The sequence below is a fragment of the Variovorax soli NBRC 106424 genome (genome assembly GCF_001591385.1).
Taxonomy (GTDB): Bacteria; Pseudomonadota; Gammaproteobacteria; order Burkholderiales; family Burkholderiaceae_C; genus Variovorax; species Variovorax soli.
Genome location: NZ_BCUU01000003.1, coordinates 1 through 106,487 on the forward strand (window position 1 = coordinate 1; position 106,487 = coordinate 106,487).

A 106,487-nucleotide genomic window follows, 5' to 3' on the forward strand; every position below is an offset into this window, starting at 1 on the left:
GGCGGCCGGCGCATCGGCCAGGCCCAGCGTGGCGGCCAGCACGCCGTCGCCGCCGGTCTGGATCTCGTGGCCGATCATGGAGCGCACCAGCGCGCGCATGTCTGCGCCTTCCATCGGCACCGTCTCGATCACGGTGCCCTGGCGCAGCACCGTGGTGCGGTCGGCCACCTTGGCGATCTCGGCCAGCTTGTGCGTCACCAGGATCACGCCGCGCCCGTCGTCGGCCACGCGGCGGCACACCGTCAGGAAGGCATCGACCTCGCTGGGCGGCAGCACGGCGGTGGGCTCGTCCAGCACCAGCAGCTTGGGGTCGCCCAGCAGGCACTTGATGATCTCCACCTGCTGGCGCTCGCCCACCGACAGGTCGCGCACCACGCGCCAGGGGTCGACTTCCAGCTTGTATTCGTCGGCCAGGCGCTTCATGCGCGCCACCACCTGGCCCGCGTCGAGGATGGCGCCGGTGCGGCCCATCATCAGGTTCTCGACCACCGTCATGGTGCCCACCAGGCTGAAGTGCTGGTGGACCATGCCGATGCCCTGGCGCAGCGCGTCGGCCGGGCCCTCGGGCGCGAAGGGCGCGCCGCCGAAGGTGATGCTGCCTGCGGTGGGCCGGTGCACCCCGAAGATCAGGTTGCACAGGGTGGACTTGCCGGCGCCGTTCTCGCCGAGCAGGCAATGCACCTCGCCGCGCTCGACGTCGAGGTTGATATGGGTCAGGGCGGCCACCGCGCCGAAGCGCTTGGACACGCCCGAGAGTTCGAGCAACGCCACGGCGTGCGCTCCCGTCAGCCGATGGCGACCTTGATCTTGCCCGCCAGGAGATCGCCCTGGATCTCCTTGATCTTGGCCACCATCTGCGGCGTGCCGCCGCCGCACACCTCCATGCCCGCCGAGCTGGGGCCCATGGCCAGGCCAAACTGCTTGTACTCGGGCTTCCAGGTGCCGGCCATCATCTGGTCGATGGCGTACTCGACCATGAAGCCGATGCCGCTGACCGTGTAGGCCACGTACAGCGGGTTGGCGTCGGCGCAGTAGTTGGCATAGCTGCCGATGAGCCTGGTGCCCTTCTCCCGCGCCGCCTGCTCCATGCCGCGGATGCCCAGGTTGAGGATGTTGTAGTGCACGTCCGCGCCCTGCGCGATGGCGGCCAGCGTGGCTTCCTTGGCCTTGGCCACGTCGTCGAAGTCGCCGGTGTAGGCGTCGAAGTACTTGATGTCGGGCCGCACGTAGCGCGCGCCGTTGCCGAACTCCTTGCCGGTGTTGACGATGGCCGGGATCTCCATGCCGCCCACGTAGCTCACCGCGCCGTTCTTCGACAGCATGGCCGCCACCGCGCCGGCCACGAAGCCGATCTGCGCCTGCAGCACGTCGTACTGCGCCACGTTCTCGGTGGGCGTGCCGGTCGGGCCGACGATGGAGAACTTCACCTTCGGGAAGCGCTTGGCCACCTTCAGCACCGAGGCCTGGGTCTGCCCGCCGCAGCCGATCACCAGGTCGTTCTTGGAGGCCAGCGCCACCAGGGCCTGCTCCATGTCGCCGAACTTCACGTTCTCGATGTAGGTGATCTTGGCCTTGCCTTCGTAGCGCTTCTGCGCGTTCTTCACGCCGTTGTAGCCCGACTCCATCCAGCCGTGGTCGGACTTGGAGCCCGGGATCATCACGCCGATGCGCACCGTGTCGGCGGCGAAGGCGGCGGGGGTGATGCCCCATTGCAGCGAGAGCACGCCGGCGGAGGCGGCGCTTCGCATGAGAAAGAGTCTGCGGTCGATGCTCATGTCTGTCTCCTGTGTATCTCTTTGGACGGAAGAGGCATGTCGGGCTGCATTCGCGTTGCCCGCTGCGGCCTGGTTTCGGCTGGCATGGATGACACCGCGTTTGGTTTTGGCTGTCTATGCGCCTCGGGCGCATGTGAACTATCCGTTCGATGAATGGTGGTGCGCGGCCGGGCGCGGCACCTGAGCACTATTCGGTACGTCAATGTGGCGCATCAGCCCAGGCGCCTCGACACCCCGCGGGGTGCTTCCTACATTGCGCAGCGTCGACATCGACAGGTCCAGGCCAGGAGGTCTTCGCCATGAACGAATCGCGTGCCGCCATGATCGAACCGGGCGGCGAGTTGCTGGAGCTGCGCGGCATCCGCAAGGCCTACCCCAGCTGCGTGGCCAACGACGGCATCGACCTGCGGGTGCGTGCCGGCGAGATCCACGCCGTGCTGGGCGAGAACGGTGCCGGCAAGAGCACGCTCATGAAGATCATCTACGGCGTGGTCAAGCCGGACGCGGGCCAGGTGCTGTGGGAAGGCCGGCCGATCACCGTGGCCAGCCCGGCGCATGCGCGCGAGCTGGGCATCGGCATGGTGTTCCAGCACTTCTCGCTGTTCGAGACGCTCACTGTGGTCGAGAACGTCGCGCTGGGCATGAGCGGTGCCGGCGACCTGCAGGTGCTGGCCGAGCGCATCCGCACTGTGTCGGAGCGCTACGGCCTCACGCTCGACCCCAACCGCCTGGTGCATTCGCTGTCCATCGGCGAGCGCCAGCGCGTGGAGATCGTGCGCTGCCTGCTGCAGGACCCGCGCCTGCTCATCATGGACGAGCCCACCTCGGTGCTCACGCCGCAGGCGGTGCGCAAGCTGTTCGAGACGCTGCGCCGGCTGGCCAGCGACGGCTGCGGCATCCTCTACATCAGCCACAAGCTCGACGAGATCAAGGAACTGTGCCAAAGCGCCACCGTGCTGCGCGCGGGCAAGGTCACGGGCCACTGCGATCCGCGGCAGGAGACGGCCTCGAGCATGGCGCGCCTGATGATCGGCGGCGACCTGCCCACCTGCCAGCATCCGCCGCCCACCGCGCGCGCCGAGGCCCGGCTTTGCATCCGCGGCCTCTCGCGCAAGTCCGAGGATCCTTTCGGCGTGGACCTGAAGGACATCCGGCTGGATGTGCACGGCGGCGAGATCGTGGGCATTGCGGGCGTCTCGGGCAACGGGCAGCAGGAGCTGCTGGCGGCGCTCTCGGGCGAGGCAACCAGCACCGGCGCGGCGGACATCGAGATCTGCGGCATGCACGCGGGCCGCCTCGACCCGGCCGCGCGGCGCCGGCTGGGCCTGTGCTTCGTGCCGGAGGAACGCCTGGGCCGCGCCACGGTGCCCGCCATGTCCCTGGCCGACAACGCGCTGCTCACCGCGCACCGCCAGAACATGGTGGGCGGCGGCCTGGTGCGAAGCGTCGCAGTGCAGTCCTTCACGCAGCGCTGCATCGACCAGTTCAAGGTGCGCTGCGGCGGCCCGGCCTCGGAGGCGAAGAGCCTGTCGGGCGGCAACCTGCAGAAGTTCATCGTGGGGCGCGAGATCCTGCAGAGCCCCAGGGTGCTGGTCGTCTCGCAGCCCACCTGGGGCGTGGACGTGGGCGCCGCGGCCTTCATCCGCCAGGCGCTGATCGACCTGCGCGACGCGGGCTGCGCGATCCTGGTCGTGTCCGAGGAGCTGGACGAGCTGTTCGAGATCAGCGACCGCATCGCGGTGATCGCCGGCGGGCAGCTGTCGGCCCCCAGGCCGGCGCAGGAGACCAACGTCGAGGAGATCGGCCTGAAGATGAGCGGCGCCTGGCATGCGCAGGCCGATGCGCAGCCGCAGGTCGCGGGCGCCGCCTCCCGACTGGACGCGGAGGTGTTCCATGCAGCTTAGGATCGAACCCCGGGCCGCCGCCTCGCTGCGGATGCGCTATGCCTCGCCGCTGATCGCCACCGGCCTCACGCTGCTGATGGGCTTCGTGCTGTTCGCGGCACTCGGCAAGAACCCGCTGGCCGCCTTCCATGCCTTTTTCATCGCGCCGGTGAGCAGCCTCAACGGCGTGGCCGAGCTGCTGCTCAAGGCCGCGCCGCTGGTGCTGATCGCCACCGGGCTGGCGGTGGGCTTCCGGGCCAACGTGTGGAACATCGGCGCCGAAGGCCAGCTCACCATCGGCGCCATCGTCGCCGGCGGCATGGCGCTCTTGCCGGCCGCCGGCGACGGGCCGGCCTGGCTGCTGCCGCTGATGATCGCCGCCGGCGCGCTCGGCGGCATGGCGTGGGCGGCGGTGCCGGCCTTTCTGCGCACGCGCTTCAATGCCAACGAGATTTTGGTGAGCCTGATGCTCACCTACGTGGCGCAGCTGCTGCTGAGCTACCTGGTGCACGGCCCGTGGCGCGACCCGCAGGGCTTCAACTTTCCGCAGTCGCCGCTGCTGCCGGATGCGGCGCTGCTGCCCATCCTGCTGAACGGCACGCGGCTGAACGCGGGCGTGCTGTTCGCGGTGGTGGCGGTGGTCGCGGCATGGGTGTTCCTGGGCAAGAGCTTTCGCGGCTACCAGATGCGCGTGGCAGGCCTGTCGGGCGAGGCGGCGCACTACGCCGGCTTCAGCGCCCGGCAGACCATCTGGATCGGCATGCTGGCCGGCGGCGCGGCGGCGGGCCTGGCGGGCGTGGGCGAAGTGGCCGGGCCGCTGGGGCAGCTGCTGCCCACGGTGTCGCCGGGCTACGGCTTTGCGGCCATCATCGTCGCCTTCGTCGGGCGCCTGCATCCGCCGGGCATCCTGCTGGCGGGCCTGCTGATGTCGCTGCTCTACCTGGGCGGCGACGCGGCGCAGATCAGCATGGGGCTGCCTGCGGCCACCACCGCCCTCTTCCAGGGTGCGCTGCTGTTCTTCCTCTTGGGTGCCGACCTCTTCATCGGCTACCGCGTCAGGCTCGTGCCGGGCGCCAAGGAGATCCCGCAATGACCGACACGCTGATCCCCCTGGTCGTGATGACGCTCGGCGCCGGCACGCCGCTGATCTTTGCCGCATTGGGCGAGCTGGTCACCGAGAAGTCGGGCGTGCTCAACCTGGGCGTGGAAGGGATGATGATCGTCGGCGCCATCGCCGCCTTCATCACCGCGAGCGCCACGCAGAGCCTGTGGCTGGGCGTGGGCGCCGGCTGCGTGGCCGGCGCGCTGATGGCGCTGCTGTTCGCCTTCCTCACGCTCACGCTGCAGGCCAACCAGGTGGCCACCGGGCTGGCGCTGGCCATCTTCGGCGCGGGCGTGAGCGCCTTTGCCGGCAAGAACCACGTGGGCGTGGCGCTCAAGCTGCCGGGTAACGGGCTGGGCGCGCTGGGCGACGTCCCCGTGCTCGGCGCCTTCGTGCAGGCCGTGCATCCGATGGTGATCCTCTCGTGGCTGCTGTTCGCGGGCGTGGCGTGGTTCCTCTACCGCACGCGGCCGGGCCTGGTGCTGCGCGCGGTGGGCGAATCGCCGAGCTCGGCGCACTCGCTGGGCTATCCGGTGACGCGCATCCGCTACCTGGCCACCGTGTTCGGCGGCATCACCTCGGGCCTGGCGGGCGCCTACCTGTCGCTGGTGTATGCGCCGCTGTGGCTGGAAGGCATGACGGCCGGGCGCGGCTGGATCGCGCTGGCACTGGTGGTGTTCGCCTCGTGGCGGCCGGGCCGCGTGATGCTGGGCGCCTACCTGTTCGGCGGCATCACCATCGCGCAGTTCTTCGCGCAGGGCGCGGGCATCGGCTTCGCGTCGCAGGCCATGTCGATGCTGCCCTACCTGGCCACCGTGGCCGTGCTGGTGCTCATCTCGCGCAACGCCGCCATGGTGCGGCTGAACACCCCGGTGTCGCTCGGCAAGCCCTTCCACGCCGGCGCCTGATTCAAGGAGCTCTTCATCATGGAAATCGATTTCGCACCCCTCTCGGCCTACGAGCGCTACAAGCTCATGGCCAGCCTGATCGTGCCGCGGCCGATCGCGCTGGTCACCACCGTGGGGCCCAGCGGCGTGGTGAATGCGGCGCCCTTCTCCATGTTCAACATGCTGGGCGAGGACCCGCCGATCCTGATGCTCAGCGTGAACCGGCTGCAGGACGGCCGGCTGAAGGACACGGCCGCCAACATCCTGGCCACCGGCGAGTTCGTCGTGCACCTGTGCGACGAGGCCATGACCGAGCAGATGCATGCCTGCGGCGACGCCCTGCCCTTCGAGATGAGCGAGCTGGAGCACACGGGGCTGCGTGCCGTGCCCTCGCACACCGTGGCGCCGCCGCGCATCGTGGAGGCGCCCGTCGCCTTCGAGTGCGTGCTGCACGAGAAGCTGGAAACCGACAGCCGGATCATCTTCATCGGCCGCGTGCAGTGGCTGAGCGCGCGCGACGGCCTCATCGACGACAAGAAGTGGCGCGTGCGCCTGCAGGACTACCACCCGGTCGGCCGCTTCGGCGCGAGCTTCTACGTGAAGACCGCCGCGCGCTTTGCGGTGGGCGCCAACGTGCAGCAGGCGGCCGCCACCGCCATCGACGAGATCTGAGCTTTCCCCCCCCAACCCCGTGAGCCACCACAACCATAGAAGGAGACAACCATGCTGATCCTGCCCCGCCGGGAGTTCATCAAAGCCACCTCTTCACTGGGCATTGCCGCGCTGGCCGGCCGCAGCGCGGACCTGTTCGCGCAGCAGCAGAAGGACGTGCTCAAGATCGGCGTCGTGCACCAGTTTCCCATCGGCGAGGTGGGCTGGGAGACGCAGCATGCGCTGGGCTGGAAGGCCGTCGAGGCCGCCTTTCCCGGCCGGGTGAAGGTCACGGCCGTGACCGACGTGCCGCAGGCGCAGGATGCCGAGCGCGTGTTCCGCGAGCTGGCCTCGCAGGGGCACAAGCTGATCTTCGGCACCACCTTCTCGCAGATGGCGCCCATGCTCAAGGTGGCACGCGCCATGCCCGACACCACCTTCGAGTGCTGCGCGGCCATCACCACGGCGAAGAACATGGGCGCCTTCGAGGCGCGCAACTACGAGGCCACCTACCTGGCCGGCGTGATCGCCGGGCGCATGACCAAGTCGAACGTGCTGGGCTGGGTGGGCGCCTTCCCGGTGCCGCAGGTGGTGTGGCGCCTGAACGGCTTCCTCATCGGCGCGCGCAGCGTGAACCCGCAGGCCGCCTGCAATGTGATCTGGATCAACAGCTGGAACGACCCGGCCAAGGAGAAGGACGCCGTCAACGCGCTCATCTCCCAAGGTGCGGACGTGCTGGCCGGCAGCCCCAACACGCCGGTGCAGGGCATCGCGGCCGAGGCCCGCGGCGCCTGGAGCGTGGGCAACGGCAGCGACTTTTCCAAGTTCGTCACCAAGGGCCAGCTCACCGGCGATATCCTCGACTGGAGCAGCGCCTATGTGGAAGCGGCGCGCGACGTGATGGCAGGCACCTGGAAATCGCAGAGCCGCTGGCGCGGCGTGGGCGAAGGGGGCTTTTGCAAGATGGCGCCCTACAACGCGGCCATTCCGGCCAACGTGCTGGCCGAGGTGGCACAGCGCGAGAAGGACCTCGTCAGCGGCAAGCTCAAGGTCTTCGCCGGCCCCCTCACCGACCGCGACGGCAAGCAGCGGGTGGCCGCCGGCGCCGAGCTGCCCGACCCCGAGGTGCGCAGCATCAACTGGGTGGTGGATGGCGTCAAAGGCGCGTTTCCCAAGGCGGCCTGACGCAACAAGGAAAGGAAAGCATGAACAAGGACTACCTGCGCATGGCCGTCGGCCTGGCGCGCAACAACGTGGTGGAACGCGGCGGCCGCCCCTTCGGCGCGGTGCTGGTGAAGGACGGCCAGGTGCTGGCCACCGGCGTGAACGAGATCCTCGCCACCCACGACCCCTCCACCCATGCCGAGATGCAGGCCATCCGCGCGGCCACGGCGGCGCAGCAGAACCCGCGGCTGGACGGCTGCGAGATGTACGCCAGCGGCCAGCCCTGCCCCATGTGCCTGTCGCTGATGCACATGGTGGGCATCAAGGCCGCGTACTTCGCCGCCTCCAACGCGGACGGCGAGCCCTACGGCCTGTCGACCGCGCGCATCTACGCCGAGATGGCCAAGCCCATCGAGCAGCAGTCGCTGCGCATGTCGTACCAGCCGCTGAAGGGCGAAGACGGCGAGAGCCCTTACGAGGCCTGGCAGCGGGTCTCGCAAAAGAAAGGCTGAGGCACCCGGCTCAGCCGCCGGCCTGCCCGGCCAGCGCCTCGGCGACCTGGTCCATGAGGCGGGCCAGCGCGATGTCGTTCATCGACAGGCCATCGGCATCGTGGGTGGTCAGCGTCACAGCCACCCGGTTGTAGACGTTGGACCACTCGGGGTGGTGGTTGCGCTTTTCCGCCACCACCGCCACCTGGGACATGAAGCCCCAGGCCTGCGCGAAATCCTGGAAGACGAATTCGCGCGAGAGCGTGCCCCCGCGCTCGGTGCTCATGCGCCACGCCGGCAGTTGCGCCAGCAGCGGCTGGAGCTGCGCGTCGGTGAGCTTGGGCGGCGTGGTCGACGTCATGCGGCCTCCATCTGAATCTCGATGCCCACGTGCCTACGCCGCGGCCGGCGCATCGACCGCCTGCACCTCGATCTCCACACCCACGCCGAACACCAGCTGCGCCTGCACCAGGCTGCGCACCGGGTAGCGGCCTTCCTTGAAGTAGCCGGCGTACACCTTGTTGAACGCTGCGAAGTCGTTCAGGTCGGCCAGCCAGATGTTGACCTTGACGACATCGTCCAGCGAACGGCCCACGGCCTCCAGCCGGGCCGCGATGCTCTTGAACACGGCATGCGTCTGCGCCTCGATGGGGCCGGTGAGCGGGCGCCCGGCGTCGTCGAAGGGAATCTGGCCCGACAGCATCACGAGGCCGGCGGCGCGCACCGCGGAAGAAAACGGCATGCCGCCGGGCGCGGGGTAGAAGGTGGGAGCGGAGTTCATCAGGTTCTTCTTCCAGAAAGGTTGCGAGGGTCGTCAGGTGGTGCGCATGGCCGGGGCGGCCAGCTGCCGGTTCACGACGCGGAAGGCCACATACACCAGGCCGATCCACACGGGAATGGCGAAGGCCGAGCTGCGGATGTCGGGCGTGGCCGCCATCACCGCCACCACCACGGCCATGACGGCCAGGCACAGGTAGTTGGACAGCGGCGAGAAGGGCGCGAGGAAGCTGGCGCGGGCGCCCTTGGCGGCCTGCGCCTTGCGGTACTTCAGGTGCGCCAGGATGATGATGACCCAGGTGATGACCAGTGCCGCGACGATGAGCGACATCAGCAGTTCGATCACGCCGGCCGGCGCCACGTAGTTCAGCACGATGCACAGCGCGGTGAACACGCCCGGGTAGACGATGGCGCGCACCGGCACGCCGCGCTTGTTCACTTCCATGAGCGACTTGGGCGCGTTGCCTTCCAGGGCCATGCCGTAGAGCAGGCGGCTGTTGCTGTAGACCATGCTGTTGTAGACCGACAGCGTGGCGGTGAGGATCACGAAGTTCAGCACGTTGGCCGCGAGCTTCTCGCCGATGCCGGCGAACACCAGCACGAAGGGGCTGCCGCTGTAGGTGCCGCCGCCGGCCTTGAGCTGCGCCACCAGGTCGGTCCAGGGCGTGAGCGCCAGCAGCACCGCCATCGAGCCCACGTAGAACACCAGCACGCGGAAGATGAGCTGGTTGATGGCCTTGGGAATCACCTTGCGCGGCTGGTCCGTCTCGGCGGCTGCAAAGCCCAGCATCTCGACGCCGCCGAAGGCGAACATGATGAAGGCGAAGGCCATCACCACCCCCGACACGCCGTTGGGCAGGAAGCCGCCGTGCGTCCACAGGTTGCTCACGGTCTGCGTCGGGTTGTGGGTGGTCGAGAGGATATAGATGCCCGTCACGATCATGGCCACCACGGCCGCGATCTTGATGAGCGCGAACCAGAACTCGAACTCGCCGTACGCCTTCACGTTGATGAAGTTGACCGCGTTGATGAGCGCGAACAGCGCGGCCACGATCACCCACGTGGGAATCTCGGGCCACCAGAACTGCACGAACTTGGCGCACGCCGTGAGCTCGAGCATGCCCACGAGCACGTACAGCGCCACGCAGTTCCAGCCCGACAGGAAGCCGGCGAAGCGCGACAGGTAGCGGTTGGCAAAGTGGCTGAAGGAGCCGGCGGTGGGCTCTTCCACCAGCATCTCGCCCAGGAAGCGCATGATCAGGAAGATGATGGCGCCGCCGATGGCATAGCCCAGCAGCACGCCGGGGCCGGCCATCTCGATGATGCCGGCCGAGCCCAGGAACAGGCCCGTGCCGATGGTGCCGCCCAGGGCGATCAGCTGGATGTGGCGGTTCTTGAGCTTGCGCTCCAGATGACCTGTGGAAGAAATGCTCACCGGTGTCTCCTCGGTTGGATGGTGGATGGTGTGGATGGGGCAGCCCGTCCCGGGGGCTGCCGGAGTTGCTTACTGCTCGGCGCGGCCGCGCCACATGTCCCAGGCCAGCGTGAGGCCCACGCCGATGTCGCGCACCGGGCGCGGCGGGATGTAGTTGGCGGTGCCTTCGACGAGGAAGTCGTCGATCAGCGGGTTCTGGCGGCCCAGCGCCAGGTCGGCGATGAGCATGCCGGCGGCCGTGTGCCGCACGATGCCCGAGCCGTTGCAGCAGGAGGCCGCGTAGGCGTTGTGTGCGATGCGTCCGAAGGCCGGCGCGTGGTTCTGCGACACGGCCAGCCAGCCCATCCAGAAATGTTCCAGCTCGATGGCCCCCAGTTGGGGAAAGCGCCGGCGCAGCAGGTCCAGGTTCATGGCCTTGGCCTTGGCGCGCCGCGCATCGTTGGTGCGCAGACTCGGCGAGTATTCGAAACCCTGGCGGATCATCAGCCGCCGGTCTTGCGTGAGGCGCAGCGTGGAGCCGGCCACGCCGTGCGCGGGCGTCACGCCCCAGGTGTCGTCACTGCCCAGGCTGGCGAGCTGCGCATCGGTGAGCGGGCGCGTGAGGCTGGCAAACAGCAGCACCGGCACCTGGCGCTCGCGGTACACGCCGAAGGACTGCGAGAACGCGTTCACCGCCAGGATCAGCTTGCCCGCGCGGATGCGGCCCTGCGCGGTGCGCACCGAAGGCGAGTCGCCGTGCAAGTCGGCCTCGACGACCGGCGAGTTCTCGAACAGCTGCACCTGCGGCGGCAGGCTGTCGGCCAGGCCGCGCACCAGGGCGGCCGGGTTCAGCAGGTGCGTGCCGGGCGTGTAGACCGCGGCGGCGTAGTAGTCGGTGCCCAGGCGCTGGCGCAGCGCGCCGCGCTCCAGGTATTCGTAGGGCTCGCCCCAGGCGTCGAGGTTGTGGGCATAGCTCTTGAGCGATTCGGCCGCCACCGCGTCGGTCACGGCCACGTGATAGCGGCCGCACCTGTTCCAGTCGCAGGCGATGCCGTGCTCGGCCACCAGCCGGTCCAGCGCATCGACGGCGAAGCGGTTGACGCGGATCACATGGCGGCCCTGCTCCACCGCCGCATCCGAGGGGGAAGAACTGTGCGGCAGGTCGATGGCGAAGCCGGAATTGCGGCCCGAGGCGTTCTCGCCCACCACGCCGGCCTCGACCACCGCGATGGCGGCGCCTGGCTGCTGCGTGGCCAGTTGCCGTGCAGCCGCCAGGCCCGCATAGCCGGCACCGACGATGAGCCAGTCGACATCCAGCTGCGCTTGCAGCGAGGGCCGGGGCTGGCGTGCCGCCAGCAGGGCGCTCCAGCCGTTGGTGCGGTCGTCGTTGGGCAGGCGATCTACGGTGCGCGGCATCTCGGGGCTCTCGGTACTCTCGGTCTCTGCCCCGGTAAGGGCTGCGGATCTGCGGGCGGGTTGCCGCATGGCCGCGAACTCTAAACAACAATAAATTATTATTGTTTGTTGTTTTCCCCTATGGACGGATTGCCGCGAACCGGCTAGAAGAAACAAGAAATATTTAATATTTGTTTTTTAAGGCCCGAGCAAGACATGACAACGCCCACCATGCAGCGGCGCGGACGCACCCCGCAGAACGAGCGCGTCGAGGCCACGCAGCGCAAGATCATCGACTCGGCCCTGAACCTGCTGCGCGAGGAAGGCCTGCGCGGCACCACGCTGCAGGCCGTCGCCCGCGGTGCCGACGTGTCGCTGGGCGCCCTGCAGCACCACTTCGAGAGCCGCGATGCCTTGATGGAGCGGCTGGTCGACGAGGTGATGGAGCCGGTGAGCGACCAGGGCAGCGTCTGGCCCGACGCCGCCCTGCCCCTGCAGGAGCGGGCCGAGCAGTTCGTCAGCCGCGCCTGGCGCCACATCTTCGGCGCCCCCAACTACCTGGCCGCCTGGAGCCTGTTCTTCGGCTGCAAGTCCACGCCCCAGCTCTTCGACCGCATCGACGCCCATCGCGGCGACGTGGACCGCACCTTCTACGCGCGCTTCCTGGATGCCTTTCCCGAACTGAAGGCGAACCACCCCAACCCGCAGGGCTTTGCCGTGCTGGTGTTCGACAGCCTGCGGGGCGCGGGCATGCTGGAGCTGTTCACCGTGGACCGCGCGGAGAAGGAAAGCGGCATGCAGGTGCTGGCGCAGCTGATCGTCCAGGCATGCGGCGCCGACGCGCAGCGCGCCGGGCGCCTCGCCCCGCAGCGCGCACGGGGTTAACGCGCCATCCCGTCAAACTCGCAGCGCCGCGCGTTCGCTCAGCGCGAGCCGGCCGCCTTCACGCCCGCCAGGTAGCCATGCACGGCCAGCCCGAGTTCATGGCGCAGCGAGGCCTCGGAAGGCGGCGGGTCGGTGGTCAGCATGCACTGCGACAGCCACCCGTACGAGATGGCATGCGCCATGCGCGCCACCAGGGGCAGGCGGTCCTGCGGCGGCGGGTCCGCGGCGCAGGCCAGGGCGTCGCGCCACGCGTCGACCCAGGTGTCGTAGTGGCGCCGGTAGGCGCTGGGCGCCGACACCTGCCGCTCGAGCAGGAACAGCAGCGTCCAGGTCTGCGTGTTGTCGGCGATGTTCTTCACCTGCACGTCGAGCACGGCATCGACGATCTCGGCCAGCGGCCGGCCGCGATGCGCCTCGAAGGACTGCCGCAGCTTCAGCTCCGCGTCCTTGACCGTGTCGCTGATCCACTTGGCCGCCAGCGAACGCATGTTGCCGAAGTACTCGTAGAAGGTGCCCACGCCCACGCCCGCCACCGAGGCCACCTCGCGGATGGTGGTCTTGGCATAGCCGCGCTCCAGCAGAACCCGGACAAAGGCGTCGCGCAGGGCTTTTTCGCTGTGCTGGGCGCGCGACTGCCGCGGGCGGCGGCGCACCTCGGGCGCCGTGGGCAGCGGCACCTGCTGATCCCGCGCCGACACCTGAACACGCGCCTTGGGCATGACCACCTGGACTCTTTGCATCTGCGTTGAAGAGCCCGGACGCTAACACGAATCGCAGCCCTGCCAGGGCCGCTCAGCCAGGCGGCAGCCGCGGCTCCCCCAGCGACAGCATCAGGCGGTTGGCCCAGTTGAAGAAGGCCGCGCCGTGGATCACATCCGAGATCGCCAGCGCGTCCAGCCCCACGGCGCGCAGCGCGGCGATGTGCGCCTCGCCGAAGGCGATGGGCGTCGCGGTGAGCGCCGCCGAGGCGGCCACGATGGCATCCCAGCGCGGGTCGAGCGCGGCCTTCACGCCCTCGTCCAGCAGCCGCTGCACGTCCTGCGAGCGCGGCGAGAAGTGCGAGGCGAAGCGTGCATGCACCGAAGCGCAGTAGATGCACCCGTTGACGCGCGACGTGGCGGTGGCCGCCAGCTCGCGCTCGGCGCGCGGCAGGCCGGCCTCGGGGTTGTAGAAGATGTCCTTGTCGGTGCGCGTGCGCGCGCCCAGGATGTCCGGGTCGCGCGCCAGCAGCATGAAGTACGGCGACTTGGCACGCGCAGCATCCACCAGGCCGGCGAAGTGCACGTCAGTCAGCTGCGACTCGGCCAGCGGTGCCAGCCAGGGCAGCCAGTCCAGCTGGGCCTGCGTGAAGGCGTTGGGCGCAAGGTGGCCCGGATGGGCGATGGTGTCCACGCTCATGCCGCAGCACTCCCGGACAGCGCACGCAGCCCCACCACCACCCGCACCTGGAACGACAGGAAGGACACCAGCTGCGACAGCGTGACGATCTCGTCGGCCGACCAGCCCGCATCGAGCAGCGCGCGCAGGCCGTCCGCCTTGGCATCGCGCGGATGCAGCACCAGGAGATGCGCGTGGGCGAGCGCGGCGGCCAGCCGCACGCCGAGCACGGCGCGGTGCGCCGCAGACACCACATAGTCGGGCCCCTGCACGTCTTCCGCGCTCAGGGCGCCGGCCGGATAGCTGCCGTAGGGCCCGCTGGCCGCACCCTGCCGCGCCGCGTCGACGACCGTCTCCTGCAGCGCCGTCGATGCGCCCGCGCGCGACAGCCCGGTCGCATAGAAGGCGATGAAGGCCGGCTGCCGGTGCAGCGCCGCGACGAAGGTCGCGATCGCGAAGCGCTCGACCGCATCGAACTCGCCTTCGTAGCCCGGCGGCGGCGCGGCGGGCTCGAACAGCGCCTGGTAGCTCTGCTGCGCATGCAGGCGGGCCAGCGGGCGCCGGGCACGGATCTCGTCGACGGGGCCGCCGGATGCGGTGCCCACGAGCTGGTCGATCACATCGGGAAAGGCGTGGACTGCGTTCATGCGATGGTGGTCTGGAGTTCGGAAGAAGAAGATGAAGGAGCGCCGGCCGCCGTCTTGGCGGCGACAGGTGCGGCGGCACGCCAGCCCAGTGCCGGCGCGACTTCGGTGGCGATGAGCTCGATCGAGCGCAGGATGTGCCGATGCGGCGGGTCCATCGGATGCACCTGGCACACCAGGTCGGTCACATGGGCCAGCGTGCGGTCGGCGCGCAGCGAGGCGATGACGTCCGCCGGCGTGCCCACGTGCACGTCCTGCCGCGCGATCAGCAGGTCGAGCGGTGCATCCGCGCCCGGGCCGCCCGGCACGGGCTGGCGCACCAGGCCGCGGCGAAGGCCTTCCTCCGCCAGCCGACGCGCGAGCGCGCGGTCGTCGGCCACGAACACCGAGCGCGAGCCGGCAATGCGCGGTGCACGACCGGCCGGCAGCGCCGACAGGTAGGCCTCGACGATCGGCAGCTGGATGTCGGCCAGCCGGGCATGCGGCGCCTCGGGCGTGCGCGGCTGCGTGCGCGAAAGCATCAGGCCGTCGCCCGCGCGAGCGGCCCGCTCGGCCCCCGCCACCGAGAAGCTGGCCTGCCAGACACGGTCCAGCAGTTGCGGAGAAGACGGATACAGCCGGTCGCCACCGGGCAGCGGCCGGCCGGCCCAGGCATCGCGCAGCAGCGCCAGGTGGCGCGCGAACACCTCGGCACGCTGGTCGCTGTGCAGTCCGAAGGCGGTGAAGGACGAGGGCGTGCCGCCGGTGCCCACGCCGAATTCGAGCCGGCCGCCGGTCAGCAGGTCCAGCACCACCGCGTCCTCGGCCACGCGCACCGCGTTCTCCAGCGGCAGCGTGACGATGCCGGTGCCCAGGCGGATGCGCCTGGTCTTCGCCGCCACCGAGGCGAGGAAGACCAGCGGCGAAGGCAGGCCGCCTTCGGCTTCGTGGAAGTGGTGCTGCGCCACCCATGCCGTGTCGAAGCCCAGGGCCTCGGCCTGCGCGATCTGCTCGGCCGCCAGGCGATAACGCTCTGCGGCCGAGGTGTTGTCCAGCACGCGGGTGAAGCAGCCCAGGCGCTGCAATGTCGGCGTCGTCAAGTGACGGCCCCGCTCGAGCTACTGCAGGAAGGTGGGCTTGGCGTAGCCCTGGAACTTGCTGTCCACCACCGCCTGGAAATCCTTGGAGCGGTAGACCTCGACCAGGTCCTTGGCCCAGGCGCTGTCCTTGTCGGCGCGCCTGACGGCCACCACGTTCAGGTAGTGGTCGGGCGTCTTCTCCAGCGCCACCGCCTCGGTGAGCTTCAGGCCCGACGAGATGGCGAAGTTGCCGTTGATGATGGCGTACTCGGTGTCGCCCAGCGAGCGCGGCAGCTGCGCCGCTTCCAGCGGAATGAACTTCAGCTTGCGCGGGTTCTCCGCCACGTCCTTTTCCGACACACGGATCGGGTCCACGCCGCTCTTGAGCACGATCAGCTTGTTCTGCTCCAGCAGCACCAGGGCGCGCGCCAGGTTGCTCGGGTCGTTGGGCAGCGTCACGCGGTCGCCCTCGTGCGCCTCGGCCAGCGTCTTGCGCTTGGTGGAATACACGCCCAGCGGCGCGATGGGGCCCTGCACCAGCTCGACGATGTCCAGCTTCTGGTCGGCCGCGAACTTCTGCAGGTACACGCGGTGCTGGAAGAAGTTGGCGTCCAGCGAGCCCTGCGCCAGCGCCTGGTTGGGCTGCACGTAGTCGTTGAACTCCACCAGCTTGACCTTGTAGCCCTTCTTCTCCAGCGCCGGCACGATGCCGGCCTTGAGCTGGTCGATGTTGGAGCCGGCGGTGGCGCCGATCACCAGTTCCTTCTTGGCGGCCTGCGCGGCGGCCTGCAGGGGCAGCACGCCGGCGGCGAGCACGGCCACGAAAAGCGCCAGCACGGCGCGGCGGACAAACTTGGTTTTCATGAGTGCGAAGTTCGGGAAATGAATAGAAAAGGAATCAGCGCTTGTCCAGCACGCGGGCCGCATGGCTGCCGGCGAACTGGATGATCTGCACCAGCACCACCAGCAATGCCACGGTGAGCACCATCACATCGGTCTGGAAGCGGTAGTAGCCGTAGCGGATGGCCAGGTCGCCGATGCCGCCGCCGCCCACCACGCCGGCAATGGCCGAGTACGAGAGAAAGCTCACCGCCAGCACCGTGAGCGCCAGCACCAGGCCGGAGCGGGCCTCCACCAGCAGCACGCGCGCGATGATCTGCAGCTCGCTCGCGCCCATGGCGTGGGCCGCCTCGATCACGCCGCGCGGCACCTCGCGCAGGCACTGGTCCACCAGCCGCGCCAGGTAGGGAATGGCCGCCACCGACAGCGGCACCGCCGCGGCCAGCGGCCCGATGGAGGTGCCCGCCACCACCCGCGTGAAGGGCACCAGCGCCACCAGCAGGATGATGAAGGGAAAGGAGCGCACGGTGTTGACGATCCAGTTCAGCACCAGGAACACGGGGCGGTTCTCCAGCGACTGCCCCGGGCTCAGCAGGAACAGCAGGATGCCCAGCGGCCCGCCGATGAGCAGTGCCGCACTCAGGCCGATGCCCAGCATGAGAAAGGTCTGGGCCGTGGCCACGCCCAGCTCCGGGAGGATGGCGGCGATGTTCTCAGGCATAGGCCACCCCCTGCGCATGGGCGAGCGGCGACGCATTCGCCAGCTGCGGCGTGTTGGCCGCCTGCACATCGGCCGTGGGCCGCACCAAGGCGCGCTGTTGGCCGCGCTGTTGGGCGCGCTGGCGCACCAGTTCGTCGATCTCGCGGCCGAGCGCGGTGCGGCGCTCCGCCGCCGACGGGCCGTCCACTTCGAACTGCTCCACCAGCCGGCCCTGCTCCAGGATGGCCACATGCCTGCACAGCGCCTCCACCACCGACAGCTCGTGCGTGACGATGACGATGGTCACGCCCAGCTTCTCGTTCACCTCGCGCAGGGTCTGCAGCAGCTCGCGCGTGGTTTCGCTGTCCAGCGCCGAAGTGGGCTCGTCGCACAGCAGCACCTGCGGGCGCGGCGCCAGCGCGCGGGCAATGGCCACGCGCTGCTTCTGCCCGCCCGACAGCTGCGCCGGGTAGCTGGCGGCCTTGTCCTCCAGGCCCACCAGCTTCAGGCACTCGCGCACGCGCGCCTGGATTTCGGCCCGCGTATGGCGGCCGTGGATCTTCAGCGGGAAGGCCACGTTGTCCGCCACCGTGGCGTTCTGGATGAGGTTGAACTGCTGGAAGATCATGCCGATGTTCTGGCGCGTATCGCGCAGTTCGCGGCGCGACAGCTGCGTGAGGTCGCGGCCGGACACGATCACCTGCCCCGCATCGGGGCGCTCCAGCAGGTTGATGAGGCGCAGCAGCGTGGACTTGCCCGCGCCGCTCTTGCCGATCAGGCCGAAGGTGTCGCCGGCATGGATGTCCAGCGAGAGCGAATGCACCGCATCGAAGGTGCCGCCACCGGGCAGCGCGAATGATTTCTTCACGGCTTGCAGCCGTATCACCGGCTGCGTGCCCGGTGGTTTCGTGGATTGAAAGTCTGTGGTCATCTCAGCAGGGTTGCCCGGCAAAGCGGCCGAGTATGGGAAGCGCATCCCCAAAGGGGAAGGACGCTTTCGTCGCGTGCTTATGCGCTTTTCGATGAAGGCCCGCTGTCGCGCCGTGCGGCTGCGCCCGCGCATAAGGTTCTGCGTTTTCCTTCCTTCCGGGCGGCGGTGCGCGGCGGCAAAGTCGCGCCACTTTCACTCCATTGCAACTTTCAAATGCTCGCCTCCCTTCGCCGCGCCGCCCTGTCCATCGTCGCCACCGCCCTTCTTTCCGCCACCTGCGGCGCGCTGCATGCGCAAGACAACAAGAAGGCGCTGAAGGTCGGCGTCTCGGTGGGCAACGGCGAGCAGATCTTCGAGGTGGTGAAGAAGGTCGCGGCGCGCGACGGGCTGGCGATCGACGTGGTCGTGTTCAACGACTACCAGCTGCCCAATGCCGCGCTGGCGGCCGGCGACCTGGATGCCAATGCCTTCCAGCACCAGCCCTTCCTGGACAACCAGAACAAGTCGCGCGGCTTCGACATCGTGCCGGTGGGCCTGACCATCACCGCGCCGCTGGGCTTCTACTCGCGCAAGATCAAGTCCATCGACCAGCTGCCCGACGGCGCCTCGGTGGGCATCCAGAACGATCCGTCCAACGGCAACCGCGCGCTGCTCCTGCTGCAGGAAGCCAGGCTCATCACGCTCAAGCCCGAGGCGGTGAAGAACAACACCGCCACGCCGCTGGACGTGGTGTCCAACCCGAAGAAGCTCAAGCTGGTGCCGCTGGACGCGGCGCAGCTGCCGCGTTCGCTGGACGACCTGGTCATCGCCTCCATCAACAACGACTATGCCGAGAAGGCGGGCCTGTCGCTGGCCAAGGATGCGGTCATCAAGGAATCGCCCCAGAGCCCCTATGCCAACCTGATCGCGGTGCGCCGCGCCGACAAGGACAAGCCCTGGGCCCGGCAGCTGGTGAAGGCCTACCAGTCGCCCGAGGTGAAGAGCTTCATCGAGACCAAGTTCAACGGCTCGCTGGTGCCGGCCTTCTGAGCGCCCTTTCAGATCATTCACTCATTTGAAAGCAACAAATCGGTAGTTCGCGATTGGAAGGCCGCCTTGCAGAATCGTCCGCAGAGTGCCCCACATGGCACAGCTTTTTTCGGCGATTGCAATGAACTTCCAACAACTGCGCTCCGTGCGCGAAGCCGTGCGTTGCGGCTTCAATCTCACCGAGGCGGCCCAGGTGCTCCACACCTCCCAGCCGGGCGTGAGCCGGCAGATCCGCGAGCTTGAAGAAGAGCTCGGGCTCGAGCTCTTCGCCCGCGCCGGCAAGCGGCTGACGGGCCTCACGCCGCCCGGCGACTACCTGCTGCCCATCATCGAGCGCGTGCTGCTGGAAAGCCGCAACCTGCGCCAGGCGGGGCAGGACTTTCTCTCGCAAAAGCGCGGGCTGCTGTCGATTGCCGCCACGCATTCGCAGGCGCGCTACGCGCTGCCGATCGCGGTGCAGGAATTCCGCGGGCGCTTTCCCGACGTCCAGATCCACCTGCGCCAGGGCTCGCCGCAGCAGATCGCGCAGATGCTGCTGGACGGCGAAGCCGACGTGGGCATTGCCACCGAGGCGCTGAGCGACTATTCGCAGCTGGTGGCACTGCCCAGCTTCCGCTGGACCCACTCGCTCATCGTGCCGCCGGGCCATGCGCTGCTGGACGGACCGGTGACCATCGAGCGCCTGGCGGGTTATCCGCTGGTCACCTACGACAGCGGCTTCACCGGCCGCAACCGCATCGACCAGGCCTTCGTGGACGCGGGCCTCAAGCCCGACCTGGCCATCACCGCCATGGACGCCGACGTGATCAAGACCTACGTGGAGCTCGGCCTGGGCGTGGGCGTGGTGGCCGGCATCGCCTTCGAGTCGGAGCGCGACACGCGGCTGCGCGCGGTGGACGTGGGCCACCTGTTCGGCATCAACACCACCAAGCTGGCGGTGCGGCGCGGCGCCTACCTGCGCGCCTACGTGTACGACTTCATCGAATCGTTCTCGCCGGTGCTCACCCGCCAGGTGGTGGAGGAAGCCCTCGGGGCCGAGCGCGAGGAAGCGGCCAGCGGGCCGCCGGCCGAGCCGGCCTTGACGCAGCTGCTGGCCGCCCGCGCGCCGCACCCGTCCGCCGCGGCGCAATTCAACTGAAGCCCTCGCTGCCTCAGTGCGCGTGATCGTGCATGGCGGGGCTCAGGGCCAGCTTCGCGCTTCCGGTCGCCGCCTTGGTGGCCGGGCAGAGGCGCGGGTCCGGCACGCGCAGCAGGGCACGGCCGGCCGCCACGTTCGTGGGCACGTCGTTCTCCACCACCGCCCGGCCGTTGATCATGGTCAGCATGATGCCTTCGGACAGCAGCGCCGGCGCGGTATAGCTCGCCCTGGCCTTGAAGCGCGCCGGATCAAACACCACGATGTCGGCGAACTGGCCCGCCTTCAGGCGGCCGCGGTCGACGATGCCCAGCGAGTCGGCGGTGAGCGAGGTGCTGCTGTTTACGAACTGGCCGATGGAGATCACCTTCTGTCGCACCACGTACTCGCCGTACTTCTGCGAGAACGAAGCGACCGCACGCGGATGGCCCGGCGACGAGTCGGACGAGGTCATGACCCAGGGCCGCTTCATGAAGGCACGCACATCCTCTTCGCTCTGGTTGAAGTTGGCGACGAGGTTCTCGCTTTCGCGCAGCACCAGGATGGTGGCGTCGACCGCGTCGCCGCGGGTCGATGCCTGCGCGATCTGCGCCAGCGTCTTGCCCACATATTTGGGATTGCCCGCCGCGATCAGGACCGCCGCGGCGCCGTTGCGCAGGCGCAGGTTCTCGGCGATGCCGGCGCGCAGCCGCTCCTGCACGGCCGGATCGTCGAAGCGCTGCAGCAGCGCCGGGCGGCCGCCGGCGTTGGCCCACGCCGGAATCAGCGCGGCGGAGAGGTAGGTGCTCGAAGCGAGCCACGGGTACTGGTCGGCGTGGACCTTCTGGCCTGCCGCCTGCGCGTCCTCGACCATCTTGATCAGCTGTCCGCTCATGCCCTGCACATCGGCACCCAGGGCCTTGATGTGCGCGATGTGAACCGGCATGCCGGCTTCGCGGCCGATGCGCAGCGCTTCCGCCACGGCGGCCGGCAGGCCGGCCCGGGTCTGCTCGTCGCGGATGTGGCTGTCGTAGGGCACGCCGTGCACCGCCGCGGCCTTGGCCACCTCGATGACCTCTTCGGTGGTGGAGAAGTTCTGCGGCGTGTAGTAGAGGCCGGTGGAGAAGCCGATGGCGCCCTGGCAGATGGCGCCGGCCACCAGCTTCTTCATGGCCTCGAGCTGCTGCGCCGTGGGCGCGACATTGTTGTTGGCCAGCTGGCTCTGGCGCACGGGGCCGAAGCCCACGAACATGGCCGCGTTCGTGCCCGGCGGGTTGGCTCGCATGCGCTCGGCCTGGCCGGCGATGTCGTAGCCGCCGTAGCCGTCGTTGCCGATCACGGAGGTGGTCACGCCCTGCGTGACGAAGGCCAGGTTGAGCCGCTTGGACGCGTTGTCCGACAGCAGGTCGGTGTCGGCATGGGTGTGCGCGTCGATGAAGCCCGGGGTCACGGCCATGCCGGTGGCGTCGATGGTGCGGCCTGCCGTCGTGCCTGCGGGCGCCTTGCCGACGAAGACGATGCGGTCGCCCGCCACGCCGACGTCCGCGACGGTGGGTTCGAGGGCGTCGCCGTTGTAGACGGACCCACCCCGGATCAGCACGTCGACCGCGATGGGGTTGGACGGCTGCGCCAGCGTGTCGCCGCTGCTCCTGCATGCCGACAGCGCGAGCAGGGAAAGGGTGGCTGCCATCAGGCAGGAAGGCGGGTGAAGCTTCATTGGGGGTTGGCGTGTCGTTGCGGGGCTGCGGCAGCCGCAGGCTTGACGCCGGATTCTGCCCGTGAAGCTCGCCCGCCCCTTCGTCACGCCAGCTTCAGGCGCGGCCCTTCAGTCCCCTGGGGCGGCAGCCGCCGAAAGCCTGCGCCGAAGTGCCGCTGCGGCAGCCGGTCCGATTCGCCGAAGAGCTTCCTGCGCAGGCTGCCGTTCTCGTACGCGGTCTTGTAGACGCCGCGGCTTTGCAGCTCGGGCACCACCAGGTCGACGAAGTCCTCGTAGCTTTCGGGCACCACGGTGCGGCTGAGGTTGAAGCCGTCCACGCCCGTCTCGTCGACCCAGGACTGCAGCTCGTCCGCCACCTGCGCGGGCGTGCCGACGATGGCCGGGTAGCGGCCGCCCAGCTCGAAGATCTCCAGCAGCTGCCGGCGCGTCCAGCCATGCTGCTGCGCCGTGCGGGTGGCCGACTCGATGGCGTTGGTCGGCCCGTACTGGATGGGCTCGTCCAGGTCGTAGCGCGCGTAGTCGATGCCGGTGCTGGCCGAGAAATGCGCCAGGCCCGCTTCTCGGCTGGCGTAGCGCTTGTAGTCCTCGTGCTTCTCCCTCGCCTGCTTCAAGGTGGGCGCGGTGACGACGGCGGCGCCGACGAAGACCTTCACGTCCTCGGGCCGGCGGCCGCTTTGCACCAGCTGCTCGCGCAGCGACGCCACGCTCTTCTTCGCGGCCGCCTTGTTGGGCGGCGAGATGAACACGCATTCGGCATGGCGGCCCGCAAAGCGCTGGCCGCGCCCCGATGCGCCGGCCTGGAACAGCACCGGCGTGCGCTGCGGCGAAGGCTCGGCCAGGTGGTAGCCGTCCACCTGGTAGTAGCGGCCCCGGTGGTGCACCGGGTGCACCCTGGCCGGGTCGGCGTACACGCGCTCGGCCCGGTCGCGGCGCACCGCCCCCTCTTCCCAGCTGCCCTCCCAGAGCTTGTAGAGCACCTCGAGGAACTCGTCGGCGCGGTCGTAGCGCTCGTCGTGCGGCAGCTGCTCGGCCAGGCCCATGGCGCGCGCCGCACTGTCCAGATAACCGGTGACGATGTTCCAGCCGATGCGCCCGCGCGTGAGGTGGTCCAGCGTCGAGAAGCGCCGCGCCAGCAGGTAGGGCAGCTCGTAGCCCAGGTTGACCGTCACGCCGAAACCCAGGTGCCGCGTCACCGCCGCCATGGCCGAGACCAGCATCATCGGGTCGTTCACCGGCAGCTGGATCGACTCGCGCAGCGTCACGTCCACATTGCCCTGGTAGACGTCGTACACGCCCACGATGTCAGCGATGAACAGGCCGTCGAACAGGCCGCGCTCCAGCGTGCGGGCAATGCCCGTCCAGTGCTCGATGGTGTTGTAGGCGGTGGATTCGTCGCGCGGATGCGTCCACAGGCCGTGGTTGATGTGGCCGACGCAGTTCATGTTGAACGCGTTCAGCAGGATCTTCTTCTTGCTCATGCTGCCTGGGCGCGGGGTCAGAAGGCCGGGACCACGCCGCCGGCGAAGGTCTTGAGGATGAACTCGCGCACCTCGTCGCTCTGGTAGGCCTTGACCAGCTGCGGCACCCAGGGCTGCGCCTGGTCCTGCTCGCGCACCGCGATCAGGCAGGCGTAGGGGCCGTCCTTGTCTTCCACCAGGATGCCGTCGCGCACCGGGTTGAGCCCGGCCTTGTTGGCATAGTCGGCGTTCACGGCCGAGGCGTCGGTGTCGTCCAGCGTGCGCGGCAGCTGCGCCGCCTCGATCTCGGCAAAGCGGAACTTCTTGGGGTTCTCGATGATGTCGCGCGGCGTGGCGTTGACGCCGGCAATCGGGTCGATGCCGGTCTTGAGCTTGATGGCGCCGGCCTTCTGCAACAGCAGCAGCACGCGGCTCTCGTTGGCCGGGTCGTTGGGAATGGCGATGCTCGCCCCGTCGGGCAGGTCCGAGAAGTTCTTGTACTTCCTGGAATAGATCGCCATCGGCCCGATCCAGGTGCGGCCGAAGCCCACGATCCTGTAGCCGCGCGAACGCACCTGCGCCGCCAGGAAGGGCCGGTGCTGAAAGCTGTTGGCGTCGATGTCGCCGGCCTCCAGCGCGGCATTGGGCCGGCTGTAGTCGGTGAAGGGCACGATCTGGATCTTCAGGCCGTAGTCGCGCTCGGCCACCCGCCGCGCCACCTCGAACACCTGCTCGTGCGGGCCGGTGGTCACGCCCACCTTCAGCAGCTTGGTCGTGCCGGGCGATTCCTTCAGCGCCGCGTGTGCGGGCGGCAGGCCCGCGGCCAGCAGCGCACCGGCGCTGCCCAGTTGCAGCAGCACGCGGCGGCGCGTGCTGGGTGGATGTCGTTCCATGCTCATGCGGGCTCCGGAGTCAAAGCGCGCCATGTCGCGGCGGCAGCTTGTCGTTGAGGTAGAAGTTGCCGACCGCGTGGTACTTCCAGCGCACTGGGTCGTGCAGCGTGTGGGTGCGGGCGTTGCGCCAGAAGCGGTCCAGGCCCAGGCCGTCCAGCGTGGCGCCGGTGCCGGCCAGCTCGAACAGGCGCGTGCCTGCGGCCAGCGACGCGCTGGTGGTGAGCACCCGCGCCTCGGCCACGGCCACCGATGCCTCGGCCACGCTGCGCTCGTTCGAGTCGCGCTGCGCATCCGCCACGATGCGCGCCGCGCGGCGCACCAGCGCCTCGGCCGCACGCAGGCGAACCGCCACCTCGCCCACCTGGGCGATGGTCAACGGGTCGTGGCTGGCACGCTCCACCCCCGCATCGATCCAGGGCCGCGACCGGTCGCGCACGAAAGGCAGCGTGGCGGCCAGTGCGCCCTGGCCGATGCCCAGGTCGATGGCGGCATGCAGCAACTGCGCGAAGGGCCCGATGGTGGTCGGCCGCTCCATCGACGCCTGGAAGGGCACCACCCACTCGCGCTCCACCCGCACGTTGTCGAAGGCCACCGAGCCGCTGCCGGTCACGCGCTGGCCGAATCCGTCCCAGTCGTCGGTGATGGACACACCGTCGGCGCCGCGCGGCACGAAGGCCATCCGCGTCACCTCGCGGCCCTCTTCGAGCGACACCACCATGGTGGGAATCCAGTGCGCGAAGAGCGCGCCGGTGCAATAGAACTTGCGCCCGTCCACCCGGAAGCCGTCGCCGTCGGGCGTGAGCCGGGTGCGGCGCTTGAAGTCCTTGTGGCCGATCTCCGCCAGCGCATTGCCCAGGCGCTCGCCGGCCAGCACGCGCTCGTAGAAGAAGCGCTGCTGCGCCGGCGTGCCGCCCACGCGAAGGACCTCCAGCGCGTAGAAATGGTTCTGCGGAATCTGCCCGAGCGAGCCGTCGGCCGCCGAGATGATGGCGATCACCTGGGCCAGCGTGGCGTTCGACACACCGGGGCCGCCGTATTCGCGCGGAACGGTGATGGACCACAGGCCGCTGGCGGAAAAGCGATCCAGCTCGGCCCAGGGGAGCACGCGCTCGCGGTCGCGCGGCACGGCGTTCTCCTCGAAGTCCGCGGCCAGCTTGCGGGCGACCTCGATGGCATGGGCGTCATCGCGGATGCGCGCCGGCGCCTTGCGCGGTGCCGGCGCGGGCGCGGGTTGTGCCGGGGCGGGTACCGCGGGTGCCGGCCGCACGAGAGTGGCTTCAAGGGTCATGGTGCTAGTTCCATGAATGGCGCGCGGGCAGCACGCCGTTGAGGAGGTAGTTGCCGATCAGGTGGGTCTTCCAGCGCACCGGGTCGTGCAGGGTGTGGGTGCGCGCGTTGCGCCAATGGCGGTCCAGGTTGTGCTGGGCCCGCGTGGCCGAGGAGCCGGCCAGCTCGAACAGCTTCTCGCTGGCCTCCAGCGCGACCTGGGTGGTGAGCACCTTGGCCTCCGCCACCGCCACCGAGGCGCGCGCGCTGGAAAGCGCGGTGACCGGCTGCGCGGCGATCTCGTCCAGCGTGCGGGCGGCTTCGCGCAGCACCTCGTGCGCGGCGTGCAGGTCGATCTGCAGGCGGCCCACGTCCTGGATGATGTAGGGGTCGTCGCTGGCACGCGCCACGCCCGAATCCACCCAGGGCCGCGCCTTGTCGCGCACGAAGTCCATGGCGTCGGCCACCGCCGCAGTGGCAATGCCCTGGTCGATGGCGGCCTGGATCAGCTGCGAGGTGGGGCCGAACAGGCCTGGCCGGTCGGCCAGTTGCCACACCGGCAAGACGTCCGCCTCGTCCACCGGCACGGAATGGAACTTCACCGAGCCGCTGGCGGTGGTGCGTTGGCCGAAGGAACTCCAGTCGTCGATCACCGACAGGCCCGGCGCATCGCGCGGCACCCAGGCCTGCACCGCGCGGCCTTCGTCGTCCAGCGCACGGGCCGGCACGCGGTGCGCAAACAGGGCGCCGGTGGAATAGAAGCGATGGCCGTTCAGGCGCAAGCCCTCGGGCGTGTGCGAAAGGCGCGTCTGCCCGTGCAGGATGGTCTTGGACTTGCGCTCGGGGCCGGCATTGCCCAGGCGCCCGCCGGCCAGCACCTCGCCGTAGAAGCGGCGCTTCTGCTCGTCGGTGCCGATCTCGCGCAGCACGCCCAGCAGGCCGAAGTGGTTCTGCGGAATCTGCCCCAGCGACGGGTCGGCCGCGCACAGGATGACGAACACCTGCGCCAGCGTTTCGTAGGACACGCCGGCGCCGCCGTATTCGCGCGGAACGGTGATGGCGCCCAGCCCGCTTTGGGACCATCGGTCCAGCTCCGCCCAGGGCAGGATGCGTTCGCGGTCGCGCCGCGCGGCATCGGGCGCGAACTCGGCGGCCAGGCGTCGCGCGGCGGCCAGGGCCTCCTCGTCGCTGGCAATGCGCTGCACGCGCGCGGGGTCGGGCCGTGGTGCGATGCGCTGCGCCGCCGCGATGGGAATGTGTGCTTCCGACATCAGGTGCAGCCTCAGGCCGCCAGCGAGAGTGCGGGTGCCGCGGCGGCCTTGTCGTGCAAGCGCTGGCGCAGCACCGGCAGTGCACGCTCCACCGCCAGCGCGATGCGCGAGCGCAGCGCCTCGCCCGTCACGCGGTAGTTGTCGAATTCCTTGTCGGTGCCGTACACGCCGATGGGCAGCGTGTTGGACTGGAAGAAGGCGAACAGCGGGCGCAACTGGTGGTCGATGGCCAGTGCATGGCGGTCGCTGCCGCCGGTGGCCGCCAGCAGCACCGGCACGTCGACCAGCGCCTCGTGGTGCACGAAGTCGAACAGGTGCTTGAACAGGCCCGTGTAGGTGCCGCGGAAGATGGGGCTGGCCACCAGCAGCAGGTCGGCGGTCTCGATGTCGCGCAGCACCTGCTCGATGTCGGCCGGCAGCTTCGCGCGCTGCAGCACGTTGCCGAAGCGGGGCGCGATCTCGCCCAGCTCGACCAGGCGGGTTTGCGCGGGCAGCGCGTCGGTGAAGCCTTCGAGCAGTTGCTCGACCAGCGCGAGCGTGCGGGAGGGGCGCTGCAGGCCGCCGGAGACGGCGACGATCTTGAGCTTGTGGGCCATGTGGATCAAAAGTGTTTGGGGTTGGAATGGGCCGCGCCAGGCCGCCGGCGCCGGGCGCCAGGAGCAAGGCGAGGCGCGGGCTGCCTCAGCTCGCCGAGCGGGCGGCTTGCGGCACGATGTCGTTGGCGATCACCTCGCCGAAAGGACCGGTGAGGTTGGCCTGGCCCGGCGCACGCGCCAGCTCCAGGGGCAGCAGCGGGAACACCAGCTCGGCCAGGCGATAAGCCTCTTCCAGGTGCGGATAGCCCGAGAAGATGAAAGTCTCGATGCCCAGCTCGGCATATTCCTTGATGCGCGCCGCCACCTCCTGCGGATTGCCCACCAGCGCGGTGCCGGCACCGCCGCGCACCAGGCCCACGCCGGCCCACAGGTTGGGCGAGACCTCGAGCTTGTCGCGCCGCCCGCCGTGCAGTGCGGCCATGCGCTGCTGGCCCACCGAGTCGAATCGCGCGAAGGCCTTCTGCGCGGCCGCCACCGTCTCGTCGGTGACGTAGGAGATGAGTTCGTCGGCGGCCTTCCAGGCCTCTTCCGAGGTCTCGCGCACGATCACATGCAGGCGAATGCCGAAGCGCAGCGTGCGGCCATGCCTGGCAGCTGCGGCGCGCGCCTTGGCGATCTTCTCGGCCACGGCGGCGGGCGGCTCGCCCCAGGTGAGGTACACGTCGACCTGCTCGCCCGCCAGCTCGATGGCCGGGTCGGACGAGCCGCCGAACCACAGCGGCGGATGCGGCCGCTGCACCGACGGATACAGCGCCTTGGCCCCCTCCACGCGCAGGTGCTTGCCCTGGAAGTCCACCGTTTCGCCGGCGGCCACGCGGCGCCAGATGCGCAGGAACTCGTCGGTGACCTCGTAGCGCTCGGTGTGGCTGAGGAAGCTGCCGTCGCCGTGCTGTTCGTCGGGGTCGCCGCCGGTGACCACGTTGATGAGCAGGCGCCCGTCCGAGAAGCGGTCGAGCGTGGCGGCCTGGCGTGCCGACACCGTCGGCGAAATGATGCCGGGGCGGATCGCCACCAGGAACTTGAGCCGCTCGGTGAGCGGTGCCAGCGAAGACGCCACCACCCACGAGTCCTCGCACGAGCGGCCGGTGGGAATCAGCACCCCTTCGTAGCCGAGTTCGTCCGCGGCCTGGGCCACCTGCTTGAGGTAGCGATGGGTCACGGTGCGTGCGCCATGCGAGGTGCCGAGGTAGCGGCTGTCGCCATGGGTGGGAAGGAACCAGAAGATCTTCAAGGGAATCGCCTCGCGCAGATGAGATGTGCAGGCGTCCAAGTTTGCGGCCGGCACGGCGCGATGGCACCGTGCGGCCTAGAAGCATTTCAGTTATCGATATGCGTGCCGCGCAGGTCGTGGCGGGCTTCGCGCGCGCCGCCCTTCGCCTCCACCAGCTCGAACTCGATGAGCGCGCCATGCGCACGCGCGGCATGCAGCGGGGCGCTGGTCTGCGCCGCGTCGTGCGTGTGCAGCACGAAGGCGTAAGGCCCTTCGCCGCGCGTGGCCAGCCGCTGCGCGAGCGCGCTCGACGGCCCGCCCACCGGGTCGCGCGGCGAGGCCAGCACCAGCGCGCTGGTGCCGATGCGCACCACCGCACCGCGAACGCCGCTGCCCGGAAAGACCACCGGCGGGCTCAGGTCCGCACCGTCGCCCAGCAGGGCACGGTAGCGCGCGAGCGTGGCGTGGAGGTCATGCACCGCCACCGCCAGGCTGGCCACGCCCTGCGCGCCGTTGGCATGCACGCGCGCCGGCCCCTCCGGAACGCGCAGCGTGCGCGGCGTGAGGTCGCCGCACAGGAAGGGCAGGTCCGGCGTGGCGGGCCGCGCCGTCTCCCATTGCAGGCGCTCGCCGTCGGGGCGCAGGCGCCCGCCGTCCAGCGGCCCCTCCAGCTGCAGCCCGCGCTGCGCCGCGCCGGCCACCGTGGATGCCGTGCCTTGCGGCGGCAGCAGCGCATAGTCGACGATGCCTTCGCCGTGGCGCTGCAGCAGCTGCCACCAGCGCTCCTGCGGCGCCGGCGCGCGCCAGGCGATCAGCTCCAGGTAGCTGCCGTCGGCGAACACCACCAGCGCGTTGTGCGTGCTGCGGCCCGGGTGGTCGCCGCCGCGCAGCACCGTGAAGCCCAGCGCGCCGTAGTCGGCCATGGTCTGCTCCAGGTCGTGCACGGCAATGACGATATGGTCCAGCGCAAGGGTCATGCGTCTTCTTTCCTTGGGGTTTGCGAACAGTTCAGGAGGCGGTGCGCGCCGCGTCGCCGCCGCCCAGGTAGGCATCGCGGATGCGCGCATCGGCCAGCAGCTCGGACGCCTTGCCGCTGAGCACGATGCGGCCCGTCTGCAGCACATAGCCGTGGTGCGCGATCTGCAGCGCCAGGCTGGCGTTCTGCTCGACCATGAACACCGACACGCCCTGGCGGTTGATGCGGGCGATGAGCTCCAGCACCTTGTCCACGTACAGGGGCGACAGGCCCATGGTCGGCTCGTCCATGCACAGCAGGCGCGGACGGCCCATGAGCGCGCGCGCCATGGCCACCATCTGCTGCTCGCCGCCCGAGAGCGTGCCGGCCTGGAAGTCGATGCGCTCGGCCACGCGCGGGAACAGCTCCAGCATGCGCTCGAGGTCTTCCTGCACGGCCTGGCGGTCGCTGCGCGTGTAGGCGCCCATGAGCAGGTTCTCGCGCACCGTCATGGCCGGAAAGAGCCGCCGCGCCTCGGGCACCGAGCCGATGCCGCGCCGGATGACCTGCGGCGTGGCCAGCCCGAGGATCGATTCGCCGTTGAAGCGCAGCTCGCCCGAGCGCGGCTTGAGCAGGCCGAGCACCACCTTCATGGTGGTCGACTTGCCGCTGGCGTTGCCGCCCAGCAGGCTCACGATCTGGCCGCTGCGCACTTCCAGATCCAGGTCGAAATGCGCCTGCACCGGGCCGTAGAAGCTGTTGATCTTGCGCAGCTGCAGCAGCGGCTCGCTGCCCGGCGCCGTGGCCGCCGCCTTGTGGGGCGCAGGCTGCGCGTCGTCGCCGCTGTCGCCCCACAGCGGCACCGGCGCCAGGCCGGTGCGTGCCAGGGTCGCGATCATGCCGCCACCGCCGCTTTCTCGCCCACGTGGCGATGGCCGAGGTAGGCCTCGATCACCGCCGGGTCGTGGCGCACCGCGTCGGGCGCGCCCTCGGCGATCTTCGCGCCGTTGTCCAGCACCACCACGCGGTCCGACAGCTGCATCACCAGGTCCAGCTTGTGCTCGATCAGCAGGATGGTGTGGCCGCGCCGCTTGAGCTCGCGGATGATCTCCAGCATCTCGGCGGTCTCGCTCTCGTTCATGCCGGCGGTCGGTTCGTCCAGCAGCAGCAGGCGCGGCTGGAGGGCCAGCGCGCGGGCGATTTCCACGCGGCGCCGGTTGGCATACGAGAGGCTGTAGGCCGGGTGGTCGATGCGCGGCGCCAGGCGCGTGCCGAACAGGGCGATGATCTCCAGCGCCTCCTCGCGCAAGCGCCTTTCCTCGCGCGCCACGCGCGGCGGCTGCACCAGGGCCAGGGCCAGTTCGGCCAGCGCACCGGCGCCAGGGATGCCGCCCAGCCGTGGCCGCGCGGCCTGCAGCCGCGTGTGGGCGCCGACCAGCACGTTGTCGAGCACCGAAAGGTTGGCGAACACCCGCCCGTGCTGGAAGGTGCGGGCCAGGCCGCGCTGCGCCAGCGCCGGCGCGCTCCAGCCGGTGATGTCCTCGCCGTCGAAGCGCACGCGGCCTTCGTCGGGCGTGTCGAGCCCCGTCACCAGGTTGAACAGCGTGGTCTTGCCCGCGCCGTTGGGGCCGATCACGCTGAGCAGTTCGCCCTGCCCCAGCGAGAGGCTCACGCCGTCGACGGCGGTGAGGCCGCCGAAGCGGCGCGTGAGGCCGTCGATTTCAAGCAGCGAGGGCATCGGCCTGCCTTCCGGATGAAGAAGCATTGGCCGCTTCGGCCTGCTGCGTTTGCTGCTGCTGCGAGTTGACCAGCTTCACCTCGGCCTTGATGGCCTGCGGGTTGCGCAGCAGGTTGAGGATGGGGCAGCTGCGCTCCACCGCCTCGAACAGCGCGTCGATGTCGGCGCGGCTGGCGGGCGAATCGATGTGCACGGTGTAGCCGATCTCGTGCGGCCAGATGGGCGTACTCTCGTGCCCGGGGCGGCCGCCGCGCGGATCGATGATGCCGGTGACCTCCACCTCCAGGCTCTGCAGCGGCACCTGGCGCTGCGCGGCCTGGATCAGGAAGATGTGGGTCACGCAGGTGCCCAGCACGCCCAGCTGCAGCTCGGGCGAGCTCGGGCCCAGGTTGTAGCCGGCGAAATCGGGCGGGCTGTCGCTGATGACCTGGTGGTCGCGGATGCGCAGGCGCCGCACCCCGCTGCGCCCTTCGGCACGCACGTGGGCCTTGAGCTGCAGGGGCTGGGCAGTGCCGGCCTCGATGGCGGCGTTGCGGGCCAGCACGGCCTCGCGCTTCTCGGCAAGGTAGTCGTTCAGGTGGCTCATGGGGTGGTGTCCTGGTTGGAACAAAGAAGAATCAGACGGTGCCCAGCAGGCCCTGCGGGCGGAAGCGGATGAGCAGCAGCAGCGCCACGCCGTAGATCAGCATCCGGTACTCGGCCGTCACGCGGAACAGCTCGGGCAGGCTCACCAGCGCGACCGCGCCCAGCACCGCGCCGCTGATGTTTCCGAGCCCACCCAGGATCACCATGGTCAGCGCCAGGATCGAGATCTGCGAGGTGAAGGTCTCGTGGTTGATGTACGAATACAGGTGGGCGGTGAAGGCACCGCTGACGCCCGCGGCGAAGCCGCCGAAGCCGAAGGCCATGGCCTTGTAGCGGTCGGGGCTCACGCCGTAAGAACGCGCGGCCACGTCGTCCTCGCGCACCGCGCGGAAGGTGCGGCCCAGGTGCGAGCGCAGCAGCCGCCACTGCAGCAGCGCCAGCAGCACCAGGGCCCCGAGGGCCGCCCAGTAGAAGGCGTTGTTGGACGAGGCGTCGCGCCCGAACAGCGACAGCGGCGGAATGCCCGACACCCCGATCGGCCCGCGCGTGAGGCTCTCCCAGTTGAGGATGGTGAGCGCCACGATCTCGCCGATGCCCAGCGTGGCGATCGACACGTAATGGCCACGCAGCTTGAAGGACGGGAAGATCAGCGCCGTGCCGATCAGCGCCGTGAGCAACCCAGCCACGACGATGCTGGTGCCCACCGGCAGGTGCAGGTCCAGCACCAGCAGCGACGAGGCATAGGCGCCGATGGCCAGCAGCCCGGCATGGCCGAGCGACACCTGCCCGATGGTGCCGGCTACCAGCGTCAGGCCGAGCGCCAGCGCGGCATAGAGCCAGGCATTGGTGAGCGTCTGCAGCACATAGGGCGACGGGTCCAGCAGCGGCAGCACCACGGCAGCCGCGAACAGCGCGGCCAGCAGCCAGCGCGGCACATGCCAGGGCTTGCTGGGCGCGATGAAGGTGCCGGTGAGCGGCTCGGGCGGCAGCGCGCGCTTGCGCCCGAACAGGCCGTTGGGCTTGCACACCAAAATCACCAGCAGCAGGATGAAGGCGAAGAGGTTGCGGTAGGGCGTGCCGAACAGCGCCACGCCCCAGCTTTCGGTCAGCCCCAGCAGCATGCTGCCGACGATGGCGCCCGGCACATTGCCCACGCCGCCCACCACCGTGGCCACCACACCCTTGAGCGTGGCCTGGAAGCTCATGGCCGGACTGATGTTGTTGTAGTACATGCCCACCAGCAGCCCCGACAGGCCGCCCAGCGCCGAGGCGATGGCAAACACGCTGAGGTTGACGCGGTTGACGTCCACGCCCATCTGCTGCGCGGCATCGCGGTCCTGCGCGGTGGCGCGCACCGCCCACCCCAGCCTGGTGAAGCGCAAAAAGCCGAACAGCAGTGCGGCGCTGGCCAGGCCGATGCCCGCGATGAGCAAGTCCAGCGCGCCGATGGTGCCGCTGCCGATCTGCAGCCGCCAGTCCGGCAGCTGCGTGGGCAGCGCGCGCGGGTCGGGGCTGGCCAGCAGCTGCACCGCGATGTCGAGCACGAAGCTGATGCCGATGGTGGCCAGCAGCGGCGCGATGCGGGCCGAGCCCTGCAGCGGCCGCAGGCCCACCCGCTCGATCAGCATGCCCAGCGCCGCCGACCCCAGCACCACCAGCAGGATGGTCACCGGCAGCGGCGTGTGCAGGAAGTTGATGGCGGCCCAGCCGATGTAGGCCCCCACCGTGTAGACCGAGCCGTGCGCGAAGTTGATGAGGTGCGAGACGCCGAAGATCAGCGCCAGCCCGACCGCCAGCAAGGCATAGATGTTGCCGATGATCAGGCCGTTGACCGTGTAGTCGAAGAAAGAGGTGAAGCTCATCGCTCCGGATGCCTCAACGCCCCGCCGACGCGGTCTTCTGCGCGGCGGTATCGGCCAGCGCCCACTTGCCGTCCTTCACCACCAGGTCGATGCTCTTCACGCCGATCACGCGGCGCGTCTGCGCATCGAAGTTGGCCTTGCCGAACACCACGCTGGGCACGTCCTTGATCTTGTAGAAGGCATCGCGCACCGCCTTGCGGTCGCCATCGGGCCCGGCCTGGCGCAGCGCGGCGGCGGCGATCTGCGCGGCGTCGTACGCGTAGGCGTTGAAGGCGTCGGGGTCCTTGCCGTACTTGCCGCGAAAGCGCTGCACGAAGTCCTTCACCTCGGGGCGCGGCTCTTCGGGGAAGAACGCGGTGTTGGTGTAGATGCCCTCCACCGCCGCGGCCCCCAGTTCGATGAACTTGGGCGAGTAGACGGAGCCGCTGGCGGCAATGGGCTGCTTCAGGCCCACGCTGCGCACCTGGCCGGCGATGAGCGCACCGTCGGGGTAGTACGAGATGAGCACCACGCCGTCCGGATTGGCGTCGCGCACGCGCACCAGCGTCGAGCGGAAGTCTTTCTCGTCGGGCTGGTAGCCCTCGGCGATGACCACCTGCGCGCCGCGCTCCTGCGCCGCCTTCACGAACACGTCGCGGCTGGTGCGGCCCCAATCGGTGTTGAGGAACAGCACCGCCACGCGCTTGAAGCCCAGCGTCTTCACGGCCAGGTCGGCCAGCAGCGGCTGCGCGTCGGCCTGGCTCACCGAGGGGCTCCAGATGTAGTCGCCGCCCTTGGTGAAGTCGGGGTGCGAATTGGTGAAGCCCAGCTGCACCAGGCCCGCGCGCTGGTAGATGGGCGAGGCGGCCATCGAGGCCGGGCTGGAGAAGTCGCCCAGCTCGATCTTGATGCGCTTGTCGTTGACGAACTTCTGCGCCAGGCCCACCGACTGGCGCGGGTCGCTCTGGCTGTCCTCGAACACGTAGGCCAGCGGACGGCCATGGATGCCGCCCTTGGCGTTGATGTCTTCCAGGGCCAGGTCGAAGCCGGCCTTCCACTGCGCGCCGTATTGCGCGTTCTGGCCGGTGAGCGGCCCGCTCACGCCGAACCAGACCGGCTCGCCGGTGGCAGGCGCGGCCCAGGCCATGGCGGGCGCCAGCAGCGCGATGGCGGCCAGGCGGAGGAACTCTTGACGATGCAACATGGGACGGCGCTCCAGGGACAACAGATGGAAGCCTGTGATTCTTGGTGGCGGCGCGCGGCAGAGGAACGAAGAAAAATCCACTCGCATAGATGCCGCGCGCATAACCGGCCCGCTTGCGGGGCGCGCAAAAAAAAGCGGGCACAAGGCCCGCCGAACGCCGTTCACCACGACGAGGAGACAACCTCGCAACCCCCAGTCCTGCCTTTGTTGCTGCGTTGTCGCCCACCAGAAGTCCGTTCCGGTCACGATGCGTGCACTGTAGGCACAAACATCGCGGCCTCCAACGAAGCAGTTGCGATAAGCGAATGAGGAAAGCGTCTTTGGCGCGGCGGGGCCGGCGCGTGAAGCAATTCACGCTCTGCGCCTTCGGGTTCCCGGCTCCTCCCCAATATTGAGGAGGCCGCAGCTTCGGTTTCGCGCGCCGACTCAGTACAAACGGGCGGGTCTGCAGGCAGCACCAGCAAGCAAGCAAGGGGCCCGAAATGGCAAGAAGAAGAAAATCAAGCCCGCTCGAAGACTTCCTCGAACTCGTCGCCATGATGCCGTGGTGGGCCGGCGTCATGCTGGCCTTGGCGGCCTATGTGCTGCTGCACCAGTGGGCGCAGCCGGTGCAGATCCCGGGCCTCGTCAAGCCCGGCGACGTGGCCTCTTCCGCGGTTCGCTCGGCCGGCGCCACGCTGGCGGGCTTCGCCCAATACATCGTTCCCGTGCTCTGCCTTGTCGGCGCAGCCATGTCGGCCTGGCGGCGCAAGGCGCGGCAATCGCTCGTGCGCGACGTGGCGCAGGCCGGCAGCGCCGATGCGCTGGACGGCATGTCCTGGCGCGAGTTCGAGTTGCTGGTGGGCGAAGCCTTCAGGCTGCAGGGCTTTCGGGTGGCGGAGAACGGCGGCGGCGGGCCGGACGGCGGCGTCGACCTGGTGCTGACCAAGGGCAGCGAGAAATTCCTGGTGCAGTGCAAGCAATGGCGGGCCTACAAGGTCGGCGTGGAAGTCGTGCGCGAGCTCTACGGCGTGATGGCGGCGCGCGGCGCCACGGGCGGCTTCGTCGTGACCTCGGGGCGCTTCAGCGGCGACGCGCTGGCGTTCGCCCGCGGACGCAACCTGAACCTGATCGACGGCGAACGGCTCTTCGGCTTCATCCAGCAGGCCCGGGCCTCGCTCGCGATCGCGCCCGGCACGCCGGACGAATCGATCCCCGACCGCCCAGGCTGGACATCGGCGCCGGGCCCCACCTGCCCTTCGTGCGGGGCCGACATGGTGAAGCGGACGGCGAAGAAGGGGCTCAATGCCGGGCAGGTCTTCTGGGGCTGTTCGACCTATCCGGCGTGCCGGAACGTGCGGCCGATTTCCTAGGGCTTGGCGGAAGCGGTGGGATTCGAACCCACGAACGGTTTCCCGTTGCCGGTTTTCAAGACCGGTGCCTTCAACCACTCGGCCACACTTCCTGCTTTGAAGGACCCGCCGCTGATGCGCATCTTTCCTTTCTGGCGATGCGGTGCGCCGGGTGCGCAGCAACCTTGTTGGCTGCGCTCGTCGATTCTATCCTGCGCGACCTCAGTCGCCCGGCAGGAACATCTCCTGCAGGTCACTCAGGAAGTCGAAGCCCTTCTCCGTGGGCCACGCATGCCACAGGTCGCGCGCCAGAAGGCCCTTGTGCTCGGCTTCTTCCAGCGCGCGCTGGATCGAGGTGATCGCCAAGCCGGTGCGCTCGCCGAACTGCGCGAAGGAAAAGCCGTCCTTGAGCCGCAGCGCATTCAGCATGTATTCGAACGGCAGGTCTGCCAGCGCCACGTCCTCGCTCTGCGCCACCGCCTGGCCGGCCAGGGCGTTGTCCATGTACAGGCGCGGATCGCGAAAGCGCACCTGCCGCACGATGCGGTGTGCAAAGCTCAGCTTGCCGTGCGCGCCAGCGCCCAGGCCCAGGTAGTCGCCGAACTGCCAGTAGTTGAGGTTGTGCCGGCAGCGGTGCCCCTCGCGCGCATAGGCCGAGACCTCGTAGCGCGCCAGGCCCGCCGCGCCGGTGGCCGCGGTGATCGCGTCGAGCATGGCGTAGGCATCGTCCTCGGGCGGCAGGTTCTTGGGCGGGTGCTTGGCGAAATAGGTGTTGGGCTCCAGGGTCAGGTGGTACACCGACAGGTGCGGCGGCTGCAGCGCCAGGGCCTGGTCCAGGTCGGCCTGCAGTTGCGCGGCGCTCTGGCCGGGCAACGCGTACATCAGGTCGATGTTGAAGGTCTCGAACGCGTCGGCCGCCTCCTCCACCGCCGCAATGGCCTGGGCCCGGTCATGCACCCGGCCCAGCGCCTTGAGATGTTCGTCGTTGAAGCTCTGCACGCCCACCGACAGGCGCGTGGCGCCGGCGCCGCGGAAAGCCCGAAAGCGCTCGCGCTCGAAGGTGCCGGGGTTGGCCTCCAGCGTGATCTCGCAGTCGGGCGCAAACTTCAGCCGGGCGCGCATCTGGCCAATCAGCCGGTCGATGCCCTCGGGCGAAAACAGGCTGGGCGTGCCGCCGCCGATGAAGACGCTGTGCACCGTGCGCCCCCACACCAGCGGCAGTGCCGCGTCCAGGTCGGCCAGCACGGCGTCGATATAGCGCTGCTCGGGAAAGGCCTCGCCCTCCCCTTGCCGCGCCTTCCACTCGTGCGAGTTGAAATCGCAATACGGGCACTTGCGCAGGCACCAGGGCAGGTGCACGTACACCGACAGCGGCGGCAGCGCCGGCAGTTGCAGGGGGCCGGGCCGCATGTGGTGCAGCACGTCGTTGGCGCGCGCCGCACCCGCCTCGTCAGGAGGCGGTGCAGGGGTTGCTTGCGGAACGATCGGAATACTCATGACGGGAAACCAAGGGCGAGCGATGCGGCTTCGCCCACTACAGGCTCAGGGCTCAGGGCGCGGAAGACGGCGCGTCATCCGCCTGCCACAGCGACTGCCAGCGCTCGCGCATCAGCACCAGCATGGCACGCGCGGCCTGGCCGCGGTGGCTGTTGGCGTTCTTGACCTCGGGCGGCAGCTGGGCAAAGGTCTTGCCGAACTGGGGCAGGAACATCACCGGGTCGAAGCCGAAGCCGTTGTCGCCCACCGGTTCGCGGGTGATCTCGCCAGGGGCCCGGCCAGAGGCGATGAGCGGCTCCGGGTCGTCATGGCTGCGCAGCGCCACCAGGGTGCTGACCAAAGCGGCACGGCGGTTGGCGATGCCCTGCATCTGCTCGAGCAAGGCACGCACGTTGTTGGCATCGCCCTTGGGGTAGCCGAACTGCGTGGCGTAGAAGGCCGTATCCACACCCGGCAGCCCGCCGAAGGCATCGACGCACAGGCCGGCATCGTCGGCAATGGCCGGCAGCCCGGTGGCGGCGCTGGCGTGGCGCGCCTTGGCCAGCGCGTTTTCGACGAAGGTGCGGTGCGGCTCCTCGGCCTCGCCCACGCCCAGTTCGGACTGGCGCACGAGCGCGATGCCCAGCGGTGCGAACAGCTGCTGCAGCTCGGCCAGCTTGCCGGCGTTGTTGGAGGCGAGGACGAGCTTCATCGTCACCACTACGCGGCCAGCGGCTGCGCCAGCGCCTGCTGCTGCAGCGCCACCAGCTCGCCGATGCCCTTCTCGGCCAGCGCCAGCAGCTGGTTCATCTCGGCGCGCGAAAAAGCCTCGCCCTCGGCCGTGCCTTGCACTTCGATGAAGTGGCCCGCGCCGGTCATGACGACGTTCATGTCGGTGTCGCAGGCGGAGTCTTCGACGTATTCCAGGTCCAGCAGCGGCGTGCCCTGCACGATGCCCACCGACACCGCCGCCACGTGGCCGCGGATGGGCGAGGCGGCGATGGCGCCTTGCGCCAGCAGCTTGTTCACCGCGTCCTGCGCGGCCACGAAGGCACCGGTGATGGCCGCGGTGCGCGTGCCGCCGTCGGCCTGCAGCACGTCGCAGTCGAGGTGGATGGTGCGCTCGCCCAGCGCGGCCAGGTCGAACACCGCGCGCATGGAGCGGCCGATGAGGCGCTGGATCTCCTGCGTGCGGCCGCTTTGCTTGCCGCGCGCGGCCTCGCGGTCGCTGCGGGTGTGGGTGGAGCGCGGCAGCATGCCGTACTCGGCCGTGACCCAGCCCTCGCCGCTGCCGCGCTTGTGCGGCGGCACGCGCTCTTCGACGCTGGCGGTGCACAGCACGCGGGTCTGGCCGAACTCGATCAGCACCGAACCCTCGGCGTGGATGGTGAAGCCGCGCGTGATGCGGACGGGGCGAAGCTGGTCGGCGGCGCGGTTGCCGCTGCGGATGAAATCGGTCATTGGATGAAAGGAATTGGGAACGGGACGGAACTCAGGTCTTGCCGCGTGCGGCCGAGCGCCGGATGGCCTCGTTGATCTCGGCGATGGAACGCTCGATGGCGTCTTCGTCCAGGTCGGCCGTCTCGCTTTCGGAGGGCATGCCGGCCTGGATGGTGGAGGCGAACACGCCTTCGCTGATGCTGTCGGTGGACACGCCGCGCTCCGCACCGGGGGCGTCGGGCGTTTCCCATTCGAGCGCGATCATGGTGACGTTGTCGCCGTGGGCGCCGCCGCGGCGCAGGGCCATCTCGACCAGCTCGGGCGCCGCATCGGCCACCGGGCGGGTGGCCAGGATGCGCACGATCTGCATTTCGTCCATGACGCCCCACAGGCCGTCGGAGCACAGCATGATGCGGTCGCCCTGCTGCAGCGGCAGCGGCTCTGAAATGTCGAACATGGGCGTGGTGGGCGAGCCCAGGCAGGTCAGCAGCAGGTTGCGGTTGAAGCTCTCGGGGCCCGGGTTGGGGCGCGGGCGCTCGGCATGCGAATGGTCGAGCGTGCGGGTGAGCAGCTCGCCGTCGCGCACCACATAAAGACGCGAGTCGCCGCAATGCACCCAGGTGGCGCTGTTGCCCTGCAGCACGGCCGCCACCACGGTGGTGCGGGGCGTGTCGAGCATGCCCTTGTTGCCGGCGTAGCGCATGATCTGCTGGTGCGCCGACAGCACGGCCGCGCTCAGGAAGGACTTCACGTCCTTGAGCATGGGCCGCGCCTCGCGCTGGTACAGCGCCGCGATGGTCTGCAGCGCCATCTGCGCCGCCACCTCGCCCTCGGGATGGCCGCCCATGCCGTCGGCCAGCACGAACAGGCCCGACTCCCGCGTGTAGCAATAGCCCATGCGGTCTTCGTTCTTGAGACGTCCGCCCTTGCGGCTGACCTGGAAGACGGAAAATTTCATGCGGGTCGGGTGGTGGGTGCGGCGGCCTTGGGCAGCGATTTCTTCTCGGACGAACGGATGTTGTCGATGGACAGGCGCACCTTCTCGCCCACGGTGAGCTTGGTGTAGCGGCGCTCGCCCTCGCGGCTGAGCTCCTTTTGCAGCGCGAACACCGACTGCGGGCGCGACAGCGGGTCGAGCGACATGCACCACTCCACCACCTCGATCAGGTTGTCGGAATACACGCCCCGCAGGCGCGACAGCGACAGCGACAGCCGGTCTTTCTCGATGCGCTGCGGCGCGTCGCTGGGCGGGTAGCCCTGCATGCAGGCGTAGATGCAGGCGCCGATGGCGTAGATGTCGGTCCACGGGCCCATCGACGAGTCGCGCCGGTACATCTCGGGCGCGGCGAAGCCGGGGGTGTACATGGGGCGGATGAAGTTGCCCTCTTTGCTGAGCACTTCGCGCGCGGCGCCGAAGTCGATCATCACCGCGCGGTCGTCGTCGGTGACGAAGATGTTGGCCGGCTTGATGTCCAGGTGCAGCATCTTGTGCTGGTGCACGATGCGCAGGCCGCGCAGGATCTCGTCGAAGAGCGAGCGGATGGTGGACTCGCGGAACACCTTCTGCTTCTTCAGGTCGCGCGCCGTGACGATGAAGTCCTGCAGGGTCGCGCCCTCCAGGTAGTTCATCACCATGTAGACCGTCTCGTTCTCGCGGAAGAAGTTGAGCACGCTCACCACCGAGGCGTGCGAGATCTGCGCGAGCGAGCGCCCTTCCTCGAAAAAGCTCTTGAGGCCCAGCCGGTACAGCGACAGCTTTTCCGGCGGCACCACGGGCAGCAATTCGCCCACGCCGCGCGTGGCCAGCGAAGAAGGCAGATATTCCTTGATGGCCACCTGCTGGCCGCTGCTGTCGACGGCCAGGTAGACGACTCCAAAGCCTCCTGCCGACAGCCGGCGCACGACGCGGTAACCGCCAATGACCGTGTCCGGCAACAGGGGCGAAGGTTTGACCTTTGACATAATCCGGGAGTTTCGCCCGAAGGCGATGGTGCGGCAAGCGAGCGACATGCCGGCGCCAACGTGCGAGGACAACCATCACAGCGAGGCGCAATGCCAGTTTACAGTATGACCGGCTACGCAAGTGGCCAGGCCGGCACCTCCGCCGGCAGCGCCGAGGGCGATGCACGTCCCTCGGCAGCAGGCCGGCTCGGCCTCGAGATCCGATCGGTCAACAGCCGCTTCCTCGACCTCACTTTCAAGCTGCCCGAAGAGCTTCGCCAGCATGAAGCGGCGTTGCGCGAACTGTTGGGAGAACGCCTCAAACGCGGCAAGGTGGAAGTGCGCGGTGCCATCGAAAGTACTGCACCGGGCGGCGTGGTCGAGCCCTCGGCCCGTTTTCTTCAACGGCTCAATGGCGTGCAAGACAGCATCCGCGCGTGGCTGCCCTCGGCACGCGAGCTGAGCGTGGCCGACGTGCTGCGCCTGGCCGGCGGCGAAAGCGCGGCCCATGGCGACTGGGGCCCCACGCTCACCGAACTGGCCGCCAGCGTCATCGACGACCTGGTCGCGGCGCGCGAGCGCGAAGGCGCCCGCCTGGCCGCGATGCTCACCGACCGCGTGGCCCAGCTTCGCAAGCTGGCCGAGCAGGCCACGCCGCTCGTACCCCAACTGGTGGAGCAGCAGCGCCAGCGCTTTCTCGAGCGCTGGCAGGAGGCCATGGGCTTGGCGGCCGGCAGCACCCTGCCCGAAGCGGCGCAGGACCGGGCCCTGTCCGAAGCCACCGCCTTCGCCATCCGCATCGACGTGGCCGAGGAACTCACCCGGCTGGCCTCGCACCTGGACGAGATCGAGCGGCTGCTCAAGAAGGGCGGCGACATCGGCAAGCGTCTCGATTTCCTGATCCAGGAGCTGCACCGGGAGGCCAACACCCTGGGCTCGAAGTCGGCCACGCTGGAGCTGTCGCGCATCGGCGTGGACATGAAGGTGCTGATCGAGCAGATGCGCGAGCAGGTACAGAACATCGAGTAAAACCGGTCATGGACTATCCCGGAAACATCTTTGTGGTGGCGGCCCCCAGCGGCGCCGGCAAATCGAGCCTGGTGAAGGCGCTGATGGAGCTGGACTCCGCCGTCCAGCCCTCCGTCTCGCACACCACGCGTGCCCCGCGCGGCCAGGAAAAGCACGGCCGCGAATACTTCTTCGCCTCGCATGCCGAGTTCGACGCCATGGTCGAGGCCGACGCCTTTGTCGAATGGGCCCATGTGCACGGCCAGCGCTACGGCACCTCCAAGAAGGCCATCGAGGAACGGGTGGCGCAGGGCGCCGACGTGGTGCTCGAGATCGACTTCCAGGGGGCGCTGCAGATCCGCAAGGCCTTTGCCAACGCGGTGCTGATCTTCATCCTGCCGCCCAGCTGGGAAGAGCTGCGCTCCCGCCTGGAACGCCGGGGCGAGGACAGCGACGAAGTGATCGAACTGCGCCTGAAAAACGCCGCCCAGGAGATGGCCCAGGCCAGCGAATTCGATTTCGTTATAATCAACGAGATATTTGAACGCGCGCTTTTCGACCTCAAAGCGATCGTCCACGCGCAACGGCTCCGGTATACCGCCCAGCGGCGCCTTCGTGCCGATACCTTCGCCGCGCTGAACATTCCCTGACAGACCACCACCCGAAAGCTCAACGATGGCCCGCATCACTGTCGAAGATTGCCTGCAACAGATCCCCAACCGCTTTCAGCTCGTGCTGGTGGCCACCTACCGCGCCCGCATGCTGAGCCAGGGCCACGCCCCCAAGATCGAAAGCAAGAACAAGCCGGGCGTCACCGCCCTGCGCGAAGTGGCCGAAGGTAAGGTCGGTCTCGAAATGCTCAAGAAGGTGCCGGGCTGATAGCGGCCAGTCACTTTCAATAAAAGAAAGGCACCCTCTGTGGTGCTTTTTTTACGCCCTGACACGGATGGCGGGCAGCCACGCTAAAGTCGGGGTATGAGCGTAGCGACGGCCCGCCCCATGGAAGCTTGCGTCCCCCAGGGAAGCAGCAGGGGAACGCCCGTGCCGCGCAAAGGGGGCTTGGCATGACCGCGCTGGCCAAGACCAAGCCGAGCCACCCGCCCGGCGCCCACCGCCCGACGCCCGCTTCGCTGAATGCCGCGGCCGCCAGCTTCGCCGCCCTGACGGCCAAGCTCGACTACCTGGACGCGGACGACACCGAGCAAGTGCGCCGCGCCTACCGCTTTGCCGACGAGGCCCACCTGGGCCAGCTGCGCAACAGCGGCGAGCCCTACATCACCCACCCGATCGCCGTCGCCGCCCAGTGCGCCGAATGGAAGCTGGACGCCCAGGCCCTGATGGCCGCCCTGCTGCACGACGCCATCGAGGACTGCGGGGTGACCAAGGCCGAGCTCATCGAGCGCTTCGGCGCCCCGGTGGCCGAACTGGTGGATGGCCTCACCAAGCTGGACAAGCTCCAGTTCAACACGCGCGAGGAAAACCAGGCCGAGTCCTTCCGCAAGATGCTGCTGGCCATGGCGCGCGACGTGCGCGTCATCCTCATCAAGCTGGCCGACCGCACCCACAACATGCGCACGCTGGACGATGCGCCGCGCGAGAAGTGGGGCCGCATCTCCAGGGAAACACTGGACATCTACGCGCCCATCGCGCACCGGCTGGGCCTGAACCAGACCTACCGCGAGCTGCAGGAAGAATCCTTCAAGCACCTGCTGCCCTGGCGCTATTCGGTGCTGTCCAAGGCGGTGACCAAGGCCCGCAGCCGGCGCCGCGACCTCATTCAGAAGGTGCAGCGGGAGCTGGAAGGCGCCTTCGCCGCCGCCGGCATCAGCGTGCGCATCGCCGGGCGCGAGAAGACGCTGTATTCCATCTACCGCAAGATGCAGGACAAGCACCTGAGCTTTGCGCAGGTGACCGACATCTACGGCTTCCGGCTGATCCTGCCCACGGTCATCAGCTGTTACACGGGCCTGGGCATCCTGCACCAGATGTACAAGCCGCTGCCGGGCAAGTTCAAGGATCACATCGCCATTGCCAAGGTCAACGGCTACCAGTCGCTGCACACCACGCTGGTGGGGCCTTCGGGCGTGAATGTCGAGTTCCAGCTGCGCACCGAGGCCATGCACGTGGTGGCCGAATCGGGCGTGGCGGCGCACTGGCTCTACAAGGCCTCCGACCCGACGCCGGCCAGCAACGAGCGGCTGGGCACCAAGTGGCTGCAGTCGCTGCTCGACATCCAGGACGAAACGCGCGACGCCGCCGAATTCTGGGACCACGTCAAGGTCGACCTGTTCCCCGACGCGGTCTACGTGTTCACGCCCAAGAGCCAGATCCTGGCGCTGCCGCGCGGCGCCACCGTCATCGACTTTGCCTACGCCATCCACAGCAATGTGGGCGACCACACCTCGGCCGCCCGCATCAACGGCGACCAGGTGCCGCTGCGCACCGAGCTGAAGAACGGCGACGTGGTGGAGGTCATCACGGCCCCCACCTCCAACCCCAACCCGGCCTGGCTGGGTTTTGTGCGCACGGGCCGGGCGCGCTCGAAGATCCGCCACTACCTCAAGACGCTGGCACAGGCCGAATCCGAACAGTTGGGCGAGCGCCTGCTGGCCCAGGCGCTGCGCGCCGAAGGCCTGGGCAGCCTGCCGGCCGACGACGAAGAGCACCAGGCGATGTGGGAAAAGCTGCTGCGCTTTACCGGCAACCGCACCCGCTCCGAACTGCTCACCGACATCGGCCTGGGCAAGCGCATTGCCACCATCGTCGCCAAGCGGCTGATGACGCTGCTGGCCGAGCGCGGCGAAAAGCCCGACGCGCTCATGCTCAGCCGCGAGCGCTTCACCGCGCACGAAACCGTGTCGCAGGGGGCCGTCACGCTCGACGGCAGCGAGAACTCGTCGGTGCGCTTCGCCCTGTGCTGCCGGCCTATTCCCGGCGACGAGATCGTCGGCTACCTGGGCCACGGCGAGGGCCTGGTGGTGCATACCGAGGAATGCGGCGTGGGCCAGCGCCTGCGCTTTCGCGACAGCGAGCGTTTCTTCGCGGTGGAATGGGCCGACGAGCCGGTTCGCACCTTCGAGACCGGCATCGTCATCACCGTGCGCAACGACAAGGGCGTGCTGGCGCGGGTGGCGGCCTCGCTGTCGGCGGCCGAGGCCGACATCACCCATGTGGAAATGTCGGAAGAAGTGCCGCAGGACTCGACCGACCTGCGCTTCGTGATCGCGGTGCGCGACCGCACGCACCTCGACGCGGTGCTGCGCGCCGTGCGGCGCACGCCTTCCGTGCTGAGCGCCGTGCGGACCGTGCCGGCGCCCTGATGCGCTAGCCCGGCTGCGGGTAGCGCACCTCCAGCACCTCGACCTCGTGCACGCCGCCCGGCGTGACCAGCTTCACCACATCGCCCTCGCGCGATTTCAGGAGCGCCCGCGCAATGGGCGAGATCCAGCTGACCTGGTGCTGGCTGCTCTCGGCCTCGTCGATGCCCAGGATGGTGACGGTGCGCTCTTCGCCCGTTTCATCGGCATAGGTGACGGTGGCGCCGAAAAAGACCTGGTCGCTGCCGTGGTGGACCGAGGGGTCGGAGACCTCCGCGATCTCCAGGCGCTTGGTGAGAAAGCGGATGCGCCGATCGATCTCGCGCAGGCGCTTCTTGCCGTAGAGGTAGTCGCCGTTCTCGGAACGGTCGCCGTTCTTGGCGGCCCAGTGCACGGCCTCCACCACCTTCGGCCGCTCGTCGTCCATCAACTGGATCAGCTCGGCGCGCAGGCGCGCGAAGCCGCCGGGCGTCATGTAGTTGCGGGTGCCCGCGGGAATGACGGGCAGCGCGCCGTCTTCCTCGTCGTCGGCAGCGTCGCTTTCCCTGGTGAATGCCTTGCTCATGGCTCGATCGGTTTCATCGTCTTCAATCAAGCCAAATGATAGGCCGGCCGAGCCGATGCGCACGGTGCCGGGCGTGCACCGCAGCAGCCGTCATGGTATTGGCCGCACCAGCGCCCGTGCGCGGCCGGATCGGTCCAACATGGGTCGCTCCACTCCCAGCAAAGGATCGAGCGCATGGACAACCACACACACACCGCCGCACGGCACAACTACCTGATGTTCGCCATCAACATGGCCCTGAGCCTCGTCGCCATGTACCTGGTCATGTTCTCCATGATCGACGGCTGGAAGGACTTTCGCAACAACATCAACACGCTGTACATGGCGCTGGCGATGGTGGCCCCCATGGGGGTGATCATGCTGGCGACGATGGGCGGCATGTACCCCCGCAAAGGCGTGAACGCCGCGCTCTACATCGTGCTTGTGGCGTTGTTCGCCTTGGCGTTTGCCGCTACTCGCCAGCAGACGAGCGTCGGCGACAGGCAGTTCATTGCGTCGATGATTCCCCATCATTCCGGGGCGATCCTGATGTGCCGGGAGTCGGAACTGAAAGACGCAGAACTGCGCAGGCTTTGCGAGCAGATCGCCACGTCGCAGCGCCGCGAAATCGAACAGATGAACTCGATCCAGGCCCGCCTGAACGGCAAGGCTGCTTGAGCGGCGCCGGCTTCGGTCAGGCCGATGGTGGATAGCCGGCCTCGGCCAGGGCGTCGACGAAGTCCTGGCGGCTTTCCAGCGACGCGATCTTCAGCGTGCGAGCGCCGACGTCGATGTCGACCTGCGAGCACGGATCGACCTGCCTGCAGGCCATGGCGACCTTGCTGGCGCAGTGGCCGCAGCTCATGTCGGGAAGCGTGAATTCGAGCATGGGTTTCCTTCAGTGGTGGTTGGCAAGCCGCCGACTCTGGTGGCTTCCACCATGGGAAAGTCAAGGCCGGCCAAAAGACAAACAAGGCGCTTGACCCTCTCATGATGTCAAGGTTGAAACTTGCGCCACACCTCAACAAGGAGACTTCATGAACAGCCATTCGCATCACGCCGCATCCCATGACCGCCACCACGATCACCACGGACATCGGCATGCAGCCTCGTCGCCTTCACCCAGCCTCAATGTCACTGCGTTCTGGGCCACGCTGCACTGCCTGTCGGGCTGTGCGGTGGGAGAAGTACTGGGCATGGTGCTGGGAACGGCCCTGGGCCTGTCGAACGGCGAGACCATTGCGCTGGCGGTCGCCCTCGCCTTCGTGTTCGGCTATGCATTCACGATGACGCCGCTGCTGCGGGCCGGCATGCCGCTGCGCCAGGCCGTCAAGGTGGCACTCGCGGCCGACACTGTGTCCATCGCCATCATGGAGGTCGTGGACAACCTGGTGATGGTGGCGGTGCCTGGCGCCATGGACGCCTCGCTGGCGCAGCCGCTGTTCTGGGGCGCCCTGGCCTTCGCGCTGGTCGTCGCGGGAGCCGCCGCTTATCCGGTCAATCGTTGGCTGATTGCCCGTGGCGCGGGGCATGCCGTGGTGCATGCGCATCACCGGCACTGAGTGCCTGCTTGCTGGATCGACCTGGAGTTCGAGCCAGCCGCGCAAAAGAAAAAGGGTTAGAACGCTTTCACGTTCTAACCCTCGAAGAAGTTGGTGCGGCTGGCAGGATTCGAACCCACGACCCCTTGGTTCGTAGCCTGCTAGCCGCGAATAATCCGATTTAAAATCAACGACTTAGGGCGTCCACCCCATCATCGTTGTGCATGGAATTGCCTAGGGGCGAAAAGACGAGTTGCGCAAAAGTCGCGCAGCAATAAGACAGCCCTAGTTATTGCTTTGGCGGCGGCGGGACCATCCCATTCTGATCGGGTACGACGGCAGGCGCATGCCGGCGCGGCGCATTTGGGTCATCTTTTGGAGCCAGGACAGTCACGCCTCCGTCGGGATTTCGGTGCGCATATACCTCGCCCTTGGTATCCCGAAAATCACGACCGCCTTGTCCAACACCAGCAGGTGGCAATGGGGCCGACGGCTGAGGTGGGCTGCCAACTATGTACTTCCACCAGAACGGCGCAGTGCCGCTGACGATAAGAGCAGCAATGATTCCACCAAGCCACTTGAACATCTGAGACATGGTCTCCTCCGTTCCTTGCCGATTGGAGGGGCGCATCATTGATCGGCGTGTCGCCTGAATCAATATGCTGAAGGCCGTACACAAGTTGGGGCCCTCGTGTCCGATGCTCAAGACCCTCCGCCCAGCAAATACTGTACATTAACACAGTATTTTGTGGGTCTAGCAATGCGAGTCAGGATGCGCCGCCGCTATCGGGATGGGGTCGCGCTCAGCAAGGATGATTTCCACGCCCAGCCGTGGGCCAAGGGAATGCTCCAACTGGAGACTGTCGAGGGCCGGACACGCCTCGGGCTCTGGGAATCGTGCCCTGGCTATGCCACGCCACCGCTCGGCCTTCTCTGGCGCCCTGAAATCGCGGCCTGCTACAGCGACACCATCAGCTTCGCCGGCTTTGAGAAGGTCGGCGACCGCTGGTGCTACCAGGTCTGGTACTGCGAGACGAGATCAGCCGCCGCTGTCGATTGACTCGCCGGGGAAACTACTCCCCCACATCAGGACAAATGTCCCTTGTTCCTCGAACTCGCTCGCGTTGATCATCGTGAGACAGTCACTGGAACAACGTGCCCATGAATCTTCCGGATCCCAACGCCCTCAGGGCCGACGCCGCATTGCTGGGTGGACACGTATCAGGCGTGTACTTCCTCTATGACGGAGTAGAGCTTGTCTACATCGGGCAGGGTTGGAACTGCTTCCTCCGTGTCGCAGAACACACCCGCAAGGACTCTGACAAGCGCTTCACCCATTGGACATTCCTACCAGTCGAGTCGGAGACGGAGCGCAGGGCGCTTGAGCGTCAACTCACAAGGCTGCACTCACCGCGCCACAACAAGATTTGAGCCCACGCTCCTGGCTCCCTATGGGGCCGGAGCCGATGTCAGCGCGTCGTAGGTGCGCTCGCAGGTCTGGGCTGCGATGGCGAGTTGGTCAGCATATTTGCCGACTCGCTCCGCTCGCGCGTCAGCCCGCTCAAGCAGCTCGGCAAGCAGTCGGGCGGTATCTCCACGAGGCTTGCCCTGCCCTGCGCCGGCAGATCCGGTATCCGATCCTGATCTTTCGAGGGCGGCGAGGATGGCGTTGCGCAGCCGCTGGCCAGCAGCGCGAGAAGTATCAAGGTCGCGGCCCAGCGCGACGATCTGGCTTTGTGCACGGCGTGCCTCCTGATCTACTGCCGCTTGGCGCGCGGCGTTGCGTTGTTCACGGGCCCGGTCCGCCAGGGTGCGTTGCTCGGCCTGGCTGAGCTTGTAGGCGTCGAAGTCCTCCCGAACCGCTGCCCTGCCCGCCCGGTAGGCAGAGAAGTGCGTGAAGGCCAGGAACGCGGCCACTACCAGAGCCAGCCAGACGCGGGGATTGAGCAAGATGGCCATCAGACCAGCACCCCGCCCGCCCGCTGGAACGCAGCGATCAGATCGTCCTGCTTTCGCTGCGGCTGCCCGGCGAAGTTGCCCGGCAGGCTGGCCCATTCGCGGGAGCACTTCGACACCGCGTCCCGGATGCGGCCGGCGTGCACGTCCTGGAGCGCGCCGCAGTTGGCCACCAGGTACAGCGCCGCGCGGTCTTGGTTCTCCGGGCCGAAGTCGGGCAACCGCAGACGGTCACGGACACCGCGCCAGGTCGGCTTGATCAGTTGATATGCGCCAGCCGCGGTGCTGACGCAACCCGAGCCCAACCCCGCCTTGCGGCACATTTCATCGGGCAGACGCTCGCCCTTCCATTCCCCACTGAGGGCGGGATGCTCGGCCAGGCTCTTGATGGTGTGCTTGTAGCCGTAGCAGACGCGGTAGGCGTCCGGCTCTCGGTCCGTGCCCTCGGCCCAGCGAATCAGCGCCAGGAACGCTTGTTGGTTGCGCAGGATGTCGCCCATGACTACCCCCTGTACCGAATAACCTTGGCCACTGTTCCGAGGCCGTAGACGACGAGCCCGACCATAAGCAAGGTCCGGGCGTTCGATGTGAGGCAGGACGCTTTGACGGCGCACCACACCTCCCCGGTGCCACCGATGGCCACCAGCGCCAGCGCAATGCGCTGCGCGAGGTTGTCCTTGAAGTCAGTGCTGAGCGCGCCGCAGATGGCCAGCAGCACGAGCAAGACCACCGCCGCGGTGTAGATGGCGTCCATAGCTACGCCCTCCACTTCCTCGTCACCCAGGCCCAGGCATCGGCGGCCACCTGCTTGGCGTCGATCATCTGGATGACCTCGTACCCCTTGGACACGATGGCCATGCCGAAGAGGCCAATGAGGAAGCCCACCAAGCCCTCGGCGGTTTCCATCGAGAGCCACCCTGCGACGTAGGTGGTGCCGTAGTAGGACAGCGCGGCGCCGCCCACGGCCATGGTGAACTTTTCGGGCCAGGTGCCCTGCAGGAAGCGCATCGAGACGAGCGCACCCGCAACACCGCTGGCGAGCTTGGCGATGCTGAAGTCCGGAAGTTGATCAGGCGGCATCGAGAACCTTTCAGGCAAAAGAAAAGCCCGCCGAAGCGGGCTGAGGTTGGTGATGGGCTGCGACTACCCGACGAGCTGGAGCGTCTTCACTTCGGCCACCCACTTGATCGTGGCGGCAGCGACACCGGTCACGCGGATCTCCAGGCTTCCAAGGGTGGTGTTGGCGAATGCCGTCACGGTCCAAGCACTGGCACCGCCGATAGCGGCGATGGGGGTGACGGTCAGAGTGCCGTCGATCTGCGTTGCAGCAGCGTTTGCACCCCGGCTGATGGCGCCCGTGATCTTGAATGCCGCCCGATCTCCGAACGTGGCGACCTTCGCGGATACGGTGGCCTCGAAGCAGTACATCGAGTTGTTTGGGAGGACGACCGATGTTGCTGCCGCTGGAGTGCCGCCATCAGCGGACAGGCCGGTCGTCGTGGCATTGGTGGTGGTCGCCCGTAGTACGGCGTGCTGTTCTTGAGCGTCTCCTTGTGACGTGAAGTTTCCCGAGGCCCAAGCCCAGGTGCCGTAGAGCCCACGAGTCGTTGCTTGGGATCCACCCAAGATGCCCGAGTAGTCGCCGCTGGCAGTGTTGTTGCTTCCGCCTCCGATGGTGGAAAAATTGACACTGGCCGAATTGGTGTTGCCTCCTCCGATGGTCGAATAGGCGCCCCCGGCGACGTTGGCATTGCCGCCGCCGACCGTCGCGTAGTTCGCCGTAGCCTGGCAACTGATGCCGCCGGCAACGGTCGCGTTGGATGCAGAGGCGGTGTTGCCAGCGCCGCCGCCGATCACTGAGAAGTTTCCCGAGGCAATGTTGTTCTGTCCACCAGCGATAACTGAGTTGTTGCCGCTTGCCACTTGACCGCTGGACGTGCGCTGCGTCTGCCAATCGACAGCGCGCGGGCCTCTCTTGCCACCTCCGGTTGAAGTTCCATCAGCAACATGAGCGGACAGAGCCCCCGCGCCCTTTGGCGAGATCGCCGCATCGACGTTCGTCGCGCCATTCGTGGCGGTGAGGCTGACGACGGGGACCGTTGCGTTGGGAGAGGCCGTGTTGACCGCGTCCGTCCAGTTGGTCAGCCCGCCCCCACCACCGCCGCCAACCAGTGCCGTTCCGTCAGCCTTGGCATAGTCGATGCAGCGCCAGTTGCCCGAGCCCAGCGATTCCATCGTCGCCACATCGCCCGCGGCCGTGGTGATGTTGGCTGCGCCGGGCAGGATCAAGCTCGTGGCGTTGTGAGTCAGCGTCAGCGCCCCAAGGAATCGAACACGCCGGATTGCACCCGTAGCGATCGAGTCGAACGCGGTAACTGTGGTTGTGCCGCTGACGGTCACCATGTTGGCGGCTGCAGCGCCGATGTTGACCGTCGCCCCCGAAGCCAATGCGACCTGGGGGGCTTCGTTGAGTGCACTCGACAGGGTGCCGCCAGTGAATCCGCCGCCGGGCGTCGCCAGCGCCTGGCCGTTGGCTCGCAGGTAGTTGACGCATCTCCAGTTGCCAGAACCGAGCGAGACGAAGTCGGCTACATCGCCCGCTGCGGTCGTGATGTTCGCGCCTGTTGGCAGGATCAGGGATGTGCCGTTGTGGGTCAACGTCAGCGCGCCAGAGAACACTACCTCTCGCTTCGCGCCAGCCGCAATGGTGTCGAACGCGGTGATCGTCGTAGTGCCCGTGACGGTGATCGAGTTCGCGGCCGCCGCACCGATGTTCACGGTGGTGGCTGAGGCGAGAGTGACTTGCGGGGCTTCATTGAGTGCACTGGTGAGCGTGCCGCCGGTGAAACTCCCTGCACCACCTACCCCGCCGAATGCCTGCCGCTTGTCCGAGGTCGCATCGATAGTGAACGTCGACGCCCCAGCCACGAACTGGAACAGTTGCATGTAGGTCGACGTGTTCAGCCAGTTCGTCGTGTTGGTCGCAGCTGTCACCGCTCCGGTTGTGCGGTGCGCAACAACGTAGTTGGTCGCGCTGGCCGTGAGCACTACAGTGCCATTGGCGACGGTGACGCCGTTGAACTCGCCACCGAGGTAGCCCAGCGTCAGCCCCGTGGTCGTGGCTGGATTGATGCCATACAAGCCGGCAGGACTGACGGATCGGAAGTTCTCCGTCACGCGGGTCTGCCAACCGACAGCGGCGAGGATGTCTTGAAGGATGGTCATCGGGATCTTTCGAGGCAATGAAAAAGCCGCCTCGGTGGGCGGCTTCGTGGTTCAGGTAGTCCTTGGCCTAGACGGTGGCTTGGAGGTAGTTGGAACTGGGCCCAACGGCATCACTGACCTGATGGACGCGAACGTTGACCGCCGCACCGGGCGTGAGGCCGAAGGCGGCTTGCTGGGCGCTGGTGATGGTCAGCGTCGAGGTGGTGCTGACGAGCGAGCCGACACGAGTCGCAAACGTGCCGCTGCTGTAGAAGTCCCAGGTGTAGGACTCCGCCGCCTCGCCCAATGGCAACGCACCACTCGAGTTGTTCATGGCCAGGCGCGAACGCCGGTCGCAGCTCAGCGTGATGTCGCTGCTGGCGTTGGTCGAGCGGCGCAGATTGACCGGGCGCAGCGGCTGCAGCCCCTCTCCCGTGTTGGCGTAGGTCTGCGAGGCAACCGAGTTGATGCTTCGGCCCTTGGTGACGGCGCGGTAGCTCTTGGTCTGCCCAATCCCGCCGACGCCCGTGTCAGGCCGCAGCATTCCGGCAGCGCGCAGCAGGACGAAGGTGTCGCCGGCCTGGTGGTTGCCGGTGTTGTTCTCGGTGCCGAACAGGCCTCGGAGGTGGCGCGAGAGGATGTAGCGGCCACCGCCGAGGCTATCGCCCTGCGCGGAAGAACCAATTTCCCAGCGGCCCGGCGCACCATAGGCCCAGAACTCCCCGCCGTTGGCCAGGAGCACGTCCCGCGTGCAACTATTGAACACATCGTCGCCAAGTGACACCGTGAAGGTATTCGTCTCGTCTACCAAGTTGCGCGTCCATGAGCCAAGCACCGTCTCTGCGAAACCCAGTGGCGCGGATGCGGACACCGTGCCGCGGCTCTGCAGGCTGGTGTCGTCATCGCCGACGAACAATTCGGCATCCGCCGGCACAGGCGCAACGCTGTCCATCGCCACGTAGGGCCCTGCGTTGTTGTCGGCATCGCGCAGGATCGGAATGTCGAGGATCTGCGCGCGCGTGGGTGCCGGGAGCGGGGCGACCTGCTGGCCTTCGTAGCCCGTGGCGCCAACGGCCGTCTGCGTGAAGATCGCCGCATCGCCTGGGACAACGTTCCATTCGCACAGCGCCCCGCTGTCGTTGGTCGACAGCACTAGCCACAGCTTGAACGTGCCGCGCGGGTACTCGATGGTCACGCCATCACCAGGGCTGACGAAGGCGTACTTGCGTGAGACGGTCGTTGACCGCTGGTTCTGCCGGCGCCAAGCGTCGTACAGAACCATCTGCGAAACCTTCTTGGCCTGATCCGATGAACCGAGGCACACCGGCAACTGGACCTGCATGTCCTCAGTGGCATCGGTGACCAAGCGGATCTCCGTCTCGCTGGCAGTTTGGTAGTCCTTCGTCGGTTCGATGTAGGTGACGGTGACGCTGCGCGGCAGGTCAATCTCCTGGGTGCGCTGCAGCGGCATGGTGTCGGTCGATTCGCTGCCGCTTTCCGCCTGGCCGAGTTCATCGAAGGTGACCGTCGCCACCGACACGATGTCGGCATAGCGCTTGAACTTGATCGCGCCGTCTTCATCGACAGGGAAGTACCCGAAGGCGGTGAGGATCGGCTCGATGTTCGCCCGCGCGCTGGCCGGGTTGGCGATCTTGTACCCTCGAACCGTGTCGGTGTCCGGCAACGCGCTCACGTCGTAGCGCAACTCCCCTGCCCGCTCGCACTGGTCCGCGATGATGTCCTTGGCCTTAAGGGGAATCAGTTCGTAGGCCGCAAACTTCGTGAGTGCATACGTTCCGTCGTAATGCGGCCCCGTGACAGCCACCTTCCCATCGGTGAAGAAGTGGGGCGAAACCGTTTCACCGGTTACCGATGAAAACTGCTTGACTGTCCCGCACAACAGTTCCCATGTGCCTCCCGCGGACAACCTATAGACAGACCCAGGACCTGGAAATGTTTCCGAGTTCAGATACAGATACACGCCATTGGCGTCAGCCTGGATGGCTGTGGCGCGCGGGTCCCAGGTCGTTCCGGCGGGACCGGCAATCGAGCTGACGACTGTGCCCGTGTCCGCGTCAATGATCGAGAAGGCATTGATCGCCGAAGGCGAACTGGTACTGACGAAGGAAATGGCGTAGATCTGGCTGTCGTAGAACGCGATTGCCGTGCAGTAGCTGACCGGGCAGGGAACGGATGAGAGGGCTCCGAGAAAGATCGGGTCCCCGGCGACCGCCAAGCCTTGCGTGAATGCATAGGTCTCAGAGATCGGGTCGTATGCGGTGCCGCCGAACCTGTCGAGTCCTCCAGAAAATGCTGCGTATGGAAATTCCGCCAGAGGCCTCACAGTGCCTGTCGTCATGTCAACGATCTCGACAAAAACGGTGCCCGTGTCGGGACCGCCTTGCGGCCTTCGGGAGCGGAGCATCTCGTGCCGACTGCCAGCAATTGGACGAAAGCCATAGACGTCGTTGTTGGCCGGATAGGCAGATGAAAAGATCTGCGTGGCATAGTCAGCACCGACGCGATACCCGGAGAGCAGTCCAACACCCGTTGATGAGCTGAAGTTGGCGTGATACGCGCCATCACTGGCACACACGCCGCCATACCTCTGGATGCTCAACGGAACCGTCGCAATCGTCTGAATCTCGACCGCGTCGTCGTAGCTGTTCGATAGCACGAACGAGAACTGCGGAACGCGCCCCGAAGGCGTGTTGATATCCCGCATGTAGATGCTGACGACGCCCCGATAGGCCGATACGCTTCCGGGTCCACCGTGGAACGCCTCTTCCTCTGGGTTCGGCAACTGGTCTTGATGGCCTTGGTACAGGATGAATGAGGCGTCGGGGCTCTCTGCGCTCGCCAGGGCTGATCCGACTGGAATGCCGCTGGTCGCATCCCAAATGAGCTTTCCGTCCTTCAGGATCTTGACGATGGCGGCCGTGGAGCCATCACGCGGCGTCTCGCACAGCAAGAGCCGCATGTTGACGAAGTAGGCGTAGCTCGTTGTCTTGACGCTGCCGCCCTTGCCGGATCGTTCGGTCGTCGCAACCTCTCGCTTGTCGGTCGACCAGAAGACGTTGCCGCCAAATCGCTCGGTTCCGTACAGCGTCGGGATGCCGACACCGTAGTTGGAGTACTGGACCTTGAGATCATCCAGGCGCGGCCCAAAGACCTTGTCGGGGTCCAGTGCACCACCGATGGCGCCGCCTACAGCACCACCAGCAGCCACGGCGAAGGCGGCATAGCTGGTGCCCGCCGTGAAGTAGGCTGCGATGAGCGAGCCGACGATGGAACCGATCTGACGACCGTTACTCATGCCGTCACCTCGGGAAAGCGGAAGCAGCCGCGCACGGTCTGCATGAAGTAGTCATCGAGCCGGCACTCGACCACGCGGCGATTCGGCAGCCAGGCATGGATGATCGAGAAGCCGCCGTAGGCGCAATCCGCCACGATGGCCATGTGGCGCGCCGTTCCGTCCATCTGCACCAGCACGTCGCCCAGTTGCAGATCGGCGCGCGACACCTCGGCCATGTTGGCCTTGCAGTAGTCCAGCATTTCGGAGCCGGTGGAGGACTTGCCGTAGCCAGCCGCATCCAGCGGAGACAGCCCAAGCTCGGCGCGCACGCACACCGGCAGGCCGATGCAGTCCACGCCGTTGCGGCTGCGGCCTTGGTGCCTGTAGCGCACGCCGATAAATCCACGCGCGACACGCACGATATCGGCGCCGTTCACAGGTTCGTCCCTTCCGTGCCGCCAAGGCCGAGCACCGAGTCAGCACCGGGCACAAGGTCGAAGCCGCCGAAGTTGTTCGTGTTCGCGTGCTTGGTGCGGCAGTCCTCGGTGTAGCGCTTGCGGCACCCAGGGGTCAGCGAGTAGCTGTCGCCGACTGCCAGGTTGTTCAGGAAGGGGAGATGGGTGACAAACGCCCCGCCCGACTGCGCATAGGAATAGACCTCCAGCCACTCACCGGCATTTGCACCCGTCAGGAACGTGATGACGCCGGCGCCGAACCAGTCGTCAACCTCGAATCGGTCGCTGTCTGCGAAGGTGCGAAGATCGGTGACGCTGGTCAGCGTTCCGGTGACGGTCAGCGGGCCAAGATCCTTGTTGCAAGCCGCCGTCCATGCGTTCGGGCTCATGGAGCCGAACACCCACGGGCAACCCTTCGTGACCACACGACCAACGACCTTCTGCAGCTTCTGCGCCAGGCCGCGCAGCTCGGCGTTGAAGGCCGAGCGCGTGACCTTGATGTCGCCCATCGTCGCGGTGGCGATCCACAGCTTGCCGTTGACCAGGGCGCGGTAGTTGACCTCGAACACCTCCACGGTGGCGCCATCCCAAAGCCCCGCCTCGAATTCAAGCTCGGTGATGTCGTCGGACAGGAAGCCCTCGACTTCGGTGTTGGCGACCGCAGCGCTGGCCTCCTGCGAGATGGCCTTGGGGATGAAGCCTTCGGCAGCGCGGTACAGCACACCCTCGAACAGCAGGTCGCGCGCGCAAGTCGTCACGGCCAGAACGAACCCATCCTTGCGGGTGGCCTTCCAGCAGCGGGCAAGGGTTGTCGACCCGAGGGCGTAATCCGCCTTCAGGGGAATCGAGATCGTCTTGCTCATGCTTCGCGGACCTCGATCAGAGTGGTCGAAGGCCCGGCTACCAGCCTGTCGTCGTCATGGCCGGGGCGAACGAGCTCCCAGTTCAATTCGTCTTCCGCGAACTGGACCGGGACGTAGAACTCGCCGGCCCAGGTGAGCGATTCATCAGGCTGCGGGTATTTGTGCCCTTGGCCTGCCGCGGTGACGGTCTTGCCCGCGGTGTTGGTGGCCAGGGTGTAGACATTGAGGCCCGCTCCCGTGATGGCCGTGACCTGGTGACTCTGGTTATTCAGGAGCGCGGCGTCAGCGCCGGTCAGGCCCTGGAGCCAGAGACGACCGTTCACCACCACGCCAATGGCCGAATTCAGCGTGACTTGAGTGGTCGCCCCCACCGTCACGCCCGTGACCGTGCGCGTTGCATCGGCAACGAACGTGACGTAGGAAGGGCCTGCGCTGATGGCGATGTTTCCAGCGGCCACCCCAACCGTGACCGGCGTTCCGCCGCGGTAGACCGTCGGCGCCCCCTTCAACCGGGTGACGGCCTGCGCGTAGACGCGAGTGGAGCCATCCGCCTTTTCAAGCTGGCGCAGGCCGTAGGTAGGGCAGCCGTTGCCGAAGCCGACAGTGCCGAACTCCACGCCGGACATGTAGCCCTGCAGTCCGCTCAAGTCGACCGTGACTGCGGGGTTCGTCGGGTCTTGGATCAGGAATCCGAACGCGCCGGAGTCGGTGATGTTCCAGATCGCCCGAACCTTCGCCCAGAAGGGCAGAAGCATCGGCTTCACGCCGAACAGGTACTCGCGCAGAGTCACGTCACGTACCGCGTTGACGCTGGCATAGCCGCTCGGCGCCATGCTTCGGTCGTTGGCACGGGTCATCCGGCCAGATGCGCCGGCGCGGATGACGTTCTTGGAGAGGATCACGTCGTCGTAGACCTGAATGCTCATGTGTTCCTCCGAGAGCGATCAACGGCGCGGCCAGCAGAAAGCGCGGCCTGGTCGACCGTGCGGCGATCCGTGCCAGCGGCGAAGCTCTGATTGATGACAACCCCGCCGCCACCGCCACCTAGTGCGCTGTTCGGGATGACGCGCGCATTGCGGCTGCCGTTCATGAGGTACTGCTTGCCGTTCACGTCGAGCAGCTCGGGGCCGTTCTCATTGACACGGTGCATGCCCCAGGGGCCGACCATGCCGCCGCCTGCCTTGCCGAACAGACTCGAAAGGAACGAGCCGATAGACCCACCAGAGCCGCCACTACTTCCGAGCAAGCCACCCGTCATGTCCTTGAACGCGCTTTCGAGCGCCATGCGCATGATCTGGTTGATAACCGTATCGGCGAAGCTCTTGAAGGCATCGCCCGCGCTCTTGGCCCCGGTGATCCAGTCGGTGAATGCGTTTGCACCGGCATCGCTGATCAAGTTGTTGAACTTGTCGGCCAGCGGGTCCGCTGTCGCGGCCAACTTATCCAGCTCCAGTCGCGCACGCTCTGCCTCTTGGACAAGCTTCGGACTACCAGAGGCGTTGGCAATCGCCTCTTGCGCCTCCACAAGAGCGCGCATCTGCTCCAAGGCGCCCGAACGGGCCTCACGCAGCTTGACCAAGCTGGATAGCTCGCTATCGGCGCCGACTTGGCGAGAAAGCTGAATGCGTTCCTCTTGGATGCGCAGGCTCTCCGTTATCTGGCCGACCTGTTCGGATGCCTGCCCGTACTCGGCCTGGGCCTGCTTGAGCTGCTTCAGCCGGCCGACCTGGGCAAGACCAGTGGTATCTCCGTTGGCAGTCAAGCGCTTGGTGAGGTCGCTGAACTGATCGTTCAGGCGAATGCGCGAGGCTTCGGCCAGATTGCCAGTGAGTTCCAGCACTTCGGCATTGACCGCGTTGAGCTGGCGGGCCAGATCTTCGGCCGCCTTCTGCTCCTTGAACGACGATTCAACAGACGCTTCGGCGGCGTCTCGGTACAGCTTCGCCTTCTTGGCCAGCAGGTCGTTGATCTTCCCTTGAGCCGACTCGCGATCCGTGGCCTTTGCAGCCTTAGCCTGGAAAGCCTGAAGCGCGGCGATTTCCTGGTCGTAGATCGTGGCTTGAGAGGCGACTGCCTCTTCAGCAGCAACACGACGGCCTTCGTAGTAGTCCTTCGTGGAGATCAGCGCGGCCCCGTTGTAGAGGTCGAGCATCTTGTTGCGCGAGGCCAGGATGTCGCGCTCTTCGTTGGCTGCGTTCTCCAGTGCCTTGAGTTCGTTGTCCAGCAGCTTCTTCGTCGCATCGCTGCCAGAACCGCCGCCCTTCTTGGTGGCGCCCTGGAAGGTCAGTTGCTGGCCGGCGCCCGGGCGATTGCCGAAGCCGAACTGCGCCGCATTGGCCGCGTCCTGCTTCTGCTGATCGAGACGGCGCTGCACTTTCGTGCTGAAGAATTCCCGATTGGCAATGGCCTGCATGTCCGCAGCCCATTCCTTGCCGATCTGGGAAGCTTGCTTGAACTCGCCCGAGGCAATCGCCGCCACTTGCGCAGCCGCGGCGCCGATGGTCTTGCCGATCCCTTCGAAAACGCGAATGACGCCGTCAGCCGAGTCCACGATGAACGCCAGCGCCTTCACTGCCTTTTCGGCAAAGTCAGCGACGGCGGTGCTGTTCGCCAGATCCTTGGTGCTCTTGTCGACGCCTAAGATCTCCTTGATCATGTCCGTGGCCGCGCCCGTGAACGCGGTCATGGCCGGCAGCGCCTGAGTGGCGAGGGCCTGGGCGTACAGATTCAGCTCTGCGCGGGACTTGGCCTGCTTATCGCTGTACTCGTCTGCCTGGGCGATCATCTCGGCCGTCAAGATGACATGCTTGCCGCCCTGCTCGTCCAGCGCCTTGAGGAACGGGAGCGCATCGGCGCCCGACTTGCCGAGAAGCGCGACCGCTACAGCCGTCTTGCCTGCGCCGTCCTCGAAGCCAGCCAAGGACTGCGCGAGTGCAACCATCTGGTCCTCAGGCTTCAGCGCCTTGAACTCTTCGATGTTGATGCCCAGCGCCTTTAGGGCTGCACCGGCGTCCTTGGACTCGTCGTCAACGCCGGTCAGGTTCTTGGTGAGCTTGACCGATGCGCCAGCGATGGCATCCATCGAGACGCCAGCAGTCCCGGCAGCAACAGCCAGGGATGCGAGGCCCTCCGCGCTCCCGCCCGTCTTCTCGGCCAGGTCTTGGAAGTCGCCGGCCTGCTTGATGAGGGAGTCGAACGCGACACCGGCAGCCAGGGCGGCAGAGCCGACCGTAGCCAGGCTGGCGACGGCCAGCGTGCCGGCGTTGCGCAGGCCGGCGCCCAACTGCTCGCCGAACTTCCTGGCTTGGAACTCCGCTTTGGAAAGACCACTGGTAAAGGAGGCGGCGTCGAGCCCAAGGCTCACGACCAATGCGCCAAGCGATGCAGCCATTACTTGCGCCTCCCCTGGCCCAGCTTGCGCACGCCAGCGCCAGCCATATTCCCGAGGCTGAACGCCGCGCTCTCGCTCTCGGTTTCACGGTGTTTGGAGAACATGTCGAAGTCGCTCATCCGGGTCTTGTTGCCGTTGACCTGAGCCAGAACGGTGGTCAACTGAATCAGAAGCAGTTCGAGCCGCCTCGGCCATAGGGGACCGCGCACCATCCACAAGGTGAATTCGTGCTCGGTCATGGCGTTGACGGCTGCCAACGTCACCCCCAGCGATTCCGCTAGGTCGAGCTTGAAGCGGTCTCGGGGGGTGAGTCGTTTCCCAGTTCCTGGGCCTTCTCGGTGGTGTTGACGGTTGAACCGTCAATGGCACGCGAGAGCTTGGCAATCAGGCTGTTGGGCAGACCCAGGAGGACGGTCATGTCGTCCGCGTTCTTGCGGTCGAAGACGAGTTCGCCGTTCTCATCGCACACGGAGTTGGCAACGCCCGTGGCAACGCGGGTGCGCTGGTCCACCTCCGGGCCGGCGTCATCGATGTCACCGACGACGGCGGGCCGAATGTAGAAGTCGCCCCACTCAGGAACGTCCTTGCACAGGCGGGGCTTGGGATGGGCGGTGGCGGCGATGCGCGCCTTGATGTCGGCCTTATTCATTGCGAAGATCCTTGACGCGAAAGTGCTTCGCGAAGTCACCGGGGGTATTGATGGGGATGGCGTCCTGTTCGGACGTGGTCGCATGGAAGCCGACCGTCACGGAGAACGGCGTGTTGACGCCGTACTCGACCTTGACGCTTGTGCAATCCGGGGGGGGGATTCCCAACTCCTTGCAGAGAAACGCGTGGATGCGCTGCCCCTGCTCGGAGTGGCTCGTGATCCTCTTCATCACAGAACGAAGATCTCGCCGGTCAGCTTGAGCTGCGTGTTGCCGGTCCAGACCTGGCCGACCGCACCAGTGAAGCTCGACTGCTGGACGCTGCCGATCATCACGATGGTGCCGCCCGCGTTCGGGAAGGTGATTCGGACTGCAACCTCAGTGCCAGCCTTCTTGGCAGCGCGGAAGGCGTCCTGGATGGTGCTGTTCGGCGCGTAGTTGTAGTTCAGGGTCAGCGTGCCCGAGTCGGACAGTCCCACCTCGAATTCCTTCGCCGTCGAGCACACGGTCGTCACGTCGATCTCGTCGGCGGTGCCGTCCTGCTGATCCGCGCCGGTCAGTTCGCAGAAGTCCGAGTAGGTCAGCGGAGTGAACGTGCCGCCCGAGGTGTACGGCGTGTAGCCGGTGGAATCGACGCCGGCCAGTTCGAAGTCGTCCGTTGCAGGGTTGTCGACCACGAACAGCTTGTTGTTCAGCTCGGTCATGCCGACGACCGCAGCAATGCGGCCGACAGTGCCGAGCGCCAGCCCGTGAGCCGTAGAGGTCACGACCGCCGGGTCGGCTTCCGTGATGTCGGTGATGTTCTTGGCTACCCCGGAGCCGATGCTCACTTGAACTTGGGAGCCGTTGAATTTGAAGCGTTGACCGGAAGACATGGTTTACCTGCTTTCTTTACTGACGGACTGACACAAAACAAAAAGGCCGCTCAGTGGCGGCCTTGGCTTGGGAAACGTGGGTGCAGCTACGTGCTGCTTGGCGAATGAATGAAGTCCATGGAGCACCGATGCAACTTCAGTTCGGGCTCGTAGGTGCTGAATCCGCCCTCATTGCGGGTCGGCGGGGTGACGGCAGCCATCGCCGCCAGAACTTGCAGGCGCAGGGCGCGCGCCGAGTCGAAATCGGTCGAATACACGTCCACCTGAATCCGGGTGTCCGAGGTGTTTGCGGCGTCGTCGCCGCAGATGTCCTGAACTGGCGTGTCGCTGATGAAGGTGAAAAGAATGGCCGGCGTAATGGGCACTTCTGGCTTCTGCGGGAAGGTGCTCGCATACACCCGGTTGGCCACCAGTGGCGCCAGGGCGGCGAAGATGGTCTGTTCGAGGCTCATGCCTTGTTCGCCTTGTCGATGCGCTGCTTCAGCCGCGCCTTCATCGCGTCAATGACGGCCTGCTTGTTGTTGTCCAAGGCAGGGCGAAGGAACGGGCGAGCCGCCATCTTGGCCGTGCCGAACTCCACGAACCGACCGTAGAAGGCGTCCTTCGGAACCTTCCCGGAGCCGTGGCGGACGGTGACGATATGCTCTTCGGTCACGGTGCGCTCTGCAGGCGGCAGGCGCTTGACGATGATGTTCTTCTTCAGGTTGCCGGGTTGCGCGATCTGGTCCTTTTGCACGCCCAACTGGTGGGGCTGGTCCGACATGGGGGCGTTTGCGATGGCGGCCTTCTTGACCACCTGCGCGCCCGCATTCGACGCCGCGCGGGCGATCTTCCCCGACATGTCCACCGACAACTTGCTCAGCGCATCGCCCAACTCCTTCAGGCCCTCGACCTTGATGGTGACGGTGCTAACCATTGTTTTCTCCCGTCTCGCACACCAGGTCAACGTACTCGCGCCCGACGCTGTCAGGGATCACGGCGAGGATCGAATAGACCGTGCTGCCGTACACCGCCCGGCAGGTTGCATCGATGTCCTCGCGGAACCGAATGCGGATGCTGGCCTTCACGAGGCTGACAGGGACCGCGGCGCTGCGCACGACCTCCATGCCGCTTTGGTGGCGCAGATGCGCCCAGACCTGCGCGATGTCCACCCACGCCTGAGTTGTGCCGCCCGTACCGGTGGGCGTTTCGACCAGGCGCTGCAGGAGCACGCGGGAATTGAGCGGTCCGGCTTTCATGCCAGAGGCGGCTTGCGCCGAGAAACGAGCAGTGCGGTCACGGGTCGCGGCAGGTAGTTGATGTCCCAGTCCTTGCCTTCTGCACCGTCCGGATCGCGCAGCATCACGCCAACCATGTAGAGGGTCGCGTTCTTCACGTCGTCCGGCACTACAACGTCTTGCTCCGGAATCGGGTCGCCGTTGACATCCAGCAGGAATTCGTTTGCCGCGTCGTCGAGGTGTCGCAGCACGAGTGTCGAGGCGCCGCCAATCATCAGCTCAATGTCGGTGTCCAGCGCCGTGCCGTCGACCCGCAGGCGCAGCTTGGCTTCGTCGAGCGTCACGAGGTTCATAGCTTCACCGGAGCCGTCTTGTCGATGCCGTTGCGGCCATCCTTGCCGTCGCGGCCCTTCTTCACCGCCAGGCGCCAGCCTTCGGACTCCGGTTCACCAGGCTTACCCACCGGGGCGTCCTTTTGGGCAATCCAGAACGAGCCATTCCAGGTCACGCCGTCGCCGGCCTCGTAGGCGCGCTCCACGAACACGCCGCGGTCGATGACCACCGGCATGCGGAATGCGCGTTCGACCGACATTTCACCCTTGACGAGCCGAATCGTCACGGTGCGCTCGCCGTCGTGCTCGACCTGCACATCATCGAAGCCGAGCCCGTCGCGACCGTCTTTGCCATCGCGTCCATCGCGCGGCGCGGGGATCGAGTCGAGGGCCTTGGACAGCGCGTCCTGCGCGCGGCGCTCCCATTCGAGCGCCCATTTGGCGTGCATGCTCTCCAGGAGCGGTGCAACGTCGTCCAGGCTGACGCTCTTGCCGTCGCGGCCCGGCTCGCCTTGATCGCCCTTCTCGCCGCGTTCTCCCTGGACAGATTCGCCGCGCTCGCCGCGTTCGCCCGGGTCGCCCTTCTCGCCCTTGATCGACTCACCAGGATCACCCTTCGGGCCAGCCGGAATGCTCTTGACCTGCTGCTCCAGCGCAGCGAGCCTGCCACCAAGCGTCTTCAACGCGGGTTCGATCCATTTCTGGACGGTTTCGAGAAGCGTGGCCGCAAGAGCCTTGGTGTCAAGCATGGGCGGCCTCGGGTTCAATGGTCAGTTCGGGGAGCGCCTTTGCGCGCTCGGCCAGATCTGCAAGCAGCTGCGCGGTGTAGTCCTTGGCCTCGGGCGGCGGTTCGGGCGCAGGGGCCGGGGCCGGCGCGGGAGCGGGCGGCGCGGCGAGTGGATTCGTCTTGTCGCGCTCGGCCAGAGCTTCGAGCGAGTAGTTCTGCTGCTGGAGGTAGACAGCATCTCCACCGGCAACAGGCGGCAGGTTGACCTGCAGACGAGCTTCGTTCGGGGCCATGATCGCGCCGCCGACGAACTTGCTCAGCATGTCGGCCTGGCTCGCCGGGTCCATGCGCAGCAGGTTGCTCAGTTCCAACTCGGTACGCATGCCGGTAGGCAGCGCAAGTCCATCATCGAGGCACGCCTCCATTTCCTCGATCAAGGATTGCAGGCAGTCGCTGTAGTAGATGAGGTTCATGTCGCCAACCTTCTGGCCGGCTGGCATCGTGCCCATGCCCAGTTTGAAGAGCGGCACATGGAACGCCTGGGCGATGAATTGCGAGGTCAGATTGACTTGCTCGGTCGTTTGCGAATCCACCGAGGTCATCCGAATGGGGTGGTATTGCATCCCATCCCCTACTACCGCCACGCGGCCGGCGTTGTCGCCCGTGAAGTTGCTCGTCCAGTAGTCCTTCAACTCCTTCGCCGTCTCCTGACTGATCTGTCCAGGCGCAGCCAGGATGCCGCTCGGCTTCGCGCCCTGGGTGAAGAAGCGCTTGGAATCCTTCTGGATCTGCAGGCCCTGCTCGGCCGACAAGCTGGCCGCGTACAGCGGCGACACGCCGACGAGCGGATGGAACAAGCAGTTCATCCGGTCATGGATGATCTCGCTGGCCGGGACGACGATTTGCGTCTGCTCCAGGCCGGTCAGGTTGTCGGGCTGCAGTTGGTAGAAGATCGAACCATCGGGCGCCACCAGGGGAACCGTGCAGAGCGGGTCCAGGATGTACAGGCCGACGACGACACCGCGGCCGTCGCGCTGCTTGAGGGCGTACATGTTGCCCGCCAGCAGTTTCGACATGATCCAAGCCTGCTTGAACTGGATCTGGTTCTGGTAGCGGTTCGCCCGCTTGAGCACCGGGGAGAAAGCCGGATTGGTCGTTTCCGTCCAGATGGTGTTCGAACCCAAGGCCATCAGGCGGGTTCGCAGCTTGCCGATGTCGTTGGCGATCAGTGAGACGCAGGCGTAGACCGTGGGGTGAGACAGGATCGTCTCGACCGGCGCCTTGATGTCCGACTGGAACCAGTAGGGCGACTGGGAGATAGTCAGCCAGCCGCCGTCCACCGAAGTCAGCGCGCGAGGTACAGGCAAAGCCTTCTCCTGCGGTTTCGGCATCGCTGCGCTCACCACGTTCTGGGCGCGCAAGGTGGCAGCGAAACTGCTCACTTGACCTGCGCCTTTCGACCGCGCTTGCCCGGCGCCGTCACAGCAGCCGTGGCCTCCGGCGCAGCCGGTGCAGCGGCGACTTCGGGCGCGGCTTCCTGAGCGGCGACTTCGGGCGTCTCGACAACAGGCTCCTGCTTCTGGACCGGCGCCGTCACAGCAGCCGTGGCGTACCGTGCCTTGCCGAGTGCCGTCAGCACGCGGGCATCCTGCTTCGTGGCCGGAAATGGGTCATCCGCCTGCAGTCGGCGGGTGCCGTAGGTGAAGCGGCGCGTTGCGATGAGTTCGGGCATGTCGTTTTCCTTTGTGGGGCACGTCCTATGCAAAACGGCCCGCCGTGAAGCAGGCCGTTGAACGCAGGGAGTGCGAGGCCAGGCCCGAAGGCCCGGCCAGGTCATCACGGCACTTCGGGATCGCCGTAGGCGGCCGAGTCGATGAACGCCACGGCCGACGCGCGGCGCTTGGCGAAGTTGATCGGGCGCACCACCTTGATCGCGGTTGATTCCTCTTGGAACATCGACGTGCCATTGGCCGAAGCCGCGGCCGGCGTATCGGTGGCGCCGGTCGGAGCCGAGTCCTGCTCGATGTACGCTTCACGCGAGATCGAAACCTCGATGCCGTAGTCACCGATGCGGTAGATGTCGGACGGCTTCAGCAGGATCATGTCGCCCGCGCCGACGTTGCCGCCGCTCACCAGCGGATCGCCCAGCAGCGCACCGCCGTTCGCGCTCAGGCCCGGGAACGCGAAGTTGCCCAGCGCGTTCTGCATCAGGCCCAGGGCCTTCGCCAGCGACGGGGTCGTCACGAACTGCAGGCCATCGGCGTTGTTGGCGGCGATGAACGGGGCGTACAGCGCCTTCACGTCAGCGATCACGTCCTGGATCTCGTTGCCGGCGCTGGTGATGGGGGTCAGCCCATTCAGGATACCGGCTGGCGAGACGCCAGCGGATGCCGCGGCAGCGGACAGGAACGTCTGGTCAACGCGCTGCGAGGAGGCTTGCACCAGGGCATCGCGCACCAGCATTTCGGCCGAGGGCGACGAGTCGCGCAGCAGTTCGTTCGACACGACCGCCAGGGCGGCGACCTTGAGGGGCGTCAGGTTGACAGACATGAAGTCCGCCTTGCTGACCGGAATCCCCTTCGATTCGCCCACCCAGTAGCCGGTGGCGGCGCCGTCCTGACCCTTGATCATGACGTTCGCCGGCACCTGGCGCAGCGGCAGCTTGTCGTACACGGTCTGCGCGTACAGGTACTCGATGAAGTCGCCCAGGTACTGGTTATTCACCTGCACCAGCTCGGCGCCCCACTCGCCGGCACCCGAACCGCCGCCGGCCACGGCCGCCTTGACGACCTCGACCAGCTTCGGGTTCGACTTGCCCCAACGCTGCTGCGCGACGGCGACCGGCGACATGTCCATCAGCCGGCCCAGCGCCTTGGCGATCACCAGGCGGGTGTAGTGCTGGCCCTTGAACTTCTCGTCGGCTTCCTTGTTGACGTGGATCGCCGGAGCGCCGCCGGTAGCGATGGCGCCGCGGGAAGTGGAGGCAGCAGCGGGCGTGCCACCGGCAGCCGGGACGGCCTTGGTCGCCTGGACGGCTTCCATTTCCTTCAGGTCGGCCAGTTCCTCGTCGATCATCTTGATCTCGGAAGTCAGGCCGGCGAAGGCTTCGCGCTCGGCGGCATCTTTGGTGCGACCCTCGGTCGCGACCTTCTCTTGGATCGCCAGTTGCTCGGTGGCTTTCTGATTGCGCAGCTCGGTGAGCCGCTTGATTTGGTCTTGAATGTTCATGATTCAGCCTTTCGGGTTGAAATAGACAACGCCCTTGCGGGCAGGGCTTCCCGAAACGCCGGGAGGGATGCGAACGAATGCGGCTGCTTTGCGGCCAGACGCGGCCAGCAGCGTTTCACTCGCGGACTTGATGGAGGTGATCGTTGCCTCGGCGTTGGCCGGGATGCTCACCGTTGAAAGTTCGTAGATCTCGACCTCTTGGAAGTCGATGCCTCCGTCTTCCTTGAAGGCGTACTTGATCGGCCGGAAGCCGACGCTCACAGCGCGCACGAGGCCGTGCTTGATCTCCAGCCATGCCGTGTCGACGCGGTCCTTCAACGGGCCGGGCTCCGAGACAACGGGGATTTCCGCTTCGAACTCGATGCCCTTCTCAGTCGGCTTGCTGAATCGCACCTGGCCGATGGGGGAATCGCGGTCGTGCTGATGCAGCAGGACCAGCGGATTCTTGAACTTCGCGCCCATCGGGTTGATCGTGTCGTTCACCCGGTCGACGCCTGGCGTCGTGGCCATGCCGCGGAAAACACGACGCTCGCCCTCTTCGACAGCCTTCAACTCGAACACCGCGTAGGCGCGGTCTTCGACGGCAACGGTTCGCTTGGTCGTCATAGCTGGGGTTCCAATGAAAAAGGCCCGCACTTGGCGGGCCTTCAGATGATGAAAAGTTGAGGTTTTCGCTTTGGTACGAACACAGCGTTCGCCGCACCGAAAGCCATGCACAGCGCAACGGCGGCGTCGATCTTGTTGATCGACCGAGTCTTGGCCAGCCAATGGTTGCCCCATTTGTCCTCTTCGATGACCGCGGACATCATTGCGGAGATCAGCACCGGGTTGGACCGAAGACGAATCCGCTTCTCCAACAACGCATCTTCCAGAAGCCGAAGCGAGCCAGGCATCCAAAGCCCTTCGGCCTTTTCCTTTTTGGCTTCGGCAGCCTTCTTCATCTCCTCGGTGGGCTGGCCCTTCTTCGTTCCACCTTGCGGGTGCTCGATGAACTCAAGCTCCAAGCCGATTTCCTCGACGGCCTCTTCAAAACGCTTGAAGGCGTACCGGTCGTAAGCCACCATCTGAACGTCGAACTTCTCGGCGTCCTCGGCCAGCGCCTGGGCGACGTGCCGGTAGTTGATGTTCCCCCCTGCTGGCGCGTGTATGTGCCCCTGATCGCGCCAGACCGTGTACGGGATCTTGTCCAGCAACTCGCGCGCCTGAATCGTGTCTCCCGGCGTCCAAGCCTCGACCCATGCGTCGAACGTCGGCTTGCCGTCCTTCGTCTGTCCGGTCTGAACTACTGACGCCTTGGCAGTGATGTCCCGGTTCTGCGAGAGGTCCAGCCCCGTGAAGACCTTCTTCCCGGCGTGCTCGACATCCGGGTCGAACTGCGCCAGTGCCGGCTCCAGCGTGGCCCGCGTCATCCACGCCGTCTCGGCATCCGTCCACACGCAGAAATGCAATCGCAGGATGCCATTCAACTGGCCAGGAATCGCCTTGGCCTGCGCCACCACATCCGAAAGGTACTGCTCGGTGATCGTCACGCCCAGTAGCGGGTTTGCCTTCGGCCAACACGACGGATCGCGCAGAGGGTCATCCCCCTGATCCAGCGAACACACGTAGCTGAACGTCGTGTCATCTATCACGTCACCGACGAATGTCGGGTCGTTCACCGCCTCTGTATGCCCTGCCGCCACCTTCACGGCGTGCTCGTGTTCCTCCCAAGCCACGGAATTCCGGTCACTCCCGGAGTTCGTGATCATGAACAGCAGCGGCTGCCGGCGGAACTTGAAGCCCCGTTCCAGCATTTCGATGCTCTTGCGATCCGGCAGCTCGTGGACCTCATCGGCCAGCACGAACGAAGGCCGCGGGCCTGAACCCGTTTTCCCGGTATCCCGCGACACCGGACGGAAAAAGCTCGCGTTCCGGTGATAGGCGATGTTGTACTCGCGCCCCTCTCCGCCCGAGAACTCTAGACGCTTCTTCAGCGCCTGAGACGCCTTTACCATCTTCACGGCATCCGCAAACAGAATGCCGGCCTGCTCCTTCTTGGCCGCCGCCGCATAGACCTGGGCGCCGGCCTCGCCGTCTGCCATCAGGCCATACAGACCAATCCCGCCCGCCATCGGGCTCTTGCCATTCCCCTTGCCCTGCTCGATGAACGCGCGACGAAACCGCCGAGTGCCATCCGCACGCTTCCAGCCGAACAGCGAGCCAACAATGAACGCCTGGCTCGGGTCCAGACGGAACGGCGTCCCTTCAAACTGCCCTTCCGACAGCTTGAGCATGCCCTCGAAGAACTCGAATGCCCGCTGCGCCGCCGCTTCATCGAAGTACAGGCCGCGCTCGTGCCCTCTCTCCAGGTCAAGCAGATGTCGCCGGCAGGCATTGCGCACATGCGGGCCTGCAACGATCTCGCCGGCCACCACGGCCAGCGCATAGGCATCAATGCGGTTTGGAGAAGAACTCGTCTTCGGGATCTTCTTCGTCGCCGCCATGCGTGACCTTGCTGATGTCGACCGGAGTCGCCCCCAGCTTCGACAGGATGGACGCCAGCGCGCTCGAAGCAGCCACGCCCAAATCATCCTTCTCCATGCGCGCAATCCACGAGCACGCCAGCCTGACCATGATGCGATCCGAGCTTGTCAGCCACGGCATCTCATACTGAATCTCGGCCCATGCCTTCTTCTGCTCGTCGGTCATGGTGGCGTAGGGCTCACCCAGTCCACGAGTGCTTTTCGGCGCCTTCCGGTCCTTGAACCTGGCCGCGTTCTTCGCCGCGGCCCCCGATACCTCGGCCTTCGCCTTGGGTGTTCTTTGCCTGGGCATTTACCCTATATCCTGAATTGTGGATGCGTGAAGAGTTGGCCAGAACCGGTTTCCGAGAGGGTCCATCCAGAATCTGGAAACTCCCCCCCCCTACGTCGGCCACCCGTCCACCCCGATCTGCACCGTCTCCTTTTGACCGAGGTCACGCCTTGTCTTTGCCTCATGGCATGGCAGGCACAGCACCTGGCTGTTCTCGTCGGTGTCGTCGCCCTTGTTGACCAAGGCTTTGATGTGGTCCAGTTGGAACCCTGCCGGGTAGTCCGTGAACCTTCCACATCCCGCGCAGCTCGGGTCCTTGCTCCACACCCTGAGGCGACGTGCCTGCAGGGCTCTGCCTCTTAGGCGTCCATCCGTGTTGTCGAATCTGGCGGCCATAGGGACTTACCTCTCAGCTGGCTACCTGCCGTTCTTCCGTGCCTGATTGCGCCAGGAGCTTGACGCTAGGAGTACCGCGCCGTATTGACCGCCCAGCGCGCCGCTCTCAGGTTGAGCGGTGTGAAACGGCGGTTGGTGTTCATGGCCTCCCGGTAGGCAAGCCGGGTACTCTCAACGGGCTTTCGCCCTATCGCGGGTGCCACCTCGCGTCCTTCACCAGATCTCGGCCAACGAGCGGGAATCGAACCCGCCTGCTCTGTTATCGGTGAGCACCGATTGAAGGTTGCCGGATGCGGCCCTTTGGCTATGCCTATGGGGTGTGGCCGACCGGCGAACATGGTTGCGGCGGCCCGACTCGAACGGGCGACACGCGGGTTATGAGCCCGCTGATCTACCTACTGATCTACACCGCAGAAACGGAAAAGCCGCCGAGGCGAACCTGGGCGGCTTGGAACTATTGCCGTCTGCTACTTCGCGGGAATCGCCGACCGCTCGGTCAGTTCGGAAGCGATGTCCATCGACGCCTCCCACACCGATTGCAGTGGATCGTTGCGGCAATGCTTGTCCAGCATGGCATTCAGCACATCATGGCTCGGAACGTCAAACTGAGGCCGCGCCTTTTGGGCCAATCGCTCCGTGTTGATACCTGATAGGAAGCCTTGAATCCAATGGCTAGCGAACATTGCGCGCGTTACGCGCCCCGACGTGGATCGATCAGCCAACCAATCGCCGCACTTCACCGAGGCTCCAGCGCCGACGACGACGGCATCCGCAGCTGCGAGATTCGTCGCAATAACAAACGCCGCTGCGGCCAATACCTTCTTGCTTTGCATCCCGATCCTTCAAGACAAACAATCCGTTGCAATTGTGCCTGTCTAGAAGAAAGGAATGAAAAAGCCCCGGCCGTCACCAGTCGGGGCAGGAGGCCGGGTGGTCCGACCTTGGAGAAGAGATTCCAACGAGCGACTTCATCATGAGCGCGTTGGCAGCGCCACGCAACGAGCTGCCGCCTCAGTGCGCCGTAACGCTGAGCGAATCGGAAACTATTTCACGGTCGGCCAACCGATTTTGGAGAGCGCCGTCTCGATGGCCAGCCGACTACTACCGCTTGTCGCGACAGTAGTACATCGCGCCGAAAGCGCCCGCGCCAACAACGGCACCCGTCACCAACACCACCGGTGCGAAGCCAAGAGTGGTGGCCGTAACTCCGAGCGTTCCTCCCATATAGCCGGCGCTTCCCGTCAGGATGGCCGCGCCCGAACTGTGCGTCACCGCAGTAATACCCAGTGCAGTAGTCGTTCCCACTGCGCCAGCTCCAACTCCCGCGGCAGCGGCTCCACCAACGACTACACCCTTAACCCAGCTTTCGGCCGCGTGCGTCTTCTCACACAGCGACGACGCAGCGTTGGCGGAGCACGAGGCTGCAAGAGCGAACAAAAGGATGGCGGGTTTGAGCATGCCGCGAATTCTATCGAGGCATAAGACGAAATGCCTACAATATTTGATGGGCAGCGACGCGGGGCGCACTCCGTTTCGTTTCTGTGGAACCGCTTTGGCGCCGGCACAGAGGAGTAGTTCGTGGAATCGCTCACACAAAAATGCATTGCGATCCGCAAGGACGGCACCCAATGCACCAACCCCGCAAAGGACAACAAAGATCTGTGCGGCACACATCTAAGAGCCCGCCGTCACAAGGCCATCAAGAAGGTAGATGGCGCAGCCAAGAAGGTCGCGGTCTACGCGAGAGTGGCAGGAGCCGCCGCGGCAGTAGCGAATGCTGCCACCGCCATCGCCACCCATTGGGACGACATCGTCAGAGTCCTGAGTCATTTCATCCACTTCGCTTGGGACGAGCCGTTTGGCGGCAAATCAACAACCGACCATCATGCGCTTGAACTCCAAGAGATTGCGGCTGCTATGGGTCAGGCTGGCTCGCCATCGGATCTGGAGGGCCAGGCCTGGGGCTTTGAATCCAGAGCGGACTTCTTTCTGTTGAGCGCCAATGCCGTGGGAAGGGGTCGCGCCCCAGTCGGCATTCCCGATCCGAAAGAACTCCAGATGCTTCAGACTCTTCTTCAAGCCTTCTCACAAGCTCACTCGGAGTTCGTTCGAGCCGTTGACGAAGAGGCACCGGAACTCAGCGTGAAACTGGCAAAGACCTTCCGCTACTACAACGCCTAACCTAGCCCGCCAACAAAAAAGCCCGCTTCATGCGGGCTTCGTTGTTTCTGCAGACACCTTCCCTATCGCGGTCGCCTCGCAAGGCTTTCACCTTGGAGTAGTTCGTGCGGCTGGTGCCGGAAGATTCGAGTGCGAGGCGGTCAGCGCCGCCTGCGGTCTCGGCCCGCAGCATAGCATGGAGTTACACGATGTGCGAGTGCGACGTGAACTTCCGGATCTTCTGTCGCGCCCGATGCACGCACTCGATCATGTGGGCCTCGATCTGCCGGCCGTCCTTGCCATGGGGAAGCGGGCGCTCCCCCACACCGTTGCAGCCGCCGGCATGCGCAGGCGGGCACGTCCGGTTCGACTGGCGATTCGTACCCGGCACAACCTCGTACTTCGTGCCGTTGCACCGCGGGCACTGGTGATCGAGCCACCAAAAGAGCACTGAGCGAACCTTGGCCGCGGCGCCCTCGATGCCGTTCATCGTCGCCCACTCCACCAGACCTGCCTGGGCCGCGGGCAGCGTCTTGAGCTTGCCCAACAAGCGGAGGCGCTCCAGGTCGAACCACTTCTCCGCCTCGATCTTGGCGGCGACCAGGCGCGGCACGCTCTTGCGGGTCTTGCCGCCGTCTGCGCCGATCACTTCGATGTCGACCATCGACGGCAGGCCGGCCGCGATCCGCTCGATGTCGTGCGGCTTCGGCATCCGGGGATGCTCTGCGCGGTCCCATTCCGAGTGCAGCGCCATGAGGTTGCGGCCAATCACGTACTCGACCGTCTTCGACGTCCAGCCGGCCGCAGTGATCACGTCGGCATCGCTGGTGGGACTTCCCTCCCTGGTATCCAGGTGCAGATTGGACGTGTTCGTCGCGCTGGTCAGGCGCTCGTCGATCAGTGGTGCGTCCGGGTTGCTCAAAGTCGCTCCTTCATTCCGAATCGGTTCCGTACAGGCGCTTGACCCCCTCGCGCTCGAAGAGCACGGGGCGCAGCTCGTCTGCTTTGTTGGCGACCTCTTCGGCGCTTCCCGCCGCGATGACGAGGTAGTCGCTCCCCTGGTTGTTCAGGAAGATGCGCATGCCGGACTCGACGGTTCGTGAGACGGGTTCGACATGGAATCCGTTGGATTTCTTGCTCCAGAGGAGTGCGTATTGCTCGGACATTGGGGCTCCTGAGTTGAGAAAGGGACGTAGGAATATGGGTAGCGCCGCTGCTGCGATCGGAATTGCATGGACGGCTTGTCGAACCACAGGCGCAGCGTGTAGTCCTGGAATTCGCCGTAGCGCGACTTCTTCAGGATCAGCTTGGCGTCGATGTCGGCCTGTTCCTTCAGCCAAGCCTCCACCGCGTCAGGATCGTTGGGGTTCGCTGGTGCTTCGTCCTTCTGGGCGCGCCAGATCGAGAACACGTTGTCGGCGCCGTTGACGATGCCGCCGGCGCCAGCCACTTCCATCTTCCCGGGGGCTTCCGATTCGTCCTTCAGTTTCCGGGGGTGAGCTACGAGGTGGACATGAGCATCGTGCGCCTTCTTGAAGGCGACGATCTTCTGCACGGCCTCGTTCTGCTTCGTGATCGCGCCCGGGCCATCCGAAGGGACGTCGATCATCATCAGGCTGTCGATCACGAAGTGCCGAACGCCGTAGCGTCGCGCCGAGTAGGCGAAGACTTCTAGCAGGCGGTCCAGTTTCGCCGTGCCGACCAGGTCAAACAGCCAGCACCGGTCACGGAGCCAGGCACCAACCGCACGGATGTACTCGCGCGTTGGCCGATGGAGGCCGGTGGCCTGCTTGTGCATGCGCTGCAGGTGCTTGGCAGGGGGCATCTCGCCGGAGAAGATCACGACGCGCTCGCCCTGCTCCATGAGGCCGAGCAGGATCTGGTCGAGCATGAGGCTCTTGCCGTGCCCGTTGATGCCGGTCCAGCAGGTGTATTCACCGCGGCGGAACTCGAAGAAGTCGAACGCCTTGTCGAACTTGATCAAGGGATCCCGCGGCGCCGCCGGGTCCGGAAAGAACAACGCTTCTACCTGTGGGGTGAAATCGTCCGCATTGCGCAGTTCTTCTGGGTCCAGCGGTCGGGCCTCGCTCATGGCGGTCTGGAAATCGCAGGCGTCAGCACCCTCCTGCAGCCACTGATTCGCATCCTTCGCGCCCAGGTGGACCCGCTTGCAGCGGTCGATACCCAGCCGGCGGATGACCTCCGCAGCGCCTTTGTCGCCGGCCTCGTCGTGATCGAAGCAGATCAGGATCTCGTCGAACCGCTCGAGCTTTTCCCAGTCAACTTCGATCCACTGGTGGTTGCCTGCCCCTTGGTTCACGGACAGCGCTGGGACGCGCATCTGGTGCAACGTCATGGCGTCGATTTCACCTTCTGTGATCGTGACGACCCGGGCCTTGCGGTCGATCAGGTGCCAGCCGAACAGGCAAGGCGCCGCGCCGGCCTCCTGGCGCATGTCCCGTTTCTCGGCGACGTTGCGGGTCTTCGCGTTGATCAACTTTTCGCCGGTCTGGTCGAAGTACGGGAACACCGCGTAGGTCTTCCCGTCGCGCAGCTGCTCACCGATCCTGAACGCCTTGATCGTTTCATCGGTCAGGCCGCGGCCCTTCAACCAGTCGGCCACGCCCGCCTTCGGCACCCGAACGCTCGGCCGATCCGGCATCCGGTAGGTCTTCTCCGGCGGCTTAAGCAGGTCGTCGCGGATGCCGAGGAAGGCCTTGGCCTCCTTCATCGCCTCGACGATCGACAGGCCACGGCACGCCATCCACAGGTCGAGCAAGTCGCCGCCCTCCCCGCTCGCGAAGTCCTTCCACACCCCGGCACGGTCACCGGTTATGCGGACCGACAGGCTGTCGCCGGGCTCGCCGCTGGTGTCGCCGGCCTTCCACTCCGCACTCTTGCGTTTTCCCTGGGGCAGCAGGTGCTCCGCGATCCGCTGGGCCTGCGACGCCATGCGGGACTTGAGTTCGCCCGCGTTCATCCGGTCACCTCCTCGGAGAAGAGCTTCCCATCGCGGAAGTCGCGGAAGTTGCCGACGTGGCATCGAGCATTCAACGCCTCGGCCTGGCTGCCGAACCCAGCGACCTCGAACCAGTTCGGCTCCGGCGACACGCCGTCGGCTGCGGGCTCATCGGCCCCCTGCCAGCGTTTCTGGTTCAGGTACACGAGCGGTGCCGGCACGTACTCGCCGCTGTCCTTCGTCCACTCCTTCGACACCTTCTTTCGCTCGACGTGAGCGATGACCGTGTCGGCGATGCTCTCCGCGCCGGCCTTCTCCCACGCCTTAGCGCACTCGCCCTTCGCCTCCTTGCGCGGGTGCTTGGGCCAGATCGACCAGAACCGGACGAAACCGGGTGGGTACTCAGGCTTACCCCCCAAAGAAGTATTTCCTTGTTTAGTTGGTGTCTGGGTATGGGTAGTGGTGTCTGGTGTCTGGGTAGCCGTGACAGGCATTGCAGGTGCCGTGACAGGTTCCCGGACCTGTAACGTTTCAGGCGTTTCAGGTTCCGTTGCAGGTTGCGTTTCAGGTGCATCAGGCACGGGCGGCTGCAACGCTGCTACCAACGCACGCAGATCCTTGATGCCGATGTTCCACTGCGCATGCTGTCCTGCATCGTTGAGTTGCTTGAACAGCGCCGCTCGTTCTTCGCGGTGGCGCCGCGTCCGCGTGTCTTCGTTGGCCTTCTTGGCCTCGCGATCTGGCTCGCCGGCGCGGTAGCGCTCGATCTCCATGTCGCAACGCTCCTGGTGCCATCCGTCTTCGCGCAGTTCAAAGAACTCGCGCAGCACGGACTCGACGGCCTCGCGCTCCTCCTTCGAGCGCGCGACCACCAGGCGCTGCACCTTGGCAATATCGGCAGGCAAGGGCTTCTCGCTGGCGTAGTACTTGCGCAGGAGCCGGGTGTAGACGCCGTCCTCAAGGATGGTGAGGTGCTGTGTGGCTTCGGCGTAGTCGCCGATGTGGTGTTCGTAGTAGTTCATCAGAACGGAATGGACGGGTCGTCCGGCTGCCAGGTGACGACGAATTCGCCCATCTGGCGAGGGACTGCTTCGCGGATCAAGCGGGCGACGCGCGCAGTTTCTTCCGGCGTGAAGGACACGCATGGCGGGGTTGGCGAGTAGCTCGCGACGAAGAATCCCAGCCCTTTCGCGGCGGTGTTCAGGATGCTCGCTGCGTCGTATTCGTGGGTGGTGAAGCCGTCGTCGCCTATGAGCACGACACGCGGCTGGAGTGCTGGCCTTGCGGCCGGCTGACGGATCCACTCGCCGTCGACCAGCGAGGCGGTACGAGCCGGCGCATAGATCGAAGGCGCGTTCAGCTTCAATGTCACGGCCCAGGGCTCGCCGCGGCTGTCGATCATCTTCTTCAGGTCGATCAGGATCGGTTCGCTCATTTCCAGGCCCTCCCCTCTAAATCGTGCAGCCTTCATGAAGCTGCCTCTTTGCCAGGACATACGCTGCGTGTGCGAGTTCAGGTGTGTCGTAGCGCCCGAGCCTGTGACGAACGCCATTCACTGCTATTTGGGCGCGCCAACGCCCTGAGGACTTGCAGAACGACACGCCCAGGAGCCCGCATTTGTTGTCACATCGCGCGCGTCGAAGGTTCTCGCCGTTGATCCGCTTGCCTGCGAGCCTGAGATTGCCAATTCGGTTGTCGTCGCGAACGCCGTTTCTGTGGTCTATGGCGACCATCGGCCACTCGCCCGTAGCGATGAGCCAAGCAACGCGATGGGCAAGATGCGCCTCGCCACGGACCCAGATGGTCCGGTAACCCGCGCTGCTCAGATGCCCAGCTTCGCGTCCGGCGCGTGTCCCCGCCTTCCACATCAGGCGGCCGCTTTCCGGCAAGTATTCAAGCGCAGCGCGAACATCTTCAGCCGTCAGCCGGGACTGCTTTATCTCCATCTGCCCACCTCGTAATCTGTGACCCACTTGGCGCTCGACCAGGAACGGTGCACGCGCAGCCAGTAGAGGAAGTGCGCGATGTAGATCACGCGGTTGATCTGGCGGGCCATCAGTCCCACTCCAAGGTGCGCACCGTCTGGACGGTGCTCAGGTGCTGCTTCGCCATCAGGAGAAGCGCATCGACGTAGTCCGGGGGGAAGCAGCGCATGTCCTGGCCAACGACCCGCAGGCCCGCGTGCGCCAGCATCAGCGCGAACTTGTCCAGGTGCTCGCTGAGCAGTCTTGAGACGGTCGCCTCGCTGACGCCCATGGCCACAGCGATAGCCGCCTGTGATGCATCCCGCTGCGTCGCCTTGAGCACGCTCGAGACGATCTTGCGGGCGCGCTCGTCGGGCGGCTCGGGGGTCACGATGCACTGCCTTGCACCGCATTTCGCGGGCTTTCATGCCGTTGCAGGTCCTGCAAGAAGGTGCAAGGAGCTGCATCGCGTCTTGCTGGTGCTTCCACCTGGGCCGGCTGAGACTGCGGCTCCATGCACACAGAACTCCCAGACCCCGACCTGCCGCTGCCGCACGCCACCGGCGACGTCTTGCACAGCAGCACCCGGACATCCATGTCCACCAACGCAGACCCGGATGCCAACCGACCAGCACGACTGTCGATCTGCACCACCAGGCTGGAGATGCGCGCTGTCGACGGCGAGCTGCTGATCCGCTTCGCCGAGCACCGAGCAGACCGGCTACCGGTGCGTCCCGCGGCCAACCGGCCGCAGTACCGGGGAAGGGCCTGATGCGAAGTGCCGTCCTCAAAACTGTGGAGGGGCGCCCGCCCACTCGCGGCGTAGGCTCCAAATTCCCCAACTTGGACCCCGCAAGGGGCAGGCGAAATGGAAAAGAAGCATGTCTTGATGCTGGTGTCACTCAACGCAGCCAACGCCGCAATCGGACGAGCATTCCTGCAGCGGATCAAGACCAACGTCGACAGTGCTGCAGCACCGCTATGGATCGATGCCCATGGAATCGGCGTGTTCATCACGACCGACCTCTCGATACGGCAGATGTGGGAGCACGCTTGGCCGGATTCCCTGACGTTGGATCAACGCATGGATCTGAAGGACTTTCTTGTTCTCGAGGTTGGTCCTGGCTGGATGGCAGCGAACGGCAGCAAGGCGTCGGCGTGGTTGAACTCGCGCTTCCCGCGCTACTGACGGGCCACGGCAGCACGTCCCCCAGCTTCATCGGCTCGCCCGAAAAGAACGACTTGCCCCAGGCAAGATTTGCGCGGCCAGACCAAGCAGCGGCCCAACGGATAGGCGCACTGCTTGCTGCCCACAGGCAGACCTTCATTGCAATAGCGGCCACGCGCGACCGCGTCGGCCTCGAAGGCCGCTGGTCGCCAAACCCATGCCCTGCCGGCTCGTCGAAGTGCTCGGTGACCTCGATGCCTTTGATGTGGGGGGCGGGCATGTCAGGCGGCCTTCGCGGGTTCGGTTGCGACGAGTGGCCCACGCAGCTGCACTGCGGGCTGCTGGTACAAAACAAGAAGGGCCTGGCACAAGCTGTAGCGGGGATCTTTGACCTTGCCAGTCGATATCTCGCTGATCGCGGCTTGGCTGCATTGGCATGCGCCTGCGATCTGCCCTTGGGTGAGCCCTCTTTTTGTCAGCTCCGAAATGATTGAGATCCAGTCCATGGATCGGAATATATCGGTATGCCGATATCATTACAATAGGCAAACCGGTTTTCACGTTGGATCCCTATGCGCAATCGAACCCCTTTCGGCGAACGCCTCGTGCTAGCGAGAAAGCATGCAGGACTCAACCAAGTGCAACTCGCCAAGGCCATCGGGGTGAGCCAGTCGACCATTGCAGAGGCCGAAAAGGCAGGTCAAGGCTCTTCAAAGACGGCGCAGATCGCGGGCGTGTGTCGCGTCAACGCCCACTGGTTGGCCACGGGCGAAGGATCCATGTTTGGTCAGCCCTCGCAAGCTGTGCCCACCATGACGGTAGAAAGCGCCCTTCAGGTGCTGGCCGCCTCAATCGAAGGGATCAGTGAAGCCGGCGACCGAGCAAGTGCCTGCTCGATGTTGGCCACTTTCATTGACAACCCACAAGGCAACATGGACATGGTGCCTCTGATCGCCAAGCGCCTAGCCCCGCGCAAGTAGCCCCATCCAAATTATCGGTATACCGTTTTCTACCAATGAAAACCGATAAGTTGAATGTCATTCATCCGACAGGGCTCGCCTATCGCCTGAAGCTGATTCGTGGCGAGCGAGGGCTGACCCAGGAGCAACTTGCCGAGAGGGCCGGCATCTCGCAGAGCGCGATCGGCAACATCGAGTCCGGCCACCGCAAGCGCCCCCGGGATCTAGTCGCAATCGCAACCGCCTTGGGCGTCACACCAGAATGGCTCGAGACTGGCCATAGCGGCCTGGTAGCCCCAGAACAAACTTTCGAGAAACGCGCCTGTGCGCCTGAGCCTCACTCAATCCGCCTGGCAATGGAACTCCTGGGGCGACTGGCTATCAAGCAGCGCCCCACCCTCCGCAAGAACCTCGGCAACCTCCTCGTCGAGCTGGTCGAGCACCCTGACGACCCCGACGTGATCGAGCAAACCATCACGGACATCGAGAGATTCTTCGGGCCGGCGACGTAGGGATGCCGATCCCTCCCCAAACTTGAGGATGGCTGCACCGCTGCGGTGCATTACATCTGGGGTATTGGAGAGAGGGAAGATGCGGAAATCGATGTTTGCCGCCGCGGTCGTCGCGGCGTGCGCGGTGCTGGCGGGTTGCGCATCGCAGGTCATGAGCACGACCCCGACCAAGTCGTATCAGGTCGGTCAGCGAATTCAGGCAGCGCCCGGAGACGTTATCTTGTCGTCCCAGGCGGGGCAGATTCGAACCGTTCGGCGCTGGGTAGGCATCCTGAACTCCCCCGACGGCTGGGAATCCACCATCGCCAAGGATTCCAGTTTCCTGCGCAGGGAGCTGATCTACTCCGGGCTCTCCGGATCAACCATCGAGATCAGCTACCGGGAGTTCCGCGGTGAGCTCGCTGCACCGGCGTTCTACCAATCCGCGAAATACGACCTGGCTGCGTCCAAGGAGATCAGCTTCAAGAACTTCAGGTTCCGCGTGGACTCGGCCGACAACAACGGCATGACCGGCATCCTGCTGAGTGACGGCGTGACTACCGCCACTGATCCGCCGCCTCCGCACGGACAGAAAGCCGGCCCCACTGGGAAAGACACGCTGCAAGCCCAGGCCGTAGCTCGTGCCCAAGCGTGCTCCGCCCAACCCGTAGCCACGCTGACTGCCAACGGGCCAGGCTTCGAAACCTACAGCGTCCCCTGCTCCAACGGCGATGCGCTGACGATTCGATGTGAGTTCGGGAACTGTCGGTTGCTGCGGTAGAAAGTTCGCCCTTCGAAGCCTGACGAGTGCAACATCCGTGACCTTTCCCACTACATCGGCAAGCCGTTAATAACAGTATGGCCAAACCCAACATCGCAAATTTGATATGCTTTGGCGATTCGCTACCTACGTAACCGCGCACGGCAGGAATGATGTACAGGACACCATTGACCGTTACAACGATGACGACGCAACCACTTTCGAACGTGCCGTCAAGCATTTGGCGGTATCTACTAAAGACAAATGGGATGAGCCGCATGCCAAGAAACTGAAGGGCGACACAGATCTGTATGAGATCAGGTATCGAGCGAACCGATGTGCGACGCGAGCCATTGGATTCTTCGACGATCAAACATTCATCATCACCCTGATTTGCACTCACAAACAGAATGTCTACAAACCTCCGAATTGGCTCAAAACTGCGAGGCAACGCGCAAAGTCCCTCCAAGAGGGAGTCGGTGCGACAAGTCCTCTCCAGATCTTTGGAGAAGACATTTCTTCGGATGAAGACTAGGCCTGCATCACGCCATGCCTATGTCAAGGCTGAAGTGGTCACTGCTCTGGCTCATCAGGTGCGTGCTATTCGCTTGCAACGCGGTTGGACGCAGGCGCAGTTGGCTAAGCAACTGGGAACTACTCAAGCAGTTGTTTCTAGGCTTGAAGATCCGTCCTACGGTCGAATTACCCTCAGCACCTTGTTCGACCTAGCCAAGGTCTTCGATACCGGACTCGAAGTGAAGTTTGTGTCGACCGTGTCGATGCTTCAAAGAACCTTTGTCCCGGATGCGCAGGCCAGAGAGGTTCCGTCGTTCGCAGAAGAGGAAGATCTTGTCTGCTTCTACAGTCCAAAGGAAACGTCGGCTGTCCTTTTCCGTGCCCAGGAGCCTGTCTTCAAGTCGAGCGTTTCTGCACACGTCTCCACCTTCGCTCACAACCTCACGATTCTCCCTTCGACTTTCCAAACACCTCCAATAGAGGTGAATCTCGGCAGGAGTGCGATCAATGTCTGATATGGAAGCACCACCCAAACCCCCCGTATTTCGGCGCTCAACAAGCGCTCCGAGCATCTACGTGGAAGGCATATCCCAAATGATGGTCGGCTTTCCGAACAGCAGGATGCTGCTTCACAGCCTTGTCACGAAGGACGCCGAAGGCACCGAAGTTCGCCATGTCGCATGCGAGCTCGTCATGCCAACCTCAGCCGTCCTGGAGACAGCAAAAGTTCTCCTTGCCCAGTTGGCACTCAACAAAGAACAGTTGGTGGCTAGTGGCAGCGAATGGCTAAGTAAGTTCCAAGAAGCGCTTGCCGACGTTGAATCGGTCTCGAATGAAGAAGTTGGAACTCCTACTGACCAGTACGCGAGTTAGTAGGTCGCGCAGCGAGCGCAGAGCCTGCTTTGGCGGGCTTTTTTTATTTCCCGATCTTTGAGTTCAGTGTCTCGGCAAGGTAGTTGGTTGCTAGCACCTGGGCGACCTGCACGGTACATCGTGTCTGTTCCTCAGGGACAGCGCCCCCGCCCAGACTTGTCTGCACAAGTTCCTTCGCGAGTTCGAGTTGTTCGCGCGTCACCGCGTGTGCGCGGACAAGCATCGTCTCCTGGAAGGCATTGGTTACTGAATCTCTGGACATGTGCTTGGCCTTCCATATGGAAAGCTCACAGTATGAAGCGTCAGGGCGCGTCGGCCGGGGATGTCAAGAACTGCACCGCAAACTCAAACCCCTGATCGAAAGCGCTGTCCAGGCTCTCGGCCACGTAGTTCGTCGGGACTTGACTCAATCGACTCGTCTGTCCGCTGCTGTGATGCACGTAGATATGGAAGGGCCATGAATCGCTCAATATGTCGTACCCGGCAACCACTTCAATGCGCGACCCCAGGTACGTGCCTTGCATCACATGACGTGGTCCAGTCTCGGTTTGCACCTTGTTCTCAACCATGCCCTGCATCGCACCTCCTTGGAAAGGCCCAGTATGACCCTTCGCTCTCCGAGCAGGTACAATGCCCCTCTTGCCTGCGCAGGGCAACGCCGAATCTCACGGCGGCACGTCGGACAAGAGCCACCACGACGAGAAAAACTATAGGTGACTCCCGCATGAGAATGTGCCGTAACGTGGGTCGCGTAAGTGCCCACGACCACGTTCTTGAAGCCCGCCCTACGCGGGCTTTTTTCATTCCTGCCGTCGCCGGAGTCCCTCCCGATACAGGATTCCTCCCACCTCACCAAGTGCGGCCCAGTCATTCCCCGACAGGCCCGCCAGGTCCATCCATGCGGCGAGCTTTGCAATGGCGTCGTCCAGGCCCATTGTGCTCTGCTGGGCATCCAACATTTCGGCTTGCTCTTCAAAGAAACTGATGGTCGGGTGGATCATCGCGCAACTGTGCACTCCTCTTCGGCGCCAGACAAGCGAGACGCGACAGCCGCAGGCATCGACGAACCGCCGCGTTGGCGGGTGCAATAAGCGCCCTCTACCAGCGCCTGGCGACTGTCGGCCTGAAGGATAGACGGTAAGACTGTAGGTTTCGTTCCTCAAGGCGCCGTCCTCGCGTAGGCCATGGCGCCATGCGCATCGGAAGCCGGCCTGCCCCAACTTCACCGTTACGCACCAAGTGAATCGAGTCGAGCCTTCAATTGGTTCACGGTCTCTTCCAGTTCTTTCCGCTTCGCAGCACGCTGCTCGAGCGCCTTCCCGAAGTCGACCATCAGCACGATAAATCCGATTGCCAAGGCGTTGAAGATGTGAACTGCAAACGTGAAGATCTGCCCACGGGTGGCTTGGCCAGTGGTCGCCAGAAACTCGAATGCCCCGTAGGCCGAGTTGGCGAGGAACACTGCTATGAGCAGCCGGTAACCCCAATTCCGGGCCCAACGCAAGAGGATTGCCCGCCGCCCCTCCTCAAGGGCGTAGATAGAGACAGCCAGCGCAGCCACGCTGAAGAGTGTCGTCAAGATGAGGCTGAGAAGCGCGATGTCCATTGCGCGAGCATAGAACAGCGCAATCGCCCTTCGCGTCCTACCAGTGAGGGGCTGGCGCCCGCCCCTCGCCTACTTGGCTGCCACCGAGATCAGTTCCGGCTCCCGCCGGCTGGCATACTCGATCACCACCGGCACATGGGTGAGCAAGAGCGAGGCGTGCTCTTCGGCCAGGTATCGAACCAAGGCATGCAGGCTATCGATCTTGAAATACCAGTCGTCGCTCTTGTCGGCCAGCACCTGCGTGCACGCGAAGTGCCAGCCCCAGACCTCTGACTTCTCGCGCCAGCATGTGTATGCCATTTCGCGCAGTTCTCGCGCGCAGTACCGCGGCGGCCAGAAGTCATCGGAGTAGTACGAACGCGATGCGTCCATGCGCGGGAAGAACGAGCCAGCGATCAGGACTGCAGCAACGCCCTCCGGGTCATCTCTCAGCCTCCATAGGTGCTTCAGCGTAACGTACTCACCCTTGCTGATCTGGTCGTAGTAGTGCAGCGGTCCATTCGTCCCTGGCCAGCTCACAAAGTGCCGGTTGATTCGCTCCCGCATCTTGTCGATTGCATCAACGGGCCACCATGACAAGGCGGGTTCGCGGTCGTCACCGCATCCTGGGTCGATGACCGTGACGGTTCGGAACAGAGGATCCAGTTGAACGTTGAACCGCTCCAGGTGCCCGCGCCATTGCCTGACGACATAGGTCCAGTCCGCCCCATCAAGGAACTCCTTCACCTTCTTTTCGCGCTGCACCTCCCAGGACTCGGGAGCGATGGTAGGCGGAAGGGTGCGCTTTCTCATGGCGGCGGCAGGGATGGCTATGCCGCTTTGTACCGGGAAACCGCAAAAAGCTTGAACACGGTCCGCCCTTCGCTCGTGTTGCGCTCTGGCAATATCACGAGTGTGATGTATGAAGCAAAGGCCCCCTCTCTGAGGTCGTTGGTCTTGCACCTGACTAAGGGGACGTGAGGCCTATGGAGAAACAGGTTCGTTTCAACGTCCTGGAGGGGAAACTTGCCTCCAGGCGCGAACAGTTGTTCGAATTCGCATCGGAGGAGCAGAAGGCTCAGTATGAAGAGTCAACGCGCGAACGGCGGGAAATGCTGGATAGGCTTCGCAAGAACATTGTTGAGCAGCCTGAGAAGGTGTTCCCCGCATTCTTGAAGATGTTGGTGGATGACCCTGAATCGATGCAGGAGGCCGCTCCCTCAGCAGTCCGGCTCTACTCATACGTCGCCAAGCACCTCCTGAGCGCAATTGAAGGCGCCAAACCGGAGGTAGGAGAACACCTCACCTTCGAGCAATTCTGCGTTGAAGAAGCTTTCTACGGCGACAAATCGATCTACTTTCGTTTGTTCAACTTCGATGAAGATCGACCATTTGAATCCATCTTTGAAGAGTTGCTCAGCGACCGCTTGGACCACTTCCGAAACGCTGCAGCGAGTGCTTGCCACATGGTATGGCTCGGCGTACCGATGTATCTAGCCGGCCCCGATGGAACACTGACGGAGGATCGCTCTTCTGAGCGATTCCATTTCATCAAGGGTATGGGCAAATACTTCTATCCCCCGAATGACTATGAAGCACCGGAATGGATGAACGGCGTCTACCTGAAGCGGAGCGACATCGACCGTCACTACCTAATTTTTTCCCAGCCCGAAACGCCTTCGGCCGAAGAGCAGGCCGCCCTGATAAAGGCATATCGAGTCAGCCTCAACTTACCGCTCGACGAGGCACATGCCCAACAAGAACTAGGCTTTGGAACTCGGCTCGCACGCTATGCGGGATCGATGATCGAGCATTTCGAGAAACAAGGGTTCAGTCGGGTCCGAACTGGTGAATGGCCTCTGCAAAAGGCAGTCGTGCATTGGTTGTCAACCAGCTGCGGGCTTTCTAATCGCGAGGCCGAGGCAATTGATTTGATGACCCGTCCTGACCACCTGAGAGTACGCTGACCCCACCCTGAGGTGATCCTCAGGCATGCTTCGCTTGCCCTCAGGGCACCCTGAGGGCCGACAGTCCACTCCATACCGCAGCAATCGGTGCACGGCGGTGCTAATGGGGCGCTGCGCGCCTACTGGAGGCGGGCGTGAGGTCAGGGTTTCTTGGGCTTTGGGGGTGGACGACGGATCAGTCCAGGACGGGGGACGGCAGGGGGAACTTGTGGGCGGCCGTGGACGGCAAGGTTCCGCGCCTCGATTGCTTCCTTGACACGCTCAACGGCAACATCGGCCTCTCGCACCAGCTTCTGAAATCGCTCAGCTTTCAGGCTCTGCTCCGCTTGATGGTAGAGCTTGTAGGCGCCCGCATAGGCTGCTTTCTCCGTCTCGTCAGGGAGCAATTGAACGCCCAACTCCTTTGCGGTGTTCAAGGCGTCCATGAGATGAACGCTTACAAGGGATCCGCTGTAAAGAATCCCTTCTGCCTTGATAGCCTCTGCCAGCCTGGCTTCGTCCGTTTCAGCCAGCTTTACGGCCAAGGTTACCAACGCCCCATTAGGTTTCAGATCAGCGAACGACTCCTCAAGGCGACCGACGATCTCGGCATTGAGGCTTTTAGACGTGCGATCCGCCTCATCCGACAGCCGCTTATGCAGCGTCTTCGGAATGCGAAGCGTGATGCGCGCGTAGCGGTCCTCGTCTTCTTCCATTGTGAGATTGTTACACCAAAACAGTGTCACTTTCCCGTCAAAACACTTGACACCATGACAGTGTCACTTTCAAAATTGGTGTGACACCATTTCTATGTCACTCAAACATGACTGTCTCCAACTTACATCAGAAGCCCGTCCAGGTCCGGATGAAGGCGGAAACGCATCGCTGGATCCACGAGCAAGCTCAAGCGCAAGAGCGTTCGGCGAACTGGATCATCAACCGCGTGCTGGAACAGGCACGCGCCGAACAACAGAAATGCCCCGACCGTGCGAATGTTGCTCGGCTCTGACAAGGAGGCCGCTTGACCGAAGAGACTTCGTCGTTACCTTGCGCGTTCGGGACCGCGCCCAGTACGCTGGAAGAGTCCCCAAAAGGCGAAGCCCCAAAGCAGGTGAGAGCGCTTTGAGGCTTCTAGATCCGAGAACCCCTTGCACAGGAAACCCGAACCATGACAGATGTTATCGCGTCCGCACGTCCGGCCGCAACACGAGTTACTAAGAGCGCAATACCAGTTACCGAGGAGGCCACTGTTGTTGCCCCGCCAGCAGCGGTTGTCCCTGCCGAAGACCAGAACGACAAGGATTTGAGCGGCAACGCTGGGAAGCCCGCCGACGCCACGAGCACCGCTGTTGTGCTCCACCGTCATCATCGGTTCGATCCCTACGCGCAACTGCTCGAAGCAGAGGCCGCGATCAATGCTATGGGAAAGGTCGACGACGCTGTCCGTGGCATCTTGTGCCTCATCGAGGTGGCCAAGTCGGCGGTCGAAACTGCCGGGACGGATGCAGGCCGCTTGCAGGCCGCCGCTGATCGGTTGGAGGCAGTGTTGGCCCTCCTGGACGCGATCGACAACGGTCTCGATGATCCCCTGCTCTACAGCGCGGGAACGCTCATTGCACTGGCCAAGGTGCAGATCGACGCGAAGCTCGGGCAGCCGGCGACGGTAGGGACTCGGCCAAGCCAACCTACAGTTCTGGCCAACCAGCGCAACTTCTGCGACGGGCGTGATCTGGCGATCCAGATGCTCGCGGTCGGCGACGCGCTGGACCATACCGACGAGGCCGAGCCCTACCGCTGGTTGCGGGGCGGTGCCGCACAAAACCGCTTCGCCCTTCCCTTCCTGCAGCGCCTTCTTGCGCAGCCCGAACTGATGGATGGATTCGCCGCGGTGTTGTCCGGCCGGCTGGGGACGGGCGACAGTGTGCACGCCGACTCCTTCGCGCTCGACTGGGCCGAGTACCAGGCCGGGCTGGTTGGCGAGGACGGCACGGCTACAGAAAGCGATCCTGCCCCGCCATTGACTCCCGCTTCGGCCATCGCCACGCCGATGGCGACCCAACCAACAGGTGGCGTTCCTGCGGCTGACTTCGACGCAGACGACGCATCACTGCGTCTAGCCCGTGCGCACAGCGTGAGTTGGATGCTCTGCCAGATCTTCGGCAATGCGACGGGTGTAGCGCCGAGCGAAATCCGTGACCTGGAAGGGCTCGGGGGATCCGTGCAACACCTGCGCAAGATCCTCGCGACGCTGCACGCCGAGGTCATGGCGGTGGATGGCGAACTGCCCGACGACTTTCACTCGAATCTCTTCCACGCATCCAGCTTGGCAACGCTGGTGGATGAGGTTGAATGGGCCGGCCAGTACAAGTTCATGACGGGCAACCTCTCCATGTCCGAGTACTTCGGCGCCATCTGCGCCGCCTGCGAACAGGCCTCGGAAGCGATCAACGCATGCGAAGGAGCGGCAGCATGAGCAGGCTCGAAACAACCGGGATCAGCCGCCGCGACGAGCGCGCCCATGCGGTCTACAGCGGCAGTGCCGAAGCGCTGGTGCATGCCGGCCTGGTCGAGCCGGGTGAACTGCCGGGGCATGCTGGGAATCCTCGCGGCATGGTGACGGTCGACGGCGCCAAGCGCGTCGTGGCATGCGTCCGCGATGGCGAACCGCAGCTGGAGGTCTGGACGACCCTCACCGGCTGGCCCTTCCCAGTTGCCGGCGAGACGTTCATGGGCCGGCCCGTCGAGGAAGAAGTGGCGCCTCCGCCTGCGGCGAAGCGCTCCAGTCACAAGCCCAAGCCCGAACTCACCGACGAGCAGCGCTTCTTCATGGCGCAGTTGCCTTCGGCCTTCCGGGCGTTGCGCGAGCGCACCGTCGGCGCTCTGCCGCCAGTGCTGATCGACTTAAACGAGTTGCGCATGACCGTTGGGGGCTCAGCATGAACACGGACCCGCAAAAGCATCCGCTGCGCCTAGTGGTTCGTGCTCACGACCCCATTGACGCCGATATGGTGGCTTACACGGCCATGGAAGATATCGACGCCAACTGTCCAGCGGTTTGGGAGCGTGCCCCTGTTGATGCCCGGGCCAAGATCAGAAACGCAATCGTCCGCGCCGTGCGCGCACAGGAGAAACGATGAACGACAGCCATCTCGATGCAGTCCTCCTTTTCACCTCTATCGCGGAGTTCGAGGCACGGCCGAACTTTCACGCGGAGTTGCAACTCACCGCAGACGAACTGGATCGGATCATCGGCAAGTATGAATTGCCGGCCAATCGCGGATCTTGGGCTCTGTGCGGCTTGAACAACTGCCATCGCGAACACAGGTTCGGATATGTAATCCGCGCGAAAGACGGTCGCGAAACCAACATCGGTCATGAATGTGGCAAGCGTGAGTTCGATGTCGAGTTCGAGGAGGTCGAAGCCCGATACAAGCGAGCCGTCGATGCTCAGGCCCGCCAGCGAGCCGTCACGGCGCTGCTAGCCGAACGGGCGCTTCTCGTTGCTCGGTGCGAAGAAATCCAACCGACCATGGCGAAGCAGAGTGCGCGCTACTCTGCCTTCCGAGCCACCTTCCAGCCGGTGAACGGCTTCTGGCTCAATCTATTGAAGTGCGCCAAATTGGGGGGTGCGATTCGGGCGGCGCGGCAGAACAGCGCGTGGAATCCATCAAAGGGCGGCAAGGAAGAGATCGTCACGGTCGGGCGCTTTGCCGGAGGCGCCGCACTCCTTGAAGACGGAAGCGGCCTGGGCAACGTCATCACAAACGACGTTCTGCCATGGCTACGTGCCCTTGATGCGGATCGTCTGACCGCGCTAGACGACGCGGGTATGACGACGACATTGCGAGAGGCTGCGGCGCGTCGCGGCACGTTGGAACGAGCCGAAGCCTTTGCGGCGCACAGCTCGGCGCTGCTGACCCCTCAGAACGTCGCCGCAATGCGGGCAATCTGTGATCACCTCATGAAGTCGAGCGATGCCGGCCATGCGGAGGCACTACTGGAGAAATGGGTTGCTGAAGCGCAGACCGCCGGAGTGCCTGAGAAGCCTGTCCGCATCCACAAGGATCGCTGACCAGTGACGACGCACCTGCAACCCAGGGTGGTCCGCCACCGTGACGCCCCGGCCTACCTCGGCATGGACCGCAACCGGTTCGATGCCGAAGTGCGGCCCTTCCTCACGGAAATCCCGATCGGCGATCGAGGAATCGCCTTCGACAGATTGGAACTCGACGCCTGGGTGGAGGCGTATATTGCCCAGCGTGGACGCCCGAGTCGCGCAAGGAAAGGAGAAACATCATGCGAACTCGGACAAAGGGGATCCAGCTCCTTGGGAATGAGCGGGTCGTCAACAAGCAGTACCTCGGTCAAAGGATCTTCCAGCGCCTTGGTGCGATCTCGCAAGACGATGCAGAAGCCTGGCTTCGCAATCGCCAGCGCGAAATCGACGCCGAGCGGGCAAAGCAACTTCGAACAGGCGCTGACCGCCTGTGGGCAGATGGGGCTGGCAAGTACCTGATGGAATGCAAGCAGCGCAACGTGCGCTCGCTGGAAACCATCAGCTACCACGTCAAGATCCTGCTGCCCTACATCGGCAGTCTGCCCATGGGCGATGTCTGCAATGACTCGCTGGAGACGTTCAAGGCAGAGCGGATTGAAGAGGACGGAGCGAAAAACTCCACCGTCAATCGCAGCCTGGAGGTGGTGCGGACCGTGATGAACCGCGCGGCGCGCGTCTGGCGCGACCAGGGCAAGCCCTGGCTGCCCTCACCGCCGCTGATCGAGATGTTGGATGAAGAGGCGCAGCGGAGAAAGCCGTATCCGCTGTCCTGGGCAGAGCAGGCACAGTTGGTTCCGGCGCTCGCGACCCACCTTCAGCGGCCGGTGCTTTTCGCGCTCAGCACGGGGGCCCGCGACGACAACGTCTGCGGCCTGCGGTGGAGCTGGGAAGTACCGGTTCCGGAGCTGGGCCGAAGCGTATTCGTGATCCCGGCGGCCGAGTTCAAGGGCAAGCGCGACCATGTGCTGATCCTGAACGACGCGGCCTGGAAGATCGTGGAGGACTGCAGGGGCAAGCACGAGGAATACGTGTTCACCTACCGGCCGCCGGCAAAGAAGGACGAGACAGGCAAGGTGATCAAGAAGCCGCGGCGCCGGATCGGCACACTGAACAACAACGGTTGGCAGCGCGCACGAAAGGACGTTGGGCTGGAGAAGGTGCGAGTGCACGACCTTCGCCACACCTTCGGCCAGCGCCTGCGAGACGGCGGGGTGAGTGAAGAAGACCGGGCCCTGCTGCTGGGGCACGCGATCGAGGGAATGCCGCAGCACTATGCGACGGCGACGGTGGCCAGGCTGGTAGAAGCAGCCAACAAGGCTTCCAACACCTTCGACCGCACGACCCTGCTGCGGGTGGTGAACGGGTAGCGGTAGAGGAAAAGTCGCGCAGAAAGTCGCGCAAAAAGAAAAAGGGTTAGGACACACTCATGTCCTAACCCTTATAGAAGTTGGTGCGGCTGGCAGGATTCGAACCCACGACCCCTTGGTTCGTAGCCAAGTACTCTATCCAACTGAGCTACAGCCGCACAGCTTGCGATTATAGCATGACCAAATGTGACCACCTGGGGCAACCACCTTGGCAAACTTCGAATTTGATGACTCGAAGTGCGCTAACCGCGAAGCCTTCGATTATGGCACAGATTTGAGGGCTGGCTCAACAAAGTCTCCAATTTAGCGCGCTGTGGCAAACCGCACGCTGCGCACGGGCGAACAGCAAGAAGAGGCCAAAAGTCCTCTCTTTTCATTCATTGGCCAGTGCGCGGCCCTTCGTAAAGTCGGTACATCCACTTCAGAGATTCGACTTACACAGCCACCATGCCAAGACTCATCATCCTGAGCAAGGACCGCAGCGCCAAGCAGGTCTACATCAGCGGACGCATGACCACCATCGGCCGCAATCCCACCAACTCGCTGGTCGTGGACCGCGACCGCGTCAGCCGCAAGCATGCCGTCATCGACTGGGACGGCGAGCAATACACCATCATCGACATCGGCAGCCGCAACGGCACTTTCGTGAACGGCCTGCGCATCTCGCAGCGGCTGCTGCGCAACGGCGACACCATCACCGTGGGCGACTGCGACCTGCGCTTCCTGTGCGATGCCGAAACGCCCAGCGAGAAGGCGCTGCGCCTGATCACCATGCCCGGCGCACTGGCCGATCTGGCCCGCCAGCAGCCCGCGCTGGCCTGAGCGCGGCGCGCGCCGTCATCCGCTTGGGCCCTTGGCCTGCGCACGGCGCCTTCCCAGCGGGGCTACCCTGTCCCGACGAAAGGAAGCAGCCATGTCCCACGACAACAGATCCGTCGATGCTGACTCCCACGCCCGCACGCAGGTGAACGTGAACGACGCGGACGATGTCCGCTACTGGACCGAACGCTTCGGCGTGGAAGAAGGCGTGTTGCGGCATGCGGTCGACCAGGTCGGCCCTTCTGCCGAGGCGGTCGCCAGGCAACTGGAGAAGAACTGGTTGCCTTGAGCCGGGGCCTCGCGCCTATTGCTCGAGTTCCAGCAGCGCACTTAGCGGCGCCGAGAAGCTCTTGAACTGGTGGCGGATGCGATAGAACGCCCGGTCCAGGGGCGGCAGGGCCGTCTGCAGCACCACCAGCCGGCCCAGCGCCAACTGGTCGCCCACCGCACACAGCGACAGGCAGGAAATGCCCAGCCCGGTGGCCGTCCCCTGCTTGATGGCCTCCGTGTCGCCCAACTGCGTGGCCAACGCGAACCCGCCCAAATGCGGCAAAAGGAGCTGGTCGAGCAGTTCGCGCGTGCCCGATCCGATTTCCCGCAGAAGCCAGCGCTCCTGCCCGAGCTCCTGCGCGGTGGCCGGGCGGCCGAGCGTTGCCAAGGGGTGGTCGGGCGCGGCCACGATCACCATCCGGTCGGTGCCCCAGGGCTGCACGTCCAGCCCCTCGGAATGGCACGGCCCCTCGATGAGGCCGGCGTCCACTTCCATCCGCAAGACTGCATTGACCACTTCCTGCGTGTTGCCGATGCGCATGTCGACGGCAATGTCGGGCTGCTCGCGCTGCAGGTGCGCGATCCGGGCCGGCATCACGTAGTTGCCGATGGTGGTGCTGGCGCCGATGCGGATGAGGGCCGGCAGGAACGAATCCCTGTCGCCGTCGCCCACGCCGAAATCGCGCTCGATCTCCATGGCCGCATTCAGCGCCACGCGGGCCCGCAACTGCAGCGCGCGACCAGTTTCGTTGAGCACCAGGCGCTTTCCCACGCGATCGAACAAGGGGGCGCCGAGCAAAGACTCCAGCTCCGCCAGCGCCGCGCTGGTGGCGGACTGCGACAGAGGGATGCTGGCGGCCGCGGCTGTCGTGCTGCCCAGCTCTGCGACCGCCGAAAAGATCTGCAGCTGTCTCAGCGTGAGCCTCATTCACCCGCCTTACTCATAAGATGAGTTGATCATATCGATATAACTCGTTTTTCATTTCGAGCGGCTGCGGCCAAGATCGCTTCATCGTTTTCGACAGAAGCAAGAAGAAGCCGTCATGCCCGCATCCAGCCGCCCGGCAGCACCCCTCGCCGGGCAAACCGCACCGGATTCCTCCCCTTCCCTCGCGCCCGGCCTGCTGCTGGCAGCGGCCGTCGCGGCGGCGGCCCTCTGGCTGGGGACCGTCCCCTGGTTCCGCAGCAACGGCCTGAGCACCCTCACGCTGGCAATCGCCATCGGCATGCTGGTCGGCAACACCCTCTACCCCAGGCTCGCGCCCCGGGCCGGCCAGGGGATCGCGTTCTCCAAGACGACACTGCTGCGCGCCGGCATCGTGCTCTACGGCATGCGGCTGACCTTCGGCGAAGTGGCCTCCATCGGCCTGTCCGGCGTCGTGGTCGATGTGGCCATGCTCTCGAGCACCTACGTGGCCGCCTACTGGATCGGCACGCGAATGCTGGGTCTGGACCGCGAGACCAGCCTGCTGATCGGCGCAGGCAGCTCCATCTGCGGCGCCGCCGCGGTGATGGCGGCAGAGCCGGTGGTCAAGGGCCGCGCCGAGCAGGCCACCATTGCCGTGGCCACCGTGGTCGCCTTCGGCACGCTGGCCATGTTCCTGTGGCCGGTGGTCTATCACCTGGGCGTCGACCACGGGCTGCTGCAATGGACCGCCCGCGAGTACGGCGTGTTCGTGGGCTCGACGGTGCACGAGGTGGCCCAGGTGGTGGTGGCCGGCGGCGCCGTCTCGCAAGAGGCGGCGGACGCGGCGGTCGTCACCAAGATGCTGCGGGTCATGATGCTGGCGCCGGTGCTGGTGATCGTGGCGCTGATGCTGTCCCGCGGCGCCAAGGCTTCTGCTTCTGGTGCCGCGAGCGGGCCGGCCCGCCGCACGCGCATCACGGTGCCGTGGTTCGCCTTCGGCTTCATCGCCGTTGCAGCCTTCAACTCCGCCGTCGACCTGCCGCAGGCCTGGAAGCAGGCCGCCATCACGGTCGATGACATGGTGCTGGCCATGGCCATGGCGGCGCTGGGCCTGACCACGCACGTCTCCACCTTGCGGCGCGCCGGCACGCGGCCCATGTGGCTCGCGTCGATGCTGTTCGGCTGGCTGCTGGTCGGAGGGTTGCTGGTCAACCATGTGGTCGGCCAGTGGATGGGCTGAAGTCCGCGATCCAGATCGAGCCGGGCTTGGCCCGGTTCCATCATCAAGAACGTCGGCATGACAACGATAGTTTGCAGTCCTTATCTAACAGTTGGGGACTTTGTCACGCACGGCACGTTTTCCAATGGACAGGGCGGATGCCGCGTGGTCCGCGGGTGGCGGCAGAACATATGCTCCCGAGCAAGCCCAGCCACACGCGGAGTTCAGTCATGGAGAGACGCAGCGCGGAGATCGAAACGGTGCCTCACAGCCTGGAGGCGGCCCGCTCGTCACGCAGGGAGCGTTCGTCGTCGTCGTCGGACACCCGGTCGTTCGCGGAAATCGTGGGCGACTTCTTCCGCAAGAACGGCCAGGCCGCACCGGCGGCTGAAGCCGCCCCTTCTGCCTCTTCTGCCGATGCCGTGCGCGAATCGGCCCCGGCAGGGCCGCAGTCCGTCCCGAACCCGGTGCTCTACAAGCACTGGAACGCCATCCGGGCCGATGGCATCAGCGCCTCTCAGTTCATCGCCTTCCTGCAGCCCCTGGCCGACCTCGACGGCATCACCGTCTCCTACACCTACAGCGGCGAAGACGGCAAGGAGCATGTCTACACGCGGCGGCGCGAAGACGAGGCGGCCGGTGCTACTGCCCAACCGCGCGCCAACCCGCTTTCCGAGGCCATTCGCAAGGGCAAGCTGTCCAAGGAAAAGGCCCTGACCTTCGCGCTGAATGAAGAAGGGCGCGTGTGGATCGAGAGCAACTTCCTGGATCTGAAATAGGCCGCGCGACGCGGCGCCCAGAAGCACAGAAGCCCGCTACCGGTTCGATAGCGGGCTTCCTGCATCTTGTGAGGTGGTAGGCCGTGCTGGGCTTGAACCAGCGACCAACGGATTATGAGTCCGCTGCTCTAACCAACTGAGCTAACGGCCCACGTGGGGCGCCATTCTACTTTCGGTAGCTCAGCGCATTGCTCACCAGCCGGGAGGTGATGTCCACGATCTGGATCATGCGCTCGTACGGCATGCGCGTGGGGCCGATGACGCCCAGGGTGCCCACCACCTGGCCGTCCACTTCGTAATTGGCGCTGACCACCGACAGCTCTTCATAAGGCACGACCTGGCTCTCGCCCCCGATGAAGATGCGCACGCCCTCGCCCTTGCTCGACACGTCCAGCAGGCGCATCAGCTGCGCCTTCTGCTCGAACAGCTCGAAGGCGCGCCGCAGGTGTGTCATGTCGCTGGAGAAATCGCTCACCGACAAGAGGTTGCGCTCGCCGGCAATCACGACCTCTTCCTCGGCCTCGCTCATGGCCTCGGCACCCACCTGCACCGCCGTCTTCATCAGCGTGGCGATCTCGCCGCGCAGCGTGTCGATTTCGGACTGCAGCCGGTCGCGCACCTGCTCCAGCGTCAGGCCCGAGAAGTTGGCGTTGATGTAGTTGGACGCCTCCACCAGTTCCGACTGGCTGAAGTCCACTTCCGGAAAGATCACCCGGTTCTGCACGTCGCCGTCCGGCGAGACGATGATGACCAAGAGGCGCTTTTCAGACAGCCGCAGGAATTCGATGTGCCGGAAGGTGGAGGCCCGGCGCGGCGCCATGACCACGCCCACGAACTGCGACAGGTTCGACAGCATGGCGGCCGCATTGGCGATCACCTTCTGCGGCTGGTCGGCCGCCAGCGTGGGTGCCGTGATCTCGTCACGGTTCGCGGTCAGCATGGTGTCCACGAACAGGCGGTAGCCGCGCGCCGTGGGAATGCGGCCGGCGGAGGTGTGGGGGCTGGCGATGAGGCCGTGCTCCTCCAGGTCGGCCATCACGTTGCGGATGGTGGCGGGCGACAGCTCCAGCCCGGCCACGCGCGACAAGGTGCGCGAACCCACCGGCTGGCCTTCGGCGATGTATCGCTCCACCAGGGTCTTGAGCAAGAGACGTGCGCGATCGTCGAGCATTCGATGATTTTAGTGTTGTAATTTGTACATGACCCTCCGCTTCCGCCACGTTGCGCTCATTGGCAAATACCAGCAGAACGCTGTGCGCGCGCAAACGGGCGGCGTGGGCGCCGCCACGCCGGACAGCATGCTGGACGGCATCGGCGAGTTTCTGAAGGCGCAGGGCTGCGAGGTGTCCACCCTGCAGGGCGACGAGAGCGTTCCGCCCGGGCGCTATGCCGAACTCAGCCTGGACGACATCGGCCAGCACTGCGACCTGGGGCTGGTGGTGGGCGGCGACGGCACCATGCTGGGCATCGGGCGCCAGCTGGCGCCCTACGGCGTGCCGCTGATCGGCATCAACCGCGGGCGGCTGGGCTTCATCACCGACATTGCGCTGGACCACTACCCGTCCGTGCTCGTGCCCATGCTCTCGGGCGAATACGAGGAAGAGCGACGCACGCTCATGCTCGGCCAGGTGATCCGCGACGGCCAGAAGGTGTTCGAGGCCCTGGCCATGAACGACGTGGTGGTCAACCGCGGCGCCACCTCCGGCATGGTGGAGCTGCGCGTTTCGGTGGGCCGGCATTTCGTGGCCAACCAGCGCGCCGACGGCCTGATCATCGCCACGGCCACCGGCTCCACCGCCTATGCCCTGTCGGCGGGCGGGCCTTTGCTGCATCCGGCCGTCTCGGGCTGGGTGCTGGTGCCCATTGCGCCGCACACGCTGTCGAACCGGCCCATCGTGCTGCCCGACGACGAAGAGGTGTCCATCGAACTGGTGGCCGGGCGCGACGCCAGCGCCAATTTCGACATGCAATCACTGGCCACGCTGGCCCACGGCGACCGCATCGTGGTGCGGCGCTCGCACATGAACGTACGCTTCCTGCACCCCAAGGGCTGGAGCTATTTCGACACGCTGCGCAAGAAACTGCACTGGAACGAGGGGGGCTCCTGACTTGGCTCTGCGAAGGATCACGCTGCGCGATTTCGTGATCGTGCGCTCGCTGGACATCGACCTGTCCGCGGGCTTTACCGTTCTCACCGGCGAAACCGGCGCCGGCAAGTCCATCTTGATCGATGCGCTCCAATTGGCGCTGGGCAGCCGGGCCGACCCCGGCGCCATCCGCGAGGGCGCCCAGCGGCTGGATGTGAGCGCCGAGTTCGACGCCGCCCCATCGCTCGATGCCTGGCTGGACGAGGGCGGCTTCGAGACCTCCGCCGGCGAACTGCTTTTGCTGCGCCGCACGGTCGACCTGCAGGGCCGCAGCCGCGGCTGGATCAACGGCAGCCCCGCCACCGCCGCTCAGCTGCGCGAACTGGGCGAGCGCCTGCTCGACATCCACGGCCAGCATGCCTGGCAAAGCCTCACCCGCCCCGATTCGGTCCGCGGCCTGCTCGATGCCTACGCCGGCGTGAAAGACGGTGCGCTCGATGCAAGCTGGCAAGCCTGGCGACAGGCCAGCGCCGCACTGGAGGCCGCGCGCAGCGCCCAGGATTCGCTCCAGCGCGAGCGCGAACGGCTGCAGTGGCAGATCGGCGAGGTGGCCAAGCTCGCCCCCGGCGCCGACGAGTGGGAAGAGCTGTCGGCCAGCCATTCGCGCATCTCCAATGCGCAGGCCCTGATCGACGCCGCCGAGGGCGCACGCCAGGCCATCGAGGACGACGAGCAAGGCGCCCTCTCCGCCCTGAACCGCGCGCTGGCCCTGCTGCAGGGCTGCGAGCACATCGAGTCCGAATTCAAGGCGCTGGGCGAAGTGCTGGCCTCCAGCGTCGCCCAGGCCGCCGATGCCGCGCACAGCCTGCACGGCTACCTGCGCCATGCCGACACCGACCCGCAGCGCCTGGCCGAACTGGACGAGCGCATGGGCCTGTGGATGTCCCTGGCGCGCCGCTACCGCCGCCCGCCCGAAGAGCTGCCCGCGCTGTACGCCGGCTGGCAGGACGAGCTCAAGGCGCTGGATGCCGCCAGCGACCTCGATGCACTGGAGCGCGCCGAGCACACGGCGCAGCAGGCCTACATGAAGGAAGCGCGCGCCCTGGGCAAGTCCCGCCAGGCCGCGGCGCCCAAGCTGGCCAAGGCCATCACCGAGGCGATGCAGGGCCTGGGCATGCAGGGCGGCCGCTTCGAGGTGGCCCTGTCGGCGCTGGCGCAGCCCAGCCGCCACGGACTGGAAGACATCGGCTTCCTGGTGGCCGGCCATGCCGGCAGCACGCCGCGGCCCATCGGCAAGGTGGCGTCGGGCGGCGAGCTCTCGCGCATTGCGCTGGCCATTGCCGTCACCACCAGCCGGCTGGGCGAGGCGCAGACGCTGATCTTCGACGAGGTCGATTCCGGCGTGGGCGGCGCGGTGGCCGAAACCGTGGGGCGGCTCATGCAGCAGCTCGGCCGCGACCGCCAGGTGCTGGCCGTGACGCACCTGCCGCAGGTGGCGGCCTGCGCCGATCACCACCTGCTGGTTTCCAAGCGCCCGGCGCAAGAGCAGGCTGGATCCGGCATCCCCCAGATCGAAAGCCGGGTCAGCGCGCTGGAAGACGACGCGCGCGACCAGGAAATCGCCCGCATGCTCGGCGGCGAACGCGTGTCGGCCACCACACTGGCGCATGCGCGCGAAATGCTGGGCAAGCCGGCGGCAGCGCCGGCCAAGGCCCGCGCGTGACGAGCAACAAAGGGAAAGCGAAGCGATGAGCCTCGAAGTCGTCCTCATCACCGGCATGTCGGGCTCCGGCAAGTCGGTGGCGTTGCACGCACTGGAAGACGCGGGCTACTACTGCGTCGACAACCTGCCGCCGGAACTGCTTTCGCCCTTCATCGCGCTGGAGCGGCAGCAGCAGGCGCGGCGCGTGGCCATTGCGATGGACGTGCGCAGCGGCGTGTCGTTTCCGCTCATTCCGCAGCAGCTCGACGCGCTGCGGCACGAAGGCGTGCAGCTGCGCTCGCTCTTTCTCGACTCCACCACCGACGCACTGGTGCGGCGCTTTTCCGAGACGCGCCGGCGCCATCCGCTGTCGCGCCAGGAAGGCGAGGTCGATGCGCCCGAACGCCACCGCGCGCTGGTGCAGGCCATCGAACTCGAGCGGGAACTGCTGGCCGACCTGCGCGATGGCGCCGACATCATCGACACCAGCATCATCCGCCCGGCGCAGCTGCAGAGCTACATCAAGGACCTGATCGCCGCGCCGCAAAGCACGTTGACGCTGGTGTTCGAGTCCTTCGCCTTCAAGCGCGGCATTCCGCTGGATGCCGACTACGTGTTCGACGTGCGCATGCTGCCCAACCCGCACTACGTGCCGAACCTGCGGCCGCTCACCGGCCGCGATGCGCCGGTGATCGACTGGCTGCGCGAACATGACGAAGTGCTGCAGATGTATGAAGACATCGAAGGCTTTCTCGCCCGCTGGCTCGATGCGCTGGCGCGCGACCACCGCAGCTACGTCACCGTGGCCATCGGCTGCACGGGCGGGCAGCACCGCTCGGTGTTCCTGGTCGAGCAGCTCACGCGCAACTTCGAGAAGCGCTGGGCCGCGCTGAAGCGGCACCGCGAGCTTCACGAGTTCTAGGCATTCAGCTCCGTCAGCAGCTTGCGCACGGGTGCGGGCAGGCCCAGGCCTTGCCACGCGGCTTCATCGAACCAGGCGCCGCCCGCGGACAACTGCGACTTGTTCGACGACGCCTTCCAGATGACCGGATGCAGGTGCAGGTCCTTGTGCGTCAGCACGTGGACGAAAGGCGGTGCATCGTCCAATGCATCGCCGGCTGACATCGGGATACTCGCGCCCAGCGCATCGCGGTTGTCGAAGCACGGCAGGCAATACAGGCCCGCCCAGATGCCGGATGCCGGCCGCTTCTCCAGCCAGACGCGGCCCTGCGCATCGCGCGCCACCAACATCCAGATCGATTGCGACGTACGCCGCAGCTTGCGCGTCTTGACCGGAAACCGCTCCTGCTCGCTGCGCAGCTGGGCCTGGCAATCGGTGCCGACGGGACAGATCAGGCAACTGGGCTTGCGCGGCATGCAGACGGTGGCGCCCAGGTCCATCAGGCCCTGGGTGTAGGCGGGCATGTCCTCGCCGCTGTCAGCGGCCGGCAGCAGCTGCGTGGCCAGGTTCCACAGCGCCCGCTCGTTGGCGCTCGAGGCCAGGTCGCCTTCGAAGCCCAGAAAGCGCGTCAGCACCCGCTTGACGTTGCCGTCCAGGATGGCCACCCGCTCGCCGAAACAGAAGGAGGCGATGGCCGCCGCGGTGGAGCGGCCGATGCCCGGCAGCGTCTCCAGCTGCGCTGCGGTGCGCGGAAACTCGCCGCCGAAGCGCGCCACCACCTCTTGTGCGCAGCGGTGCATGTTGCGCGCGCGGCTGTAGTAGCCCAGGCCGCTCCACAGGCCCAGCACCTCGTCCTCGTGCGCCGACGCGAGATCGGCCACCGACGGAAAACGCTGCAGGAAGCGGTCGAAGTAGCCCAGCACCGTGCTCACCTGCGTCTGCTGCAGCATCACTTCGGACAGCCACACGCGATACGGGTCGCGCGTGTTCTGCCAGGGCAGTTCGCTGCGGCCGTGGCTGCGCTGCCAGCGCACCACGCGCGGCGCGAAATCGGCCGAAAGAGAAGATGGCGGCGCCGCCTGGTCCTGCGGTGCCTGCACGACGGCTGCCTTGCTCAAGCCGCGCGAAGTTCCGGATGTTCGCCGCCGCCCTGCGGGTCGCGGCTGGTGAGGAGCGAGGTCAGTTCCTGCAGGCGCTCGCCCAGTTCCTTGAGCGCGACTTCCTGCGCGGCGATTTCCGCCAGGCGCTCGTCCAGGCCGCCGGCGGCGCTCTGGATGCGCTCCACCGCCTCGATGCGGCGGCCGAAATTGCGGCGGCGTTCCTTGAGCTGCGCGTCCAGCTGGGCGCCGGCGCCCTTGCTCCAGCGCTCGACCTCGGTCATGGCGGCCTCGTTCACCACGCGCAGCCGGCTGGCCAGCGCGCGCACCAGCTTGTCGCAGAACTCGGGCTGCGCCAGCTTGAGCATGTTGCTCACGCCCAGGTACTGCACGTGGCTCTGCTCGATCTGGCTCAATTGCTTGATGAAGCCCATCAGGTCGGGCTCGGCCGGCGCCAGCAGGGTGAAGCCGTGTTCGGCATTGAGCTGGCGGAAGGTGGCGTTGAGCATGGCCTGGATCTCGGCCGTGGTCTCCTGCACCTCGCGCAGGTTGCCGCGCAAGGCATCGAAGGTTTCGCCGTACACCTTGCGCACGTTCAGCTTGATGCCCGGGCGCTTGAGCGCCGCGGCCAGCTTGGCCATGTCGGCCTTGAGCGCCGTGCTGCCCAGCACCGCGTACACCTCGCGCAGCAGCTTGCTCTGCACCGAGCGCAGCGCCAGGATGCGGGCATTGCTGCCCTCGAATTCGGACTGCTCGCTTTCGATGCGGGTACGCATGTGGCGGATCACGCCGGTGTTCTTGCCGCGCAGCCCCTGCAGTTCCAGCGCCTGCTCCGACAGGTCGCGCGCGCGCACCTTCAGGATGCGCTCGGCCTCGGTGCGCAATGCGCCGATGCCGTTGTCGATGGCCAGGCGCAGCACGGTCTCGCGCTTGCCCAGGATGCCCTCGCCCAGCACGGCTTCCAGCGCCGGCAGCCGGCTGGCCTGCAGCAGCGGCGCGTCGCGCCGGATCTTGGCCTGCAGCCCTTTCTGGGCGGAGACCGGCAGCACATGTTCCAGCGGCACATCCAGCACCTTGGCCGAAGCCTGGCGCTGGCGGTCGATCTGCTTCTCGACTTCGCTGGGGCTGTTCAGGATGTCCCACAGCGTGTCGATCTTGTTGAGCACGACGATGCGCGTGTCCTTGTGGTCGCCCTCGGTGATGAGGTGCTCGCGCCAGATCGACAAATCAGAGCGGGTCACGCCCGTGTCCGCGCCCAGGATGAACACCACGGCGTGGGCCTGCGGAATCAGGCTCACCGTCAGTTCGGGCTCGGCGCCGATGGCGTTGAGGCCCGGCGTGTCGAGGATGACAAGCCCCTGCTCCAGCAGCGGATGGGGCATGTTCAGCACCGCATGGCGCCAGCGCGGGATCTCCACCCGGCCCTGCGCGTCGGGCGCCGGGTTGTCCTCGGGGCTGTCGTCGTTCCAGAAGCCCAGCTCGCGCGCCTGATCCAGCGGCACCCAGTCCACCTCGGCCACCATGTGCATGGTCTGTGCCAGCGACTCGGCGTTGTGCACGTCGATCGGGATTTCAGTCCAGCGGTCCTGCTCGTCGCGCCAATGGGTCAGCGAATGCGGCTCCAGCCGGGTGGCGATGGGCAGCAGGCGCAGGCTGGGCGGCAGCGCCGCGTCGTAGCCCAGCTCGGTCGGGCACATGGTGGTGCGGCCGGCGCTGGCGGGCATGATCCGGCGGCCGTAGCCGGCGAAGAAGATGGCGTTGATCAGCTCGGACTTGCCGCGCGAAAACTCGGCCACGAAGGCGACCATGACCTTGCTGGTGCGCATCTGCAGTTCCAGCTCGCGCAGGCGCTCGCCCACGGCCATGTCCAGCAGGTCGTTCTCGCGCAGCCAACCGGTCAGCCACTTGAGCCGATGGGCAAAGTTGCGTCGCCAGGCACCGTGCTGGTCGAACTGCTGATTGAAGGATCGGGTCAAGGTCGAGAATGTAAACGTCGACTTACAAATATTAGCACCCGCGTCCTGCGCCGCCTCTGCATGGAAGCCCGAGGCAGCCGTAATCGTTGTTCAGATGCCCAAATGGCCAATTAGCTGCAGCCGGATTAGTACTTTTGACAGTGCGGGCAATAGAAGGTGGACCGCTGGCCCTGCCGCAGTTGCCGGATCGGCGTTGCGCACACGCGGCAGGCCTCGCCGGCACGGCCGTAGACCATCGCCTCGAGCTGGAAGTAGCCGCCCTGCCCGTCCACGTTGGAAAAGTCGCGCAGGGTGCTGCCTCCGCGCTCCACCGCACGCGCCAGGATGCTGCGCACCGCCTCGCGCAGCCGCGCCGCGCGCGGCCGGCTGATGCGCGAGGCCGCGAGCGTGGGCCGGATGCCCGCGGCAAACAGCGCCTCGGACGCATAGATATTGCCCACGCCCACCACCAGGTCGCCGGCCAGCAGCACCTGCTTGATGGGCGCCTGGCGCCGGCGCAGGGCGGCATGGAACTGGTCGAGATCGAAGGCTTCGCCCAGCGGCTCGACGCCCAGGCCGCCCAGCAGCTTGGTGGCCGTGGCCGCCTGCTCGTCGTCGGCATACACCACGGCGCCAAAGCGGCGCGGATCGTTCAGGCGCAAGGTGCCACGGTCGGTGACCAGGTCGAAATGGTCGTGCTTGCCGGCCTCGGGCAGTTCGTGTGCGAAGCGCAGGCTGCCCGACATGCCCAGGTGCAGCAGTAGAAGGCCGGCATCCAGGTCGATGAGCAGGTACTTGCCGCGCCGGCGCACGCCGAGCACGCGGCGGCCGGCCAATGCGGCAGGGTCGACCCCCAGGCCCCAGCGCAGCGGCTTGCCCAGGTGGACCGCGCGCACCTGCGCGCCGGCAATGCGGTCGGCAAAACCGAGGCGTGTGACTTCGACTTCGGGTAGTTCGGGCATGGGCAGGAGAGTTGCGGCACCCGTCTGCAGCGCCCGGATGGACCCCTTGCAATCGTCGCCAAAGTTGCTTGGATTATTATGGTCCGATGACCTTTCCGCCCCGCCGACTCCGCCTTGCGGCGGTCGCGTTGCTCGCCATCAGCGCAGGCGCATGCGCCTCCCTCGACCCCACGTCCCAGGCCGACTCGTCGCCGGCTGCGGCCCCATCTGCGGCACCAGCCCCGGCCGCGCCGCAGGCCGCCCCCGGCTCCCCAGTCGCCGCTCCCCTGGGGCCGCCGAGCGCTCCGCCCCCCAAGACCGAAAGCCCGGCCGTGCCCTCGGCCATGACGGCCCAGATCTTCTATGAAGTGCTGGTGGGCGAGTTGACGCTGCGCACGGGCGATCCGGGCACCAGCTACACCCTGCTGCTCGATTCGGCACGGCGCACGCGCGATCCGCAACTGTTCCAGCGTGCCACCGAGATCGCGCTGCAGTCGCGCTCCGGCGACGCGGCGCTGGCGGCGGCGCGGGCCTGGAAGCAGGCCATTCCCGATTCGCGCGACGCCAGGCGGCTGGAGCTGCAGATCCTCATCGCCCTCAACCGGCTGTCCGAAACCGTGGAGCCGCTGCGGGCCGAGCTGGCCGCCACGCCCCAGGTCGAGAAACCGGTGCTGATGAACGTGATTGCGCGCAACTACGCGCGAGCCAGCGACAAGAAACTGGCCGCCTCGGTGGTCGAGCAGGCCCTGTCCGAAGAACTGAAGACGCCCGCCATGGCGGCGCCCGCCTGGGCAGCCATCGGCCGTGTGCGGCTGGCGGCCGAAGACAACGCCGGCGCCCTGGAAGCGGCCCGTAAAGGCCTGCAGGCCGACCCTGCCGGCGAAGCGCCGGCCATCCTGGCGCTCGAGTTGATGGATGCCAACCAGGCCGATGCCGAAGGGCTGATCAAGACCTATCTCGACAACCCCAAGGCCAGCCCCGGCGTGCGAATGGGCTACGCCCGCGAACTGGCGCAGGACCGTCGCTACGCCGAGGCAAGCAGCCAGCTGTCGACCCTGACCCGCCAGAATCCCGACCTGCCCGACCCCTGGCTGCTGCTGGGCAGCCTCCAGGCCCAGGCCAAGCAGGACGCGGCAGCGGAGAAGTCGGTCAAGAAATACCTTGCATTGGCGGAGAAGCAGCAGGATGGCGACGAGCGCAGCTCCGGCATGACGCAGGCCTACTTCGTCCTCTCGCAAACGGCCGAGCGCCGCAAGGACTATTCGGCCGCCGAAAACTGGCTGGCCAAGATCGACAACCCCGACGACCTCACCGCCACCCAATTGCGCCGCGCCGCGCTGCTGGCCCGCCAGGGCAAGCTGGAAGAGGGGCGCCAGGTCATCCGCGCGCTGCCCTCCGCCACCGCCGACCAGCGGCGTCAGAAGCTGCTGGCCGAAGTGCAGTTGCTGCGCGACACCAAGCACTACCAGGAGGCCTACGATCTGCTGGCGCAGGCCAGCGCAGCCGCCCCCAACGATGCCGACCTGATCTACGACCAGGCCATGGTGGCCGAAAAGCTCAACCGCATGGACGAAATGGAGCGCCTGCTGCGCCGCCTGATCGCCATGAAGCCGGACAACCAGAACGCCTACAACGCACTGGGCTATTCGCTGGCCGATCGGAAGCTGCGGCTGGACGAGGCGCGCACGCTCATCCAGAAGGCGGTGCAGCTGGCGCCGGACGATCCGTTCATTGCCGACAGCCTGGGCTGGGTCGAATTCCGCATGGGCAACACGCAGGAGGCCACGCGCATCCTGGAGGCTGCCTACAAGCAGCGGCCCGACCCCGAGATCGGCGCGCACCTGGGCGAGGTGCTGTGGGTGTCCGGCCAGCGCGACCGCGCCATGGCCATCTGGAAGGAAGCCGTGCAGGCCGACGCCGAGAACGAAACGCTGCAGGAGACCCTCAAGCGCCTGCGCGTCAAGCCGTGACGATCGCGCGGCGCCTGGCGCTGGCGGCCGGCACGGCCGCGCTGCTGGCCACCTTGGCGGGCTGTGCCAGCGTTGGCGGCGGCGCCGCGGCGCCCGCAGGCTCGGCAGCGGGCCACTGGAGCGGCCGCATGTCGCTGCGCGTGGACAGCGCACCGCCTCAAAGCTTCTCGGCCTTCTTCGACCTGCAGGGCAATGCGAATGCCGGCCA

At 66.0% G+C, this 106,487-nt stretch carries 120 protein-coding genes and 4 tRNA genes (1 of these 124 running past the window's edge); 42 read left to right on the top strand and 82 right to left on the bottom strand.

Features of this window, described 5'->3' with window-relative positions; genetic code table 11:
- Both VSO01S_RS01410 and VSO01S_RS01415 read right to left on the bottom strand, forming a co-directional pair.
- Positions 1 to 771, bottom strand: a 771-nt coding sequence (locus VSO01S_RS01410; protein WP_153305089.1) for an ATP-binding cassette domain-containing protein, incomplete at its 3' end; no start/stop codon positions are given.
- A gap of 14 nt (positions 772 to 785) precedes the next feature.
- Positions 786 to 1,775 (bottom strand): BMP family protein, encoded by a 990-nt coding sequence (locus VSO01S_RS01415; RefSeq protein WP_068640019.1) that lies wholly within the window; start codon positions 1,773 to 1,775, stop codon positions 786 to 788.
- A gap of 299 nt (positions 1,776 to 2,074) precedes the next feature.
- Between VSO01S_RS01415 and VSO01S_RS01420 the strand changes: the two genes are divergently transcribed.
- The 6 genes from VSO01S_RS01420 to VSO01S_RS01445 are packed head-to-tail and all read left to right on the top strand — an operon-like array spanning position 2,075 to position 7,974.
- A complete protein-coding gene (locus tag VSO01S_RS01420; RefSeq protein WP_068640020.1) occupies positions 2,075 to 3,679 on the top strand; it encodes an ABC transporter ATP-binding protein in 1,605 nt (534 codons plus the stop codon).
- Positions 3,669 to 4,751 carry an ABC transporter permease gene (locus VSO01S_RS01425; protein ID WP_068640021.1) on the top strand — a complete coding sequence of 361 codons (1,083 nt, stop codon included), beginning with the start codon at positions 3,669 to 3,671 and terminating at the stop codon, positions 4,749 to 4,751. The genes VSO01S_RS01420 and VSO01S_RS01425 overlap by 11 nt, the downstream gene beginning before the upstream one ends.
- Positions 4,748 to 5,668 carry an ABC transporter permease gene (locus VSO01S_RS01430; protein WP_068640022.1) on the top strand — a complete coding sequence of 307 codons (921 nt, stop codon included), beginning with the start codon at positions 4,748 to 4,750 and terminating at the stop codon, positions 5,666 to 5,668. The genes VSO01S_RS01425 and VSO01S_RS01430 overlap by 4 nt, the downstream gene beginning before the upstream one ends.
- 18 nt (positions 5,669 to 5,686) lie before the next feature.
- Positions 5,687 to 6,319: a flavin reductase family protein gene (locus tag VSO01S_RS01435; RefSeq protein WP_174544697.1), complete on the top strand. Its 633-nt coding sequence runs from the start codon at positions 5,687 to 5,689 to the stop codon at positions 6,317 to 6,319.
- 51 nt (positions 6,320 to 6,370) lie between these two features.
- A complete protein-coding gene (locus VSO01S_RS01440) occupies positions 6,371 to 7,483 on the top strand; it encodes a BMP family ABC transporter substrate-binding protein (protein WP_068640024.1) in 1,113 nt (370 codons plus the stop codon).
- A gap of 20 nt (positions 7,484 to 7,503) precedes the next feature.
- Complete coding sequence (locus VSO01S_RS01445; RefSeq protein WP_068640025.1) at positions 7,504 to 7,974, top strand: nucleoside deaminase; 471 nt, start codon at positions 7,504 to 7,506, stop codon at positions 7,972 to 7,974.
- 10 nt (positions 7,975 to 7,984) lie between these two features.
- On the opposite strand, the gene VSO01S_RS01450 is transcribed toward VSO01S_RS01445, so the two are convergent.
- The 4 genes from VSO01S_RS01450 to VSO01S_RS01465 form a co-directional block, all read right to left on the bottom strand.
- Positions 7,985 to 8,314: a 4a-hydroxytetrahydrobiopterin dehydratase gene (locus tag VSO01S_RS01450; RefSeq protein WP_068640026.1), complete on the bottom strand. Its 330-nt coding sequence runs from the start codon at positions 8,312 to 8,314 to the stop codon at positions 7,985 to 7,987.
- Positions 8,315 to 8,347: 33 nt separating this feature from the next.
- Positions 8,348 to 8,734: a RidA family protein gene (locus tag VSO01S_RS01455; protein ID WP_068640027.1), complete on the bottom strand. Its 387-nt coding sequence runs from the start codon at positions 8,732 to 8,734 to the stop codon at positions 8,348 to 8,350.
- A 33-nt stretch (positions 8,735 to 8,767) separates the two neighbouring features.
- Entirely contained in the window at positions 8,768 to 10,165 is a 1,398-nt protein-coding gene (locus VSO01S_RS01460; protein ID WP_068640028.1) for an amino acid permease, read from the bottom strand.
- Positions 10,166 to 10,234: 69 nt separating this feature from the next.
- Entirely contained in the window at positions 10,235 to 11,560 is a 1,326-nt protein-coding gene (locus VSO01S_RS01465) for an NAD(P)/FAD-dependent oxidoreductase (protein WP_068640029.1), read from the bottom strand.
- A gap of 195 nt (positions 11,561 to 11,755) precedes the next feature.
- Here VSO01S_RS01465 and VSO01S_RS01470 point away from each other — a divergent pair, with 195 nt between their 5' ends.
- A complete protein-coding gene (locus VSO01S_RS01470; RefSeq protein WP_068640030.1) occupies positions 11,756 to 12,424 on the top strand; it encodes a TetR/AcrR family transcriptional regulator in 669 nt (222 codons plus the stop codon).
- A 38-nt stretch (positions 12,425 to 12,462) separates the two neighbouring features.
- Here VSO01S_RS01470 and VSO01S_RS01475 read toward each other — a convergent pair whose 3' ends face one another.
- The 7 genes from VSO01S_RS01475 to VSO01S_RS01505 all read right to left on the bottom strand — a co-directional run bounded on the left by VSO01S_RS01475 (position 12,463) and on the right by VSO01S_RS01505 (position 17,974).
- On the bottom strand, positions 12,463 to 13,143 hold the full coding sequence (locus VSO01S_RS01475; RefSeq protein ID WP_068640031.1) for a TetR/AcrR family transcriptional regulator: 681 nt from the start codon (positions 13,141 to 13,143) through the stop codon (positions 12,463 to 12,465).
- Positions 13,144 to 13,216: 73 nt separating this feature from the next.
- Entirely contained in the window at positions 13,217 to 13,822 is a 606-nt protein-coding gene (locus VSO01S_RS01480; RefSeq protein ID WP_068640032.1) for an alkylhydroperoxidase domain protein, read from the bottom strand.
- Positions 13,819 to 14,448: a CMD domain protein gene (locus tag VSO01S_RS01485; protein WP_068640033.1), complete on the bottom strand. Its 630-nt coding sequence runs from the start codon at positions 14,446 to 14,448 to the stop codon at positions 13,819 to 13,821. Before VSO01S_RS01485 ends, VSO01S_RS01480 begins: the two co-directional genes overlap by 4 nt.
- Positions 14,445 to 15,524: a putative FMN-dependent luciferase-like monooxygenase gene (locus tag VSO01S_RS01490; RefSeq protein ID WP_068640034.1), complete on the bottom strand. Its 1,080-nt coding sequence runs from the start codon at positions 15,522 to 15,524 to the stop codon at positions 14,445 to 14,447. Before VSO01S_RS01490 ends, VSO01S_RS01485 begins: the two co-directional genes overlap by 4 nt.
- 18 nt (positions 15,525 to 15,542) lie before the next feature.
- Positions 15,543 to 16,367: a MetQ/NlpA family ABC transporter substrate-binding protein gene (locus tag VSO01S_RS01495; RefSeq protein WP_068640035.1), complete on the bottom strand. Its 825-nt coding sequence runs from the start codon at positions 16,365 to 16,367 to the stop codon at positions 15,543 to 15,545.
- A gap of 34 nt (positions 16,368 to 16,401) precedes the next feature.
- Entirely contained in the window at positions 16,402 to 17,064 is a 663-nt protein-coding gene (locus VSO01S_RS01500; RefSeq protein ID WP_068640036.1) for a methionine ABC transporter permease, read from the bottom strand.
- Positions 17,057 to 17,974 carry a methionine ABC transporter ATP-binding protein gene (locus VSO01S_RS01505; protein ID WP_068640037.1) on the bottom strand — a complete coding sequence of 306 codons (918 nt, stop codon included), beginning with the start codon at positions 17,972 to 17,974 and terminating at the stop codon, positions 17,057 to 17,059. Before VSO01S_RS01505 ends, VSO01S_RS01500 begins: the two co-directional genes overlap by 8 nt.
- Positions 17,975 to 18,187: 213 nt before the next feature.
- Here VSO01S_RS01505 and VSO01S_RS01510 point away from each other — a divergent pair, with 213 nt between their 5' ends.
- Positions 18,188 to 19,003: a MetQ/NlpA family ABC transporter substrate-binding protein gene (locus VSO01S_RS01510; protein ID WP_068640038.1), complete on the top strand. Its 816-nt coding sequence runs from the start codon at positions 18,188 to 18,190 to the stop codon at positions 19,001 to 19,003.
- Between the two features lie 121 nt (positions 19,004 to 19,124).
- A complete protein-coding gene (locus VSO01S_RS01515; protein ID WP_084241612.1) occupies positions 19,125 to 20,141 on the top strand; it encodes a CysB family HTH-type transcriptional regulator in 1,017 nt (338 codons plus the stop codon).
- A gap of 13 nt (positions 20,142 to 20,154) precedes the next feature.
- Here the strand turns inward: VSO01S_RS01515 and VSO01S_RS01520 are convergent, their stop codons facing one another.
- The 13 genes from VSO01S_RS01520 to VSO01S_RS01580 form a co-directional block, all read right to left on the bottom strand.
- Positions 20,155 to 21,807, bottom strand: a complete 1,653-nt coding sequence (locus VSO01S_RS01520) for an N-acyl-D-amino-acid deacylase family protein (RefSeq protein ID WP_084241613.1) — start codon at positions 21,805 to 21,807, stop codon at positions 20,155 to 20,157.
- Between the two features lie 110 nt (positions 21,808 to 21,917).
- Positions 21,918 to 23,312: an LLM class flavin-dependent oxidoreductase gene (locus VSO01S_RS01525; RefSeq protein ID WP_068640039.1), complete on the bottom strand. Its 1,395-nt coding sequence runs from the start codon at positions 23,310 to 23,312 to the stop codon at positions 21,918 to 21,920.
- Between the two features lie 17 nt (positions 23,313 to 23,329).
- Positions 23,330 to 24,184 carry a MetQ/NlpA family ABC transporter substrate-binding protein gene (locus VSO01S_RS01530; RefSeq protein ID WP_068640142.1) on the bottom strand — a complete coding sequence of 285 codons (855 nt, stop codon included), beginning with the start codon at positions 24,182 to 24,184 and terminating at the stop codon, positions 23,330 to 23,332.
- A 19-nt stretch (positions 24,185 to 24,203) separates the two neighbouring features.
- Complete coding sequence (locus VSO01S_RS01535; protein ID WP_068640040.1) at positions 24,204 to 25,472, bottom strand: SfnB family sulfur acquisition oxidoreductase; 1,269 nt, start codon at positions 25,470 to 25,472, stop codon at positions 24,204 to 24,206.
- Between the two features lie 4 nt (positions 25,473 to 25,476).
- Entirely contained in the window at positions 25,477 to 26,721 is a 1,245-nt protein-coding gene (locus VSO01S_RS01540) for an SfnB family sulfur acquisition oxidoreductase (RefSeq protein ID WP_068640041.1), read from the bottom strand.
- 11 nt (positions 26,722 to 26,732) lie between these two features.
- A complete protein-coding gene (gene msuE, locus VSO01S_RS01545; protein ID WP_068640042.1) occupies positions 26,733 to 27,317 on the bottom strand; it encodes an FMN reductase in 585 nt (194 codons plus the stop codon).
- 85 nt (positions 27,318 to 27,402) lie between these two features.
- On the bottom strand, positions 27,403 to 28,548 hold the full coding sequence (gene ssuD / locus VSO01S_RS01550) for an FMNH2-dependent alkanesulfonate monooxygenase (protein ID WP_068640043.1): 1,146 nt from the start codon (positions 28,546 to 28,548) through the stop codon (positions 27,403 to 27,405).
- Positions 28,549 to 28,634: 86 nt separating this feature from the next.
- Complete coding sequence (locus tag VSO01S_RS01555) at positions 28,635 to 29,504, bottom strand: VOC family protein (protein ID WP_084241614.1); 870 nt, start codon at positions 29,502 to 29,504, stop codon at positions 28,635 to 28,637.
- A gap of 31 nt (positions 29,505 to 29,535) precedes the next feature.
- Positions 29,536 to 30,381, bottom strand: coding sequence for an ABC transporter ATP-binding protein (locus VSO01S_RS01560; protein ID WP_084241615.1), 846 nt, complete (start codon positions 30,379 to 30,381; stop codon positions 29,536 to 29,538).
- Positions 30,378 to 31,220: an ABC transporter ATP-binding protein gene (locus VSO01S_RS01565; protein WP_153305091.1), complete on the bottom strand. Its 843-nt coding sequence runs from the start codon at positions 31,218 to 31,220 to the stop codon at positions 30,378 to 30,380. Before VSO01S_RS01565 ends, VSO01S_RS01560 begins: the two co-directional genes overlap by 4 nt.
- Entirely contained in the window at positions 31,204 to 31,806 is a 603-nt protein-coding gene (locus tag VSO01S_RS01570) for an OsmC family protein (RefSeq protein ID WP_068640045.1), read from the bottom strand. Before VSO01S_RS01570 ends, VSO01S_RS01565 begins: the two co-directional genes overlap by 17 nt.
- Positions 31,807 to 31,837: 31 nt before the next feature.
- A complete protein-coding gene (locus VSO01S_RS01575) occupies positions 31,838 to 33,667 on the bottom strand; it encodes an ABC transporter permease (protein ID WP_068640046.1) in 1,830 nt (609 codons plus the stop codon).
- 13 nt (positions 33,668 to 33,680) lie between these two features.
- Positions 33,681 to 34,850, bottom strand: a complete 1,170-nt coding sequence (locus VSO01S_RS01580) for an ABC transporter substrate-binding protein (protein WP_068640047.1) — start codon at positions 34,848 to 34,850, stop codon at positions 33,681 to 33,683.
- Positions 34,851 to 35,332: 482 nt separating this feature from the next.
- On the opposite strand from VSO01S_RS01580, the gene VSO01S_RS01585 reads away from it, so the two are divergent.
- Entirely contained in the window at positions 35,333 to 36,202 is an 870-nt protein-coding gene (locus VSO01S_RS01585) for a restriction endonuclease (protein WP_068640048.1), read from the top strand.
- A 4-nt stretch (positions 36,203 to 36,206) separates the two neighbouring features.
- On the opposite strand, the gene VSO01S_RS01590 is transcribed toward VSO01S_RS01585, so the two are convergent.
- From VSO01S_RS01590 to VSO01S_RS01615, 6 genes are all read right to left on the bottom strand, one after another.
- Positions 36,207 to 36,294 (bottom strand) — tRNA-Ser (locus VSO01S_RS01590).
- A 109-nt stretch (positions 36,295 to 36,403) separates the two neighbouring features.
- A complete protein-coding gene (gene hemW, locus VSO01S_RS01595; RefSeq protein ID WP_068640049.1) occupies positions 36,404 to 37,678 on the bottom strand; it encodes a radical SAM family heme chaperone HemW in 1,275 nt (424 codons plus the stop codon).
- 52 nt (positions 37,679 to 37,730) lie between these two features.
- Positions 37,731 to 38,369 carry an RdgB/HAM1 family non-canonical purine NTP pyrophosphatase gene (gene rdgB / locus VSO01S_RS01600; RefSeq protein ID WP_068640050.1) on the bottom strand — a complete coding sequence of 213 codons (639 nt, stop codon included), beginning with the start codon at positions 38,367 to 38,369 and terminating at the stop codon, positions 37,731 to 37,733.
- An 8-nt stretch (positions 38,370 to 38,377) separates the two neighbouring features.
- Positions 38,378 to 39,118 carry a ribonuclease PH gene (gene rph, locus VSO01S_RS01605; protein ID WP_068640051.1) on the bottom strand — a complete coding sequence of 247 codons (741 nt, stop codon included), beginning with the start codon at positions 39,116 to 39,118 and terminating at the stop codon, positions 38,378 to 38,380.
- A 31-nt stretch (positions 39,119 to 39,149) separates the two neighbouring features.
- Positions 39,150 to 40,055, bottom strand: coding sequence for a PP2C family protein-serine/threonine phosphatase (locus VSO01S_RS01610; protein ID WP_068640052.1), 906 nt, complete (start codon positions 40,053 to 40,055; stop codon positions 39,150 to 39,152).
- Positions 40,052 to 41,059, bottom strand: coding sequence for a serine/threonine protein kinase (locus VSO01S_RS01615; RefSeq protein WP_068640053.1), 1,008 nt, complete (start codon positions 41,057 to 41,059; stop codon positions 40,052 to 40,054). The genes VSO01S_RS01610 and VSO01S_RS01615 overlap by 4 nt, the downstream gene beginning before the upstream one ends.
- 90 nt (positions 41,060 to 41,149) lie before the next feature.
- Between VSO01S_RS01615 and VSO01S_RS01620 the strand changes: the two genes are divergently transcribed.
- From VSO01S_RS01620 to VSO01S_RS01635, 4 genes are all read left to right on the top strand, one after another.
- A complete protein-coding gene (locus VSO01S_RS01620; protein ID WP_068640054.1) occupies positions 41,150 to 42,067 on the top strand; it encodes a YicC/YloC family endoribonuclease in 918 nt (305 codons plus the stop codon).
- 8 nt (positions 42,068 to 42,075) lie between these two features.
- A complete protein-coding gene (gmk, locus tag VSO01S_RS01625; RefSeq protein ID WP_068640055.1) occupies positions 42,076 to 42,696 on the top strand; it encodes a guanylate kinase in 621 nt (206 codons plus the stop codon).
- Between the two features lie 25 nt (positions 42,697 to 42,721).
- Complete coding sequence (gene rpoZ, locus VSO01S_RS01630; protein ID WP_068640056.1) at positions 42,722 to 42,925, top strand: DNA-directed RNA polymerase subunit omega; 204 nt, start codon at positions 42,722 to 42,724, stop codon at positions 42,923 to 42,925.
- A gap of 185 nt (positions 42,926 to 43,110) precedes the next feature.
- Positions 43,111 to 45,366 carry a RelA/SpoT family protein gene (locus VSO01S_RS01635; protein WP_068640057.1) on the top strand — a complete coding sequence of 752 codons (2,256 nt, stop codon included), beginning with the start codon at positions 43,111 to 43,113 and terminating at the stop codon, positions 45,364 to 45,366.
- A 4-nt stretch (positions 45,367 to 45,370) separates the two neighbouring features.
- Here VSO01S_RS01635 and greB read toward each other — a convergent pair whose 3' ends face one another.
- Complete coding sequence (gene greB, locus VSO01S_RS01640; RefSeq protein WP_068640058.1) at positions 45,371 to 45,928, bottom strand: transcription elongation factor GreB; 558 nt, start codon at positions 45,926 to 45,928, stop codon at positions 45,371 to 45,373.
- Between the two features lie 216 nt (positions 45,929 to 46,144).
- Between greB and VSO01S_RS01645 the strand changes: the two genes are divergently transcribed.
- Positions 46,145 to 46,585, top strand: coding sequence for a DUF305 domain-containing protein (locus VSO01S_RS01645; protein ID WP_245684078.1), 441 nt, complete (start codon positions 46,145 to 46,147; stop codon positions 46,583 to 46,585).
- A gap of 16 nt (positions 46,586 to 46,601) precedes the next feature.
- Here VSO01S_RS01645 and VSO01S_RS01650 read toward each other — a convergent pair whose 3' ends face one another.
- A complete protein-coding gene (locus VSO01S_RS01650) occupies positions 46,602 to 46,796 on the bottom strand; it encodes a heavy-metal-associated domain-containing protein (protein WP_068640060.1) in 195 nt (64 codons plus the stop codon).
- A gap of 148 nt (positions 46,797 to 46,944) precedes the next feature.
- Here VSO01S_RS01650 and VSO01S_RS01655 point away from each other — a divergent pair, with 148 nt between their 5' ends.
- Together VSO01S_RS01655 and VSO01S_RS01660 are read left to right on the top strand one after the other, a co-directional pair.
- On the top strand, positions 46,945 to 47,469 hold the full coding sequence (locus tag VSO01S_RS01655) for a DUF4396 domain-containing protein (protein WP_068640061.1): 525 nt from the start codon (positions 46,945 to 46,947) through the stop codon (positions 47,467 to 47,469).
- Between the two features lie 751 nt (positions 47,470 to 48,220).
- Positions 48,221 to 48,508, top strand: coding sequence for a hypothetical protein (locus VSO01S_RS01660; protein WP_245684079.1), 288 nt, complete (start codon positions 48,221 to 48,223; stop codon positions 48,506 to 48,508).
- A gap of 389 nt (positions 48,509 to 48,897) precedes the next feature.
- Here VSO01S_RS01660 and VSO01S_RS01670 read toward each other — a convergent pair whose 3' ends face one another.
- The 28 genes from VSO01S_RS01670 to VSO01S_RS26965 all read right to left on the bottom strand — a co-directional run bounded on the left by VSO01S_RS01670 (position 48,898) and on the right by VSO01S_RS26965 (position 71,660).
- Positions 48,898 to 49,407 carry a DUF2514 family protein gene (locus tag VSO01S_RS01670; RefSeq protein WP_068640063.1) on the bottom strand — a complete coding sequence of 170 codons (510 nt, stop codon included), beginning with the start codon at positions 49,405 to 49,407 and terminating at the stop codon, positions 48,898 to 48,900.
- Positions 49,407 to 49,904: a glycoside hydrolase family 24 protein gene (locus tag VSO01S_RS01675; RefSeq protein ID WP_068640064.1), complete on the bottom strand. Its 498-nt coding sequence runs from the start codon at positions 49,902 to 49,904 to the stop codon at positions 49,407 to 49,409. The genes VSO01S_RS01670 and VSO01S_RS01675 overlap by 1 nt, the downstream gene beginning before the upstream one ends.
- Before the next feature lie 2 nt (positions 49,905 to 49,906).
- A complete protein-coding gene (locus VSO01S_RS01680) occupies positions 49,907 to 50,158 on the bottom strand; it encodes a hypothetical protein (protein WP_068640065.1) in 252 nt (83 codons plus the stop codon).
- A 2-nt stretch (positions 50,159 to 50,160) separates the two neighbouring features.
- A complete protein-coding gene (locus tag VSO01S_RS01685) occupies positions 50,161 to 50,484 on the bottom strand; it encodes a hypothetical protein (RefSeq protein ID WP_068640066.1) in 324 nt (107 codons plus the stop codon).
- Positions 50,485 to 50,547: 63 nt separating this feature from the next.
- Positions 50,548 to 52,629, bottom strand: coding sequence for a hypothetical protein (locus VSO01S_RS01690; protein WP_068640067.1), 2,082 nt, complete (start codon positions 52,627 to 52,629; stop codon positions 50,548 to 50,550).
- Between the two features lie 67 nt (positions 52,630 to 52,696).
- Positions 52,697 to 55,924, bottom strand: a complete 3,228-nt coding sequence (locus tag VSO01S_RS01695) for a phage tail protein (RefSeq protein WP_068640068.1) — start codon at positions 55,922 to 55,924, stop codon at positions 52,697 to 52,699.
- Positions 55,921 to 56,340, bottom strand: coding sequence for a C40 family peptidase (locus tag VSO01S_RS01700; protein WP_068640069.1), 420 nt, complete (start codon positions 56,338 to 56,340; stop codon positions 55,921 to 55,923). The genes VSO01S_RS01695 and VSO01S_RS01700 overlap by 4 nt, the downstream gene beginning before the upstream one ends.
- The gene (locus VSO01S_RS01705) at positions 56,337 to 57,221 is read right to left on the bottom strand and encodes a phage/gene transfer agent baseplate hub protein (protein WP_068640070.1); all 885 of its coding nucleotides are present in this window, start codon (positions 57,219 to 57,221) and stop codon (positions 56,337 to 56,339) included. The genes VSO01S_RS01700 and VSO01S_RS01705 overlap by 4 nt, the downstream gene beginning before the upstream one ends.
- A complete protein-coding gene (locus VSO01S_RS01710) occupies positions 57,218 to 58,147 on the bottom strand; it encodes a hypothetical protein (RefSeq protein ID WP_068640071.1) in 930 nt (309 codons plus the stop codon). Before VSO01S_RS01710 ends, VSO01S_RS01705 begins: the two co-directional genes overlap by 4 nt.
- Positions 58,144 to 60,612, bottom strand: coding sequence for a phage tail tape measure family protein (locus VSO01S_RS01715; protein WP_153305092.1), 2,469 nt, complete (start codon positions 60,610 to 60,612; stop codon positions 58,144 to 58,146). The genes VSO01S_RS01710 and VSO01S_RS01715 overlap by 4 nt, the downstream gene beginning before the upstream one ends.
- Entirely contained in the window at positions 60,612 to 60,851 is a 240-nt protein-coding gene (locus VSO01S_RS01720; RefSeq protein ID WP_068640145.1) for a hypothetical protein, read from the bottom strand. The genes VSO01S_RS01715 and VSO01S_RS01720 overlap by 1 nt, the downstream gene beginning before the upstream one ends.
- A gap of 38 nt (positions 60,852 to 60,889) precedes the next feature.
- A complete protein-coding gene (locus tag VSO01S_RS01725; protein WP_068640073.1) occupies positions 60,890 to 61,261 on the bottom strand; it encodes a hypothetical protein in 372 nt (123 codons plus the stop codon).
- Positions 61,254 to 61,490 carry a hypothetical protein gene (locus tag VSO01S_RS01730; RefSeq protein ID WP_068640074.1) on the bottom strand — a complete coding sequence of 79 codons (237 nt, stop codon included), beginning with the start codon at positions 61,488 to 61,490 and terminating at the stop codon, positions 61,254 to 61,256. The genes VSO01S_RS01725 and VSO01S_RS01730 overlap by 8 nt, the downstream gene beginning before the upstream one ends.
- Positions 61,490 to 62,134: a phage tail tube protein gene (locus VSO01S_RS01735; RefSeq protein WP_068640075.1), complete on the bottom strand. Its 645-nt coding sequence runs from the start codon at positions 62,132 to 62,134 to the stop codon at positions 61,490 to 61,492. Before VSO01S_RS01735 ends, VSO01S_RS01730 begins: the two co-directional genes overlap by 1 nt.
- Positions 62,135 to 62,220: 86 nt before the next feature.
- Positions 62,221 to 62,586 (bottom strand): DUF3168 domain-containing protein, encoded by a 366-nt coding sequence (locus VSO01S_RS01740; protein WP_068640076.1) that lies wholly within the window; start codon positions 62,584 to 62,586, stop codon positions 62,221 to 62,223.
- Positions 62,583 to 63,050, bottom strand: a complete 468-nt coding sequence (locus VSO01S_RS01745; RefSeq protein ID WP_068640077.1) for an HK97-gp10 family putative phage morphogenesis protein — start codon at positions 63,048 to 63,050, stop codon at positions 62,583 to 62,585. The genes VSO01S_RS01740 and VSO01S_RS01745 overlap by 4 nt, the downstream gene beginning before the upstream one ends.
- Positions 63,043 to 63,372 (bottom strand): phage head closure protein, encoded by a 330-nt coding sequence (locus tag VSO01S_RS01750; RefSeq protein ID WP_068640078.1) that lies wholly within the window; start codon positions 63,370 to 63,372, stop codon positions 63,043 to 63,045. The genes VSO01S_RS01745 and VSO01S_RS01750 overlap by 8 nt, the downstream gene beginning before the upstream one ends.
- Positions 63,369 to 63,704 (bottom strand): head-tail connector protein, encoded by a 336-nt coding sequence (locus tag VSO01S_RS01755; RefSeq protein WP_068640079.1) that lies wholly within the window; start codon positions 63,702 to 63,704, stop codon positions 63,369 to 63,371. Before VSO01S_RS01755 ends, VSO01S_RS01750 begins: the two co-directional genes overlap by 4 nt.
- A complete protein-coding gene (locus tag VSO01S_RS01760) occupies positions 63,701 to 64,432 on the bottom strand; it encodes a collagen-like domain-containing protein (RefSeq protein ID WP_068640080.1) in 732 nt (243 codons plus the stop codon). The genes VSO01S_RS01755 and VSO01S_RS01760 overlap by 4 nt, the downstream gene beginning before the upstream one ends.
- A complete protein-coding gene (locus VSO01S_RS01765; RefSeq protein ID WP_245684080.1) occupies positions 64,425 to 65,852 on the bottom strand; it encodes a phage portal protein in 1,428 nt (475 codons plus the stop codon). Before VSO01S_RS01765 ends, VSO01S_RS01760 begins: the two co-directional genes overlap by 8 nt.
- Positions 65,849 to 66,142 (bottom strand): hypothetical protein, encoded by a 294-nt coding sequence (locus VSO01S_RS01770; protein WP_068640081.1) that lies wholly within the window; start codon positions 66,140 to 66,142, stop codon positions 65,849 to 65,851. Before VSO01S_RS01770 ends, VSO01S_RS01765 begins: the two co-directional genes overlap by 4 nt.
- Positions 66,143 to 66,246: 104 nt before the next feature.
- A complete protein-coding gene (locus tag VSO01S_RS01775) occupies positions 66,247 to 67,638 on the bottom strand; it encodes a phage major capsid protein (protein WP_068640082.1) in 1,392 nt (463 codons plus the stop codon).
- Between the two features lie 3 nt (positions 67,639 to 67,641).
- Complete coding sequence (locus VSO01S_RS01780; protein ID WP_068640083.1) at positions 67,642 to 68,244, bottom strand: HK97 family phage prohead protease; 603 nt, start codon at positions 68,242 to 68,244, stop codon at positions 67,642 to 67,644.
- 41 nt (positions 68,245 to 68,285) lie between these two features.
- Complete coding sequence (locus VSO01S_RS01785) at positions 68,286 to 70,121, bottom strand: terminase large subunit (RefSeq protein ID WP_084241618.1); 1,836 nt, start codon at positions 70,119 to 70,121, stop codon at positions 68,286 to 68,288.
- Positions 70,069 to 70,452, bottom strand: a complete 384-nt coding sequence (locus tag VSO01S_RS01790) for a hypothetical protein (protein ID WP_084241619.1) — start codon at positions 70,450 to 70,452, stop codon at positions 70,069 to 70,071. Before VSO01S_RS01790 ends, VSO01S_RS01785 begins: the two co-directional genes overlap by 53 nt.
- Before the next feature lie 90 nt (positions 70,453 to 70,542).
- A complete protein-coding gene (locus VSO01S_RS01795) occupies positions 70,543 to 70,827 on the bottom strand; it encodes an HNH endonuclease (protein WP_068640086.1) in 285 nt (94 codons plus the stop codon).
- A 337-nt stretch (positions 70,828 to 71,164) separates the two neighbouring features.
- Positions 71,165 to 71,240, bottom strand: a tRNA-Met gene (locus VSO01S_RS01800).
- Between the two features lie 54 nt (positions 71,241 to 71,294).
- Positions 71,295 to 71,660: a hypothetical protein gene (locus tag VSO01S_RS26965; protein WP_153305093.1), complete on the bottom strand. Its 366-nt coding sequence runs from the start codon at positions 71,658 to 71,660 to the stop codon at positions 71,295 to 71,297.
- 745 nt (positions 71,661 to 72,405) lie between these two features.
- Here VSO01S_RS26965 and VSO01S_RS26970 point away from each other — a divergent pair.
- Positions 72,406 to 73,008 (top strand): hypothetical protein, encoded by a 603-nt coding sequence (locus VSO01S_RS26970; protein ID WP_153305094.1) that lies wholly within the window; start codon positions 72,406 to 72,408, stop codon positions 73,006 to 73,008.
- Between the two features lie 181 nt (positions 73,009 to 73,189).
- Here VSO01S_RS26970 and VSO01S_RS01810 read toward each other — a convergent pair whose 3' ends face one another.
- From VSO01S_RS01810 to VSO01S_RS01830, 7 genes are all read right to left on the bottom strand, one after another.
- A complete protein-coding gene (locus tag VSO01S_RS01810) occupies positions 73,190 to 73,909 on the bottom strand; it encodes a hypothetical protein (protein WP_068640088.1) in 720 nt (239 codons plus the stop codon).
- Between the two features lie 10 nt (positions 73,910 to 73,919).
- Positions 73,920 to 74,069, bottom strand: coding sequence for a hypothetical protein (locus tag VSO01S_RS26975; protein WP_153305095.1), 150 nt, complete (start codon positions 74,067 to 74,069; stop codon positions 73,920 to 73,922).
- Positions 74,054 to 75,967 (bottom strand): toprim domain-containing protein, encoded by a 1,914-nt coding sequence (locus VSO01S_RS01815; protein ID WP_084241620.1) that lies wholly within the window; start codon positions 75,965 to 75,967, stop codon positions 74,054 to 74,056. The genes VSO01S_RS26975 and VSO01S_RS01815 overlap by 16 nt, the downstream gene beginning before the upstream one ends.
- Positions 75,964 to 76,968: a YdaU family protein gene (locus VSO01S_RS01820; protein WP_068640089.1), complete on the bottom strand. Its 1,005-nt coding sequence runs from the start codon at positions 76,966 to 76,968 to the stop codon at positions 75,964 to 75,966. Before VSO01S_RS01820 ends, VSO01S_RS01815 begins: the two co-directional genes overlap by 4 nt.
- Positions 76,968 to 77,381, bottom strand: coding sequence for a hypothetical protein (locus tag VSO01S_RS27465; protein WP_068640090.1), 414 nt, complete (start codon positions 77,379 to 77,381; stop codon positions 76,968 to 76,970). Before VSO01S_RS27465 ends, VSO01S_RS01820 begins: the two co-directional genes overlap by 1 nt.
- A gap of 16 nt (positions 77,382 to 77,397) precedes the next feature.
- A complete protein-coding gene (locus VSO01S_RS26590; RefSeq protein ID WP_084241622.1) occupies positions 77,398 to 77,892 on the bottom strand; it encodes an HNH endonuclease in 495 nt (164 codons plus the stop codon).
- Positions 77,893 to 78,001: 109 nt separating this feature from the next.
- Entirely contained in the window at positions 78,002 to 78,301 is a 300-nt protein-coding gene (locus VSO01S_RS01830; protein ID WP_068640091.1) for an Lrp/AsnC family transcriptional regulator, read from the bottom strand.
- Between the two features lie 123 nt (positions 78,302 to 78,424).
- Here VSO01S_RS01830 and VSO01S_RS01835 point away from each other — a divergent pair, with 123 nt between their 5' ends.
- Together VSO01S_RS01835 and VSO01S_RS01840 are read left to right on the top strand one after the other, a co-directional pair.
- Complete coding sequence (locus tag VSO01S_RS01835; RefSeq protein WP_068640092.1) at positions 78,425 to 78,682, top strand: hypothetical protein; 258 nt, start codon at positions 78,425 to 78,427, stop codon at positions 78,680 to 78,682.
- A gap of 96 nt (positions 78,683 to 78,778) precedes the next feature.
- Positions 78,779 to 79,099, top strand: coding sequence for a hypothetical protein (locus tag VSO01S_RS01840; RefSeq protein ID WP_068640093.1), 321 nt, complete (start codon positions 78,779 to 78,781; stop codon positions 79,097 to 79,099).
- Between the two features lie 260 nt (positions 79,100 to 79,359).
- On the opposite strand, the gene VSO01S_RS28250 is transcribed toward VSO01S_RS01840, so the two are convergent.
- A complete protein-coding gene (locus VSO01S_RS28250) occupies positions 79,360 to 79,584 on the bottom strand; it encodes a helix-turn-helix domain-containing protein (protein WP_373282861.1) in 225 nt (74 codons plus the stop codon).
- A 66-nt stretch (positions 79,585 to 79,650) separates the two neighbouring features.
- Between VSO01S_RS28250 and VSO01S_RS01845 the strand changes: the two genes are divergently transcribed.
- The 6 genes from VSO01S_RS01845 to VSO01S_RS01865 all read left to right on the top strand — a co-directional run bounded on the left by VSO01S_RS01845 (position 79,651) and on the right by VSO01S_RS01865 (position 82,677).
- Positions 79,651 to 80,058 carry a helix-turn-helix domain-containing protein gene (locus VSO01S_RS01845; RefSeq protein WP_084241623.1) on the top strand — a complete coding sequence of 136 codons (408 nt, stop codon included), beginning with the start codon at positions 79,651 to 79,653 and terminating at the stop codon, positions 80,056 to 80,058.
- Positions 80,059 to 80,093: 35 nt separating this feature from the next.
- Entirely contained in the window at positions 80,094 to 80,549 is a 456-nt protein-coding gene (locus VSO01S_RS27825; protein ID WP_068640095.1) for a helix-turn-helix domain-containing protein, read from the top strand.
- A gap of 79 nt (positions 80,550 to 80,628) precedes the next feature.
- Positions 80,629 to 81,309 carry a hypothetical protein gene (locus tag VSO01S_RS27930; RefSeq protein ID WP_245684081.1) on the top strand — a complete coding sequence of 227 codons (681 nt, stop codon included), beginning with the start codon at positions 80,629 to 80,631 and terminating at the stop codon, positions 81,307 to 81,309.
- A 106-nt stretch (positions 81,310 to 81,415) separates the two neighbouring features.
- Positions 81,416 to 81,823, top strand: coding sequence for a type II toxin-antitoxin system RelE/ParE family toxin (locus VSO01S_RS28255; protein ID WP_084241624.1), 408 nt, complete (start codon positions 81,416 to 81,418; stop codon positions 81,821 to 81,823).
- The gene (locus VSO01S_RS26605) at positions 81,813 to 82,319 is read left to right on the top strand and encodes a helix-turn-helix transcriptional regulator (RefSeq protein WP_161944413.1); all 507 of its coding nucleotides are present in this window, start codon (positions 81,813 to 81,815) and stop codon (positions 82,317 to 82,319) included. Before VSO01S_RS28255 ends, VSO01S_RS26605 begins: the two co-directional genes overlap by 11 nt.
- Entirely contained in the window at positions 82,312 to 82,677 is a 366-nt protein-coding gene (locus VSO01S_RS01865; protein ID WP_153305096.1) for a hypothetical protein, read from the top strand. The genes VSO01S_RS26605 and VSO01S_RS01865 overlap by 8 nt, the downstream gene beginning before the upstream one ends.
- Before the next feature lie 302 nt (positions 82,678 to 82,979).
- On the opposite strand, the gene VSO01S_RS01875 is transcribed toward VSO01S_RS01865, so the two are convergent.
- The 4 genes from VSO01S_RS01875 to VSO01S_RS01890 all read right to left on the bottom strand — a co-directional run bounded on the left by VSO01S_RS01875 (position 82,980) and on the right by VSO01S_RS01890 (position 85,075).
- The gene (locus VSO01S_RS01875; protein ID WP_153305097.1) at positions 82,980 to 83,246 is read right to left on the bottom strand and encodes a hypothetical protein; all 267 of its coding nucleotides are present in this window, start codon (positions 83,244 to 83,246) and stop codon (positions 82,980 to 82,982) included.
- A 231-nt stretch (positions 83,247 to 83,477) separates the two neighbouring features.
- Positions 83,478 to 83,678: a hypothetical protein gene (locus tag VSO01S_RS01880; protein WP_068640100.1), complete on the bottom strand. Its 201-nt coding sequence runs from the start codon at positions 83,676 to 83,678 to the stop codon at positions 83,478 to 83,480.
- Positions 83,679 to 83,905: 227 nt separating this feature from the next.
- On the bottom strand, positions 83,906 to 84,283 hold the full coding sequence (locus tag VSO01S_RS01885) for a hypothetical protein (protein WP_068640101.1): 378 nt from the start codon (positions 84,281 to 84,283) through the stop codon (positions 83,906 to 83,908).
- A gap of 69 nt (positions 84,284 to 84,352) precedes the next feature.
- Positions 84,353 to 85,075 carry a hypothetical protein gene (locus VSO01S_RS01890; RefSeq protein ID WP_068640102.1) on the bottom strand — a complete coding sequence of 241 codons (723 nt, stop codon included), beginning with the start codon at positions 85,073 to 85,075 and terminating at the stop codon, positions 84,353 to 84,355.
- A gap of 173 nt (positions 85,076 to 85,248) precedes the next feature.
- On the opposite strand from VSO01S_RS01890, the gene VSO01S_RS01895 reads away from it, so the two are divergent.
- Positions 85,249 to 86,229 (top strand): hypothetical protein, encoded by a 981-nt coding sequence (locus tag VSO01S_RS01895; RefSeq protein ID WP_068640103.1) that lies wholly within the window; start codon positions 85,249 to 85,251, stop codon positions 86,227 to 86,229.
- A gap of 140 nt (positions 86,230 to 86,369) precedes the next feature.
- Here the strand turns inward: VSO01S_RS01895 and VSO01S_RS26985 are convergent, their stop codons facing one another.
- The gene (locus VSO01S_RS26985; protein WP_281179796.1) at positions 86,370 to 86,954 is read right to left on the bottom strand and encodes a toxin-antitoxin system HicB family antitoxin; all 585 of its coding nucleotides are present in this window, start codon (positions 86,952 to 86,954) and stop codon (positions 86,370 to 86,372) included.
- A 77-nt stretch (positions 86,955 to 87,031) separates the two neighbouring features.
- Here VSO01S_RS26985 and VSO01S_RS26990 point away from each other — a divergent pair, with 77 nt between their 5' ends.
- The 6 genes from VSO01S_RS26990 to VSO01S_RS01920 all read left to right on the top strand — a co-directional run bounded on the left by VSO01S_RS26990 (position 87,032) and on the right by VSO01S_RS01920 (position 91,632).
- Complete coding sequence (locus tag VSO01S_RS26990) at positions 87,032 to 87,217, top strand: hypothetical protein (protein WP_153305099.1); 186 nt, start codon at positions 87,032 to 87,034, stop codon at positions 87,215 to 87,217.
- Between the two features lie 159 nt (positions 87,218 to 87,376).
- Complete coding sequence (locus VSO01S_RS01905) at positions 87,377 to 88,681, top strand: hypothetical protein (RefSeq protein WP_153305100.1); 1,305 nt, start codon at positions 87,377 to 87,379, stop codon at positions 88,679 to 88,681.
- Positions 88,678 to 89,148, top strand: coding sequence for a hypothetical protein (locus tag VSO01S_RS01910; protein WP_068640106.1), 471 nt, complete (start codon positions 88,678 to 88,680; stop codon positions 89,146 to 89,148). Before VSO01S_RS01905 ends, VSO01S_RS01910 begins: the two co-directional genes overlap by 4 nt.
- Positions 89,145 to 89,345 carry a hypothetical protein gene (locus VSO01S_RS26995; RefSeq protein WP_153305101.1) on the top strand — a complete coding sequence of 67 codons (201 nt, stop codon included), beginning with the start codon at positions 89,145 to 89,147 and terminating at the stop codon, positions 89,343 to 89,345. Before VSO01S_RS01910 ends, VSO01S_RS26995 begins: the two co-directional genes overlap by 4 nt.
- The gene (locus VSO01S_RS01915) at positions 89,342 to 90,280 is read left to right on the top strand and encodes a hypothetical protein (RefSeq protein WP_068640107.1); all 939 of its coding nucleotides are present in this window, start codon (positions 89,342 to 89,344) and stop codon (positions 90,278 to 90,280) included. Before VSO01S_RS26995 ends, VSO01S_RS01915 begins: the two co-directional genes overlap by 4 nt.
- A gap of 224 nt (positions 90,281 to 90,504) precedes the next feature.
- Positions 90,505 to 91,632 (top strand): tyrosine-type recombinase/integrase, encoded by a 1,128-nt coding sequence (locus tag VSO01S_RS01920; protein WP_084241626.1) that lies wholly within the window; start codon positions 90,505 to 90,507, stop codon positions 91,630 to 91,632.
- An 81-nt stretch (positions 91,633 to 91,713) separates the two neighbouring features.
- Here the strand turns inward: VSO01S_RS01920 and VSO01S_RS01925 are convergent.
- Positions 91,714 to 91,790 (bottom strand) — tRNA-Arg (locus tag VSO01S_RS01925).
- 289 nt (positions 91,791 to 92,079) lie between these two features.
- Between VSO01S_RS01925 and VSO01S_RS01930 the strand changes: the two genes are divergently transcribed.
- Together VSO01S_RS01930 and VSO01S_RS01935 are read left to right on the top strand one after the other, a co-directional pair.
- Positions 92,080 to 92,454 carry an FHA domain-containing protein gene (locus tag VSO01S_RS01930; RefSeq protein WP_068640109.1) on the top strand — a complete coding sequence of 125 codons (375 nt, stop codon included), beginning with the start codon at positions 92,080 to 92,082 and terminating at the stop codon, positions 92,452 to 92,454.
- 91 nt (positions 92,455 to 92,545) lie between these two features.
- Positions 92,546 to 92,740, top strand: coding sequence for a DUF3606 domain-containing protein (locus tag VSO01S_RS01935; protein ID WP_068640110.1), 195 nt, complete (start codon positions 92,546 to 92,548; stop codon positions 92,738 to 92,740).
- A gap of 15 nt (positions 92,741 to 92,755) precedes the next feature.
- Here the strand turns inward: VSO01S_RS01935 and VSO01S_RS01940 are convergent, their stop codons facing one another.
- A complete protein-coding gene (locus tag VSO01S_RS01940; protein WP_068640111.1) occupies positions 92,756 to 93,649 on the bottom strand; it encodes a LysR family transcriptional regulator in 894 nt (297 codons plus the stop codon).
- Between the two features lie 115 nt (positions 93,650 to 93,764).
- Between VSO01S_RS01940 and VSO01S_RS01945 the strand changes: the two genes are divergently transcribed.
- Positions 93,765 to 94,868, top strand: a complete 1,104-nt coding sequence (locus tag VSO01S_RS01945; RefSeq protein WP_068640112.1) for a YeiH family protein — start codon at positions 93,765 to 93,767, stop codon at positions 94,866 to 94,868.
- Positions 94,869 to 95,077: 209 nt separating this feature from the next.
- Positions 95,078 to 95,626: a hypothetical protein gene (locus VSO01S_RS01950; RefSeq protein WP_153305102.1), complete on the top strand. Its 549-nt coding sequence runs from the start codon at positions 95,078 to 95,080 to the stop codon at positions 95,624 to 95,626.
- Between the two features lie 74 nt (positions 95,627 to 95,700).
- Here VSO01S_RS01950 and VSO01S_RS01955 read toward each other — a convergent pair.
- Together VSO01S_RS01955 and hrcA are read right to left on the bottom strand one after the other, a co-directional pair.
- A tRNA-Ile gene (locus VSO01S_RS01955) sits at positions 95,701 to 95,777 on the bottom strand.
- 15 nt (positions 95,778 to 95,792) lie between these two features.
- A complete protein-coding gene (gene hrcA, locus VSO01S_RS01960; RefSeq protein WP_068640114.1) occupies positions 95,793 to 96,797 on the bottom strand; it encodes a heat-inducible transcriptional repressor HrcA in 1,005 nt (334 codons plus the stop codon).
- A gap of 28 nt (positions 96,798 to 96,825) precedes the next feature.
- Here hrcA and VSO01S_RS01965 point away from each other — a divergent pair, with 28 nt between their 5' ends.
- Genes VSO01S_RS01965 through rapZ form a run of 3 tightly spaced genes read left to right on the top strand, consistent with a single transcriptional unit; the run spans position 96,826 to position 100,337 of the window.
- Positions 96,826 to 97,734 carry an NAD kinase gene (locus tag VSO01S_RS01965; RefSeq protein ID WP_068640115.1) on the top strand — a complete coding sequence of 303 codons (909 nt, stop codon included), beginning with the start codon at positions 96,826 to 96,828 and terminating at the stop codon, positions 97,732 to 97,734.
- Between the two features lies 1 nt (position 97,735).
- A complete protein-coding gene (recN, locus tag VSO01S_RS01970; protein ID WP_068640116.1) occupies positions 97,736 to 99,436 on the top strand; it encodes a DNA repair protein RecN in 1,701 nt (566 codons plus the stop codon).
- A 25-nt stretch (positions 99,437 to 99,461) separates the two neighbouring features.
- Positions 99,462 to 100,337 carry an RNase adapter RapZ gene (gene rapZ, locus VSO01S_RS01975; protein ID WP_068640117.1) on the top strand — a complete coding sequence of 292 codons (876 nt, stop codon included), beginning with the start codon at positions 99,462 to 99,464 and terminating at the stop codon, positions 100,335 to 100,337.
- On the opposite strand, the gene mutY is transcribed toward rapZ, so the two are convergent.
- From mutY to mutM, 3 genes are all read right to left on the bottom strand, one after another.
- Positions 100,334 to 101,434, bottom strand: coding sequence for an A/G-specific adenine glycosylase (gene mutY, locus VSO01S_RS01980; protein WP_373282862.1), 1,101 nt, complete (start codon positions 101,432 to 101,434; stop codon positions 100,334 to 100,336). The genes rapZ and mutY overlap by 4 nt on opposite strands.
- Positions 101,431 to 103,389, bottom strand: coding sequence for a dynamin family protein (locus tag VSO01S_RS01985; RefSeq protein ID WP_068640118.1), 1,959 nt, complete (start codon positions 103,387 to 103,389; stop codon positions 101,431 to 101,433). The genes mutY and VSO01S_RS01985 overlap by 4 nt, the downstream gene beginning before the upstream one ends.
- Before the next feature lie 125 nt (positions 103,390 to 103,514).
- On the bottom strand, positions 103,515 to 104,330 hold the full coding sequence (gene mutM, locus VSO01S_RS01990; protein WP_068640119.1) for a bifunctional DNA-formamidopyrimidine glycosylase/DNA-(apurinic or apyrimidinic site) lyase: 816 nt from the start codon (positions 104,328 to 104,330) through the stop codon (positions 103,515 to 103,517).
- A gap of 86 nt (positions 104,331 to 104,416) precedes the next feature.
- On the opposite strand from mutM, the gene VSO01S_RS01995 reads away from it, so the two are divergent.
- Together VSO01S_RS01995 and VSO01S_RS02000 are read left to right on the top strand one after the other, a co-directional pair.
- On the top strand, positions 104,417 to 106,279 hold the full coding sequence (locus VSO01S_RS01995) for a tetratricopeptide repeat protein (RefSeq protein ID WP_068640120.1): 1,863 nt from the start codon (positions 104,417 to 104,419) through the stop codon (positions 106,277 to 106,279).
- On the top strand, positions 106,276 to 106,487 hold the beginning of the coding sequence (locus VSO01S_RS02000) for a lipoprotein insertase outer membrane protein LolB (RefSeq protein WP_068640121.1). Its footprint extends 301 nt past the window's final position; the window shows 212 of its 513 coding nt (coding positions 1–212); the start codon lies at positions 106,276 to 106,278; its stop codon lies beyond the right edge, outside the window. The genes VSO01S_RS01995 and VSO01S_RS02000 overlap by 4 nt, the downstream gene beginning before the upstream one ends.

Bases quoted from the DNA above. Each gene is read 5' to 3' on its own strand.
- VSO01S_RS01415 (WP_068640019.1), bottom strand. From the start codon at position 1,775: ATGAGCATCGACCGCAGACTCTTTCTCATGCGAAGCGCCGCCTCCGCC.
- VSO01S_RS01775 (WP_068640082.1), bottom strand. From the start codon at position 67,638: ATGAACATTCAAGACCAAATCAAGCGGCTCACCGAGCTGCGCAATCAG.
- VSO01S_RS01815 (WP_084241620.1), bottom strand. From the start codon at position 75,967: ATGAACGCGGGCGAACTCAAGTCCCGCATGGCGTCGCAGGCCCAGCGG.
- mutM (WP_068640119.1), bottom strand. From the start codon at position 104,330: ATGCCCGAACTACCCGAAGTCGAAGTCACACGCCTCGGTTTTGCCGAC.
- VSO01S_RS01905 (WP_153305100.1), top strand. From the start codon at position 87,377: ATGACAGATGTTATCGCGTCCGCACGTCCGGCCGCAACACGAGTTACT.
- VSO01S_RS01785 (WP_084241618.1), bottom strand. From the start codon at position 70,121: ATGGCGGCGACGAAGAAGATCCCGAAGACGAGTTCTTCTCCAAACCGC.
- msuE (WP_068640042.1), bottom strand. From the start codon at position 27,317: ATGGCCCACAAGCTCAAGATCGTCGCCGTCTCCGGCGGCCTGCAGCGC.
- VSO01S_RS01680 (WP_068640065.1), bottom strand. From the start codon at position 50,158: ATGGACGCCATCTACACCGCGGCGGTGGTCTTGCTCGTGCTGCTGGCC.
- VSO01S_RS01895 (WP_068640103.1), top strand. From the start codon at position 85,249: ATGGAGAAACAGGTTCGTTTCAACGTCCTGGAGGGGAAACTTGCCTCC.
- VSO01S_RS01910 (WP_068640106.1), top strand. From the start codon at position 88,678: ATGAGCAGGCTCGAAACAACCGGGATCAGCCGCCGCGACGAGCGCGCC.
- VSO01S_RS01430 (WP_068640022.1), top strand. From the start codon at position 4,748: ATGACCGACACGCTGATCCCCCTGGTCGTGATGACGCTCGGCGCCGGC.
- VSO01S_RS01965 (WP_068640115.1), top strand. From the start codon at position 96,826: ATGACCCTCCGCTTCCGCCACGTTGCGCTCATTGGCAAATACCAGCAG.
- VSO01S_RS01735 (WP_068640075.1), bottom strand. From the start codon at position 62,134: ATGTCTTCCGGTCAACGCTTCAAATTCAACGGCTCCCAAGTTCAAGTG.
- VSO01S_RS01530 (WP_068640142.1), bottom strand. From the start codon at position 24,184: ATGGAACGACATCCACCCAGCACGCGCCGCCGCGTGCTGCTGCAACTG.
- VSO01S_RS01555 (WP_084241614.1), bottom strand. From the start codon at position 29,504: ATGACCCTTGCGCTGGACCATATCGTCATTGCCGTGCACGACCTGGAG.
- VSO01S_RS01950 (WP_153305102.1), top strand. From the start codon at position 95,078: ATGGAGAGACGCAGCGCGGAGATCGAAACGGTGCCTCACAGCCTGGAG.
- VSO01S_RS26995 (WP_153305101.1), top strand. From the start codon at position 89,145: ATGAACACGGACCCGCAAAAGCATCCGCTGCGCCTAGTGGTTCGTGCT.
- VSO01S_RS01480 (WP_068640032.1), bottom strand. From the start codon at position 13,822: ATGAGCGTGGACACCATCGCCCATCCGGGCCACCTTGCGCCCAACGCC.
- VSO01S_RS27465 (WP_068640090.1), bottom strand. From the start codon at position 77,381: ATGAGCGAACCGATCCTGATCGACCTGAAGAAGATGATCGACAGCCGC.
- greB (WP_068640058.1), bottom strand. From the start codon at position 45,928: ATGAGCAAGGCATTCACCAGGGAAAGCGACGCTGCCGACGACGAGGAA.
- VSO01S_RS01575 (WP_068640046.1), bottom strand. From the start codon at position 33,667: ATGAGCTTCACCTCTTTCTTCGACTACACGGTCAACGGCCTGATCATC.
- VSO01S_RS01670 (WP_068640063.1), bottom strand. From the start codon at position 49,407: ATGGCCATCTTGCTCAATCCCCGCGTCTGGCTGGCTCTGGTAGTGGCC.
- VSO01S_RS01510 (WP_068640038.1), top strand. From the start codon at position 18,188: ATGCTCGCCTCCCTTCGCCGCGCCGCCCTGTCCATCGTCGCCACCGCC.
- VSO01S_RS01710 (WP_068640071.1), bottom strand. From the start codon at position 58,147: ATGAGCATTCAGGTCTACGACGACGTGATCCTCTCCAAGAACGTCATC.
- VSO01S_RS01740 (WP_068640076.1), bottom strand. From the start codon at position 62,586: ATGAGCCTCGAACAGACCATCTTCGCCGCCCTGGCGCCACTGGTGGCC.
- VSO01S_RS01500 (WP_068640036.1), bottom strand. From the start codon at position 17,064: ATGCCTGAGAACATCGCCGCCATCCTCCCGGAGCTGGGCGTGGCCACG.
- VSO01S_RS01620 (WP_068640054.1), top strand. From the start codon at position 41,150: ATGCCAGTTTACAGTATGACCGGCTACGCAAGTGGCCAGGCCGGCACC.
- VSO01S_RS01745 (WP_068640077.1), bottom strand. From the start codon at position 63,050: ATGGTTAGCACCGTCACCATCAAGGTCGAGGGCCTGAAGGAGTTGGGC.
- VSO01S_RS01845 (WP_084241623.1), top strand. From the start codon at position 79,651: ATGCGCAATCGAACCCCTTTCGGCGAACGCCTCGTGCTAGCGAGAAAG.
- VSO01S_RS01725 (WP_068640073.1), bottom strand. From the start codon at position 61,261: ATGAATAAGGCCGACATCAAGGCGCGCATCGCCGCCACCGCCCATCCC.
- VSO01S_RS01890 (WP_068640102.1), bottom strand. From the start codon at position 85,075: ATGAGAAAGCGCACCCTTCCGCCTACCATCGCTCCCGAGTCCTGGGAG.
- VSO01S_RS01720 (WP_068640145.1), bottom strand. From the start codon at position 60,851: ATGACCGAGCACGAATTCACCTTGTGGATGGTGCGCGGTCCCCTATGG.
- VSO01S_RS01795 (WP_068640086.1), bottom strand. From the start codon at position 70,827: ATGGCCGCCAGATTCGACAACACGGATGGACGCCTAAGAGGCAGAGCC.
- VSO01S_RS01520 (WP_084241613.1), bottom strand. From the start codon at position 21,807: ATGGCAGCCACCCTTTCCCTGCTCGCGCTGTCGGCATGCAGGAGCAGC.
- VSO01S_RS01695 (WP_068640068.1), bottom strand. From the start codon at position 55,924: ATGAGTAACGGTCGTCAGATCGGTTCCATCGTCGGCTCGCTCATCGCA.
- VSO01S_RS01470 (WP_068640030.1), top strand. From the start codon at position 11,756: ATGACAACGCCCACCATGCAGCGGCGCGGACGCACCCCGCAGAACGAG.
- VSO01S_RS01580 (WP_068640047.1), bottom strand. From the start codon at position 34,850: ATGTTGCATCGTCAAGAGTTCCTCCGCCTGGCCGCCATCGCGCTGCTG.
- VSO01S_RS01790 (WP_084241619.1), bottom strand. From the start codon at position 70,452: ATGCCCAGGCAAAGAACACCCAAGGCGAAGGCCGAGGTATCGGGGGCC.
- hrcA (WP_068640114.1), bottom strand. From the start codon at position 96,797: ATGCTCGACGATCGCGCACGTCTCTTGCTCAAGACCCTGGTGGAGCGA.
- VSO01S_RS01540 (WP_068640041.1), bottom strand. From the start codon at position 26,721: ATGTCGGAAGCACACATTCCCATCGCGGCGGCGCAGCGCATCGCACCA.
- VSO01S_RS01730 (WP_068640074.1), bottom strand. From the start codon at position 61,490: ATGAAGAGGATCACGAGCCACTCCGAGCAGGGGCAGCGCATCCACGCG.
- VSO01S_RS26975 (WP_153305095.1), bottom strand. From the start codon at position 74,069: ATGCGCATCTTCCTGAACAACCAGGGGAGCGACTACCTCGTCATCGCG.
- rpoZ (WP_068640056.1), top strand. From the start codon at position 42,722: ATGGCCCGCATCACTGTCGAAGATTGCCTGCAACAGATCCCCAACCGC.
- VSO01S_RS01685 (WP_068640066.1), bottom strand. From the start codon at position 50,484: ATGCCGCCTGATCAACTTCCGGACTTCAGCATCGCCAAGCTCGCCAGC.
- VSO01S_RS01565 (WP_153305091.1), bottom strand. From the start codon at position 31,220: ATGCCCTCGCTGCTTGAAATCGACGGCCTCACGCGCCGCTTCGGCGGC.
- VSO01S_RS01445 (WP_068640025.1), top strand. From the start codon at position 7,504: ATGAACAAGGACTACCTGCGCATGGCCGTCGGCCTGGCGCGCAACAAC.
- VSO01S_RS01660 (WP_245684079.1), top strand. From the start codon at position 48,221: ATGCGCCGCCGCTATCGGGATGGGGTCGCGCTCAGCAAGGATGATTTC.
- VSO01S_RS01945 (WP_068640112.1), top strand. From the start codon at position 93,765: ATGCCCGCATCCAGCCGCCCGGCAGCACCCCTCGCCGGGCAAACCGCA.
- VSO01S_RS01995 (WP_068640120.1), top strand. From the start codon at position 104,417: ATGACCTTTCCGCCCCGCCGACTCCGCCTTGCGGCGGTCGCGTTGCTC.
- rapZ (WP_068640117.1), top strand. From the start codon at position 99,462: ATGAGCCTCGAAGTCGTCCTCATCACCGGCATGTCGGGCTCCGGCAAG.
- VSO01S_RS01655 (WP_068640061.1), top strand. From the start codon at position 46,945: ATGAACAGCCATTCGCATCACGCCGCATCCCATGACCGCCACCACGAT.
- hemW (WP_068640049.1), bottom strand. From the start codon at position 37,678: ATGAGTATTCCGATCGTTCCGCAAGCAACCCCTGCACCGCCTCCTGAC.
- VSO01S_RS27930 (WP_245684081.1), top strand. From the start codon at position 80,629: ATGCGGAAATCGATGTTTGCCGCCGCGGTCGTCGCGGCGTGCGCGGTG.
- gmk (WP_068640055.1), top strand. From the start codon at position 42,076: ATGGACTATCCCGGAAACATCTTTGTGGTGGCGGCCCCCAGCGGCGCC.
- VSO01S_RS01840 (WP_068640093.1), top strand. From the start codon at position 78,779: ATGGAAAAGAAGCATGTCTTGATGCTGGTGTCACTCAACGCAGCCAAC.
- VSO01S_RS01485 (WP_068640033.1), bottom strand. From the start codon at position 14,448: ATGAACGCAGTCCACGCCTTTCCCGATGTGATCGACCAGCTCGTGGGC.
- VSO01S_RS01935 (WP_068640110.1), top strand. From the start codon at position 92,546: ATGTCCCACGACAACAGATCCGTCGATGCTGACTCCCACGCCCGCACG.
- VSO01S_RS01690 (WP_068640067.1), bottom strand. From the start codon at position 52,629: ATGACCATCCTTCAAGACATCCTCGCCGCTGTCGGTTGGCAGACCCGC.
- rph (WP_068640051.1), bottom strand. From the start codon at position 39,118: ATGACCGATTTCATCCGCAGCGGCAACCGCGCCGCCGACCAGCTTCGC.
- VSO01S_RS01865 (WP_153305096.1), top strand. From the start codon at position 82,312: ATGTCTGATATGGAAGCACCACCCAAACCCCCCGTATTTCGGCGCTCA.
- VSO01S_RS01820 (WP_068640089.1), bottom strand. From the start codon at position 76,968: ATGAACTACTACGAACACCACATCGGCGACTACGCCGAAGCCACACAG.
- VSO01S_RS01755 (WP_068640079.1), bottom strand. From the start codon at position 63,704: ATGAACCTCGTGACGCTCGACGAAGCCAAGCTGCGCCTGCGGGTCGAC.
- VSO01S_RS01760 (WP_068640080.1), bottom strand. From the start codon at position 64,432: ATGCTTGACACCAAGGCTCTTGCGGCCACGCTTCTCGAAACCGTCCAG.
- VSO01S_RS01750 (WP_068640078.1), bottom strand. From the start codon at position 63,372: ATGAAAGCCGGACCGCTCAATTCCCGCGTGCTCCTGCAGCGCCTGGTC.
- VSO01S_RS01495 (WP_068640035.1), bottom strand. From the start codon at position 16,367: ATGAAAACCAAGTTTGTCCGCCGCGCCGTGCTGGCGCTTTTCGTGGCC.
- VSO01S_RS01475 (WP_068640031.1), bottom strand. From the start codon at position 13,143: ATGCCCAAGGCGCGTGTTCAGGTGTCGGCGCGGGATCAGCAGGTGCCG.
- VSO01S_RS01560 (WP_084241615.1), bottom strand. From the start codon at position 30,381: ATGATCGCGACCCTGGCACGCACCGGCCTGGCGCCGGTGCCGCTGTGG.
- VSO01S_RS01920 (WP_084241626.1), top strand. From the start codon at position 90,505: ATGCGAACTCGGACAAAGGGGATCCAGCTCCTTGGGAATGAGCGGGTC.
- VSO01S_RS26965 (WP_153305093.1), bottom strand. From the start codon at position 71,660: ATGCAAAGCAAGAAGGTATTGGCCGCAGCGGCGTTTGTTATTGCGACG.
- VSO01S_RS01450 (WP_068640026.1), bottom strand. From the start codon at position 8,314: ATGACGTCGACCACGCCGCCCAAGCTCACCGACGCGCAGCTCCAGCCG.
- VSO01S_RS01875 (WP_153305097.1), bottom strand. From the start codon at position 83,246: ATGGTTGAGAACAAGGTGCAAACCGAGACTGGACCACGTCATGTGATG.
- VSO01S_RS01435 (WP_174544697.1), top strand. From the start codon at position 5,687: ATGGAAATCGATTTCGCACCCCTCTCGGCCTACGAGCGCTACAAGCTC.
- VSO01S_RS01465 (WP_068640029.1), bottom strand. From the start codon at position 11,560: ATGCCGCGCACCGTAGATCGCCTGCCCAACGACGACCGCACCAACGGC.
- VSO01S_RS01885 (WP_068640101.1), bottom strand. From the start codon at position 84,283: ATGGACATCGCGCTTCTCAGCCTCATCTTGACGACACTCTTCAGCGTG.
- VSO01S_RS01515 (WP_084241612.1), top strand. From the start codon at position 19,125: ATGAACTTCCAACAACTGCGCTCCGTGCGCGAAGCCGTGCGTTGCGGC.
- VSO01S_RS01525 (WP_068640039.1), bottom strand. From the start codon at position 23,312: ATGAGCAAGAAGAAGATCCTGCTGAACGCGTTCAACATGAACTGCGTC.
- VSO01S_RS26605 (WP_161944413.1), top strand. From the start codon at position 81,813: ATGAAGACTAGGCCTGCATCACGCCATGCCTATGTCAAGGCTGAAGTG.
- VSO01S_RS01505 (WP_068640037.1), bottom strand. From the start codon at position 17,974: ATGACCACAGACTTTCAATCCACGAAACCACCGGGCACGCAGCCGGTG.
- VSO01S_RS26590 (WP_084241622.1), bottom strand. From the start codon at position 77,892: ATGGAGATAAAGCAGTCCCGGCTGACGGCTGAAGATGTTCGCGCTGCG.
- VSO01S_RS01535 (WP_068640040.1), bottom strand. From the start codon at position 25,472: ATGACCCTTGAAGCCACTCTCGTGCGGCCGGCACCCGCGGTACCCGCC.
- VSO01S_RS01585 (WP_068640048.1), top strand. From the start codon at position 35,333: ATGGCAAGAAGAAGAAAATCAAGCCCGCTCGAAGACTTCCTCGAACTC.
- VSO01S_RS01770 (WP_068640081.1), bottom strand. From the start codon at position 66,142: ATGCCCGAACTCATCGCAACGCGCCGCTTCACCTACGGCACCCGCCGA.
- VSO01S_RS01940 (WP_068640111.1), bottom strand. From the start codon at position 93,649: ATGAGGCTCACGCTGAGACAGCTGCAGATCTTTTCGGCGGTCGCAGAG.
- VSO01S_RS27825 (WP_068640095.1), top strand. From the start codon at position 80,094: ATGAAAACCGATAAGTTGAATGTCATTCATCCGACAGGGCTCGCCTAT.
- VSO01S_RS01715 (WP_153305092.1), bottom strand. From the start codon at position 60,612: ATGGCTGCATCGCTTGGCGCATTGGTCGTGAGCCTTGGGCTCGACGCC.
- rdgB (WP_068640050.1), bottom strand. From the start codon at position 38,369: ATGAAGCTCGTCCTCGCCTCCAACAACGCCGGCAAGCTGGCCGAGCTG.
- VSO01S_RS28255 (WP_084241624.1), top strand. From the start codon at position 81,416: ATGCTTTGGCGATTCGCTACCTACGTAACCGCGCACGGCAGGAATGAT.
- VSO01S_RS01635 (WP_068640057.1), top strand. From the start codon at position 43,111: ATGACCGCGCTGGCCAAGACCAAGCCGAGCCACCCGCCCGGCGCCCAC.
- VSO01S_RS01835 (WP_068640092.1), top strand. From the start codon at position 78,425: ATGCACACAGAACTCCCAGACCCCGACCTGCCGCTGCCGCACGCCACC.
- VSO01S_RS26990 (WP_153305099.1), top strand. From the start codon at position 87,032: ATGACTGTCTCCAACTTACATCAGAAGCCCGTCCAGGTCCGGATGAAG.
- VSO01S_RS01650 (WP_068640060.1), bottom strand. From the start codon at position 46,796: ATGCTCGAATTCACGCTTCCCGACATGAGCTGCGGCCACTGCGCCAGC.
- VSO01S_RS01645 (WP_245684078.1), top strand. From the start codon at position 46,145: ATGTTCGCCATCAACATGGCCCTGAGCCTCGTCGCCATGTACCTGGTC.
- VSO01S_RS01880 (WP_068640100.1), bottom strand. From the start codon at position 83,678: ATGATCCACCCGACCATCAGTTTCTTTGAAGAGCAAGCCGAAATGTTG.
- VSO01S_RS01440 (WP_068640024.1), top strand. From the start codon at position 6,371: ATGCTGATCCTGCCCCGCCGGGAGTTCATCAAAGCCACCTCTTCACTG.
- VSO01S_RS01570 (WP_068640045.1), bottom strand. From the start codon at position 31,806: ATGAGCCACCTGAACGACTACCTTGCCGAGAAGCGCGAGGCCGTGCTG.
- VSO01S_RS01615 (WP_068640053.1), bottom strand. From the start codon at position 41,059: ATGTCAAAGGTCAAACCTTCGCCCCTGTTGCCGGACACGGTCATTGGC.
- VSO01S_RS01780 (WP_068640083.1), bottom strand. From the start codon at position 68,244: ATGACGACCAAGCGAACCGTTGCCGTCGAAGACCGCGCCTACGCGGTG.
- VSO01S_RS01915 (WP_068640107.1), top strand. From the start codon at position 89,342: ATGAACGACAGCCATCTCGATGCAGTCCTCCTTTTCACCTCTATCGCG.
- VSO01S_RS01455 (WP_068640027.1), bottom strand. From the start codon at position 8,734: ATGAACTCCGCTCCCACCTTCTACCCCGCGCCCGGCGGCATGCCGTTT.
- VSO01S_RS28250 (WP_373282861.1), bottom strand. From the start codon at position 79,584: ATGGACTGGATCTCAATCATTTCGGAGCTGACAAAAAGAGGGCTCACC.
- VSO01S_RS01705 (WP_068640070.1), bottom strand. From the start codon at position 57,221: ATGAGCAAGACGATCTCGATTCCCCTGAAGGCGGATTACGCCCTCGGG.
- VSO01S_RS01675 (WP_068640064.1), bottom strand. From the start codon at position 49,904: ATGGGCGACATCCTGCGCAACCAACAAGCGTTCCTGGCGCTGATTCGC.
- VSO01S_RS01610 (WP_068640052.1), bottom strand. From the start codon at position 40,055: ATGAAATTTTCCGTCTTCCAGGTCAGCCGCAAGGGCGGACGTCTCAAG.
- VSO01S_RS01420 (WP_068640020.1), top strand. From the start codon at position 2,075: ATGAACGAATCGCGTGCCGCCATGATCGAACCGGGCGGCGAGTTGCTG.
- VSO01S_RS01425 (WP_068640021.1), top strand. From the start codon at position 3,669: ATGCAGCTTAGGATCGAACCCCGGGCCGCCGCCTCGCTGCGGATGCGC.
- VSO01S_RS01930 (WP_068640109.1), top strand. From the start codon at position 92,080: ATGCCAAGACTCATCATCCTGAGCAAGGACCGCAGCGCCAAGCAGGTC.